Origin of the sequence: Polyangium sp. 6x1 (genome assembly GCF_029946515.1) — a bacterium.
In the GTDB taxonomy this organism is placed as follows: domain Bacteria; phylum Myxococcota_A; class Polyangia; order Polyangiales; family Polyangiaceae; genus Polyangium.
In genome coordinates this window covers 1-115,343 of sequence record NZ_JARZHH010000020.1, presented here as the reverse complement: position 1 = coordinate 115,343, position 115,343 = coordinate 1, and the positions used below count along the sequence as shown (strand labels likewise).

Below are 115,343 nucleotides of genomic sequence, written 5' to 3'. Positions count from 1 at the left end.
ATTACGCGCAGATGCAGAAGAACTGGTCGGCGCTCGGCTTCGTCATCAAGGAGGGCGAGGAATACTTCGAGGCCGAGGCAGGGGAGCCGGTCCAATGAGCTCCGCGCCCGCCCTGGCCCGGGAGGGCATTCCCAAAACCATTTCGACGACACTCCTCGAACACGGAGACCCATTCCATGATTCTGGGCCTGGGAACGGACAACACCCTCTTGTTGAAGAAGACCGTGCAGGCGCCGTGGGAGAAGCTCGGTTCCCGGCCTCCGCCCCTCGTGGCCATGATCGTCCTGGGCAACGGCGTCATCCTGGGCGTCGGCAAGGACACCACGCTCTGGAAGCAGGACCTGAGTGGGACCTACAAACAGATTCCCAATAGCCAGGGGCTGAAGGGCGGGGCCGTCCGGGGTCGACTCCTCCTCGGCCTCGGCGTGGACAACATGCTCTACGAGCGCAGCTCCTTCAGCCTCTCGACCTCCTGGGGCAAAATTGCCAACACTGGCGATGTGATTTCGCTCGCGGTAATGCCGGACAAGAAGTTGCTCGGCGTCGGCACGGACAACCTGCTCTACACCCGGAGCTCCCCCGCCGCCGCCGCCCCCTGGGTCCAGGTGCCCGGCAGCGGCGCCGTGAAGTCCGTCGCGGTGACCCCGGACGGGACCCTCGTCGGTGTCGGTATGGACAACGTGCTCTACACCCGCGCCACCCTCACGAGCCCCTGGGTCCAGGTGCCTGGCAGCGGTCCGGTGGTGAGCGTCGCAGCGTATCCGTTCGCCTGCGATGCCACCGGATGAACCGAGGGATGCCCACGCAGGGGTGCCACGGCTTCACCATGACCCACCCTTCGGCACGGCGTCTCGCCGCTCGCAAAAGGGTGCAGACATGTTAGGTGTGCCCGCCGTGGCTCACCCGATCCTACGTCGACTGCGCGTCACCCTTTACACGCGTGCGCCCGAGGTCTTCGCCTCCGAGCTATCGGAGCGCTTCCAGCAGCTCCGGAGCGCCGGGATGGTGGACGGGCGCGTCCTGCCGGCCGGCGAGGTGCGCGCGCTCCTCGACGCGCTGACGTCGCTTGCAAGCGAAGCCATCCCCTCGCTCACCCGGCGCAACCCGAGCGTGGCGCTCGACGTCGTCGAGGTCGCAGAGCTCACCTCGCTACGCGCCGGCGTGGAGCAGGCGCTCGTGGCTCGGGCCCCCCACCTCGGCCCCTTGCTCGAAATCTTCGGGGCGCGCCCGGCGGCGCGGCAGTACCGGCTTTCCACCTGGCTCACCGACTTCGTGGCGGCGACGGGACGGCTCCGCGGGATCTCCCTCGACGATTTCGTGGACACGGTCGGCGAAGACCTGGAGCCGTGGGTCAACTACGACATTCGAAAGGAACGATGGCGGTTCTACGAGAGCGGCTCCGAGCAGGTGTGGCGGGTGCTCTCCGCCATCAGCGACGACTACGACCTCGCCAGGCACGAGGGGAAGTGCTGGGTTCTGAGCCTCGAATGCCTGGACGCGGCCTCCTGGGATGAGCTGCCGAAGATGCTCGGCCTGCCAAAGGACGCGCGCTTGGACGCCGCGTTCCGCGCCCGAGGGGAGAGCGTAGACGAGATGCTGGCCCACGATCTCGTCGACCTCTGCAATGCCCGCGCCCACGCGCTGGGGTGCGAGCTGCGCCTGTTCCACGTCGAGAACGACGGAGGCCACTACCTCTTCGTGGCGCTGCCGCCTCTGGCCTGCAAGTCCGCGGTGGAGCGTGGACTCCTCGAGGTCACGCCCCATGTGCCGCCCATGCTGACGAGGCCGCGCTGGTCGCTGTGGCTCGCCGGCGTGGCGCTGCTCGCCGGCGTGCTCGCTCTCGCCTACGCTCTCTACCCGGCCGCACGCACGTCAATCGAAGCCGTTGGCCTCTTGGGTCCTCTGTTCCTCGCGATCAACCTGGGGAACCAATGGATCCGCCGCACCTTCGCCACGCGCTTTCCAGCGGTGGCGCGCGCGCTCCAATCGCTGCGAGAGGGGTGAGGCGAAACCCGCGGCCCCTTCCCCGACGCTCCTTCTCAGGGCACCGCCCACATGCAGCGGTCGTTGGCCAGCGAGCAGATCATGCCATCCGGGCACGTCTTGCCCCCGCTGCAATCGAGGGTGCAGGTCGGCGGTTGGTCCTCGGTGCCGCACGTCGGCACCGCGTTGCCCGTCGCCGGGACGGGGCACGTTTTGTCGGCCGAGCAATACGGCACGCAGACCGACTCCTTCTCGTCGCCCAGCTGCGTGACCATGCAGATGACCACCTCGGGCGGACAGTTGACACCGACGGAGAACCCGTCCCCACAAGAGGTGATGTCCGAGCCATAAGGATCTCCGCCGGGGCCGCCGCTGTCGTGGCACACCGTCGAGCAGGTCATCCATTCCAACGAGCAGACCTCCTGATTGCAGCCGGCGACGCAAGTAAGGTACGCCTCGTCCGCCTCGGCGCAGTTCGCGAGACACTGCTCAGGGGTGATGTCCACCTCGCACGTGGCGAGGTCCTGACAGAGCTTCTCGCAGATGCTGCCAGAACCGCTGCCGGTGCTCGCGCTGCTCGTGCTCCCTGTGCCGCCCGCGCCGCCCGTGCCCGATGTGCCGCCAGGGTCATCGCCGCAACCGAGGACGATCACCGGGACGAGCACGAGCGCAATCTTCGATAGAATGTTCATGATAAGGCTCTTGGGTTGTTGCGGATGACGTAAGAAAGAAGGAGCGCGACAGCTCGGTTGGAGCGTGCTTGTACTCCGGCGAGGGCGCCGCGCCGGTCGCACGTTTGCGTTTTCCGTTCGCGTGGTTGCGACAGGCGGGAGGGCTCGGTACGAATTCGCTTGCCGATGGCCGGCCCCGCCAGCCGCTCCAGCGACGCCGTGAATCCGGAAGCAGCCTGCGAGCGTTGCCGGGAGCGGCGCTCGCGATCATTGCGGAGGCAGCGGAACGGGCGGCCGGAGGGGCTGGCTTTCCCGCAGCCGCCCGCAGAGCGCCCCGCGTGTTTGAGCACGCTCGCAAATCTCCAGGAGAATCTCGAGCTCGTCGCACGCGGTCAGCGCCCCCCGCCCGCACGCTTCGCCGATCGTCTCGACCGCCCGCACCTCCGTGCGCGGGTCGAACGAGAGCCCCGATCCATACATCCAGCACCCGCAGACCGGGTCTCGCTCGCAGGCCGCTCCGAGCCTGGCGTCGATCATCGCTCGATCGTCGGCCGTCGCCTCCTTTTTCGAGGCGAGCGTGAGGCAACCCCAGGCAAACTCCTTCCCGCACGTCCTCCGCAGGAGCTCCATGCCCCGCGCCGGCTCGCCGCCCTCGTTCGGGTGCTTCACGTGCCACTGCGCGAGGCTCACGCAGGCCGCCATGTCCCCGTCGCCGCAGCTTGCCTCGCACGCTTTGGGGTCCGTGCTCGCGCAATCGTCGCTCGGGAGCGGGCACTCCACGATCTCGACGCCGGGCCGCGGGCGAAAGGGAAGACGCTTCTCGTCGGCGGTTGCTTTCGCGGCGGGAGGTCGAGGGCCCCCGCCGCATGCCGCCGCGAGGCCCCCGAGCGCAAGGGCGAGCAGCACGGTCCCACGGAGCGGCGAGATGGGCTTCACGAGTGCTTTTTATCGTTCCATGGGGAATACGTCGAGCGTATCCGTGCGCGCGCCCGACCGCGTTTGTGCGACCTCTCGGCCGCTTCCGCTTCCAAAATGGACCCCGCGCACGCCGACTCGTCTCCGCGCCCCTTCCAAGGTGACCTCCGCGCGCGCCGACCTGTCTCCGCGCCCCTTCCAAGGTGACCTCCGCGCGCGCCGACCTGTCTCCGCGCCCCTTCCAAGGTGACGTCCGCGCGCGCCGACCTGTCTCCGCGCCCCTTCCAAGCCCACCCCCGAGCACGCCGACCTGTCTCCGCGCCCCTTCCAAGGTGACCTCCGCGCGCGCCGACCTCGCGTTGCGCCCCTTCCGAGCCCACCTCCGCGCATGCCGACGCGTCTTCGCGCCCCTTCCAAGCCCATCCCCGCACGCGCGGACCCCTCTTCGCATTCAAAGCGGTACGGGACAGCGCAATGTCTCCCTCGGCGGAGGCCCTGAGCTGACCGAGCGCGTTGTGACGATGCGCGCGGGCATCCAGGCTCGGCAGAGACACACCTTTCGAGCTAGGCTCCCGCCCATGCCTCCGCCCATCACCTTCCGCGCCCTCGCCGAGGCCGACCTCCCCTTGCTTCACACCTGGCTCTCGCGGCCCCACGTCGTCGAATGGTGGGAGCCCACGCCGACCTTCGACGACGTCCGCGCCGAGTATCTCCCGTGCCTCGCCGACGACGCCACCCTGCCGCTCGACGCGCCGGCCGGCGTCATCCCGTATCTCGCGTGCGAGGACGGCGAGCCGTTCGGGTTCATCCAGGCCTATCGCGTCATGGCGGGCCAGGCCGAGGGCTGGTGGCCGGACGAGACCGACCCGTATGCCCTCGGCATCGACCAGCTCATCGGTGACCCCGACCGGATCGGCAAGGGCCTCGGCACCCGCATGATCCGCGCGTTTCTCGAATTCCTCTTCGCCGATCCGCGCGTGACCAAGGTGCAGACCGATCCGGACCCGACGAATGCACGCGCGGTGGCTTGTTATCGCAAGGCGGGCTTCCGCGACGTCGGGAGGGTCGAGACGCTGGACGGTCCGGCGCTCTTGATGATCGCGGTGCGCCGCGCCTGAGCCCGATCAATTGCAGCACTGGCTCGTATTCGTGGCAAAGCAGTTTCCTTCGTAATAGTAGCCCGACTTCAGTCGCTCCTTGCCCTGCCACCAGCAGCCCAGGTCATATCCGCACATCGTGCATTTGCCGACGTCGATCCCGGACGCGTTCGTGAACGCGGCCCGCAGCGCTTCGAGCTCCGCCTGCCCCTCGGGGGAGTCGTCCTTCACGCGGACCCATTGGCCCTGACCACAGCGCGTGGGATCCGTCGCTTCCTCGGCCGAGATCTCCAGGCCGTCTTCGGTCGGGCGGCTCGTCGGCAGGCCACGCGAGAGCTCGAAGACCTCGTCGATCGTGATCCGAGGCGCGGCGACGAGCGCGGTCTCCTCGGCCTCGGGCGCGGCGAGCTCGGCGTCGTCCACCGTCTCCGTCGTGCAAGCCAGGAGCGACATCGAAGCGACCATCGAAACGAACATCCAGTTGCGCATGAGAACCTCCGCTTTCGCGAGGGAGCTTCAGCAGGCGCCGTGCCAAGCCCTCCCGACGCGGAGAAACGCGTGATTTCCGCGGCGTTGATGCGCGCGTTGGATCGGACGACCCACGCGCCTGCGCGCGCGATCGATCAGGTGATCGATCAAGGGATCGATCCGTCGATCCATCGATCGATTTCTCGCCGCGCAGATACGCTACAGCTCTTTTCCGGCCGCCGCTCCGGCGCTCGCGTGGGGGCTCGGGTGCGCGCGCCGTTCGGCCTCGATCCACGCGCGCGCCTCGCGCTCGTCCGTGAGGAAGGCGAACGGGACGTGCGTCTCGTGGCGCCAGAAGAGCCGCACGGCCTTGAGGGCGAGCGTCGCGAGGACCCGCTGCGGAAAACTGCCGCCGATGAGCACGATCCCACGCAGGAGCGCGCGAGCGTCCCGCTCGGAGAGCAGGCGGCGGGCTTCCGGCGCGATGCCGTCGAGGTGCGTGAGGTCGACGAGCCAGAACACGGGGCCCTCCCGGGCACGAAGCTCGATCTCGTCGAATGCGGCCGCGAACTCGTCGCGCGAGATGGGGCCCACGGCGCGCGTGTGCAGCAGGTCGGGGGGCTCGAACCGGTTCTGGTGCGCGCCGACGTGCTGCCAGGTGTCGTCCATGCCGGGAAAGCACCATCCTCGTTCCCGGCACGAGCGCAAGTCCATCCGGCGTCCGGGGGCTGCTCGTCAGCGGCTTCCGCGTGGGTCGGCTTTCCTTGATGCGTCAATCCCGGATTTCCCGCAGTCGCTCGGCGACCCAGGCGGCCTCGTCGTCGAGGCCCGCGCGCTCGTAGAATCGCTGCAATGCATCGTACCGCGAGACCACGTCGAATCGGATCGAGTGCTGCAATTTGCGCAGGCATATCGGGCAGACGTGCAGCGGGCGCGCGTCGGCCTCCTCGATGTGGTTCGAGCCGTTCATGAGGCACAGGAAGTAAACGCAGTGCGCGAGGCCGAACATGTGCCCGACTTCGTGCAGCAGCACCTTGATCATGCGGCGGAGAATGCGCGTTTCGTCGCCGGGGCCGAACGGCTCGTCGTCGAAGGTCGGATCGTAGCGCGCGAAGCTGAAGAGGCCGACCCGGTGGCGCGGGCTGGCGATGCCAAACACGAAATTCCACGCTTCATCGGGGTAGAGATCCTCGCCGGTGATGGCCGCGAGCGCAAACACGTCCGGGGGCAATCGTCGCTTCAGGTAGGTGAGGATGTGCGGCGTGTAGAGCTGGACCTTGCCGGTGTGCTCGTTGATGCGCGTCCGCATGCCGACGTCCGCGAGCGCGACGCGCGGGAGCAGGCGCGCAGGGAGGGCATAAAAAGCTTCGAGGGCGTCGCGGAGGAGCCCGGGCCGCGGAATGCCGGGGCGCGCCGGCACGCCGAGCGGCAGGAGCGCGAGCGTGCGGCGAGCTTCCTCGGGGACGAGCGGCTTCTCTGCGATGAAATCAGCGTACTTCTGGCCGCGCTCGGGGTGGCACGCGAGCCAGTCGTTCTCGGCCGGCGCGGGCATCGGCTCGAAGCCCGACCCCGAGAGCGCGCGGCGGAGCGGGGGCGAGACGGCCGCGAGAGGGCCGAGCGCGACGATCTGAGCCGGGGTGAGGCGAGGAGGTGCGGTCATCGAGCGCCAGGAAGAGGCTACACGAGGCCCCGATTGGGACAACCCCCCGGCGGGCCGATGGCGCGCGTATGGAGCAGATCAGACGCCTCGAAACGATGGCGGTGCGCGTCGACGCGCTTCCAGGTATCATCCATGCCGACCCCACGTCCAGCCATCGTTCCCGGCACGAGCGCAAGCCCATCGGGGATGAGCTCCATGAATGAAATGAAGCATTCTGCCTTTTTTTTCGCACGCCACCTCGTTCCCATCGCCGCCGCACTCGCCTCCGTGCCCCCGACGCGAGCCTCGTGGCTCCTCGCAGGCGCGGCGCTCGTGAGCGCCGGGATTCCGGGGAGCGCCGGCCAGGTGGTGAACGCTGCTTCGTCCGGCAAGCCCGTCGATCGAGGCGCCCTCTACCGCTTGCTCGGCGCCTCCGCCGTGACGCTCGCGCTCGGCGCCGTGGGGTTTTTCCAGGTGCCCGACGCTTCGGCCGTGGCCGTTCCCACGGCGGTCCTGGGGCTCGTCGCGCTCGGCGCCTCCGTGCTCGGGTGGAGCGGCGGACCGTCGCTCGCCGAGACGGCCGCGGAGGCGGCGCCCACGCCGGAGGAGCAGGCGATCCTGTACCCACACGGCGGGGTCCCCATCGGCGAGCCGACCCAGCTCAGCGGGCACCAGCAATGGGAGCGGGACCGGGTCGTCGAGCAGGTGAACACGCGCGGCCAGGTCGCCGCCGTCGGGTACGTCGTGGGGCTCGTGATCGAGTCGTCCGCCGCGCTCTTCGCGGCGATGGTGTTCGCCGCGATCATGGTCGCCTCCGGGGCGCCGTCGTTCTGGGCCTGGGAAGGGGCCGGCGCGTTTGCGCTCGCGCTCGGCGCTGCGGGCGCCGCCGTCGCGCGCATTTCTTCTCCCGACCAGGGGGAGGAGCCTCTCCTGGCGTTCGGCGGCGTGCTGCTCATCGCCTTCGTGGCGATCGCAATCGCGGTGGCGAACGGCTGGACCGTCATGCTCGCGGGCGCCCCGATGGTCGTGCTCTCGATGCTCGTCACCATCATCCGGCCCGCGCGCCATCGCCGCGTGGTGGACGTGATTTTCTGCCTCGTCGCGATTGCGACGGGCGTGGGGGTCGCCTTCTTCTGAGGCATCCGGCCTGACCTTTGCTCGAGCCGCGCGCACCCCGCGATTCGGGCTTGCTTCGAGCTCAAAGGTTCAGGAACATGTCTCCATGCGTACCCTTGCCTTCACGGGATTGCTTTTCGTCTCGTCCTCGCTCCTCGCCTGCGGCGGGGGAGGCTCGCCCGGTAGCGGCGCGGGCCCCGGCGATCCAAAAACCGACCCCGCGCTCGACGCGGTGATCCAGAAGGGCCTGACCGCGTTCCGCAAGCCGGGCGTCCGGGGCGCTTGCGCCGGCTGTCATTCGCCGGACGGGATCGACATCGCGGCCATCGATTACGACGAGGCCACGATTCGCCGCAGGGCCGAGGCGGATCAGGTGGGCGCCGAGGAGACGGACGCGATCGTGGCGATGATCGACGCGCTCAGGAAAAAGCACGCGATCGTCCCGGTCTCGAGGACCGCCTTCCGACCGTTCCAGCCGGGCGGGGAGGTCCTCGGCGAGCTGCCGCCCGAGGGCGAAATGGATTCGTACGAGCGCCGCGAGGCGCGCGACCGCGTCTTCCTCGCGTCCCTCGAAGCGCAAAAGCTCAAGGTCCTCGACGGCACCGTCGACAGCATCGAAAAAGCCGAGGCCGTGGCGGACGAGCTCGACGCGATCGACCTGCGCGAGCTGCGCGTGGGCATCCCGTTCGATCGCTGGTCGGAGGATCCCTTCAACACGCCGGCGGGCCTCGCGCCTTTCGAGAGCGTGGCCGAGTGGGTCCCCTGGCTCGCGCAGCGGCCGATCCTGGGGATGGACGAGGACTGGTACGCGATCGTCGACGAATACCTCGCCGATCCGGCCGACGAGGCGAAGTTCTGGCGGTTCTACGACGCGATCGACGAGATGACCGAGCCCGACGCGTGGAACGGCGGCGCCGACGAGCCCGGGATCGCGTGGATGCGCGAGAAATGGAAGAGCGTGCAGATCGCGCAGCACATGCTCTTCCGCAGGAAGACGAACGAATACCCGGACGTGTGGCACGGGTCCGAGCCGCCGAGCGCGTCGTCGGGGCCCACGGAGTCGGCGAGGAACCGCGCCATCGATCGCAACCCGATCTGGCACGTGGGGGACATCATCCGCGTGAACCCCTTGCATTGCACGGGCGCGAGCACCTGCATCAAGCTGCCCGACTTCGCCGACGTGCCCGAGGACGAGGACGTGCGCGAGCTCCAGACCGACGTGATCCAGCAATCGTGGTTCTGGACCGCGTGGGAGTACGACGCGCCCCTGCTCATCGCCGGCAACGGGATCCCCTCGATCGACGGCGATTATTTCCTGTCGACGCTCTTGAATCGTTATGCGATCCATCACGGCTTCCTCCTGGCGAAGGGCATGGTCGCGAAGGCGCGCGCGCCGCTCGGCTGGCTCAACGCGAAGGCGCCGGACCGCGATCGGAACAAGGAGGACTACAATTCCGCCGGCCACGGCAAATGGGCGAGCCCGCGGCCGTTCCTCCTCACGCGCCAGCTCGAAGGGACGCGGCACGTCGTGGCGGATCCGGCGCGGCAGCCGGCGCATACGCGCATGGTCACGAACGCGATCCGGATGGGGCTCTACCTGATGAAAAAGGAGCTCGACGCGCCGAACGCGACGATCTTCGACAAGGAGAGCACGATCAAGAAGCTCGAGATCCTGAAGAGCTGGTTCCACGACGGGGAGTGGGACGATCCGCTCTACAACACCGGCATCGACCCGCTGATCGACGAGCTCGTGACGAAGGCCGCGGCCGCGCAGGAAATCAAGGACCCGAGCATTCAGTTCCCCGACGCGAGCGACATCCGGTAGCGCGAAGGGGTCGTTGGGACACGTAACGCTTGTGCGGGCGCGCGCGCGCCTGTACTTTACCCGCCCATAGGTGACGGGATGAGCATCAAGCAGATCTGGATGATCGTGGGCCCGGTCCTCTTGCTCGCCTTTTTCATCTGGGCCGTGCGGGATTTCGGCAAGTTCAACGCGAAGCGCGAGCGCGTCTTCCGCGAGGGCCTCCGCGGCGAGGGCACGATCGTCGGCGTGGCCGACGGCCTCGCGCGCAGAGGGTACGACCGCGAGGTGGTGCTCACGCTCGACGTCGCCTTGCCGGGACGGCCCGTGTTCCGGGCGGAGGCGCGCGTCTTCGCGGGCCAGGTCAAGGCCCGCGAGCTCGTGGCGGGGGCCCGCCTGCCCGTGCTCGTCGATCCGGTCGACGGTTCGCGCGTAGTGGTCGATCCGGCCACGGGGCTCGCGACATCGGATCTTTCTCTCCCGCGTTGAACGGCTCGATCCCGCTGCGCATATCGGTTATGCTGACGCCTCCTTGGGGCCCGCCGGGCCTCCTCGCTTGAAGGAACAGACCATGTCCGACCTCATCACGTTTTCCTCGAGCGGCTTGCCGGACGACGTCCGCGTGGTGGGCTTCCGCGGGCGCGAGTGGATCTCACGGCCCTATCGATTCGAGATCTTCCTCGTCACGAAGAGCGACGACGGCGAGGGCGTCGACCTTGGCGACGCGCTCGGCGCCAAGGCGCAAATCGTGCTCGACCGCGACGACGACCGGCTGCCTCCGTACGTCTTCGCGGGGGTCCTCGCGGGGATCGAGCTCTTGCACGAATCCGACGGGCAGGCGCTGCTCCGCGCGACGATGGTCCCGCGCCTCTGGGAGCTCTCGCTCGCGCGGCACAGCCGGGTCTTCACGAACATGAGCGTCCCGGAGATCCTCCAGGCGGTGCTCGAAGAGAACGGCATCTCCGGCGACGCGCTGGAGCTTCGGCTCGGCAGCTACGAGAAGGAAGCGCACGTCTGCCAGTACCGCGAGACCGACCTCGATTTCATCTCGCGATGGATGGAGCGCGAGGGCATTTATTATTTCTTCGACCACGCCGATGGGGGCGAGAAGCTCGTGCTCTGCGACAACAAGTCGTACGACGACGAGCCGCTCGGCATGCCGGTGCGGTATTACCCGCAGACGGGCGCGGACCGGAGCGCGCGCGCCTCGTTCCGCTCGTTCCGCAGCGCCCACGTCTCGCTGCCGGCCTCCGTGAAGCTCAGGGATTACGACGACACCCGGCCGAGCCTCGACGTCTCGGGCAAGGCCACCATTTCCAACCAGGGCTCGGCCGAGGTCGTCCAGTATGGGGACCGGTTCTTCACGCCCGGGGCCGGCGCGCGCCTCGCGAAGGTGCGCGCCGAGGAGTACAAGGCGCGCCAGATCGTGTTCCAGGCGGCGGGGACGCGCACGCACCTCCACGCGGGCAAGGCGTTCGAGGTCGAGGACCACCCGCGCGCGAAGTTCAACGACCGTTACCTCGCGGTCGAGGTGTCGCATCACGCGAACCAGGCCGCAGGGAACTCCCATTTCCGCCAGATCATCGATCTGCCGCACGACGAGGTGTACTTCGTGGAGGTCCTCGCGATCCCGGCGGACGTGCAGTTCCGGGCGGAGTCGCGCGCGCCGTGGCCGCGCATCCACGGCTTCGAGAATGGCGTCGTCGACGGCCCGGCCGAGAGCGAATACGCGCAGATCGACGACATGGGCCGGTACAAGGTCAAGCTCCATTTCGACGAGGGCACCGGCAAGGACGGCAAGGCGTCGACGTACGTGCGCATGATGCAGCCCCATGGCGGCGGCATCGAAGGCTTCCATTTCCCGCTGCGCAAGGGCACCGAGGTCATCGTGAGCTTCCTCGGCGGCGATCCCGATCGCCCCGTCATCTCGGGCGTCGTGCCGAACGCGGTCACGCCGAGCCCGGTCACGAGCGGCAATCACACGCTGAACGTCGTCCAGACGGGCGGCCGCAATCGCTGGGAGCTCGAGGACAAGGCGGGCCAGCAGCGCATCACGATGTCGACGCCCTACGCGAACACGTACATTCGCATGGGCTCGCCGAACGACGACCACGAGATGATCCTGAAGACGGATCAGCGCGGCCTCTGGCACACGTGTCAATCGACCGATCACATCGTCGGCACGTGGCAGAACATCGAGGTCGGCACGTACCAGACCGAGGACATCGGCTCGTATTACCAGATGCACGTCGGCGGTTACAAGCAGGAGACCGTCGATGGGTACGTGAAGGAAGTGTACGGCTCGACGAAGAACGAGGACGTGACCGGCAAGGTCACCGAGAAATGGCCCGAGCAGGAGACGACGGTCGCGGGGCTGCGCAAGCAGCACGTGGGCACGCTCGACGTGGACGTCGACAACGACTCGACGCTCGACATCGGCGGCAACCAGACGATCAACGTGACGGGCAATCGCTCGCTCAACGTGACGGGCAGCCGCAACGACGTCGTCGTGGGCGACGTGACGGTGAACTACTCCCAGAACTACACGCAGACCGTCATTGCGAACATGAACGTCACCGTCAACGCGAACCGGACGGAGATCGTTCAGGGCGCGGAAGAGGGCGTCTTCAGCGGTCCCGAGTTCAAGGTGAAGGTCGGTCCGATGGGCGAGTACGTGCTCATCAACAAGAACGAGGGCGTCATCGGGCTCCACACGGAGATGAACATCGGCGGCAAGGTCGAGCTCTTCGTCGGCGCCAAGGTCGCGCTGCTCGCCGCGGCGAACTTCGAGATCGGGGCGTCGATCACGTTCGACGCGGTCCCCTTCAAGTGCAAGGCGGTCCAGACGAAGGCGGAGGCGATCATGAACTGGGTCGGCTGCAATGCGATCAACATCCTCTCCGGGATGAAGATCATCTGAGCGCCGATCCTTTCGTGCGAGGTCTCCCTTGAAGATCGTCAAACCGCAGCGTCTCGGTCTCCTGACGCATACCTTCGAGAACGACGGGCAGGCGTTCTTCGTGCTCACGGCGATGGCGTATTTCGCCTTCGACGCGCCGGACAAACTCCTGCACGAGGTCGCGCTCTGGACGATGATCCCCGAGGAGCTCGGCGCGGATACGCCGTTCGACACGGGGATGACGAAGGCGCGCGGCGAGGTGGTCGTGACGGGCAAGGCCCACGCGCCCGCCGGCGCGAAGGTCCCGGCGCGCGCCGTGAAGCTCCGTGTCTTGCGCGGCGAGCGCGCGATCGTCGACAAGGAGCTTTACGTCATCGGTGACCGGCGCTGGGAGCTCGGGGGGCCGAGCGCGCCCGAGCCCTTCACCGAGATGCCCGTCTCCTGGGACCGCGCCTTCGGCGGCGCCGGGTTCGAATGGAACCCGATCGGCAAGGGGTTCGCCCCGACAGACGTCCACGGAAAACAGGTCCACCTCCTGCCGAACCTGGAGGACCCGAAGCGCCTCATCACGAAAAAAGGCGACAGGCCCCAGCCCGTCGGCTTCGGCCCCGTCGACCAGACCTGGCCGCAGCGAATGCGCAAGGCGGGCACGTACGACGAGCAGTGGCTCGAGACGCGTTTTCCTGGCGTCGCGGCCGACATCGATTGGACGTTTTACAACGTCGCGCCCGAGGATCAGCAGATCGACAAGTATTTCACGGGGGGCGAGGTCTTCGAGGTGCACGGCATGCACCCGGAGCGCCCGACGTCCACCGTGCGTCTGCCCGAGCTGCGCGCCCGGCTCTTCATCGTGCAGCGGACGAAGGACGGCGGCGAGGAGCTGCGCGAGGCCGCGTCGCGGCTCGACACGGTGTGGATCTTCCCGAACAAGGAGCGCGCCGTCGCCATTTTCCGCGGGGTCCTCGAGATCGCGGAGGACGACGCGGCCGACGTGCTGCACGTCATTGCGGCCTTCGAACGCCCCGGCGAGGCGCGGCCCACGTCGCATTACCTGTCCGTGCTGGAGAAACGCAAGGACAAGAAGCGCGGGGCCATGTACGCGCTCGTCGACGCCGACCTCATGCCGACATTGCCGGAGGGCGAGGAGGCGCCCTCCGACGAGGACTGGAACGAGATGGTCGCGGTCGCGAGGACCGACGGCCTCATGCAGAAGCGACTCGAGGCGCGGGCGGACAAACAGGTCGCGGAGATGCGCGCGGCGATCGTCCGGGCGGGGCTCGACCCGTCGGAGCTCGACGCGAAGATGGCGCAGAAGCGCGAGCCGCCGCCGAAGGACGTGAACGAGCTCGTCGCGGTCTTCGATCGCGCCGAGAAGGAGGCCGAGGAGGCCCGCAAGCAGGCCGACACGTCGATGGCCGAGCTCGAGGCAAACGCGCGCCGGGCGCTCGGCGCCATCGGGACCGATCTCGACGCCGCGAAAGAGAAGCACAAGGGGAAGGGGGGCGGGCCGCCGGAGCTCAAGGCGGAAAAGGAGCTCGAGCGGCTGCGCGACATGGTCCAGCTCGGCAAGAATGCCGGCGCGCCGATGACCGAGATGGAGGCGAGGCTCGCGAATCCGGAGTTCATCGCGGCGCTCCACGACGCCGAACAGCGCCTCTTCGATGCGTATCGGAAGTACACCCACCTCTTCTTGCCGGCCGAGGGCCTCGACGAGGAGGCGAGCCGGAGGCTGCGCGCGGAGCTCGAAGCGGCGCGCGCCAAGGGCGAGAGTTTGGCCGGGCGTGATCTCACGGGCGCCGATCTCTCGGGGATCGATCTCTCCGGGGCGAATCTCCAGCGCGCGCTGCTCGAAAAGGCAAACCTCACGGGTGCGAACCTGAGCGGCGCGGACCTCACGGACGCGACGCTCGCGCGGGCCACGCTCGACAAGGCAGACCTCTCTGGCGCGAAGCTCCGCGGCACGAACCTCGGCCAGGCGCGGCTCCGGGAGGCCCGGTTCGAGGGCGGGGTCGATTTCACGGGCGCCGTGTTCTACCAGGCCGATCTCGGCGGCGCGAAGCTCGGCGGCGCGTCGTTCGTCTCCGCGCAGCTCCTCGAGACGAAGTTCGAGGGCGCCGATTTCAGCGGGGCGAAGCTCGACAAGGCGCTGTTCTTGAAATCGAGCCTCGCGAATGCGATCTTCGTGAATGCGTCGCTCGTCGAGGCGATCTTCCTCGAGGTCGGGCTCGACGGGGCGAGGTTCGCCGCGGCGACGCTCACGGACGCGACGTTCGTGAAGGCGAAGGGAGAAGGCGTCACGTTCGCGGGCGCGAGCCTGCACGGGGCGCGCATCGTGCTCGAATGCGCATTTCCGCAGGTCGATTTCCGCGGGGCGCGGTTCCGGCGCACGTGCATGCGCGGCGTGTCCTTCCCGGGGGCCGATTTCACGGGGGCCGAGATGCCGGAGGTCGATCTCTCCGAGTGTGATCTCACGGGCGCGAAGATGCGCGGCGTTCTGGCAGACGGGAGCCTGTTCATCCGGACGGACCTTTCGAATGCGGATCTCGTGGCCGCGAGCCTGAAGATGGCGATCTTGCAGAAGGCGAAGCTCCACGGCACGGATCTCCGGGGCGCGAACCTGTTCCGGAGCGACATGGCCAAGGTGAAGCTCGACGCGAAGACGAACGTGAAGGACGCCCTCGTCACGCAGGCCCGCGTGGTCCCCGAGCGGCGCAAGCGGGAGGGGACGTCGTGAACCGCGAAGAGCTGTTGCGCCACATCGAGGACGTGGACGTCGTGGCGAAGGTCTTTCTCTCCGGGGAAGACCTCTCCGGGATCGACCTCTCCGGCGCCATCTTCGAGAACGTGAAGTTCGTCGGGGCGAACCTCTCCGGGGCGAACCTCAAGGAGGCCGCGTTCCTCGGCTGCGATTTCGCGAACGCGAACCTCGGGTCGGCGTCGGCGCGGCACGCGATCTTCAACGAGTGTGATCTGCCGGCGGCGAACCTCGACGGGGCGGACCTCACGGCGACGAAGTTCCATGCGTCGAACCTCGAGGAGGCCTCGCTGCGCGGGGCGAAGCTCGTCGCGACCACGTTCGTGGACACCAAGCTCGAAGACGCGTCGTTCGCGGGCTCGACGCTCGACAAGGCGAACATCCTGAGCTCCAGCACGGCGCGTATCTCGTTCGAGGGCGCGATCCTCGAGCGCGCCAACGTGCTTCATTGTGATCTCTCGAAGGCGAAGCTTTCGGGCGTCCGCTTTCACATGGCGGTTTTGATCGGCTGCGACCTGTCCGGACAATCCCTCGCGGGCCTCGACCTCGCGAAGACGCAGTTCATGGACGCGAATCTGAAGGGGGCCGATCTCTCGAAGGCGCGCTGCAACAACTGCAATTTCAAGGGCGCGAACCTGGAGGAGGCCAAGCTCGACGGCGCGCGGCTCGAGCAGGCGCTCTTCGCGGAGGCGAAGATGGCGAAGGCGAGCCTGCGCGGCGCGAACTTGAGCCAGGCCATGCTCGTCGACCTCGACGCGCCCGGGGCCGATTTCCGCGACGCGAAGGCGCAGATGTCGGTCTGGCAGAAATCACGCCTCATCGGCGCGATGTTCCAGGGCGCCGAGCTCACGTATGCGGATTTTTCGTACGCCGACCTGAGCGCCGCGGTGTTCCAGGGCGCCTCGATGTTCCGGGCGCGTTTCCACCGCGTGAAAGAGGAAGCGACCGTGTTCGGGCCGGGCCGCGCGGTCGCGCTCGGCGACGACGCGGAGCTCGCGAGAGCAGAAGATTTCAAGTCGCCTCATCGATGATCGGAGAGCGAGAGCCATGCGAAACCTTGCGACCAAACAGAAACCATCGGACCTCGCCACCCAGCTCGCGGGCCAGGTCCTCCGCGTGGAGGGAGCCGTCTTGTTCGTGCGGGCCGACGGCGCCGTGCACGAGGCGCGGCGGGCCGCGAGCTGTCTGCTCGAGCCTGTGACGGGGGATCGGGTGCTGCTCGCGACCATCGCCGACGGTTCGTCGTACGTGCTCGCCGTGCTCGAACGCGCGGAGGGCACGCCCGCGACGCTCTCGGTCGAGGGGGATTGCGCGATCCGGCTGCCGAACGGGCAGCTCTCGGTGGCGACCGCGAAGGGGGTCGAATTCGTGTCCGCGGGGGACATCTCGATGACTTCGCCCGCCGTCGAGGTGAAGGCGGTGGAGGGCAGGTTCGGCCTCGGCCGCCTCACGGTCGTGGGCAAGGAGCTCTTCGCCGAGATCGCGACCGCGAAGACCACGCTCGGCGCGCTCGATATCGTGGCGGAGCGGGTGATGCAGAAGGTGCAGCGCGCCTACCGGTTCGTCGAGGAAATGGATCAGCTCCGGGCGAAGCGGGTCGATTACACCGCCGAGAAGAGCATGCACCTCCACGGCGAGAACACGCTGATGACGGCCGACAGCCTCGTCAAGTTCGACGGCGAGCACATTCACATGGGTTGAGGGAGGCGTCATGTTCGCGAACACGCAGATGATGGGAATGGATCTCGGCTTCCCGGACGTGTGCCTCACGCCCATGCCGGCGCCCGTGCCCATTCCCTATCCCAACGTTCAAATGGGGCCGATGACCGTCCCCGCGGCCTACCATTGCCTCATGATGTGCGCGCCGGCCCACAACATGTTCTCGACGGGCGTGATGAGCTTCGGCGACACGCCGGGCATCGCGCTCGGGGTCGCGAGCGGAATGGTGATGGGGCCGCGCCGCCACGTGACGGGCGGGTTCACCTGCCTCGTCGGCGGCGCGCCCGTCACGCGCATGACGAGCATGGCGATCCAGAACAACACGAATTGCCCCGGCATGCGGATCGTGCCGAGCCAGGTGCAGGTGCTCGTCCTCTCCCCGTGAGCCGCGCGGCGGCCGTGGACGCCGAGCGTGATGATCTGGATGACCGCCAGGGGGGTACGTGACGTTCCCCAAGGCAAAGCCGCGGAAACCCTGAAATGAGCGTGCTGCGGCCAGGAAAAACGGTTCTCGTCGGGCTCGCGGCGGCCGCCACGGTCGCGAGCGTTTCGGCGCGGGCGCGGGCCGAGATCCCCGAGGTCGAAGATCGCCGTTATGGCCTCGGCAGCGTGAACATGTTCCTGCGGTACGCAGAAGTCCGCGATCCCGAGGCCGTGAACCATCTGTCGGGCCTCTTCATGGGCGGGCTCTCCGCGCGCGCCCTGTATGGCAAGCGGATCGCATATGGGTGCGGCCTCGGGCTCGAGCTCGGCGCGGGCGGGGCGCCGGGGTTCGGCTTCGGGTTCGAGCTTTATCCGGCCGGCGTGGCGGTCGCGATCGGGCCGTCGGGGTATTTCGGTATCTTCGCCGGGATCGGCGTGAACGGCGTGACGGCGCGCGTGCCCATGACGCTCGTGCTGCCGGCCGAGATCCGGCTGGAGCTCGATGTGACGAAGCGCGCGCGGCTCGGCGCGCTCTTCGCGCTGAACTGGACCCCGGCGGACGACGTGCGCCAAAGCCGCGCGGGGCTCGTCCCGTTCGCCGACGAGAACACGATGGCCCTCACGGCGCGGTTCGGCAAGACGTTCGAGCGATACGGCAACATGATGGGCCGCGGCTATTTCTTTCGCCTCGAGCGGCGCGAGCTGATGCGGACCGTCTCGCTCGGGCTCGTGTTCGGCTGGGAGCTCGAAGCGGCGAATTGATCAGCGGTCGTCGAAGCCGAGCCGGCCCGGGTTGACCGGCAAGATGATGGCCGGCGGCCACCAATCCACGCCGATCGTCAATCCGAGGATGTGCAGCTCCACGCCCTCCGTCAGGCCGAGCTTCACGCCCGCGATCCACGTCTCGACCTGCAAGCCCGTGCCGCCGCTGGTCTGCGAGATGCCGATCGGACCCCGATAATCCTTGCCGATGGCCGTCGACGGCAAGTCGACCGGGATCCGGCAGCGTCGGAGCATTTGATCGACGTACGTATTGCTGTTCGGGCCGGGGATCGGAAAGTAATCGGGGTGCTCCTCGTTGTACCGCGGCGTCTGCTCGTCGAGGCATTTTACGATTTGTCGGATCGCGTCCCGATCCCTCTCGACGACCCCGTGCAGCGCCACGTCCCCTTCGCCGAAGTACTGAAGCGGCTGCGACGTCGTCTCCTTGAAGGCCCGCGAGAGCAACTCGTACCGGAGCAGCGGGCCCTGGTCCGCGACGTTCGCCACGATCCACGCGTGCCGCGCCACCATCGTGATCGGCTCGGGCATCTCGCCGCTGAGCACGGCGACATAAGGTTTGTCCGCGGCCGGCAAGGTGGTCGGGCGCCGCAGGACGACACAACCCGCGCTCGACGTGAGCGCGGCCGCGGCGAGCGCGAGGCGGGCGAGGCGCGCGAGGTTCACCGGATGCGGACCCGCGCGAGGGCCGCCTCGTCGAGCTGGTAGAGGACGTCGAGCAGGTGCATTTGCAGGCTGCCGGGGCCGGGGGATCGCTCTGCGGCGATCTCGCCCGCGACGCCCATCACGGCCATGGCGTGCGCGGCCGCGACGAACGGATCGGGCTCCACCGCGAGGAAGGCCCCGACGAGCGCGCTCGCCGTGCACCCGAGGCCCGTCACCCGCGGCATCATGGGGTGGCCATTGTGGATCTCGCACACCCTGTCGCCGTCGGTCACGTAATCGACGGCGCCGCTCACGACGACGACGCAGCCGTGATCCTTGGCGACCCAGCGGGCCGGCTCCACGGCGATCTGCGAGGGGTCGGTGCTGTCGACGCCCCGCGTGACCTTCAAGGTCACGGAGGCGAGCGAGAGCGTCTCCGACGCGTTCGCGCGGATGACGGCGGGCCCGAGCTTGGCGAGTTGCTGCGTCACGCTCGTGCGCAGCGGCGTCGCGCCGACCCCGACCGGGTCGAGCACCCAGGGTTTGCCGAGGGCCCTGGCGCGCGCGGCGCCGAGGCGCATCCCCGTGATCCAGGGCGGCGAGAGCGTCCCGATGTTGATCACGAGCGACGAGGCGATCGCGACGAACTCCTCGACCTCCTCGGCCGCGTGCACCATCGCCGGCGCGGCGCCGAGCGCGAGCAGGGCGTTCGCCGTGTTGTTCATCACGACGTAATTCGTGATGTTGTGCACGAGCGGCGAGGCCGACCGTATCTTCTTCACGAGCTCCCAGGTCATGCGCGCCTGATCCGCCATGTTCGTCCCCAGGTTTGGTTCGGCGAGGCCGCCCATCTTCGGCGACGGCGGCCTCCACGTCAACCTAGCATTCGGGAATACCTACGCTCACGTCGATCGTGGGGTCGATCGGGGCTTCGAGCACGTTCACGGCGAGGCCGCCGCGCGCGGTCTCCTTGTACTTCTCCTTCATGTCGGCGCCGGTGTCCCGCATCGTCTTGATGACCTTGTCGAGGGCGACGAAATGGCGGCCGTCGCCGCGGAGCGAGAGGCGCGCGGCCTGGATTGCCTTGATCGCGGCCATCGCGTTGCGCTCGATGCACGGCACCTGCACGAGGCCGCCGATCGGATCGCAGGTGAGGCCGAGGTTGTGCTCCATCGCGATCTCGGCCGCGTTCTCCACGTGCGCGGGGCTGCCGCCGAGCACCTCGCAGAGCGCGCCCGCCGCCATCGAGCAGGCCGAGCCCACCTCGCCCTGACAACCCACGTCCGCGCCGCTGATCGAGGCGTTCTCCTTGTAAAGCAGGCCGATCGCGCCCGCCGTCAGCAAGAACCGCACGACGCCGTCGTCCGTCGAGTGGGGAATGAACCTGCGATAATAATGCAAGACCGCCGGGATGATCCCCGCCGCGCCGTTCGTCGGAGCCGTGACCACGCGGCCGCCGGCGGCGTTCTCCTCGCTCACCGCGAGGGCGTAGAGGCTCACCCAATCCATCGCCGTCAGCGGGTCGCGCAGGCCCGCCTCGGGGTTTTCGAGCAGGTTCCGGTAGAGCCCGGGCGCGCGGCGCTGCACGTGCAGGCCCCCGGGCAGCGTGCCCTCCGTGCGCAGGCCGCGCAGCACGCAGGCCTGCATGACCTGCCAGATCCGCAAGAGCCCCGCCCGCGTCTCGGCCTCGGGCCGGAAGATCGATTCGTTCGCGAGCATCAGGTCGCTGATGGAGAGCCCGCGCGCGGCGCAGGCCGCGAGCAGATCCGCGGCCGTGCGGAATGGGTAGGGAAAACCGGCTCGCGGTGCCTCCTTCGGCGCGTCCGCGCCCGCCTCGGGGTCGTCGACCACGAAGCCGCCGCCGACCGAATAATAGACGCGCGCGTCGAGGACCTCGTCCTCGGCGTTCGTCGCGGTGAATCGCATCCCGTTCGGGTGAAACGGCAGCGCCTTGCGGGAGAAGAGGATCTGCGAGGGCAGCGCGAAATCGATCTCCTTGCGTCCGAGCAGCGCGAGGCGGCCCGTGGATCGGACGAAGGCCACTTGCGCCTCGACGCGCTCGACGTCGACCCCGTCGGGCGTCTCACCGAGGAGGCCGAGGATCACGGCCTTGTCGCTGCCGTGGCCCTTGCCGGTCGCGCCGAGCGAGCCGAAGAGCTCGGCCTTCACCTTGGCCGTCCGCTCGAAGAGCCCTCGTTGCTCGAGCCCCAGGGCGAACGTGCGCGCGGCCCGCATCGGCCCCACGGTGTGCGAGCTCGAGGGGCCGATGCCGATCTTGAACAGATCGAAGGTGCTGATGGTCATCGCGGCCGGAGTGTACTCGACGCGCCCCGGCCTGGCGAAGCGCGCGGAGGTGCTACATTCGCCGCGCGCGGGCGGCCCTGTTCGTCCGCGCCCCTCCGTCGATGAAGATGCTTTCCACCTTTCCGTTTCTCTTCGCCTTCGCGACGGCCGCCTGCGCCGCCGAGGCCCCCCGGACCTTCCGGTCCGAATCTCCCGCGAGCCCCGCGGCCGCGCCTGCGAAGCGGCCCTCCGTGGGCGCGGTGCTCGCCGCGAAAGACCCGCTCGAAGCGCGCGTCTGCGCCGAGGGCGCGCCGTGCGTCTTGCCCGACGCCCCGGCGGCGAAGGCCGAGCCCGCGCAGAATGGCGGGCACGGCGGGCATCACCATCACCACCACGGGCCGTGAGGGAGAAACGATCATGACGAGCTCGCGGTTGATTCGTGGTGTTTCCGCGCTGCTTCTGTGGCTCTCCGCGGCCGGGTGTGGCCGCGGCGCGCTCGACACGGACGTGCGCGAGGTGAACGAGTTTCTGGCCGCGCAAGGCGCCGGGAAGACGCCGGGCGGCGCAGCGCGCGCCTCCGTGGCGCTCCCGTCCGAGGAGCGCTGGGAGGAGGATCCGGCCGAGGCGCCGCGCCTCCTCGGCAAACCCTTGCATGCCGACGCGGCCGTGCGCCTCTCGCTCCTCTTGAACCGGGATTTGCGGGCGTCGATGTACGAGGTCGGCATCGCCCGCGGCCGCGTGGTGCAAGCGGGGCTCTTGCCGAACCCCGAGGTCGAGGTCTCGCTGCGCGCGCCGCAGGATCCCTTTCAGACCCTGCAGGCCGACATCGGAATCGAATACGACATCTCGCGGGTGATCCTCTTGCCCTTGCGCAAGGGCGCGGCCGAGGCGGAGCTCGCGGCCGAGCGCGTGCGCGTGGCAGGGCAGGTGCTCGACACGGGATATCGGGCGCGGATCGCGTTTTACGACGTGCAGGCGCGGCAATCCGTGCTCGACCTGCGGTCGCGCGCGCTCGCCGCCTACCAGGCCGGGTATGCCGCGGCGGAGGAGCTCCACCGCGTGGGCAACCTGCCGGACGTGGATCTCGCGACGCAACGCGCGGCCGTGGAGGCGTCGCGGATCGAGGTCGCGGAGGCGGAGAACGCGCTGCTCGACGCGCGGGAGCGGTTGAACCTGGCGATTGGTTTGTCGGGGGAGCAGACCTCGTGGACGGCGCCGGATCCGCTGCCGCCCCCGGAGGTGGATACGATCGACGCGAACGGGGAGAAACAAGCGGTCGCGGCGAGCTTCGAGCTCGCGGAGATCGCGGGCCGGATGCAGGCCGCGGGCAAGCGCGTGGGGGTGGCGCGCGCCGAGGGGAGCTTGCCGCACCTCTCGGGCGGGTTTCACAGCGAGCACGACGGACGGAGCTGGGAGATCGGCGGGCACGTGACGGTGGGGCTGCCCATGTTCGATCGGGCGCAGGGCCGCGTGATCAGCGCCGAGAGCGAGCTCGGCGTCTTGCGGGAGCGGTACGTGGCGACGGCGACGGCGGTGCGCGCGAACCTTCGAATGGCGCAGAACCGCGTGGAGTCCGCGGGCAAACGGGCGAAGCATTTTCGAGACGTGCTGATCCCCGCCCGGGAGAAGGCGCTCGCCGAGACGATCTTGCAATACAACGCGATGCAGGTCGGCGTGTTCCAGGTGCTCGAAATGCAGCGCCGCGTGACGGACACGGGCATCGCCTACACGGAGACGTTGCTCGAATACTGGAAGGCGCGCGCGGCGCTCGCGCAGATCCTCGCGGGGCGGCATCGATCGCTCGGGCTCGCGGCGCCGGGCGTCGGCAGCCTGGGCGCGGGCGCGGCGGACGCAGGCGAAGGGCAGGGGCACTAGGAGGCAGCATGGATCGACGTGATTTCGTGAAGATCGGCGCGGCGATCGGCGGCGCGCTCGTGGCCTCCGAGGCGCTCGCCCAGGGCGCGCCCGACAAGAACGCGGGCAAACGACAGCGGCGCGCGGGGCCTTTCCCGGGAGGACAGCCGGCGGTCGTGACGCCGAACGGGACGACGTTGCCGCTCGTCGAGAAGGACGGCGTGAAGATCGGCCACCTCGTGGCGATGCCGGTCAAACACACGCTCGCCCCCGGCCTCGAGGCCGACTGCTGGGGGTACAACGGCCGGGTGCACGGCCCCACGATCGAGGTCGTCGAGGGCGATCGCGTGCGGTTTTACGTGACGAACCGGCTCCCCGAGCCGACGACCGTGCACTGGCACGGCGTGATCCTCCCGAACGGCATGGACGGCGTCTCGGGCATCACGCAGAAGCCGATCGAGCCGCGGGAGACGCACGTCTACGAGTTCACGTTCGGCAAGGCGGGCACGTTCATGTACCACCCCCATTACGACGAGATGACCCAGATGGCGCTCGGGATGGTGGGGATGATCGTGGTGCACCCGAAGAACCCGAAGGGGCCGCGGGTGGACCGCGATTTCGCGCTCATCACGCACGAATGGGCGATCCCCGCGGGCACGCGGCGGCCGGATCCGAACGAGATGACCGATTTCAACGTGCTCACGTTCAACGCGAAGGCCTACCCGGGCACGGCGCCGATCGTCGTGGGCAAGGGCGAGCGCGTGCGCATGCGGTTCGGGAACCTGTCGGCGATGGATCATCACCCGATTCACCTGCACGGGCTGACGTTCGAGGTCGTGGGGACCGACGGCGGCGAGATCCCTGTCTCGGCGCGGTATCCCGAGACGACGGTGCTCGTGCCGACGGGCAGCGTGCGGGTGATCGAGTTCGTGCCCACGGAGTCGGGCGACTGGGCCATGCATTGCCACATGACCCACCACATGATGAACCAGATGGGCCACGGTTTTCCCGTGATGGTCGGGGCGAACGCGCAAAAGATCGACGCGCGGGTGCAGGCGCTCGTGCCCGATTACATGACGATGGGTCAATCCGGCATGGGCGGGATGGACGACATGAAGATGCCGGCCCCGAAAAACGCGATCCCCATGCGCGGCGGCAAAGGTCCGTTCGCGACGATCGACATGGGCGGCATGTTCACCATCCTGAAGGTGCGTGACGATCCGGACGCCGAGGATGGGACCGGCTGGTATGTACATCCGAATGGGACGGTGGCGAACAAGGCTGATGATGTGAAAATGAAGGCGGATGGGATCGACCCGAATGTGGCGTTCTGAGCGCCGATAAGCCGAGCGAGCGTCCCGGACGGCAGGTTTTTCCGCGCTAGCCTCGCGGGCGTACGTCCATTAAAAACTGGATTGATGGCTCCGCGTGATGTCCAGGATTCAGCGGTCGAGCCCTGCCTCGCCGGGGGCGGGGAGATGGGCGCGCTGATGCGCTCGTTCGATTGGTCGCGGACGCCGCTCGGACCCGTGTCGGGATGGCCGACGAGCCTCAAGACGATGGTCGGCGTCGTGCTGAACACGCGCTTCCCGATGCTGATCTGGTGGGGGCCGGAGCTCATCCAGGCGGTCTACAACGACCGTTACCGGCCCATCCTGGGCAACAAACATCCCGCGTCGCTGGGCGCCCCCGGCGGTGAGGTTTGGCGCGAGATCTGGGACGTGTGCGGTACCATGGCGCGCGGCGTGCTCGAAGGCGGGCCCGCGACGTGGAGCGAGCACCTCTTGCTCTGGATGCAGCGGCGCGGGTTCGTCGAGGAGACGTACTTCAGCTTCTCGTACAGCCCCGTCCCCAACGACGACGGGCGCGTGGGCGGCGTGCTCGTGACCGTGCACGAGACGACCGAGCAGATCCAGGACGACCGGCAGCTCCGCATGCTGCGGGACCTCGCGGCGCGCGCCCCCGACGCGACATCCGCCGAGGAGGCCTGTCGCACGGCCGCCCGGATCTTCGGGTCGAACGAGGCCGATCTGCCGTTCGCGCTGCTCTACCTCGCCGACGCGCGCGAGGGCGAGGCGAAGCTCGTCGGCGAGAGCGGGCTCGCCAGATACGAAGGCCCCGCCAAACCCGCGGTGCTTCCGCTCCGAGGCGATACCTCCCGGGCCGCGTGGCCCCTCGCCGCGGCGGCGCAGACAGGGCGCAAGGTCGTCGTCGACGACCTCGTCGGAAGGTTCGGCGCCCTGCCGGGCAGCCGCTGGGGGAGCCCGCCGGAGCGCGCGATCGTCCTGCCCCTCGTGCACACCGGGCAACCCGAGCCTTACGGTTTTCTCGTGGCCGGCGTGAGCCCGCATCGCCTGCTCGACGAGCGGTACTGCGGGCTCTTCCGGCTCGCGGCCGATCAGGTCGTCACGACGATCCGCAACGTCCGCGCGTACGAGGAGGCGCGCGCGCACGCCCAGGCGCTGGCCGAGATCGACCGCGCCAAGACGGCCTTCTTCAGCAACGCGAGCCACGAGCTGCGCACGCCGCTCACGTTGATCCTCGGGCCCGTCGAGGACGCACTCGCGTCGGGCACGGGGACGCTCTCCGGCGAGGGCCTCGGCTGGGTGCATCGGAACACGATGCGGCTCGCGAAGCTCGTCAACGCGCTGCTCGATTTCTCGCGGATCGAGGCCGGTCGGGTCCGCGCCTCGTACGAGCCGACCGACCTCGCGGCGCTGACGATCGACCTGTCGAGCGCGTTTCGCTCGGCCTTCGAGCGGGCGGGGCTCGCGTTCGAGGTCGATTGCCCGAAGCTCGCGGAGCCGGTCTTCGTCGACCGCGACATGTGGGAGAAGATCGTGCTGAACCTGCTCTCGAACGCGCTCAAGTTCACGTTCGAGGGAGAGGTCCGCGTGGCCTTGCGGGCGGCGGGGAGCCACGTCGAGCTCACGGTCGAGGACACGGGCACGGGGGTCGCCGAGGAGGAGCTGCCGCGCCTCTTCGATCGGTTCCACCGCATCCAGGGCGCGCGGGCGCGCACGCACGAGGGCTCCGGCATCGGGCTCGCGCTGGTGCAGGAGCTCGTGCGGCTGCACGGAGGGCGCATCGAGGTCACGAGCGAGCTCGGCAAGGGGACGAAGTTTCGGGTGGGGGTCCCGTTCGGCGCGGCGCACCTGCCCGCCGAGCGCGTCTGCGCGGTGCCGGCGCCGGCGTCGAGCCGGAGCGGCGCGGCGGCGCCGTACGTGGAAGAGGCGCTGCGGTGGCTTCCCGGCGTCGACGAGGAAGACGGCACGAAGGGCGCGCCGAGCTTGCTCCCGGAGCCCCCGATCGGCGCGCTCGCGTCGAACCCGAGCGCGCGCGTCCTGCTCGCCGACGACAACGCCGACATGCGCGCGTACGTCGGGCGCATCCTCGGCGAGCACTGGGAGGTCGAGGCGGTCGCGGACGGCGCGGCGGCGCTCGCAGCCGCGCGCGCGTCGCGGCCGGACCTCGTGCTGACGGACGTGATGATGCCGAACCTCGACGGCTTCGGGCTCTTGCGGGCGCTGCGCGACGACGCGGCGCTCTGCGACGTGCCGGTGATCATGCTCTCGGCGCGCGCGGGCGAGGAGTCACGCGTCGAAGGTCTGCGGGCGAGCGCGGACGACTACCTCGCCAAGCCGTTTTCCGCGCGCGAGCTCGTGGCGCGCGTGGCGATTCACCTGCAGCTCGCGGCGCTGCGGAGGAGCGCGGTGCGGGAGCGCGAGAAGATGCACGCGCTCTTCATGCAGGCGCCGGTGGCGATCGCGTCGCTCCGCGGTCCGCGCCATGTCTACGAGCTGGCAAACCCGCGCTTCGAGGCGATGGTGGGCAAGCAGAACATGGCGGGGCGGGCGTACGTCGAGGTGTTCCCGGAGCTCGCTGACCACCGGATCATCGGCATCCTCGACGAGGTCTACGCGACGGGCGTCCCGTATGTGACCGACGAGCTGCGGCTCGACATCGATCGCGGGAGCGGCCACGTGGAGGAGTCGTACTTCAGCTTCAACCTGTATCCCGTGCGCGGCGCGTCCGGGGTGCCGGAGGGGCTCCTCTGCGCGGCCGTCGACGTGACGGAGCGGGTGCGGGCACGCAAGCGGCTGGAAGAGGCGATGCGCGAGCGGGAGGAGCTGCTCGTGCGAGAGCAGGAGGCGCGGCACCTGGCGGAGGCGGCGAACCGGTCGAAGGACGAGTTCTTGGCGATGCTGGGGCACGAGCTCCGCAACCCGCTCGCGCCGATCACGACGGCGCTGTACCTCATGCGGATGCGCGCGGGCGACGTGGCCGCGCGGGAGCGAGCGGTGATCGAGCGGCAGGTGAAGCACCTGGGGCAGCTCGTGGACGATCTCCTGGACGTCTCGCGGATCACGCGGGGAAAGGTGGAGCTGAAGAAGGAGCGCATCGAGATCGCGGAGGTGGTGGCGAAGGCGATCGAGATGGCGAGTCCGCTGCTGGAGCAGCGGCGGCATCATCTGACGGTCGAGGTGCCCTCGCGGGGCCTCGTGGTGGACGGGGACGGGACGCGCCTCGCCCAGGTGATGTCGAACCTGCTGACGAACGCGGCGAAGTACACGGAGCCGGGCGGTCGGATCGCGGTGGAGGCGGAGCGGCGGGGGCGGGACGTGGAGATCCGGGTGCGCGACAACGGGATCGGGATCCCCGCGGACGTGCTGCCGAAGATATTCGATTTCTTCGTGCAGGACAGACAGGCGCTCGACCGTGCGCAGGGAGGGCTCGGGCTCGGCCTCGCGATCGTGCGGAACCTGGTGACGATGCACGGCGGGACGGTATCGGCGCGGAGCGAGGGGAAGGGGCGAGGCAGCGAATTCACGGTGCGGCTGCCCGGCGCGATGGGGCTCTCCGAGGTGGAGGTGATGCGGACGTGGCCGCGGGCGCCGGTGCCGGTCGGGGAAAGCGCGGGGCATCGGATTCTGGTGGTGGACGACAACGAGGACGCGGCGGTGCTGCTGGCGGAGTCGCTGGGGAGCTTGGGGCACGAGACGCAGGTGGCGTCGGATGGGCCGTCCGCGCTGCGTCTGGCCGAGAAGTTTCGGCCCGACATCGCGCTGCTCGACATTGGTTTGCCGGTGATGGACGGCTACGAGCTGGCGCATCGGCTGAGGGAACGGCCGGAGCTCGAGCGGCTCCGGTTGATTGCGGTGACGGGGTATGGGCAGGAGTCGGATCGGTCGTTGTCGCGGAAAGCCGGGTTCGACGCGCACCTCGTGAAGCCGGTGCAATTCGATCGTCTGGCGGGGCTCTTCGACGAGCTGTTCCGGCAAGAGGGGAAGGCGGGCTAGAACGCCGCAAGGAATCGATTTCGTGTTCCCCGCGCGCTCCCGCGCGAGCCTTCGCCTTCTTTCTTGTCCGGCCCGAACGCGACACCCACGACGAACGATCCGCGGAAGAAGTATTCGTCCTCCTCCATTCGATTGCCCGTCGAGATCTGCTCCCAGGTGACCCCGTGGGGCGTGAAATCGACCTGCAATCCAATCACGAAGAAGTCGAGCAGGAACGCGGTGCGCAGCCCCGTCGTGAACGCGACGCTGTGGTTGTCCACGATCTTGTAATCGGGCACGTTCACGGTCTGGAGCTCCATCGGAAAGCGCGCGCCGAAGAAGGGACGGAGCTCGAAGATCTCCGCGAGCCGGATGGACCAGCTCCCGTGCACGGCCGGGCCGAGGTACCGATACGTGCCGTAGCTGCCGGCGTAGTTGACGCCATAATCGAACGTACCGCCCAGACAAATGGCGTCGAGGAGCCGCAGCTCCATCGTGGCGCCGACGCCGGCCTCCGTGCCGGCGCCTCCGTGCACCGTCGCGACGAACCGATGGCCCTTGTCCCGGGCCGAGGCTGCGGGCAGGAGCGCGAAGAAGCCGATCAGCGCGGAAGCGAGCTGCGCGATTCGAAGACGAGTCACTGGAACACCTCCATCGGGGGATCCATTCCGGAATGTGGAAAGGAAGCTCGACCCGAAGAATGCGGGCAGGCGCCCGTCCAGCGACGTTCATCCGACGAGCCGCGGCATCCCCCCTACGAGCGGGGCCCTGGTGGCGACGAAGCGGGGAGGCGCGGCGGAGGCCGGCCGCGTTGGCAAGCAGCATTTCGACGTTCCCGAGCGCGCGCTCGGGGGGCGACGGGCATGCTCACGTGCGAGCCCCGAGCTCTCCGGGGGATGAAATGCACGGGAGCTCGACGATGGCTCGGGTGCCGTCGGGCAGGGATTCGAGGTGCAGGGCGGCGTCGGCATATCGGAGCGCGAGGCGCCTCCGGACCGCGCGCAAGCCGAACGCGCCGGAGCGCGGGGGCGTCTGGGGAATTCCGGGGCCATTGTCCTCGATCGTGCAGACGAGGCGCGGGGCAGCCCCGTGTTCGGCGAGGGTCACGACCGCACGGACGAGGACGGTTCCAGGGCCGCCACGCCGGCGCAGGGCTCCGTGCTTGACGGCATTCTCGACGAGCGGCTGGAGGAGGAGGCGCGGGAGGAGGACGTTCTCGGCAGGGGGCTCGATGTCCCATTGAAAGCGGAGGGAGCCGGCGTGGCGTGATTCGAGGATGTCGGCATACCGGCGAAGCCACGCGATCTCCTCGTCGAGGGTCTGCATTTCGTCGGCGTCGCGGAGGGCGTCGCGGAGGAGATCGCCGAGGCAAGCGAGGAGGCGGCGGGCCTCGCGTGGATCCTGGGTGACGAGGCCGGCGATCGCGTTCAGCGTGTTCAGGAGGAAATGGGGTTCGAGCTGCGCGCGGAGGTGCGCGAGCTCGGCGGCGGCGCGGAGCTTTTCGGCTTCGAGCTTGAGCTTTTCGGTTTCAAGGGCGCGGAGGCGCGCGTCTTCGGCGGCGAAGGGATACACGAACGCGAGGGCCCAGAAGCCGCACATGAAGAGGCCGTAGACGGCGCCGAAGACCGCGAGGAGGGTGTACGAAGCGCGGCGCTCCGGCTGCATGCCGAGGCTCGGGAAGCTCAGTGCCACGAAGACGATGGCCAGGGTGGAAGCCACGCCGACGACGGCCGCGACGAGGAGGCTGACGAGGAGGGTTCGTCCCGAGGTGAGCCGTCTTCGGGTGGCCCAATGGAAGCTCGCGGAGAGGGCAAACATGAGGAGGGGGACGGTGACGAGGAGGAAAGCGAGCCGAAGGGCAAGGTCGTCGGCAGGCTGGCGGCTGAGGACCGAGGGGAGCGTTTGCAGGAGCATGACGCCGAGGACGACGACCGTGCCCACGGCCCAGCGGCGCCAGCCGAAGAATCGCGTGTAGAGCGGCGAGGTCCCCACGCCGTCGCTGTCGTTCTCGCGCATGGCGGGAGAATAGACCGCGGAGGGTGGGCGGGGGAACCCTGCTTCGGCGGCCGCCGTGTCTCGTCGGGGAGGTCGTCGGTGGTGCCCCATTCGCCCGGCGGACGGGCGAACGGAATCATGCGCTCGCGCTCCATCGCGCGGATTCGGCCGTGGGCACGGTGAAATGGAACGTGCTGCCATGTCCAAGCCTGCTCTCGGCCCAGATCCTCCCCCCATGCGCCTCGACGATCCCCTTGGCGATCGCCAGACCGAGCCCCGAGCCGAGCCTCGCCATCTCCTTGGCCTGCCAGTAACGCTCGAAGATGTAGGGGAGCTGCGATGGGGGGATGCCGGGGCCGGTATCCGAGACGCAGACCTCGAGGTATGGACCCGAATTGTGGGCGTGGACCGTGACGATGCCCCCCTCCGGCGTGAACTTGATCGCATTGCCCAGGAGGTTCGAGAAGACCTGCATGATCCGGTCGTGATCCGCCAGGATTCGCGGGAGGTCGGGATCGAGCTCCTGCGTGACGTGAATCGATTTCGCTGCGGCGAGGGCCTCAATGGAATCACAGCACATGCCGACGAGCGATCGAACATCCTGGATGTCGGGCTCGACGGTGAACGTCCCTGACTGAATCTTGGCAAAATCCAGAATGCTCATGATCAATCGCTGCATGACCAACGCCGAGCGGTCGACGCTGTCCGCGATCTTCGAGAGCCGCGCCTTCGACTCCGGATCGGCGGCGCGAATCCTCTTCAGCAAACGCGCGTTCACGAGGATGGCCGTGAGCGGATTCTTGAGATCATGCGATACGATGGCCACGACGTCTTCCCGCGTCCGGATCGCCTCACGGAGCTGCGTCTCGATGTTCTTTCGCGCCGTGATGTCCCGGATGATCGCCGTGACCTGCAGCTCGCCGTCGACGACCACCGGGCTCAGGGAGACATCGATGGGAAACTCGCTGCCATCCCTTCGCGCTGCGTAAAGATCGAGGCCCGCGCCCATCGGGCGGGCCTGCGGATCCGCGACGTATTCGTTTCTCTGGCGGACGTGTTGTTCCCTGTACCGCTCGGCGAGGAGCATCTCCAGCGGTTGATCGAATAGCTCCTCGGGCTCGTACCCAAACAGGGACTCGGTCTGCTTGTTCAGGAGCTTGATGTTGCCCCGGGCGTCGACGACCACGATCGCGTCGTGCGCGCTCTCCACGAGGCTTCGATAGCGCCGCTCGGCGATCTCACGCGCGCGCTCCGCCCGTTTTCGCTCGCTGATGTCGCGAACGAAGCTCAAGAGCCTCCCGTCGGGGCAGAGCCTCGCGCTGACCTCGACCGGAAGGTAACTGCCGTCCTTCTTCCGCAGGTTCCATTCGGCGACGTCGACGGTCCCAGGCTTCGACAGGCGCCTCTTGGCTGCCTCGAAATGCGACGCGGCGTCGGGCCGAATCATGTCGACGATCGCCGTCCCGACGAGCTCGTCCCTGGAGAGACCGAGCATTGCGCACCCCGCGCCATTCACGTCGATACAGCGCCCCGCCGTGTCGACGACGAAGATCCCGTCGGCCGCGAGCTCGACGAGGTCGCGATACCTCTGCTCGCTGCGTCGCAGCGCCTCCTCGCTCGTCCTCTTCGCGGTGATGTCCTCGTGCACCGCGACGAGGACGAGCCCGTGCTCGGGGTGATGGAACTGCGACGCCGTGGTCCGACACCAGAACGGAGTTCCATCCTTCCTAACGTTCTGGATCTCGTAGGTCCCGACATTTCGCGCGAGAAGGGTCGACGTCAGCCGGCGCGCGATCGCCTCCGGGCCTCCGGAAGCGTCCTCGCAATTCAGGATCGAGACGTGTCTCCCGATGAGCTCTCCGGACGCATATCCGAACATGGCCTCGAATTTCGGATTGGTATGAACGATCGACCCATCGGAGGCCTTCACCAGGCAAGCGCCTTCGGCCATGTTGTGCAGGATCTCCGCTTGAAGAGCCACCTGCTGCGTGCGCTGCTCGACCCGCCGCTCGAGCTCCGCGTTCGCGTTCTTCAGCGCCTCCTCCGCGAGCTTCCTCTGCGTGATGTCCTCGGTGAACATCAGGATCCCGCCGATCACGTCGCCGTCCTCGTGCCAGGGACGAACTTCCCACCGGATCCACGTGACGCTGCCGTCGGCCCGCTCGAATCGATCCTCGTCGCAGTGCTCGACCGCGCCGCCGAGGCAGCGTCGGTGCACCTCTTTCCACCATTCTGGTACTTCGGGGAAGACCTCGTAATGGGACCTCCCCACGCATTCCTCCTCTCCCAGGCGATAGTCGGAGAGCCATCGACGGCTCGTCCAGAGGTACTTCATGTCCCGATCGAACATCGCGACGGCCCCGGCGGCGTGCTCGATGATGAGATTCAGGTGATAGGTCGCCTTCTCCCGCGCTTCGTCCAGCCGGTCGAGCTTCTCCGAGGTCCGCCATATGATGGCCGACAGGATGGTCGTTCCGAGCGCGACGATGATCACGACCGAGAAGCGCAGATCGAAGATCCGGCGGGTGACCCCCAGCTGAACGAGGAGGCCGAGCATCGCCAGCGTCAGGATCGCCACGGGCAGCAATCGTTTGGCCATGAGGCCACCGGGCTTGTCGCTCGCGAAAACGACCATGACGCCGACGCAAGGCCGGGCGAAGAGCAGGCCGAGCGAGACCAGCGCGATCGCAATCTCCGTGTGAATCGCCACGGGGGAATAAGGGAAGAACGTGGCCATGGCGCGGGGGTTGTATAGATACCCGAGCAGGCCCAGCAGGGAGAGGAACAGGGTGAGGAATGCGGGGACTTGCCACAGGCTGCTCCGGCGCCTGGAGAGCCGCATGACGATCAGCGAAACGCCCAGCGACAAGAGCTTCAGCGCTGTGATCGGCGCCATTCGCCCCGGCGGGACCGAAGAAGTGGCCGATTCCACATCGCCGACGAGCGCCTCGTCGATATGAAGATCGAACCCCCAAAGGTATTCGGCGAGCGTCGCGGCGGCCACGCAGGTCACGAGGCCCCCGCAGACCAGGAGGACAATGGCTCTCTCCTTCGAGCGAACCTTGGCTCTCTCCTCGGCGTGAAGCACGAGGAGGGCGAGACCCATCGCCGCGAGGGATACCGCCGTGTTCATTTTCATCGACGGGTAGCGCATCACGATGCGCTTCAGCACCTCGACGTCGAAGGTCCAGCCCATCATCACGAGCCCCGCGATCACGAGCGCGGCCACTCCGAATGCCATCGAAACTCTCTGGTACGACGCGCGGAGCTGGTTGCAAGATTCGCCATGGTCCTTCGTGCCCATCACCTCCCCCTCTCGCAACGAGCTGCGGCTCCAGCCAATCGGGACCACGGCCGTCGCCCGCAGGGCAGCGAAGGGACGAACGCCGCCGTGTTCAAAACACGGTCCGTTCGCCCGTTTTTGCCGCGACCCATCCGAACCGCCGGCGACAGGCGCACGAGCAGCGCGGACGGCTCGTGCGTCGTACGGGCGTTCCGGGAGCGCTTCGACATGACCGGTAAGGTACGTCGTAGCATGTCGGTCGTTTGCCGTACCGCAATTCGTCTGCTCCCGGGCCTCCGATGCGCGCTGCAGATGAAAATGGGACGGCTCAGGTCGCTGCCGGACGCGACGTGGGAACGGACGTTGCCGTTCGTGCGGACGAACGGGGAGGCGAAAGTGTGGGCTCGTGAGGGAGACAGTGGAGCGCTCGGCTGATCGGAGGGGCGTCGACGCGGCCGCGGCAGGAACGAGGACGCCGAGGGACCGACGTCAGTTCGGCGTTGGAATGTTCACCTGGCAATTCTTCGCAGGTGTCAACCACTTGATCGCATTCAGCCAGAACAGCTCGAGCTGGTATTCCGGGTGCTCGGTCCATTCACTGTCGTACGTGATCCACTCGTCGCCCCACAGGAGCACGTGACCGCTGCCCACGTCCTGCGCCTTGAGCAGGTCGTATCCTTGCTCCGTGGCGATCGTTTGTCCCATGCCCTCGACCGGATATCCATTGTCCACGCCGATCCTCGTCACGCCGTTCGTCACGGGATGGGAAACCCAGTTCGTGACGGGGATGGTCGCTCCCCCGCTCTGCGGCAGAATCTGCTGCGCACCGTAGCTCATGCCGAACGATCCGAGCAATGTATTCACGTTCGTCCGCTCGGTGGGGTCGGCATATCCGATGAGCGTCATGAAGCCGCCCCCGGCCTTGACCCAATCGTTCAAGGCCGCGACCTCGGCGGCCGAATACGTCCGGCCGAGCTCGCTCAGGTTTTGCGCGACGATGACTTGATACTTGTCGAGCAGGTCCTTCGTGAGCACCTGGTCGTTCAGGGAGACGGCCCCATTGTCGCTCCGGGCGTCGAGCCACGAGGCGAACACGTCCCCATTGCCCCACTGGCCGGGGAGCCCGAGCGTCGCGATGCGCAGGCAATCACAGATGCCGTCGTTGCCCACGTCGACGTTGTCGATCGTCCCGTCGTTGTCGTTGTCGATGCCGTCGCACACCTCGGGCCCGCCGCCGCCACCCCCCGTGCCATTCCCCGCGCCGCCACTCCCGACGAACGCGCCCCCCACGTTCTCGCCGCCTTGCCCGGCGCCGCCTTGCCCGGCGCCCCCTTGTCCCGAGCCGGTCGCGCTCGCGCCGGTGCCCGATCCGCCGGTCGATGTCCCGCCGCCTTGGCCGCAGCCAGAGGCGAGCACGAAAATGACGGCAGCGAGCTGAAGTGCATAAGAATGTTGCATTCCTGGAGCATAATCGATCGTGGGTGTGTCGCGCAATCCCGATTCGTGGCGAAGGGCGAGCGGCCGTCGACGATGCCCTGAAGTATCGATCTCCGTACGCCGAAATGGCCCCGCGCATGCGCCGCAAGAACGAGGCCGCCGCCGCTTCGGCTCTCTTGCCCCCGCGCTCCATCTCGGCGAGCATGCATCCCATGCGCAGGCAGAGCGCCGTCCTCGGTACCGTCCTCGTCACAGCGGTCGCCCTCGCCGCCTCCTGCGCTCCTTCCGGCGGCGCCCCCGAGCCTCCGCCGAAGACCGCAGCCCCCTCGGACGATCCCACCCGCGACCGCGTCTTCGCCACGTTGCCTCAATCCAAGCTCGAGCTCGCCCCGGCCGAGACCGTCTTGAAGGGCAAGCACCGCGGCAAGGAGCTCGCGGATGGCAGCGAGTGCGAGGGCTGCCACGCCGACGTCGCCGCCGCCTTTCGTGGCAGCGCGCATGCGTTCGCCTCGTTCAACAACCCCGTGTACAGGGCCGCCGTCGATCGATTCCGCGCCGACGTCGACCACCCGAAGAGCAAGTTTTGCGGCGGCTGCCACGACATCTCGCTCCTCGTCGACGGCGCCATGGACAGCGCGATCGAGCCCTCCGATACACGCGCGCACGCCGGGATCGGCTGCCGGACGTGCCACGGGATCGAGGAGGCGCGCATCGACGGGAATGGGAGTTATACGCTCACGGCCGAGCCGTTCCCCATGCCGACGCAGTCGGATCCGAAGAGCATCGCCGTGCACAAGGCGCGCGCCACGAGCCCCGCGCTTCGCACGGCCGCGCTCTGCGCGAGCTGCCATCGGGCCTTTTTGAACGAGGGGACCGGAAACGCGCATCACCTCATCGGGCAGGACGACGTGACGCCCTGGCAACAATCGGTCTATGCAGGCTCGCGCGTGCACACGCTCGACGAGGAGGTGGCCGAGCAGGATTGCCGGGGCTGTCACATGCCGCGCGTGCGCGCCGAGCGAGGCGATCCCGCGGCGAAGGAGGGGAAAATCGCGTCGCACGCGTTCCTCGGCGGGCATACGTGGCTCGCGGCGATCCGGAAGGATGCGGACGTGCTCGCGAAGACGCGCGCGTTCCTCGAAGGATCGGTCTCGATCGATATCGCCGCCGTGATCGGCGCGGATGGACACCGCACGCTGCCCGCCGATGGGGCGCCGATGGCGGCAGGGGAGCGGGTTGTGATCGCCGTGGCGCTGCGCAATGAGCGCGTCGGGCACAGGTTCCCCGGCGGGACGATGGACGCGGCGGACGCGTGGGTCGAGGTCGAGGTGCGGGACGCGAACGGCGCGCTCGTGGCCGAGGCGGGCCTCGAACACGAGGCGACGGGCGACGATCCGACGGCGCATCGGCTGCGCGCGCTGCAGGTCGGCGACGATGGCAAGCCGCGGCTCGAACGGCAGACGGAGCAGTTTCGCGCGCCGGTCTTCAACCACACGATCCCGCCGCGGGGCGCGCAGGTCGTCGAATATGGGCTCGAAGCGCCGGCCGGCGTCGCGTTCCCGCTGCGCGTGATCGCGCGGCTGCGGCATCGGACGCGGAGCCTGCCGGTGTTCCACGCGTCGTGCGAGGCGTCGAAGAGCCTGCGCGGCAAGGCGTTCCGCGCCGCGGGGTTCGATCTCGACGGCTGCACGCCCGAGCCCGTGACGAAGGTGGCCGAGACGGAGAGCTGGATCGGGCCGGGATCGGCCGGGCGGAAGCCGGAGAAGCCCGGCAAACCGACGTGGCGAAGGCTTTACGATCACGGGCTCGGGATGATCGGGGCGTTGCAGGAGCGGCGCGACGAGGCCGGGCCGAGCCTGGTCGCGGCGCTCGCCCAGGCGGAGGCCACGGGCGAGGCGAGGCCCAAAGCGGTCGTGATGGCGGCGCTCGCATTGCTCGCGAGCCGGCAAGGGCGGGTGGACGAGGCAATGGGTTGGCTCGACAAACTCGCGCCGCTCGCGCCGGATCACCCGGCGATCCCGTATCTGCGCGGCGAGGCGCTCTCGCAGGTGTGGCGGTTCGAGAAGGCGGCGGCCCCGCTCGCCGCGGCGGCCGAGCGCGCGGCGGGCGACGACGCGGCGTGGGTGATGCTGGCCGTCGCGCGGGGCAGCGCGGCCGATGCGCGGGGCGCGCTCGATGCGGCGCGGCGTGGGCTCGTGGTGCAGCCGCGGGATCACGATCTCCTGCGGGTGCAGGCGCTCTCGCTGTCGGCGCTATCGGCGCCCGAGGCCGAGGTCGCGGCGGCATGGGCGGCCTGGCAGAAGGTGCGTCCCGCCGACGTGATCCCGCGGGTGAAAGCGAAATGCAGCCGCGATGTGCCCGGGTGCGCGCTCGAGCGGAGCCCGGTGCACGTGCATCCGCTCCGGATGCGTCGCTAGCCGGCCAAGGAATCGAGCAACGCCCACATCCGGGCATGCACGGAGACGCGTCCGAGATAACTCGCGCGGAGCGCGGGATCGGCGATCTTGGCGGCTCGCGTCTCGACGTCTCGTTTCATGCCGAGGAGCGTCGCCCGGGCCTCGTCGCGCCGGCCGAGCGCGTCGAGCGCCTCGGCCAGCACGAGGCCGAGCGAGGCGCGCCGGCGTTGATCCATGCCCTCCCGCGCTTCGCTCCGCGCGAGCGCCTCCACGCAGAGGCCTCGCGCCTCGTCGGCCTTCCCTGCGGAGAGGCGCGCCGCGGCAAGCACGCTCGTGTGCCAGAGCTCCGCGATGGGCATGCCCTTCACCGCGGGCTCGATCTCCACGAGCGCGGCCTCGACGCCGTCCAAGTCCCCGCCCCGGGCGCGCGCTTCGAGGATCGCGAGGCGCGCATGCAGGCTCAGCAAGCCTTCGTCGAGCGCCTCGGCCTCCTTCGCCACGGCCTCGCCGAGGCGAAGGCCCTCCGCGACCGATCCCCGATCGAGCGCGATCCACGAGAGCATGCATCGGCCCAGCAGCACGGCCTGGCTCCCGGGGAGAGACGCCGCGAGCGCGCGCTCGACGACGGCGCTCGCCTCCTCGAACGCGCCGAGCGCGAGGAGGAGCGAGCCCACGTGCACCTCGGCATAGGGCCCGTAACGCTGGTCTCCGGCCTCGCGGAAGCCGCTCGCGCTCAGGCGGTGAAGCTCGAGCGCGTCCCAGAGGTCCTGCTCGACGTGGCGCGCCCAGTGCCCCTGGGCGTGGGCGAGCCACGCCATCACGGATGGATCTTCCGCCGCGGGGCCCATCGTGAGGTGCTCCATGCGCCGCAGGTACTGCTCGGCCAAGCCCCGCTGGTCCGTGAGGAGCAGGGTGGTCACGGCCATCGCGAAGGCCCAGGCGAGCGCGGGGATCGCCTCGGGCGCGGGCTCGACGCGGAGGAGCTCGGCCATGGCCTCGCCGATGACGTCGAAGCGGCGGAGCATGAGGCCGTTGCTGATGACGCCGCCGAGCGCGCGCGCATGGCTCGGGCTGCCAGGCTCGGCGAGAAAGAGCGCGACCTGCGCTGCCTCGTGTGCCCGGACGTACTGGCAGCTCCAGGTCCAGGCGTCGGTCTGGATGGCCCGGAGCACGGCCGCGTCCGCGCCCGTCGCGCCAAGGCCGAGCGCCGCGTCGGCGAGCGAGACCGCGGCCTCGTTGTCGCCCGCGGCGAGGGATTGCTCGGCCGCCCGTACGTAATACCCGATGGCACGGCTCGCGTCGCCGGCGCGGCCGAAATGCTCGGCGAGGACCTTGGGGTCCTTCTCGCCGGCCGCGAGCAGCCACGCGCCGGCCCGCGCGTGCGCCAGGGAGCGGTCCCGCTCCGTCAACGTCGCATACGATCCCTCCTGGATGAGCGCGTGGCGGAACGCGTATTCGTTGCGCCCGGAAAAACGGCTCGCTTTTCGGCGGAACGCGAGCTCGCGCGCTTCGAGGGAGGCGAGCAGGGTGGTGACGGATTCGACGGGCTCGTCGGTGACCGCGGCGAGGGCGTCCGGCCAGAAGGCCTCGCCAAACACGCTGGCGACCCGCAAGAGGCGGCGCTCTTCGGGGACGAGCGCGGCGAGGCGCGATTCGACGAGGCCGAGCGCGGTCTCGGGCACCTCGCCGCCGCGGCCCTCGGCCACGGCCCGCACGAGCTCTTCCAGGTAAAACGCATTGCCGCCCGCGCGCGCGACGACGCGGTCGATCTCCTCGGCCGAGATGCGGTCGCCCACGTAATGCCGCACGAGCTCGGCGGCCGCGCGGCCCGGCAGCGCGCCGAGGCGCACCTCCTGCGCGTCCCGCTGCTCCCACAGCCGCGGAAAAACCTGCCGCACCTCGGGCCGGCCGAGCGCGAGCACCACGAACGGGCGGTGCGGAAGGGCCTGGAGCGCGGCGTCGACGAGCTTGATCGAGGCGGCGTCCCCCCATTGCAGGTCCTCGAGCACGAGGAGGCGCGGGCGGGCGGAGAGCTCGGCCGCGAGGAGGTCCACGTAGACCTCGCGGATGCGATCGGCCAGGAGCGCCGCGCTTTGCCGTGCCGCGCGGAGCTTGGGGCTCTGATCGTCGGGGTAGGGGATGCCCACCATCTCGCCGAGGAATTCGAGGACGTGCCTTTGCCGATCGGGCGCGAGGTGCTTGCCGAACGTGTCTTCGAGCTTCTGGCGGCGCACGGCGAACGGCTCGCCGGACGTGATGCGGGCCGTGCGTTGCAACGCCGCGGCGATGACCGAGAAGGGCGAGCCTTGCCCGAGGAGGTCGCCGCGGCCGATCTCGACGACGGCGTCCGGCCAGGCGGCGGCCACGCGCACCTCGATCTCGCGGCGCAGGCGTGATTTCCCCATGCCCGCCGCGCCGACGACCAGCACGGCCCGCGCGTGGCTCTCGTCGAAGCTCGCGTGCACGAGCTCCTCGACCATCCGGAGCTCGCGGTCGCGGCCGACGTACGGGCTCGCGCGCCCGAGCAGCGTGCGCGCTTCCTCCGGGGCCTCGCGCTCGCCTTCGAGGACGAAATCCCCCGAGGCCAGCGCCACGGCGAAGCGGCCGTCGAGCAGCGCCGCCGTGACCTCGTCCATGAGCACCGAGCCCCTCGCGTGGCGCGCGCCGTCGTTCAAGAGCACGACGGCGCGCTCGGCGATCTCGCCGATCGGAGCCTTCCCGTCGGCCTCGCCGAGGCCCGTGACGAGGGCGATCGCGCTCGGGGGCAAGAGGGGGCGGAGCGCGAGGGCCGCCCGCGCGGCGCGCATCGCGAGATCGCTCGCGCTCCCCTCGCCGGAGAGGGTGACGAAGAGCGCGCCGTTCGCGAGCGCCGACGCGTGCGCGCCGAACGGGCGCACGGCCTGCTCGATGGCCGTCACGGGGACGTTCGCGTGTTTTTCCGTCTCGGCGCGCGGGCCTGCCTCGTCCACGTGGGGCAGGGCCGCCACGATGGAAAAGAGGCGCCGCTCGGTGTGCCCGAGATCCACGCGGCCGGGCGGCGGGCGCATCGAGCCGCGGCCGAGGTCCATCGATTCGAGGGCGCGCGCCACGACGCCCGCGTCGCGCGGCCTCCCGTCCGGGTCCTTGGCGAGCAGGCTCGCGACGAGCTCGTCGAGCGCGCGGGGCGCCTCGGGCCGGAGATCACGCAGGCGCGGCGCCTCCTCGAAGAGCAGCCTCGCGAGGAGCGCCATCAGGTGCGTGCCCTCGAACGCGGGCCGGCCCGCCACGCATTCGAAGAGCACGGCGCCGAGCGAGAACAGATCGGCGCGGCCGTCGACCCGGGGCCGATCGCCGCGCGCCTGCTCGGGCGCCATGTACCCCGGGGTGCCGATCGCCGTCCCGGTCTCGGTGACGCGCCGCGAGGCGGTCCCGGTCTGGGCAATGCCGAAATCGATCAATCGGACCTCCTCCACGGAGGAGCCGATCAAGAGCAAGTTGCTCGGCTTGATGTCGCGGTGAATGACCCCGTGCTGGTGGGCGACGTCGAGCGCCCGCGCGACGCGCGCGCCGAGCGTGATCGCGTCCTCGATCGACAGGCGCCCGCGGCGGAGCCGCGCCGCGAGGTCCTCGCCTTCGAGCCATTCCATGGCGAGCCAGCGCCCGCCTTCGTCCATCGAGCCGTGCGCGACGTACCGGACCACGTGGGGGTGGCGGACATCGGCGAGGCTCTGCGCCTCGTGGTCGAAGCGGCGCGCCACCTCGGCGTCCTCGTCGTGCACCAGCTTGAGCGCGACCCGGAGGCCCGTGGCCCGATCGAGGGCCCGGTAGACCATGGCCATGCCTCCCGCGCCAGCGACCCGTTCGATCACGAACCGGTCGCCGACGAGGTCACCCACCAAAAGCCGCACTTCGGGAGGATGTACAGCCCCCGGGAGAAAACGACAAGATGAGAAAACTGCGGCCGTCCGTGACGACTTTCTTTCGGAAAGAACGGCGTCGTGATCAGGAGGCCCGCGCGGCCACGGCGGCGCGGGTCTTCGGCAGCGTGACGGTGAACGTCGATCCTTCGCCGGGGCGGCTCGCGAGCGCGATGCTGCCGCCGTGGGCCTCGACGATCTGGCGCACGATGTAAAGGCCGAGGCCGAGCCCGCCGTAATGGCGGGACGAGACCGCGCGCTCGAATCGATCGAAGATGTGCGGCTGTCGATCCTCCGGGATGCCGATGCCGCGATCCTCGACGCAGAGCCACGCCTGCGTATCGTCGCCCGTGGTCCGCACGCGGACGGGCTTGCCGGCGCCGTACTTGAGCGCATTGCCGAGGAGGTTCGTCACGACCTGGCGGAGCCTCGCCCGATCCCACATGCCCCGCACCGGGCGCTCCGCCTCGACGAGGAGCGCGCCGCCCGTGCGCGTCGTCTCTTCGCGCAGCTCGCTCGCCGCCTCGCGCGTGAGGGCCGCGAGATCGACCTCTTCGAGCTCGAGATCGAGGTGGCCGGCTTCGAGCCGTGAGACGTCGAGCAGCCGGTCGATGAGGTGCAAGAGGTGCTTGCTTTGCCGGTCGCTCGTCTCGAGCAGGCGCTCGATCAGCGGCGCGGGCATTCGATCGAGCTTGCCCGCGCGCGCATGCCGGAGCAGCGCCTCGATGCCGAGGCGGAGCGAGGTGCATGGGGTGCGCAGCTCGTGCGAGGCGATCGAGAGGAACTCGTCGCGCGCGCGAATGGCCTCCTGCGACTCCTCGTAGAGGCGCGCATTCGCGAGCGCGAGCGCCGCGTGGTGGCCGAGGTCCTCGGCGAGCGTGAGGTCGGCCGCGCAGGCCGGCGAGGAGCCGGGCATCCGCGCGAGCGTGATCGCGCCGAGCGTGCGGCCGCGCGCGATGAGGGGCACGGCGACGTACGAGCAGAGGCCGAGCGCGCGGACGAGCTCCTCGCAGGCCGGATCGCGCGTCCCGAGCGCGGCGAGGCGCGCGTCGGTGGTGTCGGGGACCGACGGGCAGAGCAAAGGCTGGCCGAAGCGGACGACGTGGGAGACGCCGCCGGGCAGGTCGGGCTCGACGCGGATCTGGCCGGGCCTCGCGAGGGCCTCGCGGGACGGGTCGACGTGGGCGAGGGCGCCGAGGTGCACGCCGCCCTGGCCGTCGACGGTCCACACGGCGCACCAATCGGCGGCGAAGGGGACGCAGAGGTGCGCGAGCCGGGTCGCGGTGTCCTCGTAATCGAGCGTGCCCGAGAGGATGCGGGTCGTCTCGGCGAGGAATGCGGAGCGACGCTCGGCGCGCTCGGCGGCCGCGCGCGCGGCTTGTTCTTTTTCGAGCAGCCGATCGCGTTCTTCCTCGGCGCGGCGCCGATCGGTGATGTCGCGGCCGAGCACGACGAGGCCGCGGCGCCGCCCGTCCGGATAAAAGAGCGGGACCTTGTAGACGTCGTACGTCCGGATCGACCCATCGGGCCGCGGGACATTCTCCTCGACGCGGGAGAGCTTGCCCGCGTCCCAGGCGACGCTGTCGGTATCCGGACAGACGAGCAAGGCTTCGCGATAAAAGGGCGTGAACGCGGAGAGCTCGGCCTCGCTCTTGCCCTGGTAATCGACGCCTTCGAGCCCGAATACCTCGAGCCCGGCGCGATTGACCTCGAGCCAGCGGCCCTCGCCGTCTTTCATGAAGATCGGATCGGGCGAGGCCTCGATGAGCGTGCGCAGCCGCTCCGCGCTGGAGATTCCTTGCTCGGGAGACGACTCTTCCGGCGGGAACCTGGTCAGATCGGCGCGTGCTCCCGACGCCGGCGCGTGCTCCTGTCGGGCCTCGCGATCCCTCGGGGCACTTCGCATCATGGCCGCCATGATCGCGCAGCCTAGCCCCTGGCGTCAGAGACGCAAGGCAGCGAGGGCTGCGGGCTCACAGCGATCGAGCGGTCACGAGCCCGTTTTCCGTCGATAGAGCCACCACGTGCCGACGTGATTCACCGGGACAATCGAGGCGTCCTCGCGAAACATGCCGTCGGGCGAGGTCCGGCTGCGGACCAGGAACCAATCGAAAAACGTACCATTCTGGAGAGGCCGGAATTTGTGGGGCGTCCATTCCCATCGCGTGGGGACGGGCGGCGGAAGGATCGCCGCGGGATCGCTCGGTTCGCGGTAGACGAGCGGCGAGGCGCCGAAGACGGCGAAATGGAAGCTGAGCCAGCCGCCCTTGTCGGCCTGCACATAGGCCGGCAAATGAATGAAGGGGGTGTTTTTCTTGGTCGAGCCCCCGTGGTCGAAGACGAGATACATGAGGCGCGGGCCCCGGGGGATGTCCTCGGTGATGCGGTGGAAGTCCTCGGTCGCCCGGTCGAAGATCTGGTAATTCGTGGCCACCGCGCGGGCGAGGCCGATCGGCGCGAGGGCGAGCGCGAGGACGAGCGGGGCGCGCAGCAGGGGCGCGCGGGGCAGATCGGGCAAGATGCCGAGCGCGAGGAACGCGAGCGCCGTGGCCTCGCGCGGGTAGACGTACCACCAGACGCCCTGCTGCATCGGCAGCATCAGGAACGACAGGAGGAACGCGCCCGCGCAGCCGAGGGCGAGGACGTGGCTGCCGATGGCGAAGGACCAGGCGCGGCGGTTCCAGCCGGTCGTGCGGCCCGAGAGCGCGAGCGCGAGGAGGGAGACGAGCGCGACGAGGCCAACGGCGCGGTAGCTCGTGAGGATCGCCGCCGCCTCGGTCGCATCGTTGAAGCCGCCTTCGAGGAGGAGCGGGCGGATCTCGTCGAGTCGTTTGAGGTCAAAGCGCGAGAGGTCGATCGGCCCGCCGATGGCCGCGGGCCGGACGCGCGTCCATGCGGCGAAGAGCAGGAGCGGCGGGACGAGGGGCGCGAGGATTGGCCGGAAGCGCCGCGTGGCCGGGTACATCACGACGGCCGCGGCGACGACGCCCGCGATGGCGAACGGGAAGCGGAAGACGTGCGTGAAGAAGAGCAGGACGAGGACGGCGGAGAGCGTGATCTGGCGGCGGCGCGAGGGCGCGTCGAGCAGGAGCAGCGTCACGCCGATCGTCATCGCGAACAGGCCGAGCGCGCCGACGAAGTTCAGAAAGCCCCAGTGCGTGAGGTGGCTCCAGGCGAAGGGCAGGCCCGCGAGGCCGAGGAGCGGGCTCTTCTTCATGCCGTGGAAGAGCACGGCGAGGCCCGCGGGCAGGAGCGCGAGCATGGCCACGGCCGCGATCTTCACGGCGACGTGGGCGGGCACGAGGAACATGAAGAGCGCGCCGATCACGTACGAGGACATGTACGGGACGGCGAGCGGATGCAGCTCGAACTGCTCGCGCAGGTGGTAGCTCGGATCGAAGAAGTGCCGCAGCGCGCCGGTCTGCGCGGCGTGGAACGGGAGGTCCGTCATCGGCGCGTAACGCGCGGCCGTGAAGGGGTACGCGACGACGTAGAGGGACGCGGCCAGGGCGACGATCGTGAGGGTTGCGCCGAGTGGATTCTTCTGCGCGGCGGCCGCGAGCTGCTTTCCGAAACGCACGGGGCCGGCAAGTTACCACGCCCGAAGCGCTTGCCATCCGCTACCCTCCCGCGCGCATGATCCCGAGGCTCTCGCTCCGCTTGCCCCAAGGCTCGGACGGCTTGCCCGTGGCGAGCGCGCGCGAGGCGCGGATCGCGCGGGGGCTCGCGGCCGTGGCCACGGCGTGGTTTTTCCTGGTCGCCGCGTGGGAGATGCTCGGGCCCGTGCTCAACGGGCACTGGGCCTCGACGGCGAGCATGGGGATCATCGCCGAGAACATGCTGCGCTGGGGGATCCCGGGCCCGGTCTGGGAGTACACGGCGAGCCGCCCCGGCCCCGATCTCTACTACTGCCACCACCCGTGGGGGATCTTCTGGGTGACGGCATTTTTCATGAAGATCGTGGGCCGGCACGACCTCGTCTGCCGCCTGGCCGCGATCCTGCTCTCGGCCGCGACGCCGCCGCTCCTCTACGCGATCGGGCGCTCGATCTGGCGGCCCGCGGCGGGCGCGGCGGCGGCCGTGGCCTTCGTGGTCCTGCCGATCACGCTGGCCTTCGCGAACTTCAACGCGCTCGAAGTGCCGCTCGTGTTCTGGTCGCTCGTCGCGATCTACGGCTGGGTGCGGCTCGTCCAGACGTGGCGGCGGCGTTTCCTCGTCGTGAGCGCGATCGGGCTCGTCATGGCGCTGCACACGGACTGGCCGGCGTTCGTGCTCGCGGGGCAGTGGCTCGGCTTCGGGCTCGTCCGCGGCTACCTCGGCGGGCGCCGCTTCTTCGGGCCGCTCCACGAGCGCAGGTACGCCGAGCTGTGGATCACGTGGGCCGTGCTGAGCGTGCTCACCGGGGTCCTCTACCTCGCGATCTTTCAGAAGGCCGGCAAGCTCGGCGATCTGCTCGCGGTTTACGGGGCGCGCTCGTCGGGCAATGCGGTGTCGCTCTCGGCGGTGCTCGCGAGCCGGCGGTACTGGATCGAGCTCTCGTTCACGCCGATCGCGATCCTGCTCGGGAAGATCGCGGCGGTCGTGTGCGTGCTGCGCCTGCTCCTCACGCGCGCCGAGGTCGAGCTCGCGCCGCTCCTCGTGCTCGGCATGGCGACGTTCCAGTACGTCGTCTTCAAGCAGGGCGCCGACATCCACGTGTTCTGGCCGCAGCCGTTCGGCGCGTACTTCGCGCTCGCGATGGGCGCGCTCGTGGCCACGCTCGCGCCTGCGTTCGAGCGCCTGCGCGCGCTCCTCGGTCGCGTGCGGCGGATGCCCGCGGGCGGCGCGTTCGAGGGCGGGCTCGTCGCGCTGGGGCTTTTGCTCGTGCCGCTCGCGTTCGTGCTGCGGGACGGCGCGCCCGCGGCGCTCTACGCGCGGCAAACGGGGGGGCGGTTCAACGAGAAGGGCAACCTCATCGATTCGGACGGCGACAAGACCGTGTTCCTGCGCTGGCTCGCGGAGCGGATCCCCGAGGACGCCACGGTCGAGCTGCACGAGGGCATGCACGCGACGTGGGCGCAGGTCTGGTCGCTCGGCGGGCGTGTGGTGAAGATTGGCCAGCCGGTGCCGGCGGGCCCGCTGCCGGGTCGCGCTGGCGTGTACGTGATGGACAGCCGTTACGTGCCGGAGCCGCAGCTCGCGGCCGTGACGAAGCGGTTTCACGTGACGGCCGTGGGCCCGTTCTGGGCCGTGTCTCCGCGCGAGGGGTTCGCGCCGATCGACGCGTACGTGTTCGAGGAGCGCGAGCCGGGCGCGTTCGAATGGATGTTCGTGAGCGCGACGGAGCCCGTGCGCGCGATCGTGCCGGACGCGTATGCGACGTGGGAGCACCGCGTGCACTGGGACCAGGAGGCGAGCCCGCCCGAGGCGCCGCCGCGCACGCTCGAACAGAAGCGGATCGCGCACAACGTGGCCGTGATGCAGGGCGACGCGGCGCGGGCGGAGGCGCTTTTCGCGGAGATCGAGCGCGAGCTCAGGCCGATCGGCGCGGCCTACGAGGACGGGCCCGAGATCGTGGGCGCGTCGTACCGGACGGGCGTGCGGTCGCGCCTCGACCTGTTTGTCCGGGCGTCGGGGCCGCTCGCGGCGGGGACGACGCTCTCCGTGCGATCGAAGGTCCTCGCGGGCGCGAGGTTCTCCACGACGATGCCGGATCCGACGACGCGGGACGTGGGGCTGCCGCTCGTTTTGCCGGTCGAGCGGATGCGGAAGGGGTTTCTTTACGTGGATCCGGTGACGATCGTGAAGAGGCCCGGGGCGGAGGTCTTCCACGCGGCATTCCTCGGGCGAGGGAAGTCGATGAAGCTCGCGCGGCCGGCGTCTGCGAATGCGATCGAGGTGCTGCGGCTCGACTAGAACATCGATCGGTTCAAGAACCGCTCGATGTTCTAGTCTTCTTTCGTCCCGAGGGGGACGCCTCGCGTCCCCCTCTCGGCCAGGCAAAGCCCGGCCGATTCACCCCCCGAGGCGAGCTCGCTTCGCGATCTCGCAGAGCATCGAACAGTTCGATGCTCTAGCAGGCTGTCGATAAGCTCGCTTTTCGACAGCCAAGCTGGAATAACGTCCGATTTTTGACGCTCGGTGTTCCCGACTTCTTATCGTCGGGTGCAATTCTTCCGGCCGCGATGCACCACGCTGGGGTACGCCGGCAGCCTTCTCCCTTGCAACGAAGCCACAAGCTCGGCTAGCATTTACGTCCAAGCACGAAATCTGTGTCAGGAGTTGACATGACGGAGCCTCTGGCTTTCGGTCCGTCGGTAGACGCGGTTCCCGATGGGTACACGTCCGTTGTTCCCGTGTACGAGGGAGCCGAGACCTTCGTTTATCGGGCGCGGACAAAAGGCAGCGACGCCCCCGTCATCCTGAAGCAGACGAAGAACGAATATCCCAGCGCGCGAGAGCTCGCCCGGCTGCGGCGTGAATTCATGATTCTGCGCGAGCTCGCGCTCGACAGCACACCGACGGCGATCGCCCTCGACGAGCATCAGCGCGGCCTGTGCCTCGTGATGGCGGACATCGGCCATCCCACGCTGCGCGAGCTCATCGATCGCAAGGCGCTCGACTTCGAGACCACCCTCGTCGTCGCGATTTCAATCTGCGGCGTGCTGGCGGCGATCCACGAGCGACGCGTGATCCACAAGGACATCACGCCGAGGAACATCCTCGTCGACATGTCGACGAAGAGGGCCTTCCTCATCGATTTCGGCATCTCGGCGCGCCTCTCGCGCGAGCTCAACGCGCCGGCTGCGGCGCGATCGCTGGAGGGCACGCCCCTTTACGTGTCCCCCGAGCAAACGGGCCGGATGAACCGGGCCATCGACGCGCGCTCGGACCTTTATTCGCTCGGCGTCATCCTGTACGAGATGCTCGTCGGCCATCCGCCATTCGATGATGACGACGTCGAGGGTATCCTCCATGGGCACCTGATACGAACTCCCACGCCGCCGCGCGCCCTCGCGCCTTCCGTGCCGGCCCCGCTCTCCGACATCGTGGTGAAGCTCCTCGCGAAGACGCCCGAGGAGCGATACCAGAGCGACGCGGGCCTCGCCTTCGATCTCTCCGAATGCCTGCGGCAGTGGCGGGAGCGCGGCACCATCGAGCCGTTCCCCCTGTGCACGAAGGACAGGGCCACCGAACTGCGGCGCGCGCAGCGCCTCTATGGTCGCGAAAACGACGTCGCGACGCTCCTGCAGGCGTTCCAGCGCGCGCGCCTGCGTGGCCCGGAGCTCGCGCTCGTCTCGGGCTACTCCGGCATCGGCAAATCGGCGCTCGTCCGCGAGATCCACAGGACCATCTCGCAGCACGGCGCTTATTTCATTTCCGGCAAATTCGATCAGCTCGCGCGCGACGTCCCTCTCGCGCCCGTCGTCCATGCGTTCCGCGAGCTCACGCGCGAGATCTTGAAAGAATCGCCGGAGTCCATCACCCGCTGGAAGGAGAAGATCCTCGCGGCGGTCAAAGGCAATGGGTCGCTGCTCACCGATCTCGTGCCCGAGCTCGGGCTCATCCTCGGGGCGCTGCCTCGGGCGCCGGAGCTGCCACCCGATCAGGCAAAAAACCGCTTCGAGCTGACGCTCCTCGATTTCTTGCACGTCTTCGCGAGCCCCGCGCACCCCCTCGTCCTCTTCCTCGATGATCTGCAATGGATGGATCCGGCCTCCCGGCGGCTCTTGCAGATGCTGGTCATGGACGGGTTCAGCCAGCACATGCTGATCATCGGCGCGTACCGCGACGGCGAAGTGGAGGCCGGCCATCCCCTGCTCGCCATGATCACCGAAATCGAGGGCACCGGCTTTCGCCCGGCGCACATCCGGCTCGGGCCGCTCGAGCCGGACATGGTGCAGCGCCTCGTCGCCGACACGCTCACGGCCGATCCCGCGGAGGTCGCCGAGCTCTCCGCGCTCGTCTACGAAAAGACGCAAGGCAACCCGTTTTTCGCCCATCAATTCCTGGTCACGCTGAACGAGCGGGATCTCCTCCGCTTCGACGCGTCCGCGGGCGCGTGGACGTGGGAGGTCGAGACGATCCGCACGGCGAACGTGACGGACAACGTCGTGGAGCTGCTCATCGAGGGGATGCACAGGCTCCCCGCGGCGACGCAAGACGTCCTCCTGCGCGCGGCGTGCATCGGCCATTCCTTCGATTTCGCGACGCTCCTGATCATTGCGGACAAACCGTCGCGTGACGTCGCGACGGCGCTCTGGGAGGCGATGAAGGCCGGGCTCATCGTCTCCCTGGACGGTGATTACAGGTATCTCGAGGATGGGCTCGGCGGCGCGGAGGCAGGCGCCTCCGCCGGGCGCTTCGACGTCCGGTATCAATTCGTGCACGATCGCGTCCACCAGGCCGCGGCCGAGCTCTTGCCCGAGGATCAGAGGCAGCGGCTCCACCTCACGATCGGGCGCCTCCTCCGGCGCCGCACCGAAGGCGAGCCGCGGGACGAGCACCTCCTCGATCTCGTCCATCACCTCAATCTCGGCGCCTCCCTCATGGATGAGCACGCCGAGCGGCTCGACCTCGCGAGGCTGAACCTCCGCGCCGCGAGCAGGGCGAAGCAATCGACGGCGTATCACGCGGCCGGCGCGGTCGCGCGCGCAGGCATCACCCTCCTTCGCGAGGGGGATTGGGACGAGCATTACGACCTCTGCTTCTCCCTCCACCTCGTCGCAGGCAAATGCGCCTATTTGAGGGGGGACCGAGAGGAGACCGAGGCGCGCTTCGGCGAGCTGATGCGCCGGGTGAGGACGGACGTCGAGCGCGCGGAGATCCAGAGGGAGCGCGTGCACAGCCGCGCCGCGCACGGTCAATTCAACGAGGCCGTCCAGATCGGCCTCGACGCGCTCGCGCTCCTCGGGCATCCGCTGCCGATGGCGGATGCCGTCTCGCCGCAGGTGATGATGGCCGAGATCGCGCAGATCACGACGAACCTGCGCGGCCGCCGCATCGAGGAGGTGAGCGAAGCGCCGGAGGTGACGGATCCGGTCATCGTCGCCGTCCTCGGGATCCTCGATTCGATCGCCGACACGGCGCACCACCTCGGCCCGATCGCGTTTTCCGTCATCAACCTCCGAGCCGTCAATGTGGCGCTCGCGTACGGCAACACCGAGCTCGCCGCGCTGCCCTGTGCGTGCGTCGGCTACATGCTCGCGGCCATTCGCGGGCGCGTCGTCGAGGGGATGGCGTTTTGCAAGCTGGCCGAGGCGATCAACGAGCGGTTCCCGAGCGCCGCGCAAGCCGCGCGCCTCTCGTTCGCCGCGGCGAGCGCCGCGCACATGCAATATTCGATGCGGTACGCGGCCGAGAGCTTCGCCACGGCGCAGCGAAGGTGCCTCGAGACGGGCGAATTCCACATGCTCGGCGTCGCCTCCTTCCTCGGGGTGATTGCGAGGTTCTTCGCGGGCGATCAGATCGAGGACCTCTTCGAGCTCGCGAACCGGAACCTCGCGATCGTCCGGCGAACGAAGATTCCGCGCAACAACGCGGCGATGATCGCCACGCGGCAGGCCATCGCAAGCCTTGCCGGCGCGACCCGAAGCGAGACGTCGTTCAGCGACGACACCTTCGACGAGGAGGTGTTCGTCCGCGACCTCCTCGCCGCGCAGCCCAGCAGCACGAACGTGCACTATGGCGTCCTGAAGGCGTTCGTCCTCCTCGTCCACGGACAGTACGAGGAGGCGTGGGAGGCCTCGGAGATCGCCGAGCGCGCGCGGATGTTCGGCGGCGGGACGATCTCGCCGAAGGTCACCCCGTTCTTGCGCTCGTTCTTGATCCATTTGCGGTCGCCCGCCGCGGAGCCCGCGGAGGCGGCGCGGCGCGCGCAGCTCCTCGAGGCGTACGGACCCGAAATGGCCGAGCTCGCGCGCGTCTCGCCGAAGAGCTTCGCGCATTTCCTTTTGCTCGTGGAGGCCGAGGCGGCGCGCGCCCAGGGGGACGTCGGCCGCGCGATCTCGAAGTACGAGCGGACGATCGCGCTCTGTCAGGAACACAAGGCCCCGCACGTCGAGGCCCTGGCAAACGAGCGCCTGGCGAAATGCTTCGCGGGCATTGACGCCCCCGCGAGCGAGGGCCTTTTCCTGCGGAATGCATACCGCGCCTACCGGCATTGGGGAGCGAAAACGAAGGCCGCGGCGCTCGAATCCGAGCCCACGATCGCCGGTTTGGCCATCCGCGACGTTTCGCCCGGGCAGGTCACGGCGAAGAGCAGATCCTCGTCCGAGCTGGGCATGACGCTGATCGGGCGCACCCACGTGGGCGGCCTGCGCGACGCGGCGCTCGTCGTGCGCGCGGCGCAGGAGATCGCGAGCGAGATCGACCTCGCGAAGGTCGTCCATAGCCTCGCCAACCTCGTGCTCGGCAACGCGGGCGCCGATCGCGGCGCCTTGATCCTGGCGCGCGAAGACCGCTTCGTCGTGGTCGCGCAGCTCGGCGATGGGAGCAGCTCCGTCGACGTCAACGGCGGCGCGTCGCTCGACGAGGCCGCCATCTGCGCGAAGAGCATCGTCCTCTACGTCGCCCGCACCCAGGAAACCGTCGTCATCGACGATACCCAGAAGACGACGCGATTCGCGGACGATCCCCATATCGTCCGCGAGGAGCCGCGGTCGATCCTGTGCCTGCCGCTCTTGCACCAGGGCAGGTTGAGCGGCGTGCTTTACCTGGAGAACCGCTCGTCGCCCAGCGTCTTCAACGAGGCCCGGGTCGAGCTGCTCGCGCTGCTCTCGTCGCAGGCGGCGATTGCGATCGAGATCGCGCGGCTCATCGAGAGCTCGCGTGCGGCGAATGAAGAGATCAAGCGCATCAATGCGCGGCTCGAGCTCGACGTGGCGCAGAGGACGGAGGAGCTCCGCGCCCTCAACGGGGACCTCACGTCGGCCAATGTGCGACTCGAGGCGGAGCTCGATCTCCGCCGCGCCGTGGAGCAAGAGCGCAACGCGTTCCAGGAGCAGGTGATCGCGGCGCAACGCGACAGGCTGGCGGAGCTGTCGACGCCGCTCCTGCCCATCACGAACGAAATCGTGGTCCTGCCGCTCATCGGCACGGTGGACTCCGAGCGCGCCGAGCAGGTGCTCGCCGTGGCCCTCGACGGGACGCAGCGCCAGGGCGCCCGCGTGGTGATCCTCGACGTCACGGGAATGAAGAGCGTCGATACACTCGCGGCTCGGATGCTGATCGACGTGGCGTCTGCGTTGCGCCTGCTCGGCGCGGAGACGGTGCTCACGGGGATCGCGCCGCGGATCGCGCAGACCCTGATCGGGCTCGGCGTCGATTTCGGGTCCTTCGTGACGAGAGGCACGCTCCAGAGCGGGATGGATTATGCGCTGAGGCGCGTCCGCGGCGGCTCCCTCTCCGCGCCGGTCCGCCGCGGTCCGCGATAGGGTCGCCGAAACGCTGGATTCGCTCGGCCTTACTGGCAGCCCTTGCCCATGAGCGGGCCCATGCTGCCGTCTTTCTCGATGAAATGCACGTCCTCGCAGTGCTCGCCCTGCTTGCACGCGTCGTCGGACGCGCATTCTCTGATGCACTGGCCCTCGTTGTTCGCGAAGGTGCCTGCCGTGCAGGAGGGCGCGGGCGCGGCCTTGCGATCCGGCGCGGCGCTGCTGCCCTCGGGCGCGGGTGTCGTGCTCCCACACCCGAGGGCGAAAAGGACGAGGGCGGCGAGGCCGGCGGCGAGCGAGTATTTTTTCATGGGCTTCACATGCAGCTCCAGGAGAAGGAGACCGGGTTTCCGTCGGCGAAGAGTTTTTCGTACTTGGCCGGCACGGGGGGCGCGGCTTTTCCGGCGAGCTGCGGGGTGAGATCGACCTCGTTGTCGGGGGAGCCGTCCGCGAAGCCCGCCTTCACGACCTTCCCCTCTTGAAGGACGATCCACGCATCGCCGGTCTGGCCCTGGCGATCCTTGCAGACGACGGGATGCACGAAGGTTTGCAGCTTCCACTTGTAGGCGTCCTCGGCTTCTTCTTGCCGGAACTGCCGCGCGAGCTCCTCCCGCTGCTCCGGCGTGAGCGCCGCTCCGGCCGGTTTGTCCGCGGAGGCGGCCGGTTTGTCCGGGGGCGTGCTCGAAGCGCAAGCGGAGAGAAGAAGCGCGAACGTTGCTGTTCTCCAGATCATGGCGGGGTAGGAAGACAAAGCTCTTCGTGGATGTCAAGGGCTGGCGGGCGGCAGGGGGCGTTCGTGGCTGCCGAGCGCTTCCGGTCGGCCGTTCTTGCTGCAGATCCTGGGAGAGGGCGAGGGGGAGGTCCCCAGCCCGAAAGGAGCACACATGTCGAGAAAATCAGCCATTTCTTTCGCGGCCGTGGCGCTGACCGGACTCCTCGCGGCGGGGGCCGCCGAGGCGCGCGGCGCATTCGAGGATTCTTGTGACAGCATCCGGATCTTCAACAACACGAACCTGTCGGCGAATTGCAAGATGCGGAATGGCAATGTCCATTTCGGGGCGTTCATCGATCTGAACCAGTACATCGCGAACGACGATGGAAAGCTGGTATGGCGCCGGGGCGGGAATTTCGGGGCGACGTGCAGCTCCATCTCCGTCATCCATCCGCAGATCGGCCGCATGGGGGCCATCTGCCGGCAGAGGAACGGCATGACCGTCTTCTCGTTCATCCAGCTCGGCGACCACATCGCCAACATCGACGGCAACCTCGTCATCGTGGGGTTCGGCCCCGAGCACGACGAGCTTTAGCAGGCTGCTGATGAACTTGCCGAACGCAAAGGGGGCGCGCGCGCCTGCGCGGTGACCCTTGCACCGGCGCGAAGGCGCCCGGGACACGTGCACGGCGTGGGATGCACCGGAGCAAGCGCGATTGTGACGCCGTGATCCGCGCGCTCGCATCGATGCAAGCGCCGAGAGGAACACGTCACGGTGACGCTTGGACGGGTGCAAGCGCTCCCGCGCCGCATGCGAGGCGTGCCTTGAACACGTGCAAGGCACGCCTCGCAGGTCGGTTCGCGTGCCTTGCACGCGTGGGACACCCACCGAGCGGCGTCTCTCGGATGATTTGCACGCGTGCAAGGCTCACCTTGGGGTCGGTTGCCCAGACGCGGCTCCTCGAGGCCGCAAACGAGGTGCCAGGGATCCTACTTCTCTTCGACGGGCTCGAGCTTCTCGGGGGGCATCTTGCCGACGATGATGCCGTTGATCACGCAATTGCCGTTCTGGATCTCGCCGTCTCGCCACGACACGGACACCGAGGAGCGGTACTTGCATTTGCCGCCGGACGCACAGCAGCCGATCGTCGCGCCTGCGCAGGTCGCGCTGCAATTGAGGACGGTGGTGGTGGAAAGAGGGGCGGTGGTATCCGCGGAGAGGACGCCGGTGTAGAGAGCGGCGACGGCGAGCGTGGCAAGGCAGATGGCTTTCTGGATGCTCTTCGTGATGTTCATAAGCAACCTCCAGCGCGAGCGACGCGCGAGTGATGCCATGGTTCTAAGGGATGGCGCAGAGGCTCGTCCAGCACGCGGGACTTTCAAATCCTTACGCGTGGGGGCCCTGTCTGCTAATGCCGCCACGCCAGCCATTCGAGGGCCCGCGTAGCTGCTTCGCGCACATGCTCGTCCGGATCGCTTTGAATCCGCCGCAGGGTGGCCACCGCCGACGAGACATGCAGGCGGCCCAAGGCATACGCGGCCTGGCGTCGGACGCGCGGCTCGCCGTCTTCGAGCGCCCGTGCTTCGAGCCGCGGGAGCAATGCATGCCGTCGCGCTCGCCCTTCGACATGATGGGCCGCCATTGCGGCGGCCTCGCGTATCTCGGCCGCCGGGTGCGCGAGCGCCTCGGCGAGCGCATCGCCATCCTCGATGGGCGAGAGGAACGAGAGCACCCTGGCGGCTCGACCGGGCGCGAGTCCGTTCGCCATGGCATCGAGCAGCGGGCGCGGCGAGCGGAGGAGCCGGCGGAGCACACGCTGGACCTCCGAATCGATCCCGAAAGACGGTGGGTCGTGCGAGAGCATCCGGAGAAGCGGCCCGATGGCGGCCGGATCGCCGATCTTCCCGAGCGCCTCCACGGCGATTTCGACGGTCGCGTCCGGCGCGCCCTCGTCGAGGACACGCAAGAGCCACGGCACGCCCTCGGCGGCGCGCAGATGGCCGAGCGCGCCCAGCGCGGCATTTCGAGATCGCCCCTTCTCACCCGCCTCGCAAATGCGGAGGAGCTCCGGTACCATCCGCCGATCACCCGCCCTCGCGCGCAGGGCGAGTTTCCACAGGGGATCCAATGCGCTCTCCGGGAGGGCAGCGAGGCCATCGAGATCCCGCCGTCCGAGCCTCACGAGGGTCTCCCAGACGACGCCACCGACGCTGCTCGCGGGGTGGCCGAGCAGCGGGACGAGATGAGGGATGGCGCGGGGATCGCCGAGATCGCGGAGCAGCCGGACGTTGCATTTGATCTCGTACGCATTGCGGCCGCCGAGCGCTCGCGTGATCACGTCGACGGACGTGGGGCCCGAGCGTCGCGCGATCGCGACGAGGTCGGACGGATGCGGACGGGCTCCGAGGGGGAGCGCGAGGGCCGCCTCGAGCGCGGGCCGCCCGAGATCGCCGAGCGCCGTCACGATCGCTCGACGAAGCGCCTGGGCGCGAAGGAACGCCGACCTCGTCTCGGGCATCCACCCGTCGATCGTGCCGCACCATTCCCACGAATCGAAAGCGCGGACGGCGAGGTCGTAACGGGCGAGCAACGTCGGAATCGCGGCGAGATCACGTGTTCGGCCGAGGGCTCGCGCGGCTTTCGGGGCGTGTTCGGGGTCGTCGAGCGTCGCCACGAGCTCGGTGAAGGAACGGCGGGGCCTCGGCGACATCGGCGCCATCCTAGCAGCTCGTGGGGCGCGAGGTCCTTCCCTCGTCCGCCCTCTCGCCTCGCTCACGGGAGGCGAGGAGCCTGCTTGTCCGAGCCCCCGCGCGCGCGTGGCGGCGCGACGAAGAAGGGATGCAGCGATTGACAGTTGTTTATGCCACACGAAGAAATGGCCGCGGGCCCCTGCCATGCGTCGCAGCAACAATCCGTCTCATCCGCAGTCTTCCGTGCGTGGGCCTCGGACTGCGGATCCGGATTTTCGCACCCTCTTCGAGTCCGCCCCCGGGCTCTACCTCGTCGTCGAACCCGATGCGCCTCGGTACACGATCGTCGCGGTGAGCGATGCTTACGCGCGCGCGACGATGACGAGGCGCGAACAAATACTCGGTCGCGGTATTTTTGAGGTATTCCCTGCCAACCCGTCGACGTCGGTTCGAGGCGCGACGGCCGTCCGGAACCTCGGCGCGTCCCTCGAGCGGGTGCTTCGTCGTCGAGTCCAGGATACAATGCCCATTCAGCAGTACGACATCCGCCGGCCTGAGGAGGAAGGGGGCGGATTCGAAGAGCGATGGTGGTCCCAGGTCAACTGCCCGGTCTTCGGGCCCGACGGCGAGCTCATCTATGTCACGCACCGCGTCGAGGACGTCACGGAGTTCGTCCGCATCAAGCAAGCAGGCCTCGAAGCACAGAGGCTGACCGCCGACCTCCGTATCCAGGCAGAGAACATGGAGGCCGAGATCTTCCAGCGAGGAAAGGAGATCACGGAGGCCAACCGGCAGCTCGTGCGCGCCAACGACGAGATCACGCGGCTCTACGAGAAGACCAAGGAGCTCGACCGGCTGAAGTCCGAGTTCTTCGCGAGCGTCAGCCACGAGCTTCGCACGCCGCTCGCGCTCATCCTCGGGCCCACGCAGCGTCTCCTCGATGAACCCGAGATCAGCCCGGCTCTTCGTCGCGACATCGAGGTCATCGAACGCAATGCACGCACGCTTCATCACCACGTCGATGACCTCCTCGACGTCGCGAAGATCGACGCGGGACGAATGACGCTCGCGTATTGCGAGATCGATCTGGCGCGATTGGCCCGCTTCGTCGCCAGCCACTTCGAGGTGCTGGCCAGGGAGAAGGGCATCGCATTCACGGTCGAGACAGAGGGTGTGCTGTGGGCGGAGGTCGACGCGGAGAAAATGCAGCGGGTCCTCCTCAACTTGCTCTCGAACGCATTCAAATTCACGCCTGCCAGCGGGCGCATCCGCGCGAGCTTGCGACAGACCCCCGAGGATCGCATCGTCATCGAGGTGGCGGACAGCGGCCCCGGCGTTCCCGTGGACAAGCGAGAAGCCGTATTCGAACGCTTCCGCCAGCTCGAGGGCGGAGCGACACGGCGATTCGGGGGGACGGGCCTCGGCCTCGCGATCGCGCGTGATTTCATCGCCCTGCACCACGGCGCGATCTCCGTCTCCGAAGCGCCCGAAGGTGGAGCCTCGTTCGTGGTGGACCTGCCCCGACGAGCGCCGCCCGACGCCGTCGTGCGGCCCCGGGCGGCCGATGGACCCTCGGGGGGGCCTGTGCCGGCGGTGATATCGCAGGCTGCCTTCGAGGTTCACGCGGGGCCTCCGGTCGAGGGGGTCGGAGAGCCGGGACGCCCGCTCGTGCTCGTGGTGGAAGACAACCGCGAAATGAGCAGATTCATCCTCGAGAGCCTTTCGTCCGAGCATCGCGTCGTGGCGGCGTTCGATGGCATGGAGGGCCTGCGAAAAGCGCTGGAGCTCGAGCCCGACCTCGTCCTCTGCGACATCATGATGCCGAAGCTGAGCGGCGACGCGCTCGTTCGCGCGATCCGCTCCCACCGCGAGCTCGATAGGATCCCCATCGTGCTCCTCACGGCGAAGTCGGATGACGAGCTGCGGGTGAAGCTCTTGCGCGAGGGCGCCCAGGATTACATCACGAAACCTTTTACCGTCGACGAGCTGCGCGCGCGTATCGACAATCTCATCGCCGGAAAAAGAGGGCTCGAAGCCCAGGCGCGGCTCGCAGCGCTCGTCGAGCAGGCGCCGGACGGCATTTTCGTCGCCGATCTCGAGGGGCGTTATACCGACGTGAACACCGCTGGCTGCCGCATGCTCGGGTATGCCCGCGAGGAGATCCTCGGAAAGACCATGGTCGATTTCATACCTCCGCGAGACGTCCCCCGGCTCTCGCATGCCAGGGAACATCTCCTCGCGGGGTCCGTGGAGGTCGCCGAGTGGAGGCTACGGACCAAGGAGGGGGCCTACTTGCCGGTCGAGGTGTGCGAAAAGGTCCTCCCCGACGGTCGATGGCAGAGCCTCATTCGTGACATCAGCGAGCGAAAGCGCGCCGAGGAGGCGCTCCGCGCGTCGGAGGCGAGGTTCGCAGGGCTGATCTCGATCGCCGCCGACGCCATCGTTTCGATCGACCAGGACCAACGGATCCGCATTTTCAATGATGGCGCGGAGCAAATCTTCGGCTGGAAGCGCGACGAGATCCTAGGCCGGCCCGTGGATGTCTTGATCCCGGAACGGCTGAGAGAGCGCCATCGGCAGCACGTTCGCGACTTCGCGAAGAACCCGCTCCCGGCGCGAAAGACATCCGAGCGCGGCACCATTTCGGGGCTCCGCAAGGACGGCGTGGAGTTCCCAGCAGAAGGAGCCATTTCCAAGCTCGACGTGGAGGGCGCGCCTCTCTTCACCATCATCCTCCGCGACATCACCGAGCGCAAGGAGGTCGAAAAGGAGCAAGAGCTCCTCTTGAACGTCGGCGCCGTTCTGGCCTCGAGCCTCGATTACGATCAGACCGTGGACAGCCTGTTGAGCCTCGTCGTCGGCCATCTGGCGGACTGCTGCATCGTGGAGCTCATGAACGAGGATGGGGGACGTCGCTTCAAGGTCGCCCATGCGGATCCCGCCAAGGCAACCGTCGCGGAGGCTCTCCAGCGGCTCGAGCTCGATCGAGGGGGGCCGCGCCTCGTTTCGAGGGTCTTCGAGACCAGACAGCCGCTCCTCGTCAACGAGGTGACGCCCGCGTACCTGGAATCGATCGCGCAGAGCGAGGAGCACCTGCGGCTGCTGCGCGAGCTCGATCCGAAATCCCTCATCGGCGTGCCGCTGATTGCGCGTGGAAATCTCGTGGGTGCCCTCCTTCTCCTCAGCACGACGGCGGCTCGGTACGCGGCGCGGGAGTTTGCCGTGGCCCAGGAGCTTTCGCGCCGAGCCGCCCTGGCCGTGGACAACGCGTGCCTCTTCCGCAACGCTCAGCGAGCCATCCGGGTACGCGACGACATGCTCGGTATCGTCGCGCACGACCTCCGCAATCCGCTGAACGCCATTTTCGTTCACGCGGAGCTTTTGCGGCGTGCGCGGGAACCAGGGATCTCTCGACGCGGGGAGTCGATTCAGCATGCCGCGCTGCGCATGAATCGTCTCATCCAGGATCTCCTCGACGTGGCTCGCCTCGACGCGGGGCAGCTCTCCGTCATGCGTGGCGACGTCCCCGCGGACAAGGTTGCCATCGAGGCGGTGGAGGCACAGAGACCGTTCGCGCGCGAATGCTCGGTGGAGCTCGAGCTCGATGTGGCGGCAGAGCTTCCTGAAATATGGGCGGATCGCGATCGCGTCTTGCAGGTGTTCGAGAACCTCATCGGCAATGCCATCAAGTTCACCCGAGCGGGCGGACGGATTCGCGTGGGTGCGGCTCGGCGGGAGCAAGCGGTGCTCTTCTGGGTCGCGGATACGGGCCTGGGGATTCCCATGCAACAGATCCCGCACCTCTTCGATCGATTCTGGCAGGCAAAGGAGGCCGACCATCGCGGCGCCGGCCTCGGCCTGTCGATCGTCAAGGGCCTCGTCGAGGCACATGGCGGCAGCGTCTGGGCGGAGAGCACGGTCGGCGTGGGCAGCACGTTTTTCTTCACCATTCCCATCGCGCGGCCGTGGGAGCTCCGAGGGCCCAGTTGAGCTCTGCGAGGCAAGGTCGAGCGAGAAGGATTCGACCGCCGGATGGTCGGCTTCCAAGATCCACCGGACGTGTCGCTCGGCGGCCGTTTCGTTCACGCGGCGCTCGTCTGCCACCGGAGCACCGCGAGCGCGACGGCGACCTCCACGCGATTTTGCTCGAGGGGTCGCGGGAGGAGCTCCTCGGCGCGGGCGAGCCGGCGCAGCAGGGTATTGCGATGGGTGTGGAGGCGCGCTGCCGTGCGGGAGGCGTTGCACCCTTCGTCGAGGAAAGTCCGCAATGCGCTCCTGAGCTCGGGGCTCGCCGATTCGAGGTCACCGAGCGTGTGTTTGACGAAATGGTCGGCGCCCTCGGGATCGCGGGTGACCAAGGAGACGAGTCGGACCATGTCGAAGCTGACGACGCGTTGATCGGAGCCCAGGCGGGCGATCATGCGCTGGGTGGTGAGGGCGTCGAGGTGGCTGCGACGAAAGCCCTCGATTTTGCGGCTCCTGGGTCCCATTGCGATGCGGACGCCGGGCAGCGATCGTATCGCCGTGCGTAGCCGCTCGAGGTCGGGTTCGGCTTCTCCTGGCACCCAGACCCACAAAGTCGCCGCGCTGGCGACGACGATGAGGGGGCGTTGCGCGCCCGCGGCGCGGGCCAGGGCGTCGGCCGCGCTTTCGAGGGAGCCGAGATCGGACGCGGCCTCGTCGCTCCAGACGACGGCGGCTCGGTGGGTCTGGTCGAGCTCGTAGCCGAGCCGCCGTGAAGCGGTTTGGGGGCTGATCGGCGCGCCATCCAGGAGGAGCGCGACGACTTCGCGGCGCTCGGCGTGGGTGCCGCGGGTCAGCTCGTCGCGCTCGGCCTCCATCTGGGCGGAGACGCCCGCGAGCGTCGCGTCGAGGAAAAACGAGATGGAGCGGGCCGAGATATCGAGCATCTCGCGCAGCTCGTCCGGATCGGAGGTCAGATCGAAGGCAATCGACATCCACCGGAGCCAGGCCGCGTTTTGCCCGGTGCGATAGGCGTGCAGCGCGGACTCGGTCACCCCACGACGCACGAGGTCACGTGCGTTGCCGAGCGACTCGGCGCCGAGGTGGGGCGCGACCGGCGCGCCTGGGTCATGGAGGTTCGCCTCCGCCCAGTGGAAGAAATACGCGCGCATCGTTCGGCGCGTGGCCGCCGCGAGCACCGGGTCCTCGGCGACGACCTTCATGGTCTCGATGGCCAGCGTCGCCTTGTCGAGCTCCTCGAGCCACTCGTGGGGTGTGTTCAGGGCCATCTCGGCGCCGCGTCGGATCAACTCGCGCGCACGCTTCGACGGGCGCGGCCACGGCCACGCGTCCGGTTTGTTCTTCCGATGGTGCATCTTGCACCAACCGTAACAACGTTTGATGCAATGTGCACCTTGTCGCGGCCGGCCTCGTCCTCCACGTTCGCGTCATCGGCAGCCGGCCGAGCCGTATTCATCGTCGGCGTCGGTAGGAGCATCAGGAAATCCCATGTTGGGAATGACGGAGCGAACCATGGTCAGGGGTTCTGCGAGGTTCCTTCTTGTGATCGTTTTCATGTTCGGCTGCGTTTCGCAGGAGCCTCTCGAAGGGCAGGGCTTTCGCAGGGAGATGCCCGATCCCGAGGAATCGTGGGACAAGGACTGCTCGGGCGAGCATGATTGGAACGGTTGTGACGACTGCAATCCGTGCACGTGGGACGCGTGGTGCGATCCTGACGATTGGGACGCCTGGATCCCCGAATGGTGCCAGGACGTGGCCACGCTCGGGCACGCTGTCTGCGTGCACTTCGATCGGACGACGCCGATCGGGCAGATCAACGACTGCTTTCCGATCGCGCCGGTGACGGACGTTCGCGCGGGGAAGTGCTGCGCGGGGACATGCGTCGATAACGCGTCGGCGTGTGAGACGGACCCGGTTTCACATTGAGACACGCTTCGGAGGGGCGCCGCGCTGGCGCTCGCGCAGAGCAGGACCGAGCCATGAGGCGAGGACCGCCGCGAGGCTCTCGACCCGGGGTCGGCACGGCCCGAGCCCTATCCGCACCGCTTCCGCACCCGGCTCCCGCGTTTGTCGTGTGAGCCGCGCCTCGCCTGTGGTAGGAACGTGAGCCGTGTCGAGCCGAGGCCGCGCCGCGGGGCAAGAGCAAAGCGACCGCAACACCCCCGCGAGCACCGTGAGCTCGACGACGCTGACGCACGCGGATGGCCCGTCCTCCGCCCCGAAAGGCACGGTCCGTCGCTTCCGCCTCACCGTCGTCGAAGGGCCCGCGCGCGGCGTCACGTGGCAGTCCACGGGCGATCGCTGCTCGATCGGCTCCCACCACCGCAACGACCTCATCGTCGACGACCCCACGGTCTCTCGGTTTCACTGCGAGATCTTGGTCGACGAGGGCGGCGTGCGCGTCCGCGACCTCAAGAGCCGCAACGGCACCGTGCTCGACGGGGTCGCGGTCCTCGAAGCGTTCCTGCGCGTCGGTAGCCTCCTTCGGGTCGGAAAGACCGTGATCCGCTTCGAGCTCGCCGCCGAGACGAACCGGCTGCCGCTCTCCGAGGAGACCCGCTTCGGCTCGCTCGCGGGCGTCTCGCCGGCGATGCGCGCGACGTTCGCGATGCTCGCGCGGGCGGCCGAGAGCGACGTGACGGTGCTGCTCGAAGGCGAGACCGGCACGGGCAAGAGCCAGGCGGCGCACTCGATTCACAAGAAAAGCGCGCGCAGCGAGGGGCCGTTCGTCATCGTCGATTGCGGGGCCATCCACGGGAACCTGCTCGAGAGCGAGCTTTTCGGGCACGAGAAAGGCGCGTTCACCGGGGCCACGGACAAGCGGGTCGGCGCGTTCGAGGAGGCGTCGGGCGGGACGTTGTTCCTCGACGAGGTCGGCGAGCTGCCCGTCGACCTGCAACCGAAGCTGCTCCGCGCGCTGGAGGCGCGGGAGGTGCGCCGCGTGGGGTCGAACGCGTACAGGCCGGTCGACGTGCGCGTGATTGCCGCGACGAACCGCGACCTCCGCACGGACGTGAACGTCGGCCGTTTCCGCGCCGATCTTTATTTTCGCCTCGCGGTGGTCACGATTGGAATGCCGCCGTTGCGCCGGCGGCCCGAGGACATCCCGGCGCTGGCCGAGGAGATCCTCACGTCGCTCCGCGCGCCCCGTGACGCGGCGGAGCAGCTGCGCACGCCAGAGTTCATGGCGCAGCTCCGGGGCGGCGCGTGGCCCGGCAACGTGCGCGAGCTCCGCAATTACGTGGAGCGGTGCTTGATCCTCCGCACGATCGAGCCGGCCATCGAGAGCGCGGGCGCGGCGGAGGAGGGGTTCGTCGTGGATCCGACGGCGCCGTACGCCTCGGAGCGGGAGCGCGCCATGGCCGATTTCGAGCGCCGGTATTTCAAGGCGCTCCTGCGATTGCACGACGGCAAGGTCGCGCGCGCGGCGGGCGCGGCGGGGATGGATCGCACGTATCTCTATCGGCTGCTGCGACGCCACGGAATCGAGCCCTAGGGGCAGATCGCATGGAGCGCCATCCGGAGAGCCAGCGCGATCGATCGGGGGAGGCTTCGACGAGGGAGCCGGATCCGGATCCCGCGTTCGCCCGGACCGCGCAGGCCATGACCGGGCCAAACCCGGAGCCTTCCTCCCGCTCGACGGTGTCCGCGACGTCTCCGCCGATCGCATTCGGCGCGCCGGCGATCCCGGTGGAGTCCTTGTCGCTCCACGCCGGCAGCGTCATCAAGCATTACGAGATCATCCGCGAGCTCGGCCAGGGCGGCATGGGGCGTGTGTTCCTGGCGCGGGATACGCGGCTCGCGCGGCTCTGCGCGATCAAGCTCCTCGTCGGGTACACGGGGAGACGCGCCGGGCGGTTTCTGGCCGAGGCGCGGGCCACGGCGCGCTGCAAGCACGAGAGCATCGTGGTCGTGTACGAGGTCGACGAGCTCCAGGGGTATCCCTACATGGTGCTCGAATACCTCGAGGGCCGCACGCTCCGGTCGTGGATGAACGAGCGGGCGCGCGCGAGCGGCGTCTCGCCGAGCGTCGCGGCGGAGATCATGATTCCCGTCCTGCGCGCGCTCGTCTGCGCGCATGAAATGGGCATCGTGCACCGGGATCTCAAGCCGGAGAACATCCTCCTGACCGAGGGCGGCCAGGTGAAGGTGCTCGATTTCGGCATCGCCAAGCGCTTCACGCTCGACAACACGGGGACGATGACGATTGCGGCGCCGCGGCAGGGCGACGATGTGTCGACGACCGAGGACGGGACGGTCGTCGGCACGCCGCCGTACATGTCGCCCGAGCAATGGCTGGGGCTCGACGTCGATCCGCAATGCGACGTCTGGGCCGCCGGGATCATCCTGCACGAGCTCGTCACGGGCGCGCACCCGCTCGCGCCCGTGAGCATGGCGCGGCTCGTCGGCGTCCAGGTCCTCGAACTGGCGATGCCGAGCGCGCTCGAATCACGCCCCGACCTCGGGGCCCTCGGCGCGCTCATCGATCGATGCCTGAAGAAACGAAAAGCGGAGCGGATCGGATCGGCGCGGGAGCTGCTCGCGGCGCTCGAATCCATCGTGGACGCGCCGACGACGGTGGCGCTGTCGGACGACGACAATCCGTTTGCCGGTCTCTCCGCATTCCAGGAATCGGACGCCGCGCGGTTCTTCGGCCGCGAGCGTGACATCGCCGGCGCGGTCGGGCGCCTGCGCAACCAGCAGCTCGTGGTCGTGGCCGGGCCCTCCGGCGCGGGCAAATCGTCGTTCGTGCGCGCGGGGATTCTCCCTGCATTGAAGCGCTCGGGCGCCTGGGAGGCGTTCATTCTGCGCCCGGGGCGCAAGCCGCTCGCCGCGCTCGCCGACGTGCTCGCCCAGATCGCCGATCCGAAGGCCGACCTCCGCGGCAGCGTGCCCCCTACGATCGACATCGAGGAGCTCGCGGCGACGTTGCGCAGCCGCCCCGGCTACCTCGGCGCCCGCCTGCGCGCGCGGTGCCGGCGCGCGGGGGCGGACCATCACATTCTCTTGTTCGTCGATCAATTCGAGGAGCTTTATACCCTCGGCGCGAGCCCGGACGAATGGAAGGCGTTTCTCGCCTGCCTCGAAGGCGCGGCCGACGACGCGTCCTCGCCGCTGCGCGTGGTGCTCGCCATGCGCTCGGATTTTCTGGACCGGCTCGTCGACAATCGGCATTTCATGACCGAGGTGACCCGCGGGCTCGTCTTCTTGCCGCCGCTCGGCCGCGAGGGGCTGCGCGCGGCGCTCACGAAGCCCATCGAGGCGGCGGGGTATCGATTCGAGGGCGACGAGCTCGTCGAGCAGATGCTCGATACCCTGGAGAACACGCGGAGCGCCTTGCCACTCTTGCAATTCACGGCGACGAAGCTGTGGGAGGCGCGGGATCGGGAACACAAGCTCCTCTCGCGCGAGAGTTATCGCGCGCTCGGCGGGGTCGCGGGGGCGCTCTCCACGCACGCGGACGCGGTGCTCGCGACGCTCTCCGGGCCGGAGCAGGCGCTCGCGCGGTCGATTCTCTTGCGGCTCGTCACGCCCGAGCGCACGCGCGCGCTCGTGAACCTGGCCGAGCTCCGCGAGCTCTCCGAGGGCGGCGACGCCACGGAGCAGGTCGTGCAGCACCTCGCCGCCGCGCGGCTGCTCGTCATCGAGACGGGCGGCGATTGGGAGGGGTCGACGGTCGAGATCGTCCACGAATCGCTGGTCGAGCGGTGGTCGAAGCTCCGGCAATGGCTCGACGAGAACGAGAAGGACGCGCAGTTCCTCGCGCGCCTCCGCGCCGCGGCCCAGCAATGGTATGCGAGCGCCGAGGCCGAGGGACTCGTCTGGCGCGACCGCGCCGCCGAGGAGGCGCGTCAATGGCTCGAGCGACGCCGCGCCGCGCAGGGCGCGGGCACGCCGTCCCGGCTCGGCAAGCGCGAAGAGCGATATCTCGTGGCCGTCGTGGCGCTCGCCGATCGGGAGCGGGGCCTGCGCCGCCGCGTGTTCGGCGGGGCGCTCGTGATGCTCGGCGCCATTGCGGTCGTGTTTTCGTACCTGGCCCTGCGCGCCGGGGAGCAGGCGCGGCGCGCCGATCAGCAGGCCTCGCACGCGGACGAGGAGCGGGCGCGCGCGCAGGCCGAGGCGAGGCAGGCGCGCAATGCGACGCGGATCGCCGCGGCGCGCGAGCAGCAAGGGGATCCGACGACGATGCTCGCGCTCCTGCGTGAGGTCGAGCCGCCCGAGGTGCCCCGCGGCTGGTCGGAGCTCGCGCGGTGGGCGCTTCAGAGCGGGCCGGCCCGCGTGGTGCTCACGCATCCGGCCCTCGTGATGTCCGCGGCCTACAGCCCCGACGGCAAACGGATTGCCACCGCGTCGGAGGACGGCATCGTGCGGGTATGGAATGCCGACGGCCGCGGCGAGCCGCTCCTCCTCCGGGGACAGGAAGCCGTGCAATCGGTCGCATGGAGCCCCGACGGTCGCCGCATCGCGGGGGCGTCGTGGGACAAGACCGTGCGGATCTGGAATTCGGACGGCGCGGGCCGCCCGATGATTTTTTCCGGCCATGAGGACGCGGTCCGATCCGTGGCGTGGAGCCCCGACGGCTCCCGGCTCGTCTCGGCGTCGCGGGACAAGACAGCGCGTATCTGGCGGAGCGACGGCACGGGCGAGCCCGTGATCCTCCGCGGGCACGAGCAGGGATTGCGCTCCGCGGCGTTCAGCCCCGACGGCGCGCGTGTCGTCACCGCCTCCGAGGACAAGACGGCGCGGGTATGGAATGCGGACGGCTCGGGCGAAGCCGTGGTCTTTCGGGGCCACTTCGCGGCGGTCAACTGGGCGACGTTCCGGCCTGACGGCGAGCACATCGTCACGGCCTCGTGGGACAAGACCGTGCGGGTCTGGAATGCGGACGGCTCGGGCGAGCCGCAGGTCCTCACGGGCCACCAGGACGGCGCGTATTCGCTCGCGTTCACCTCCGAGGGCGGGCGCGTCCTCACGGCGTTCCAGGGCGAGGGCTTGCGCCTTTGGGCCGCGGAGAACTCCGGCGATCCCTCGGTATTCAGGGGGCACGAGGACGCCATTCAACGCGCGTCGTACAGCCCCGACGGGCAATTCGTCGTGACCGTATCGTCGGACAAGACCGCGCGGGTCTGGAGCGCGGAGGGGACGGGCAGGCCACTCTTGCTCAAAGGGCACCAGCGTATCGTCTATCGGGCGTCCTTCAGCCCCGACGGCGGGCGTATCGTGACGGCCTCCTGGGACAACACGGCTCGGGTCTGGAATGCGGACGGCGCGGGCAAACCCGTGGTTTTGCGCGGCCATGAAAACGTGGTCCACTGGGCGGAGTGGAGCCCCGACGGGAAGCGGATCGTCACGGCCTCCGAGGACAGGACGGCGCGGATCTGGAATGCCGATGGGAGCGGCGAGCCGCTCGTGCTTCGTGGGCACCTGGCGACGGTCAAATGGGCCTCGTGGAGCCCCGACGGGAAGCGAATCGTCACGGCCTCCGAGGACAAGACGGCGCGGATCTGGAATGCGGACGGGAGCGGCGCGCCGCTGATCTTGCAGGGCCATCAAGCTGCCGTCAATGCGGCGTCGTGGAGCCCGGACGGTCAGCGCATCGTCACGGCGTCCCGCGACAAGACCGTCCGGGTGTTTCATTCCGATGGAACCGGCGAGCCGCTGCTCTTGCTGGACCACCAGGGGAACGTGCGGAGCGCCGTGTTCAGCCCGGATGGCAAGCGCATCGTCACGGCGTCGCACGACAGGACGGCGCGGGTGTGGAATGCCGATGGCAGCGGCGCGCCGCTCGTCCTCGAAGGGCACCAGCACTGGGTCAATTCGGCGGAGTGGAGCCCGGATGGGAAGCACATCGTCACGGCCTCGCAGGACAAGACCGTGCGGATCTGGAGCGCGGACGGGAGTGGCGAGCCGCTCGTCCTGCGTGGCTCCGATTTCGTGGTGAACTCGGCGGTTTATAGCCCCGACGGGAAGCGGATCGTCACGGCATCGGACGACAAGGCCGCGTGGGTATGGACCGACCTCGAGCCGCTCACCGGCGTCGAGGACCCGAAATTGTGGTCGGCGACGGCGTACTGCATGTCGGTCGAGCGGCGGATCGCGCTCCTGAACGTGCCCGAAGCCATGGCGCGGGCCGAGCAAGAGGCCTGCGAGCGGCGCGTCTCCGGGGCGCCCCGCTGATCTGTCGACAGCCCGTCCACACCTGTCGACGCCGGGGCCACGTCTCCGGGGGGCGCGGCGAACAAGTGCCGTGATCGCGCGGGAAAACGGCGTGGCACGATCGGTGCTGAGGGCCTCGCATCCGACTCGAACGAGGTGTCCCGATGCGCAAGGTTCTCGTCCCCCTCTCGCTCTTTTGCCTTCTCGGCTGTAGCAACGCCACGAGCTTCGTCCGGAGCGACACGACGCTCGGGCGTGTCGTCGTGTATCGGAATGGCGTGGCGTATTTCGAGCGGTACGCCGAGATCGACGGGGATTCGCTGCGCCTGAGCGTGCCCGACGACAAGGTCGACGATTTCTTGAAATCGCTCACCGTGATCGACGCGACGACGGGCAAACCCGCGCCGATCGCGTATCCGACCGTGGGCTCGGGCTATGACGGGCAGGGGGGAAACCTCGTCAACATGGAGATCCAGCTCCAGGGCCCGAAGCCGCACAAGCTGCGGCTCTCCTACGTGACCGAGGCGCCGTCGTGGAAGCCGAGTTATCGCATCTCCATGGGCAAGGACGGGAAGACGAAGGTCGACGCCTGGGCCGTCGTCGACAATACCTCGGGGGAGGACTGGAACCAGGTCAAGCTCGGGGTCGGGTCGAGCTCGGCGCTCTCGTTCCGCTTCGATCTGCGCACGATCCGCGTGGTCGAGCGAGAAACGTTGCAATCGGACGGCCTCTTTGCGCAGGCGCCGCCGATGGGCGGGGCGACGCATGGGGGGCAGCCGGGGCAGCCCGGGAAGCGCATTCTCGCGAACCTCGACGACACGAAGCTCGCGACGGTCGCGGGGAGTACGAGCCCCGAGAACGGCCTCGTCGTCGATGGGGCGAGCACAGGCGCAGTCGCGATCAGCTCGGACTTCACGAGGCGCGTCCCGCTCAACGCTCCTCGCGCCACCCGCTCTTTCGAATCCCTCGCCGCTGTCGCGCCCGGGGCGGAGATGCAGATCAGTGCGACCCCGGAGTCGTCCCCGCCGCCTCCGCCGCCTCCGCCTCCGCCTCCTCCGCCGAAGACGATGGAGCAGATCCAGATCGAGCAGCTCGTGGCCAAGTATCGGAGCAACCGCAAGCAGATCGTCGTGGAAGGGTATGCCGACGCGAAGGACACCGACCAACAGGCCGCCTCGCTCCAGCGGGCAAACCGCGCGCGTGAGCAGCTCATCCGCGCCGGGCTGCCGGCCGCGCAGATCGCGGCGGTGGGCAATGGGCTGCAGGTGGGGCGCAAGGGCGGCGTGAGCATCGTGGAGTCGGTCGACACCGAAGCGCAAATGAAGAAAACGGCGAGCCTCTCGCCGGCCGAGGAGGCGAGCGCCGAGCCGATCGGCACGGCGCATTTCGAGTCGACGATCCCCATGACCGTGCCTCGCACGACGAGCGCGATGGTCTCCATTTTGAGCGAGGAGACCGACGGCGGCTTCGTGTACTTCTACGATCCGGAGAGCACGCGCGGCAATACGACGTTCCCGTTCAAGGCGGTGCGCCTGAAAAACCCGACCGATTCCGTGCTGGAGAGCGGGCCCGTGACGGTGTTCGGTGACGGGCGGTTCATCGGCGAGGGCATGAGCGATCCGATCCCGGCGCGCTCGTTCGCGTTCATTCCTTTCGCGCTCGACCGGCAGATCGTGGTGGAGCGCAAGGACGACGAGGCCGACGAGATCACGCGGATCCTGTCGGTGCAGCGGGGCGTGTTCTCGACGGAGGTGAAGCACACGCGGCGAAAAACGCTCGTCTTGACGAACCGGTCGCAGGACGACGCGACCGTGTACGTGCGGCACACGGTGGCGAAGGGGTATTCGCTGGCGAAGGCGCCGCCGTCGCGGGAGCGGATGGGCGATGCGTATCTGTTCCGCGTGGAGATCGGGCCGGGCAAGAAGGTGGACGTCGACATCGACGAGGAGACGCCGGTCTTCCGGACGACCGATTTGCGCAACGAGGTGGGGATGGAGATGGTGCGGGTGTATTTGTCGGGCCCGTCGGCGAGCGGGAAGCTGAAGGAGAGCGTGGGCGCGCTCCTCGATCTGCACAAGGAAATGGCGAACCTGGAGCAGCGGATCACCACGACCCGCGAGCAGCTCGCCGAGTATCGGCAGCGATTGGACGAGCTGCACGCGCAGATCGTGACGCTCAAGGTGGTGAAGAGCGGGGGGCCCTTGATGCAGAACCTGGAGAAGAAAATGCAGGAGGTGAGCGACCGGATCTCGAAGGCGACGATCGATCTGGTGGCGCAGCAGGAGAAGCTGATGCTCGCGAGGATAAGGTTCCAGGACGGGGTGGCGGAGCTGTCGCTTTAGCGGACGCGAGATTCGCTCGCGAGCCGAGGCGCATTCCGCTAGAGTGGGCGGGAGCGATGGCCGAAGAGCACGAGGAGCTGGAGCGCGAGATTCGACGCCACCTCGCCGAGGGGCACCCCGAGAGGGCGGCGACGCTCGCGATCCGCGGCTTCGGCGCGGAGATCTTCGGTTTCCTCGTCACGTTCCACCACGACGAGGAGGAGGCGGCGGAGGTCTTCGCCGCCTTCAGCGAGCGGCTGTGGCGCGATCTGCGCGCCTTCCGCGGGGACAGCTCCTTCCGCACCTGGGCCTATGTCCTCGCGCGGCACGCCTCGCTCAATCACCGGCGCGACGCGCGGCGCCGCGAGAAGAGGCAACGGCCGCTGCCCGATGGCTCGGATCTCTCGGCGATCGCCGACCAGATCCGCAGCGAGACGGCCTCGTACCTGCGCACCGAGCGGCAAACGCGCTTCGCGGCCTTGCGCGCGTCGTTGCCCCCCGAGGATCAGATGCTCCTCGTGCTCCGCGTCGATCGGGGGCTCGCGTGGAATGATCTCGCCCGCGTGCTTCACGAGGGCGACGCGCCGCTCGGCGAGGCCGAGCTCTCGCGCGAGGCCGCGCGCCTGCGCAAGCGATTCCAGCTCCTCAAGGCGCGGCTCCTGGAGATGGGCAAACGCGCGGGGATCGTGGGCATGGGCCCGGACGGAACCTGAGGCCGGGCGCGCCGCGGTATTTTTTTCAGGGCGAGGTTCACATCGACGAACTGCGGTGCCTGCCTCCGCGAGCGGAGCCGCGGCCCCCGCGCCTCTCGGCTTTGCTCGTCGAGGAGACGTTTGCGATGAAAACTTCGTGGAAGGCCTGGAAAGCGGCTTGCGCCCTGCTCGTCCTCCCGGCGGCGACGACGATCGCCCCGAACGATGCGTATGCGTGGGAAGATACGCTGGATCCGCCCCCCACCGGGGATGATGTCATACCGCTGCCGTGGCCGATTCCGTGGCCCACGTGCAACTATTCGTACGTCGGCGACAAAGTCATCAGCGCGCTCGTGGACGAGCATCCGGGATACTGGGGCGCCTCGTGCAACAACTCGATGGACAAGTTGCTGCAGTTCCCCTCCGCCCAGTGGTGGGGGAACAACGTCCTGCCGGCAGGCCATTCCGACGATCTCCTCAACGAGATCTACAGCGTCATCACGGGCGCGACCCAGTACGTCGACGTGACGAGCCTTTCGTTCGAGGACGAGACGTTTTTGATGGTGATCCGCGAGGCCGTCGAGGAGCTGAACCAAAAAGCGCCCATCCCGCAGGGAGATCCCACGACGCCGCGGCTGCACGTGCGGTTCGTCACGGGGCACGGCGGACTTTCGCCGCAGCAGATCGTCGACAACGTGACGGCGCGTATCAAGAATGACCTCCGGATCCGCGTCTCCGCGGGCCGATTGCCGGGCATGCTCCCGGGCACCGTATCGTTCCCGCACAATCATTCGAAGATCATCGCCGCGGATGGGCGCACGGTCATCGCGGGCGGGATCAACCTCTGGGGGTTCCATTATGTCGATGCCCTGGCGCCCGTGCACGACGTCTCCGTGCGGCTCAGCGGCACGGCCGCGACGCACGCGCAGGAGTACGTGAACGAGCTCGTGGCCATGGAGTGCGCGGCGTACGAGTCGAACGGCGTGTGGCCCTACGACTGGGTCAGCCTCCCCAAGGTCCCCGTGGGCATGCTCGGCATTCTCACGAACGTCGGCGCTTGCTTCGACAAGTTCACGCCCCCGTTCAAGGTGGGCGGCGGCGATGTCCCGGTCATCGCGGTCGGCACCTCCGGGGCGCACCTCGGCGCCTTCGCCGATTCGCTGGCCGGTGACCGGGCGCTGTATGCGCTCATCGACGCGGCGCAGACGTCGCTCGAGATCAGCCAGCAGGACTTTTTTGCGTCTCCGTCCTGCGCTTGCCGCTCCTACTCCGACCAGCTCTGGGAGAAGCTGCGCGCCGCGATTCGGCGCGGGGTCCAGGTCAAGATCGTCCTCGACGCGGGCATTTACCAGAACGGCTGGACGGTCGACTGGACGGCCAAGCAGCTCGAATGGTTTTTCCTCGAAGACGAGATCCCCCCGGAGGAGATCGCGCAGGCCGGGTACGATTCCCAGGAGCAGCTTTATTGCGACAGGGTGCACGTGGCCCCGTTCAAGCACGCTTTCGCTCCGACGTGGGCGAGCGGCACGCCGTACACGAACCACTCCAAGTTCGTCATGGTCGACGATCAGGCGTTCTACGTCGGCTCGCAGAACCTCTATCCCGGCGGGCTCATGGATGGCTACTGCGGCGGGGCCGTCTCCGAGTTCGGCTTCGTCATCGACGACGCCACGCAAGCGAAAGACGTCAAAACGAGCTACTGGGATCCCACCTGGCATTACTCGGAGAGCGCCGAGGTCGCCTGTTGCGGAAACGGGGTCTGCGAGGCCGGCGAGGACGCCGTGGGTTGCGCCGTCGATTGCGCGGACGGCCTCTGCTCGCCGTCCGAATGCAACGACGTCGGCGGAGGCTGCTACTGCGACCCAGGCTGCGTCGAGTTCGGCGATTGCTGCCCCAATGCCTGCGAGGCCTGCGGGGCGTGCGGAGACGGGGGCGGGGGCGGTTCGGGTGGGGGCGGGGGCGGCACGCCAAACCCCGAGCCACCCACGACGGGGTCGAGCAGCTCGGGAGATCCGCACCTCGTGACGTTCGATGGGCTCCTGTACGACCTCCAGGCCGTCGGAGAGTTCGTCCTCGCGAGCGCATCGGATCGCATCGTTCAGATTCGCCAGGAGCCGCTCGGGAGCTCCACGTCGATTGCCTTGAACACCGCCGTCGCGGCGCTCGTCGGATCGGAGCGCGTAAGCATTTACGCGCGGCCCACGACGCGCCTCGTCGTCGAGGGCAACGACGTGCCCCTCACGAGCTACGGGGTCGTCTCGGTCGGCTCCGGGAAGGTCGAATGGCATGACAACCAGTTCTTGCTGCGCTTTGGCGGCGGCGAGAAGATGATGGTCCGCGTGCACCCGGGGGACCATGTCGACGTCGAGCTCCGGCTCCCCGACGGGTACCAAGGGCTCGTCACCGGGCTGCTCGGCAATTTCGATGGTTCGATCTCGAACGAGTTCAAGCTGCGCGACGGCACGCCGCTCGAGCAGCCGCTCTCGCACGAGGCGCTGCACGACACGTTCGCCGATAGCTTCCGCATCTCGCAGGAAGAGTCGCTTTTCGATTATGCGCCCGGGGAGAGCACGGCGACGTTCACGAACCTCGCGTTCCCGTCGCAGCCGGTGAGCGCGCATTCGCTTCCTCCCGCGGCGTACGCCGCTGCCGAGGCGACGTGCGTGCAGGCAGGCGTCGTGGACCCGGCGCTGCTCAATGCGTGCATTCTCGACGTGGCCTCGACGAACGACGCCTCGTATGCGACCGTGTTCGTCGGCGCCACGCCGCCCGTCGCGGCGATGGGGACCTACTTCAACGATTTCGAGGGCGCGCTGGGGCCCGAGTGGAGCGTCGTCTCGGGCGCTCTGCCGAGCGCCCTCGTGTCGGAGACGCCCGGCGGGAGCCGCCCGAAGACGAAGTTTTTGGGGCAATTCGACAATCACACGGTGAAGCTCACGCTCTCGCACCTGCCGCCGCACGAGCAGATCACGCTGGAGCTCGACGTCTTCGTCATCCAGACGTGGGACGGCAACGGCGGGCCGGATGGCTGGGGCCTCAAGATGGACGGCGGCTTTCTCCTGGGGACGACGTTCTCGAACGTGGCCTCTCCGCAGGCCTATCCGGACAACTGGTCCAATCCGCCGGCCTCGCATCCGAGCCACACGGGCGCATTCGAGGTGAACTCGCTCGGCTACGTCTGGGGGGGGCAACCGTTCGACTCCGTGTATCACCTGAAATACGAACGACCGCACACGGCCAGCGACGTCGCATTCGAATTCGGCGCGATGAACCTCCAGGGCGTCGGTGACGAGGGCTGGGGCCTCGATAACGTGTCCGTGAGCTTTCAATAGCCCCACGCCGAGCTCCACGGAAAGCAAGCTCGTTCACGAGCCACAATCCACCTCCAACGGGAATTTCGTGGAGACTGAACGCGGGGTGAATGCGTCAATCGTCTGTCACCTCGCGTTCCCCACGCCGTCCGTCAGACCGGCTCTCGCGGATCTCCTTCCTCGCCAGCATTGATTTCGGATAGTGTACGTTGCCGAAGTCTGGCCGTTTGCAGTGCCACCGATGCGTGCCGGCGCGGCCACGGAAGGAGGACGAGAGTTGAACGACGAGCCGACCTACGAAGCCTTGCGATCCGAGAACGCGGCCCTGCGCGCGCGGGTGACCGAGCTCGAGCGTGTGCTCGCCGAGCGCGAGTCGCTGGACGACACCCTCACCGAGCACGAGCGCCGCGTCCCCTATCGCAAGGTCTTCGAGGCGATCCCCGTGGCCCTGGGCGTCTACCGGCGGGATGGCCTGTCGGTCGCAATGAACCGCCATACGCTTGACGTCATCGGGGGGGTGCGGGAGGAGATCATCGGGAAGTTCAACATCCTGACCGATCCGGCATCGATATCGATGGGGTTCGTCGCCAATTTCGAGCGGGCGGCCGACGAGCACACGAAGATCACGATGCCGCCCACTTCCTACGATACCTCGGGCTCCACCCTGGCGACCGTCGATGATCGCGTGGTGTGGACCGAGACGACCTACATTCCCCTCCAGGGCGACGACGGCTCCGAATATGTGATCGAATGCAACATCGACGTCACCGCGCAGCAGCGGGCGCAGCGGGCCATCGAGCAGAGTCAGCGCGCCGAGGCCGAAAACGGCCGTCTCCAGGAGGAGATCATTCGCATGCAGGAGGAGACCCTGCGCGCCCTGTCGACGCCGCTCATCCCCATCGCCGAGAGCGTGGTTGTCATGCCGCTCATCGGCACTGTGAATGGTACGCGCGCGCAGCAGGTCATCGAAACATTGCTCGAAGGGGTGATGGCGCATCGGGCGGAGGTCGCCATCCTCGACGTGACCGGCGTCCCGGTGGTGGATGCGGAGGTCGCCAATGGGCTGATTCAGGCCGCGCAGGCCGTGGCGCTCCTCGGGGCGGAGGTTGTGCTCACGGGTATCCGGCCGGAGATCGCGCGCACGCTCGTCGAGCTCGGGACCGATTTGCGCGGCCTCGTCACCCGTAGCACGCTGCAGAGTGGGGTCGAACATGCACTCCGACGCAGCGCCGGAGCTCGCCTTTCGACGCCCCCAAGGAAAAGGTGATGACTGGACTTGGATTGCTGCGCAAAGCCCTCGCGGTCACCGGGCTTGCCGTCCCCCTCGCTGCCTCCACGCTCGCCCACGCAGCCTCGTCGTACACACTTTTTGAAAGCGGTCAAGTGCGTCCCCTCGCGCTCTCGACCGATGGCAAACACCTCTTCGCCGTCAATACCCCGGATGGTCGCCTGGAGATCTTCCGCGTCAAGAAGAACGGCCTTTCGCACGTCGGCTCGGTGCCCGTGGGGCTCGAGCCCGTCGCCGTCGCGGCGAGGGGCGACGACGAGGTGTGGGTGGTCAATCATCTGTCGGACAGCGTCAGCGTCGTCGATGTGAGTGATCCGGCGCGCGGGCGGGTGGTGCGCACGCTGCTCGTGGGGGACGAGCCGCGCGATATCGTCTTCGGCGGGCCGGGCCGCCGGCGCGCGTTCATCACGACGGCCCACCGCGGCCAGAATCGCCCGGGCGATGCGCAGCTCACCACGCCCGGCATCGGCCGCGCCGACGTCTGGGTCTTCGACGCCAATGCGCTGGGCGCGCCCCTGGGCGGGACGCCGCTCAGCATCGTGACCCTCTTCAGCGACACGCCGCGCGCGCTCGCCGTCTCCCCCGACGGCGCCAAGGTGTATGCGGCCGCGTTCCACTCCGGCAACCGCACCACGGTCGTCAGCGACCTTTTGGTGCCCGACGGCGGTGAATCGGCCGGCGGCGTGCCCGCGCCCAATACGAACTTCGAGGGCCTCCCGCAGCCCGAGACCAGCCTCATCGTCAAGCACAATGGCGTCAATTGGGTCGATCACATCGGCCGCACGTGGGACGACGAGGTGCGCTTTTCGCTGCCCGACGAGGACGTCTTCGTCATCGACGCCCTCGCCAATCCGCCGGCGCAAGTGGCGGGTTCGTCGGGGGTGTACACCGGCGTCGGGACGATTCTTTACAACATGATCGTCAACCCGGTGAACGGGAAGGTCTACGTCACGAACACCGACGCGCAGAACGACCAGCGGTTCGAGGGCCCGGGGATCTACGCGGGCGAGACGCTGCGGGGACATTTGCACGAGAGCCGTATCACGGTGCTCGGGCCGGGCGGGGTGGCCCCGCGGCACCTGAACAAGCACATCGATTACGCGACCTGCTGCGCGCCCCTGCCCAATACGGAGAACGAGCGGAGCCTCGCGCTCCCGCAGGGCATGGCCATCACCAGCAATGGCGCGACGCTTTATGTGGCCGCCCTGGGGTCCAGCAAGATCGGCATTTTCAATACCGCGGCCCTGGAGAACGACACGTTCACGCCCTCGGCGGCGGACCATGTCCCCGTCTCCGGCGGGGGCCCCACGGGGCTCGTGCTCGATCAGGCGCGCGGCCGCCTCTATGCGCTCACCACGTTCGACAACGCGATCTCCGTCGTCGACACCGCCGCGCGCGCCGAGGTGGCCCACGTGCCGATGCATAACCCCGAGCCGCCCAGCATCACGCATGGCCGGAGGTTCCTCTACGACGCGAAGCTCTCCTCCAGCCACGGGGACTCGTCCTGCGCGAGCTGCCACGTGTTCGGCGATTTCGACAGCCTGGCGTGGGACCTCGGCAATCCGGACGGGGTCACCGTCACGAACCCGGGGCCCTTCCTCGTCGAGGACCCGGGCAATCCCAACTATCGTCCGCTGAAGGGACCGATGACCACCCAGAGCCTGCGCGGCATGGCAAACCACGGCCCGATGCACTGGCGCGGCGACCGCACCGGCGGCAACGACGCTCCCTCCGTCCAGCCGGACAGCGGGATCTTCGACGAGGTCGCGGCTTTCAAGACATTCAACCCCGCCTTCGTGGATCTGCTCGGGCGCCACACCGAGCTCTCCGAGGCGGACATGGACGCATTCACCGATTTCGTCCTGCGCATCAGCTATCCGCCGAATCCGAACCGCAACCTCGACAACTCCCTCACCCCGGACCAGCAAGCGGGGAAGGCGTTCTTCACCGGCCCGCTGTCGGACGTCACGCATAGCTGCGAGGGATGCCATACCCTCGATCCCTCCGGCAACCCGGAGAGCGAAGCGCCGGGGTTCTTCGGCACGATGGGCCTGAGCACCTTCGAGGGGACGCCGCAGACGATGAAGGTGCCCCATTTCCGCAACCTCTACCAGAAGGTCGGGATGTTCGGCATGGCCGAGGCGCCGGGGATCGAGCCGGGCAACAATGGCTTCATGGGGGATCAGGTGCGCGGCTTCGGCTTTCTGCACGACGGCATGATCGACACCATCGACCGGTTCATGCATTTCGGCTTCGGCGAGAGCGAATTCAACCCCGAGGGGTTCCCGGTCGGCCCGAGCGGCGCGCTCTTGCGCCGACAGGTCGAGTCGTTCCTGCTCGCGTTCGACTCCAACATGGCGCCGATCGTCGGGCAGCAGGCGACGTTGACCCAGGCGAGCAACGCGGCCGTCCACGCCCGCATCAATTTGCTGCGCAGCCGCGCCGACGCCGGGGAATGTGATCTCGTCGTGAAGGGACGCCTGCTCGGCAGCGAGCTCGGTTATCTGTACGCCGGCGGCGGCCTCTTCACGAGCAATCGCGCGGGCTCTGCCCCGATGGCGGACGCCACGCTCCGCCTCTTGGCCATCCTGCTCGATGTGCCGCTGACCTATACCTGCACGCCGCCCGGCTCGGGCGAGCGCCTCGGGCTCGACCGCGACGAGGACGGGTTCCGCGACGGCGACGAACAGGATGCGGGGAGCGATCCGGCGGATCCTGGCAGCACGCCCTGACGGACCTCACCCATCCCAACCCTCCCTCTTCATGCCGTGGAGAGGGAGGGAGTTTCAATTCATGCCGCGCGCAAGCGATCGATGCGGTAGGCTTCCCTGGAGGCACGAACCATGACGAACACCATTCTCCGGGAACAGGCAGAAAAAGAACTCCTCGCGCTCATGCATCAGTGGGCGGCGGCCGTGGGGGCCAAGGACACCGGCTATTTCGAGCGGCACGTGGACGAAAGCTGGCAGTACATCGATTCCACCGGCGCTCGGCGTGGCAAATCGGATTACTGGGAGCTCATTCAGGGCGTGACGTCGTATACCGAGGAGTTCCGGCAGTTCGACGTGCGCATCGTCGCCGAGCGCGTCGCCTTGCTCATGGGGGTCTACCTCGGGCGGGTGGAGCTGCGAGGCGGGGAGCATCTGGAAAAACTCCTCGCATTCAGCGCCGTCTGGGAGCTGCGCGACGGGGTCTGGAGGGCGCTCATGCACCACACGACGGACGCCCCGGGCTGACAGGGGGATCAGCGCGGCACGAGCCAGGCGTCGAACGGCTCGTAGTACGAGCCGCCGGGGACCTGGTTGTCGGCGCGATAAAGATCGAAATCCACGGGGAGCGCCGCGTGGTCGGGGCTCGAGAAACCGCGGATCTCCACGCCGGCGTCGAGCGGGATCGCGCCGTATCCTGTACCGCCGAAGGGACGGCGGATCCCCAGGCCGGGCGCGCGGGATCGCCTCCGGCCGCGGGCTCGCCGCACCCGGCGTTCGCCACGGCGAGCCCTGCAATCAGCGTGGCGCGCAGGCGGCTCCTTTCGGTCGAATGCAAGAGGCCTCTCCACGCGGCCGACATTCCAGGCATGCTGGACCTCGCTCCCCCGAATCGCACGGCGATACCCCCGTCAGGAACGAGGGGAAACCCCCGCTCCCCGAGGCTTCGCCGTCCCGTTGGTAAACGCCCCGGTGGTCGCCGAATAAGAATCACAATGGGAATCTGCTCGAGACAATCAAGCAATCCCCGATTTCTTGATACCTAACACGCTGCCCGCCGGGGAGTCAACCGCCATTCGTCAAAGAATCGACGGTAAATGGCTCGGGCTTTCGCAGTAAAACTTCAATTGGCCGGAAATTGGCTCCCACCTTTGCCCTCATGGGGGATTGGCGGGACGAAGATGAATCTCATTCACCCCTTGTCCTCGCTCCCGCGGGCGATCCCGAGCGCGCGGCGGAGCTCCCTCGCCGCCTGGCGCGAGACCTCGACGGTGTGGCCGTTTTTCGTGCGCGCGAGGTAGCCGCCCGAGGGCGTGGGTTCGAGCAGGCTCACGTGTTCGAGGTTCAAGAGCGCGCGGCGGTGGACACGGACGAACGTGCCCGCGGGCAGGCGCTCCTCCAGCGCGGCCAGCGAGAGATCGGTGAGCACGCGCCGCCCGCTCGCGACGATCGTGACGAGCGCGCCGTCGACCTCGGCGAACGAGATGTCGGCGGGATCGAGGAGCAGCACGCCCTCGCGGGTCTCGATCGCGAGGCGCCGTGCGGCGGGGCGAGGGGCATCTGCCTTCGCAGCGCCGAGGACGCGTCGCGCGCGATCGATCGCGATCTGCAGGCGCCCGGCCTCCACGGGTTTGAGCAGGTAATCGACCGCGGCCACCTCGAACGCGGACACGGCGTACGCGGCGTGCGCGGTGCAGAAAATCACGTAGGGCCGCGGCTCGGGCAACAAGCGAATCGCCTCGATTCCGGTGAGGCCGGGCATCTCGATGTCGAGCAGGATCACGTCGACGCTGCTCTGCCCGAGGGCCGCGCGCACGGCGTCGCCCCGATCGCACTCGCCCACGACCACCACGCCCTCGATCGCGCCGAGCAGCCGAAAAAGGCGCGCCCGCGCGAGCTTCTCGTCGTCGACGACGAGCACCCGCAGCGCATTCACGAGGTCACCTCCGGCAGCTCGAGCTCGACCCGCGTGCGGTCGCCTTCGCCGCGTATCGAGAGGCGCGCGCGTTCGTCATAGGCCAGCGCGAGGCGGCGTTGCACCGTGGGCAACCCGTCGCTGCCCGCCCTCGGGCCCGCGTACGCGCCTGGATTCGAGAGCGTGATCCGGAGCGCGCCCGAGGCCCGTCGGATCACGAGGCGCACCTCGCCCTCGTGTCCGGCGCCGGGACCGTGCTTCATCGCGTTCTCCGCGAGCAAGAGAAGCACGAGGGGCGGCACCGGCAGAGGCGCGGCGTCCGGATCGATCTCCATGACGACCGTGAACCGCCCTGGATCGCGCAGCCGAAAGAGCTCGAAGAGCGTTCGCACGAGCGCGAGCTCCTGCTCGAGGGGCCACCATTCGGCGCGCACGCCGGCGAGGATCGCCCGCAGCATCGACGCGAGGCGCAGCACGGCCTCCTCGGCGACCGCGCCGTCGACGCGGCACCACTCGGCGATCGCGTTGAGCGTGTTGAAGAGGAAATGGGGATCGAGGTGCGCGCGGAGCGCGAGGAGCTGCGCGCGTTCGGCCTCGCGCGCGAGCTTCTCGGCGCGCTCCCGCTGGGCGACGAGCCGCAGCTCGAGATCGATGTCCCGTCCGAGCCCCCAGCCGCCGACCCAGTAGAGCGCGAGCGAGCTGACGAGGTTGCCCGGGACGGTGAGGAAGCTCGGCGCGAGCCGCAGCCAGCGCGGGATCACGCCCCCGATGCCGAAGACCACGATCGCGCCGAGCGCCGCATAAGCGAGGACGCGCAGCAACGTGGGGCGATCGGCGGCGATCGCGCGCCAGGAGACCGGCGCGAGCAGCGTGAACGAGGCGCAGAGCGCGACGCCGACGGCGACCGTGGCCGAGCCGCCCGACCGCGCCTGCGCGACGAGGAGCGTGACGCTCACGACGAGGATCGGAACGAGGCGGCGCGGCGCGGCGAGGGCGCGAAGCGTGGCGATTGCGAGGGGCTCGTCGAGCGGCTCCGGTTTCCCGGCTGCATGCGCCGTCATCGGAGAACGTGATAGCCGATCCCAGGGCAGGGCGGAACGTGAGACCGCTCGAGGTATCGAAGCGCCCGCTCGCGCCCGAGGACCGACCGCTCACGCATGTCCGGGCGGCGAACCCGGCGGCCCGCGTTCATCGTCCTGCTGGAGGTGAGCCACGATGAAGGTGAGGATCGTCGTCGATTACGTGCCCCGCTACCGCCGCGGTCATCAATGGCATTTCGTCCCGCCGGTCACGGGAATCCACCTCGCGGCGATCACCCCCTCCGAGCACGAGGTGGAGGTCATTCACGAGCAGGTGCGTCCCGTCCCCGTCGATGCCACGCCGGACGTCGTCGCCCTCTCTTTCTTTTCGGGATTCGCCCGCCGCGCGTATCAGCTCGCCGATCGTTACCGCGCGCTCGGCGTGCGCGTCGTCGCGGGCGGGCCGCACGTCTCGTACTGGACCGAGGAGGCCCTTTCCCACGTCGACGTGGTGGTCACGGGGGAGGCGGAGTCGGTGTGGCCCGAGGTGCTGCGTGATCTCGAGCGGGGAACGGCGCGCCGCGTGTACCGCGGGGAGCCGGCGAACCTCGCCGGATTGCCGACGCCCCGGTACGATTTGCTCGAAGACCGCTTCCTCGTCCCGCGCGTCCTCCAGGCGACGCGGGGTTGCCCTTTCACGTGCAGTTTTTGCACCGTGCCCGACCTGAACCCGGGCTTCCGCGTGCGCCCGATTGACGAGGTCGTGCGCGACATCGCGACGACGCGTTTTCCTCGCTTCTGGCAGGACAAGATCGCCTGGTTCTGGGACGATAACCTCCTCGTCCAGCGCCGCTGGGCCAAGGACCTGCTGCGCGCGATGATCGGCCTCGATCGGTGGTGGCTGACGCAGGCGTCGATCGACATCGTCAAGGATCGGGAGCTGCTCGACCTCATGGAGCGGTCCGGGTGCATCGGCATCTTCCTCGGCATCGAGAGCCTCGACGAGGCGGATCTGCGCAGCGTCGACAAACGCCAGAACCGGGTGCGCGAGTACCGCGACGCGATCGATCGCCTGCACGATCGGGGGATCTGCGTGATGGCCGGCTTCATTTCGGGGTTCGACGATCAAACGCCGGAGACGATCGCCGCCACCGCGGATCGCCTCAATGCCGTGGGCGTGGACGTGCCGTTCCTGAGCGTGCTGACGCCCTTCCGCGGCACGCCTCTTTATGATGAGCACCTGCGCGACGGCCGGATCCTCACGGAGCGCGATTGGCCCCATTACAGCGGTTATGGGGTGGCCTTCCGGCCCGCCAAGATGACGCCCGACGAGCTGCTCGCGGCGCACCGGCGGCTCTGGAACCGCGCGTTCTCGCCGGCGCTGGTGCGGGATCGGCTCGCGCGCGGAGCCCGGCAATTGAGCCGCGGCGGGATGATGTTGTCGGCCGCGATGAACGGGTTTTACGGGCTGAAGCAGCTCACGGGCAACGAGCCGGCGTCGGCGCCGATCGAGGGAGAGGGGCGGATCGTGCACCCGGATCCGGGGGAGGCGCCGTTGCGGCTGTCGCAAATCGGGGTGCGGCGCGCCGAAAAGAAGCAGGCCGCGAGCGCGCCCGTCGTTCGATGAAAGAAATGCCGCCGCCCGCGCCCCAGAGCGCGACGACCGCGCCGAAGAGGCGCTTCCGGCCACGCAGGGTCGCGCTCGCGGTCTTCGTGTTCGGCCAGCTTTTGCTCTGGTGCGCCTATGCATTCGGGAGCGGTGTTCTTCACCCGCCGGTCGACGGCGTGCCGCTCGCTCGCATTCCGCCGTCCTTCGGCGCGCCGCGCGACGGCGGCCGCTCCCGACATCAGGGCATCGACATCCTCGCGCCACGTGGCACGCCGGTGCGCAGCGCCGCGTGGGGGATCGTGGTGTCGATCGAGAAGCAGCCGCGCGGCGGCAAGGTGGTATTCGTGCTGGGTCACGGGGCGCTGCTTTTCTTTTATGCGCACCTCAATGACTACGCCCCGGGCCTTCACGTCGGGCAAATCGTCTCGAAAGGAACGCTCCTCGGCTACGTGGGTGACAGCGGGAACGCGAAAGGTGTCACGCATCTGCATTTCGAGACGCGCCCCGCCGCGATTCTCTTCGCCCCCATCGATCCTCTGCGCTTGATGGAGCCGCGGCGCGCGCGACCGGCAGAGCGCATCCTCACCGCGCTCGCGACGGTCGGAGAGCCATGGTGACGAGCGCGCGAACGTCAGCCCGAGCGGAGCGCCCGCACGTCGAGCCCCTGCCGCTCGATGAACCGCCGCACCCGGCCACGGGTGACGCCGAGGCGGGCTGCCGCGCGCGCGACGTTGCCCTGCTCCGCGCGGAGCGCCGCCTCGATGGCGTCGGGCTCGGGCGCCGGCGTATCGAGCCGCGCGTCGGCTTCCGGCGCGTCGACGGGCACGAGCGCGCGCCCGGCTTCCTCGTCCAGATCCTCCGCGAGGAGGCTCGCGCGGCGAGCGGCCGTCGCCGAGAGCGCCGCGATCTTCACCTCGGCCAGGAGCTCGCGCACGTTGCCGGGCCACGGCCGGAGCATGCAGGCCTCGACAAACCCAGCACCCGCCGTCACCTTCGCCGCGTCCTCGCCGACGGACGCGAGCGCACGCTCGATGAGCCACGGGATCTCCTCGCTGCGCTCGCGCAGCGGCGGGAGGCGCACCTCGGGCCGGCCGATGCGGAAGTACAGATCCCCACGGAAGCGCCCCTCCGTCACCTCGACCCGCAGATCCTTGTGCGTCGCCGCGCACACGCGCACATCGACCTCGATCGGGTGGACGGCGCCGAGCGGCGTGACCCGCTTCGTCTCGAGGACGCGCAGCAGCTTGGCCTGCACGCCCGGATCGAGCTCGGCGACCTCGTCGAGGAACAACGTCCCGCCGTCGGCCGCTTGGACGAGGCCCACCGTGTCCGTCACGGCGCCGGTGTACGCGCCGCGGCGGGCGCCGAAGAGGATGCGCTCGGCGAGCTCCTTCTGGATCGTGGCGCAGTTGACCGCGACGAAGGGACGGCTCGGGCCTGGGGCCGAGGCCGCGTGGAAGGCCTCCGCGCAGAGCTCCTTGCCCGCGCCGCTCTCGCCGAGGACGAGGAGGTTCGCGCCGCTCCGCGCGATCAGCGCCACGCGCTCCCGCAGCATTTGCAGCGAAGAACCCATCACCGCTCTGGCGTCGACCACGAGCGGGCGCGACTCGTAGGGCCGGCGATCGCCGACGGGGAGCATCACGGTGTGGCCGATCCGCACCACGCACTCGCTCAGGTTGCGCGCGCTCTGCACCTGCCGCCCCCCGACGAACGTCCCGTTTCGGCTGCCGAGATCACGGACGATCCAGCGCTCGCCGTCGAGCTCGATGCGCACGTGGCGCCGCGACACACGCCCGTCCGGGATCGCCGCTGCCGCGAGCTCGTCGCGACCGAGCTCCATCGCGCGTTCGCCCTTGGGGAACGGGAGCACGAGATGCTGAGGCTGCCCGCCGGCGTGCACGACCACGAGCCCCGGGTGGGTCCCTACGGCTGTGCCCGCGGAAAACCCCAGCGCGTCGTCGAGCGTCTCCGTCTTCAACGTGGCCATTATAGGCACGGGTGCAGGCCAGCGAACAGGCGATCCAAGGGCGTCATTGGGGGGCCCGGCTGGCTGCCGCGGGGGCGAGCTGCCGGAGGTGCCAGGCCTGGAGGAAGAGCTTGCGCTCCGCGGCGCTCAGCGCCTCGCGCAGCCCGCCGAGCAGCACCGGCTGGAGCACGGTGAACGTCACGCTCGCGTAGAGGAGCGCGAGCGTGGTGCCGGGGTGCGCGAGGCGCACGGTCCGGGCGTGCAAAACGAGGTGGCCCGCTTCGAAGCTGAAGGAGCGGGGGAGAAAGCCCACGAGCTCGAGGAGGAACGGGACGAGGATCGCGAGCCCGCCGAGCAGCGCCACGATCCAGCGCTCGCGCCGCTCGGCGTGCAGCGTGAACCAGATCGTCGTCGTGGCCGCCGCGGTGGGCGTGAGGATGAACGGACCGAGCCAGCAGCTCAGCGCTGCGCACGTCGCGGCGACCCCGGTGGCGAGCACGACGAGCTGCCTCTGCGTCGCGCCGCGGCTCCGCCAGATCCAGATGGCGTAGAGCGCCGAGAGGACGCAGAGCACCGACGTCACGGCGAACGACCCCATGTCGAGGACACCCATCCACACGACGACGGGGATCGTGGCGGTCCATCCCACCAGCGCGTAGATGCCGAAGCGCGCGGTATGCAGCCGGCTCATGCGCGCCGCCTCGGCCATCTCGGTCTCGACGCCCGCAGGCAGGTGCTCGGGGGTCTCGAGCAGCAGTTTTACCAAAAGCCCGCGGGCGTCGGCCTCCTCCGGATCGAGCGCCAGCGCTTTGATCACTTCGCGCATCGCGGCGGCTCGCGTGGCCTCGGCGGCGCCGGCGTCCTCGCGCTTCGATCGCTCGAACGCCTCCCGGCCGCGCTCGACGTGGTGCGCGGCGAGCTCGCGACGGCGCTCGAGGTCCCGATCGCCGTCGAGGTAGCGCTCCACCGCGTCGCAGAGCTCGCGCGCGCTCGCGAACCGCTGGTTTCGATCGGCGGACGTCGCGCGGACGCAGATCGCGTCGAGCTCCGGCGGAACGTCGGGCGCCACGGCAGACGCGCGGGCGTCCGCGCCATGCAGCGTGGACGCCTCGATCTGCTCCCGGCTGCCTCGGTGAAGCGGGCGGAGCGTCAGGATCTCGTAGAGGATTGCGCCGAGGGAATACACGTCGGCGCGCGCGTCCTGCTCGCCATCCAGGCCGAGCATCTGCTCCCGGGACATGTACCCGGGCGTCCCCGCCACGGCGCCTGGGCTGCTCACCGGCGCGTCCGCCGCGCCTTCGGCGACGAGCTTCGCGATCCCCCAGTCGAGCACGTAGACCTCGCCGAAGGCGCCGAGCATGATGTTCGAGGGCTTCAGATCCCGGTGCAGCACGCCTCGGGTATGCGCGTAGTCCACGGCGAGGCAGACCCGGGTGAAGGCCTCGAGCAGCCTGCGCCTCGTGTGCGCGGCCCGCATCGACGCGTCCCCGCGCGCGTGCGCTTGCAGGACCTCCGCGAGCGTTTGTCCCTGGACCCGTCGCATCGTGAAGAACGTCTTGCCGTCGGGGCCGACGCCCATGTCGTAGACCGGCACGACCGACGGGTGCTCGAGCTGGCCCTGCACCCGCACCTCCCGCAAAAAGCGCCGCTCCGCGCGCCCCTTGCCGGCGGCGGATGCGAGGAGCGTCTTTTGCGCGACATCACGTCCGATGGCCTCGTCGCGGCAGAGGCGCACCTCCCCCATGCCGCCGACCCCGAGCACCTCGCGGATCTGGTAGCGCTTTCCAGGCTCCACGATGGCCGTCACGTCGCTGTCGCTCCCCGAGATGGTGTCCGGCTCGACGTGCTCGTCGAGGACCGTCGCTGCGCGCCAGAGCGATTGCTCGGACGTGTAGCCGAGGGTCGCGTCGGAATTCCTCTCGTCCTGCGTCTTGCCGCCGGAAGGAGCTTCAACAGGAGGGGTGGGCATGAGCGCGATTCTACCGCGTCGCCAGCGCGCCATGATCGGCGGCGGACGTGCGCCGAACGATGGCGCGCGGGTGGCCGGCCAGTGGCCGGCCACCAAGCAAAGGAGCCTCGCGGGACGTATTCCGCGGGAAATCACGTGCATGCGCGGCTCGAGTCGAACGGTACGAGGGTTGCTGAAGCGTCGCCACGACATCGGCCTCCGCTCGGCCAACCCAAAGACACCCACCCACAGGGAAGCTTCGCATGAAACTCACTCCTTCACGTCGCGTGTTCCCCCATGTGCTCTCGCTCTTTGCTGCGGCGCTGCTGCCCCTCGGGTGCGCGGCCGACGGCGCGCCCGCGCTCGAGGCGGAGGAGGAGGTGTCCGAGGCGCGGCAGGAGCTCGTGACCCAAGGGCTGTTCGTCGCCGCCAACGGCTCGATCCACAGGCGCGGCGCCATTGGCCCCGCGACGGGCAACGACTGGACCGTCGTCGACGGAGCCAGCGGGGTCACGGCCATGGCCGTTCACAATAGCGAGCTTTACGTCATCGCCGGCGGCTACCTCTACAAACGCGACACCCTGGGTTCCGGAGGCTGGGTCGCGATCGGCGAGGCCTCCGGGGGCACGGCCATGGCGTCCTTCCATGGCTCGCTTTACATGACGACGAGCGACGGGCTCTTTCGCCGCGGCTCCACCGACCCCGGGACGGGCAATGACTGGACCTGGATCGGCCCCGCCCAAGGGGTCACCGCAATGACGTCCCACAACGGAATGCTGATCGTGGCCTCGAGCAATGGGCTCTGGGTGCTCGACCGCATGGGCCCCACGACGGCCCCGAGCTGGTCCTTTGCGGGCGAGGCCTACGGCGTCACCGGCCTGGCGAGCTACAACGGCTCGTTGTATGCGGCCACCAACGGCGCGCTGCACAGGCGTGGCGCCCTCGGCGCTGCCACGGGCAACGACTGGACCTTCGTCGGCGAGGCCTACGGGGTCGTCGCCATGGCCGCCAGCGCGGGCGGCCCGGTGATGGGCCCGGCCCGCTGCGGCGACAAGGTGCGCCTCCGATCGTGGCAAGGCGATTACCTGCACCGCCCCGACGACGCGCACAGCGTCACCACGTGGAGTCACGTCGGCGGCAGCGTCTGGGCCGTCGAATGCACGAACAACGGAACCATTCAGCTCCGGTCGTGGAAGGGCGACTATTTGCACCGCCCCGCCGGCGACGTCCAGCCAGCCATCGGCACCTGGGATCAAGGCGAGTGGACCGTCGTACCGACCACCGGGGGCAAATTCAAATTGAGGTCGTGGCGGAACGACTTCCTGCATCGCCCCGCCGGCCGAGCCGAGCCGCGCATCACGGCCTACGAAGACGGCGAGCTCGAGTGGACGGCGGAGGTCATCGTGCTGGGCACCTCCGCCTGTGGCGACAGCGTGCGCGTGAAGTCGTGGAAGGGCGACTATCTGTCCCGCGCCGAGAATGGCGTCACGACCGGCGACAGACGCTACGGCAGCATCTGGAGGGTCGAGTGCATGGACAACGGGATGGTCCAGCTCCGGTCGTGGAAAGGCGATTACCTGCACCGCCCCGACAGCGACGCCGAGCCGCGCGTCACGACCTGGGACCAGGGTGGGTGGTGGCCCGAAAACTACGGCGGTGAGGGCGCTGGTCTTCGGTCCTGGAGGGGCGATTTCCTGCACCGCCCCGACACGCCGCAGGGCGTGACCACCTGGACGTCGACCGCCTGGGGCATCGAGCCGGTCGTCGACCTGGCTTCCGTGCCGACGATGAGGTTCGTCAACCAGGACGTGAACAACGACGGCACGCGTGAGCTCGTCCTCGTCACGGAGAACCCCGGCGGCGGAGGGTTTCTCGTGTACGATCCTTTCGTGATCGCCGAGGCGCTGCCGCACCTGGGTTACAGTTACGGCGCGGGCACGGATTTCTGGGAGACGCTGAGCCCCGCCCAGCAGACGAGCCTGAAAGAGACGGTCTCCGATCTCTTGCCGCACACCGACCTGGGCACGGCGATCGACGCGCACGAGCTCGTGGCTGCGCGCAGCAGCATCCCGAACCAGGGCCAGAACCGCACGTACCACGTGGACACGTACGAAGGCGATTTCGAGGCTTCGCGGAATGGCCTCCGGGCTTCGGGCTCGGCCTTCACCCTCACGGGCGTCTCGCAGAACGCGCTCGGTGTCGACACGACATTGACGATCGGCCCTTCGGGAAGCGCGGCCGCGATGTTCCGGAACGATGGTATGGCCTTCGGCGCCGAAGCGAACCTGTACGTGGTGACGAGGAGCGTGGGGGATCCGACGGGGACGACGGGTGCGATTACCACGGGCGTTGGTGTCGGCCTCTACGGCGAGCTGAAGTTTGGCGAGAACGATCAATACGGCTTCAGCGTGCCGCTCCTCGGTACGCCCGTCGGTGTGACCCTGTACGTGAAGGGCAGCGACGCGGTGCAAGCGTGGAACGCCGTGAGGGGCTCTTCGGCCGGCTCTCTTTTCGAGGCGTCGCGGCACCTGGGCGACCTCGGCATCGCGTGGAGCCACGACGTACACTTGGTCTCGCTGAATGCGTTCGATGACGCTGCGCTCGTCGTGAGCCACCAAGCGGACGCCGTCGCGGGCGCGGCCTACATCTGGACGATGGACGCCGGTCGTCAGTCGGTGATCGAGCTGGGTGGAACGGCCTCGACCGTGGGCGCGACGATTGACACCGCCGTCGACCTGGCCTCCGACAAGATGATCTCGCCGTCGGTGAACGCCGCCGGGGATCTCGCGCAATGGTCGAAGACGCAGGCGGGCTCGGCCGTGATCTCGGCCTTCGATTCGGCCATCGGAGACATCAGCGACGCCATCGACGACGTCGAAGACTTCTTCTGCTCGATCTTCTGCTGAAAGGCCGGCGCAGTCGTTCCCTCCGTCGAGAACACGACCTTCCCGCTCCCGCGATACACTCGCCGCCTTCGCCCGCGCGAGGCCCGAGGGCCACGTCGTGGTGATCACGCAGAACGTCGACAGCTTGCACCAGCGCGCCGGCGCGCCGTGCGTCCTCGAGATCCACGGCTCCGCGCGTCGAACGTGTTCGTCGCCGCCGGCACGAGCGGCGTCGTGTTCCCCGCCGCGGCGTACGTGCGCGAGGCCGACTACGCCGGCGCGCGCACGATCCTCGTGAACCTCGAGCCGCCGTCGCCGCCGAACCCCTACTTCGACGACGTCGTCCTCGGGCGCGCCGAGGACGTCCTGCCTGCGCTGCTCGGCGGGAGCCGCGTCACTTCTTGATGACGACTTCGCCGCCGAACGTCATCGGGTAGGTGATCATCACCGTGCCACCGCCGGCCGGGCGCGGGAACTTGACCGTCTTGAACGCGTCGCGCACGCAGTCGCCGACCTTCGGGTTCTTCACGGTCGACTCCTTCACGCTCGCCACGTTCACCGTGCCGAGCGGACCGACGGTCGCTTGCACCGTGACCGTGCCGGAGAGCTTGCCGTCCTTGTCCGCGCCGAGCGTGTAGCAACTGTCGAACGCCTTCGCGTTCTCGTTCACCGCCGCCTGGATCTGCTCGTTCGAGAGCGTGCCCGAGAGCGGTAGCGTGGCCGGATCCTTCGGTTTGCCCTCGGCCAGGTTGCCCTCGGAAGGCTTCCCGTCGGAGGACCCTTGCTCGCCTGTCGCGGAAGGCCCACCGGTCTCGCTTTGTCCCGAGCCGCCTGCAGGTTGCGTTGCCCCGCAGCCCGCGAGGACGACGAAAACGATTGGAGTGACGAACCAGCGCATGACCAGCGACTTCAGTCGAGATGCGGCGCGTTGTCTACCGGGAACGGCACCGCTCAAGCGACACGCGCGCGGGCCGCGCTCCCCGCGGCGGCGGCGCGGCGGTAGACCGACTCGTACGCGGTCGCCATGACCGAGGTGCTGAACCGGTCGCGGGCGCGGCGCGCACACCGGCCCCGGTCGAAGCGCGCGAGCTCGGGCGAAACGGCGACGCGAGCGAGGGCTTCGACGTCGTCCGGGGGGACGAGGAAGCCGGTGATGCCCTCGTCGACGATCTCCGGGAAGGACCCGCGCGAAAAGCCGATCACGGGCGTGCCGCACAGCATGGCCTCGACGGCGACGAGGCCAAACGGCTCCTCCCAGAGGAGGGGACACACGAGCGCGCGCGCACCCGAGAGGATCCGAATTTTCTGCTCGTGGTCGACTTCTCCATGATCGACGACGCCCGGGAGATCGAGCCGCGGCGCGATGTTCTCCTCGAAGAAGGTCCGATCTTGCGGGTGCGTGCGGCCGCCGAGGTGGATGGGCATGTCCACGAGCCGCGCGACGTCGAGGGCGAGGTGCGTGCCCTTCTCCTCGCAGTAGCGCCCGATGTGCGCGAGGTAGCCCTCGTCGTGCAGGCTCGGCGGATATCGGCTCGGCGAGAGGCCGTGGTGGATGACGCGCGCGCGGAGGAGCGGGACCTCGAGCTCGAGCTGACGCCGGCTGATCGCCACGTGGAAGACCTGCGGGTGCGACGCGTAGATCCGAGAGAACGATTCGTCGCGGTGGTGGTGCAACGTGTACACGATCGGCACACGCGCGAAGGCGGAGAGCGGGATGCCGAGCGGGCTGTTCAGGTGGACGACGTCGAAGCTGCCGCGCGCGATCTCGGCGAGCGCCCAGGCCACGTGGTTGACCTCGTCTGCGGCCGTGGGGGGCCAGACGGGGCGATGGTAGAGCGCGCGCTTGCGGCAGCTCGTGATGGAGTCGCCCGTCGTGAACACCGTGACGGCGTGGCCGCGGGTGTCGAGCTCCTCGGCGAGCTCGTAACAGAAGAGCTCGGTTCCGCCGTAGCCTACGGGTGGCATGCGGATGAATGGAGTCGAGATCATCGCGATGCGCATGGCTCACCGTGCCTCCCGCGCGCGTCCGCCCCCCTCATGCGCGCGAAGCCGAAGCGCTACACGTGGCGTGCCATCGCGGAACGCATCGCTCACCCCCGACGCCCCTTCCTCTCGGGAGAGGGGCGAAGAGGGGACAACCGTCACAGCTCGGGCGCTTGCCAGGCTTCGAGGCGGCGCCAGATCGCGGCGAGCAGATCCGGCGACGAACGTTTGAGCGCATAGAGAAGGTGCGCCTCTTTCGTCACGGGGACGAGGCCCTGATCGCGCTCGACGGCGTTCATGATCTTCTCGGCGACGAGATCCGGCGAGGCGCCGCGCTCCATCAGGCGGCGCGAGCGCTCGAGCGCCGCGGGCTCGGCCAAGCGGCCGCGGCGGCGGCCCGCCTCGTTGATGTTCGTCCGGATGAACCCGGGGCAGATCGCGGTGACGCCGATGCGGTGCCGACGCAGGTCGGCGCGCAGCGACTCGGAGAAGCCGACGACGGCGAACTTCGTCGTGGAGTAGGCGACGAGCAGGCGGCTGCCCGCGAGCCCCGCGACCGAGGCGATGTTGACGACGTGGCCGCCGCGATCACGCTCGATCATGCGCGGCACGAAGAAGTGACAGCCGTGCACGACGCCCATCACGTTGATGCCCATCACCCAGTTCCAGTCCTCGAGCGTGGTGTCGCGCAGGCCACCCGTGACCGCGACGCCCGCGTTGTTGACGAGCACGTCGACCGCAGGAAACGCGGCGTGCACCTCGTCCGCGAAGCTCTGCATCGCCGCGGCGCTCGACACGTCGACCTTGCGCGCGAGCACGCTCCGGCCATGCGCGCGCGCTGCCGTCTCGACCTCGTCGAGCGACGACGTGTTGACGTCGCACACGATGAGCTCCGCGCCCTCCTTGGCGAACGCGAGCGCCGTCGCCCGCCCGATGCCGCTGCCCGCCCCCGTCACGAGGACAACCTTGCCCGCAAAACGCCCGCTGCTCATGAGGATCGACGGAAGCGCCCCGGCGAGCGGGCGTCAAGTCATGTGCCGAGCGTGACGAGCAGCGCTTCGACGGCGGGCGGCCAGATCGCCTGCGCCTCCGTGAGGAGGCCTCGCTCTTCGAGGACACGGTAAATCGCGAGCGCGCGGCGCAAGAGCGAGCGCGCCTCCAGCCGCTCGGCCGACGTCCCCTCCGCGAGCACCGTGGCCGCGCGGAAGCAGAAGAGCGCGTGATCCCCCTGAATCGCCGGCACGTCCGGCTGCTCCGCCGCGAGCCGCGCGGCGAGCGCGAGGCCCGTCCGGAACGCTTCGAGCGCGCCGCGCGGATCCGCCATCGCGCGGAGGACGTGGCCGATGCGGCCGTACGTCGCGTAGAGATCACGCCGCGCATCGTCGTCGTACGTCAACTCGGCGAGATCTTCGCGGAGCACGAGGCAGGCGCGGTAGGCCGCGAGCGCCTCGGGCTTCTCGCCCATCGCGCGCAGCACCTCGCCGATGCTCTCGTGGCAACGCGCGAGCGCGCGGCGGCGGCCGACGTCGTCCGGCGCATCCAGCGCCAGCCGATCCCGCACGACGAGCGCTTCCCGGTACGCCGCGAGCGCGCCCGGGCCGTCACCGGCGGCGAGGAGCGCATCGGCGTAACGGTCGCGCGTGAGCGCGACGAGGGAGCGGTGGTCCTGATCGTTCGGCGCGCTTTCGGCGAGGCGCTCGGCGAGCGTCATGCCACGCTGGAAGGAGGCCGCGGCCGCGGCCTCGCGCTCGTCTTCGAGCAAGTAGTCTCCGACCATCACGTGGCAGAGGGTGACGCCCGTGAGCACGCCGGCAATGGCCTCGCCGAAGCTCTCCGCCTGGTGTTCGGCGTCGTCGAGGGCGCGCCCATCGCGCGGGTAGATGGTGCGATCCGAGAGCAGGCCCGCTTGCTCCGGGGCGCCGGCGCGGGCGCGGAGCGGGATCACCACGGCCCGCTTGTCGCGCTCCATCGTGAGCCCCTCGGAGAGGGTCGCCTCCACGATCGAGCCGGGCGTGAGGGCCTCGGGGCTCACGAGCACCACGATCACGTCGGCCGTGCGGATGCGGGAGCGCGTGTCCAGCAGGGGGGCCGCAGGCACGGCCTCCCGGACGATCCCAGCGTCGACGAAGGCCGCGAGCCGCGCGCAGAGCTCCTCGCGGATCACCTGATCCCCGGGGGCGGAGGACACGAAGAGCTCGACGGCGTGGTGCATGACGGCGACTCGCATCCCATCTTACCAGCCTCGCGCCTCCCGAGGCTGCCGTTCCCGTGCTCTCTCTGAAATCGAGAGATCCGAGGCGATCCCTGGTAAATTCGCCCTGCTAGCGACCAACCCCCGAGGACACGGGCCCGATGCGAGTCTTGATCACCGCGATTTCAGCGCAGGAAGGCGCCATGAGCGCGCCGCTTGCGGCGACGGGCGCAGGGCACCTCAAGAGCCGCCTCGGCCGCGAGGACGCCGCGTTCGAGGTGGTGGAGGCCGATCCCGGCCGCGACCTTGCCGAACAGCTCGAGGCGCTGCTCGCCGAGCGCGGGCCGAGCTTCCGCGACCCCGTGATGCTCTACGTGGCGTGCTCCGCGCTCCTCTCCATCGACGGCGAGCTCTTCCTGTCCCTCGATCCACGAAACCCGACCGTCGGTGACGCGCTCGCGGACGTCGCGGCCGTGCTGCGCGACGGCGCACCGGGACCGAAGCTCGTCGTGCTCGAGCTCGTCGACACAAAGCTCGGCCTCGATCCCACGCGCGCCGAGGTGCTCGTGCGCGCAGCCGAGGCCGCGATCGATCCAGTCACGAGCGGCGTCGAGCTCATCCTCGGCGCGCGCCCGCGCACGCTCGACGCCGCAGGCACGCCGCTCGCGCAGGGGATCGTCACGGAGCTCGACGCGCTGCCGAGCGGGCGGAGCCTGACCGCGCGAGGCATCTTCGATCGGCTCGTGAGCAAGCTGCGCGAGTCCGTGCCGTGCCTGCATCACGCGCGGGCGAAGGTGAGCTTCGAGCTCGTCGCGGGCAAACCGGGGCGGCGCGACTCGACCTCCACGATGCCAGCGCCGCGCCTCGACGTGCTGCCGCGCAGCGCGACGCCCGCACCGCCGCCCGCGCTGCCCCCGCCACCGCCCGCGCCACCGCCCGTCGAAGAGCCGCCGCGCGCAGCGACAGCCCCACGCGAGCCCGAGATCTCGCTCGCGCCTCCACGCCCACCGCGCACATTCCATCCGCCGCCGCCGCCAGACGACGTCGATCTCACATGGACCAACGAAGGCGAAGACTGGGGCAGCATGCCGCGCGTCATCCCGCTGGCGCGTCCGCTCGCCGCACCCCCCGGCGCCTCGCTCCCACCGCCGCCGATGACGAGCAGCGGAAGCACGTCGATCCTCGGGACGGACGGACCGATCTCGAGCCCCATCTCGGGTCGAGAAATCTCGCCGTTCGCGCGCTACACCGTCGAGGGCGAGCTGCTCGCGTCGCAAGGCGATCCGAACGGCGCGATCGCCGCATTCCGCAAGGCGCTCTCCGTGCTCGGGCCCGGCGGCGATCCACACGCGCGCGCCGAGATGTACGTGCGCATCGGCGAGCTCCGGTCAGGGCACGGCGAGCCCGAGGACGCGATCTCGGATTTCGAGAAAGCACTCGCGCTGCGCCCAGGGCATCTCCCCGCGCTCGAATCGCTCCTCCTGCTCTGCGCGAAGGAGCGCGACTGGCGCGGCGTGATGAGCGCCGAGGAACGCATGCTCGCAGCCCTGCCGAGCGACACGCTGCGGTTCGAGCGTCTCATCGAGTTCGCCGCACGCTGGGAGGGCGAAGCAGACAAACCCGCACGCGCGCGGCTGCTGTTCGAACGAGCGCGGGAGATGCGCCCGCACGATCCCATCGTGGTCGAGCAGATCCGTCGGCTCACGCTGAAGTCGCTGCCGCCCGCGCCGCGCGGGTGAGCTCGGGGCGCCGCGTCGGGGCGCTGCCCCGAACCCCGCGGGGGCTGTCCGCCCCTCGACCCGGACCAGGGCCAGCCCTGGACCTCTGATGGAAGAACTGCGCGATGCGCAGTTCTTCCACGGGGCCGGTGGTACCGCGTCGCCGGTTGAACCGTCAGCGCTGCTGTTTTAACTGGCAGTGTCGTTGCTGGTCTTGACCCGGCTGTTCGATGAACTGCGCGGAGCGCAGTTCATCGACCCTCAGTCCAGCGCGGGCGCTGGTCCAGGTCCAGGAGCGGACAGCTCCTGGTGGGGCCTGGGGCAAAGCCCCAGCGAAGCGCCTTCGATCAAGACAACGCTCAGCCGATCGCTTCTGCCTCGTACATCTTGATCTGCGCCCTCGTCATTGCCTGCTCGCCGCGGAGGCCTTTGTGGTGCTTGCGGAACAGCTCGGAGCGCGGGTAGGCGAGGAAGGCTTCGCGTGTGGTCCAGCGGGAGACTGCGAGGAGTGCGCCTTCGTCTTGCCAGAGCTCGACGCCGAGGAATCCTTCGAACTGGTCGAGGTCGTGTGCTGTGTCGCGGAAGGACCGCCTGATCCGTTCGAGCTCGTTTTCGGGCGCCCGGATGGTGTTGACCACGACGTACATGCGTGACTCCTTCGAGGCAGGGCGCGCGTGGCGCGAGCATGCTCGGGGCAAACCGCGTTCCACCCCGGACGTGGAAAAGCCTGTAGCATGGGGGCCCGAGCGTTTGCCATGACCACCACCCCGAGCCCTCTCTCCAAAAAACTCCAGATCAAGCCGAATGCGCGCGTCCTTCTGCTCGGCGCTCCGGACGGGCGCGCGGAGCTGCTCGATCCCTTGCCTGAGGGCGTGAGCGTCGCGAAAGCGGCGCGCGGCTCGTTTGACGTCGTGCTCCTCTTCGTGGAGACGGCGAAGGAGCTCGAGAGGGGCGGACCGAAGGCGATCTCGGCGGTGCGCGACGGCGGTGTCCTCTGGATCGCTTATCCGAAGAAGAGCTCCAAGGTGGAGACGGATCTCACGCGGGACGTTGGGTGGAAGGTGATCGAGGAGGCGGGCTGGGGCGGCGTCGCGCAGGTCGCGATTGACGAGACGTGGTCGGCGCTGCGCTTCAAGCCCGAGGCGACGGTCGCGCGCAAGGAGAGCTCGGCTGTGGCGCCGGGCGCGAGGAAGATGGGCGCGGCGAAGAAGGCGGCGCTCGTGCAGGCGCCCTCGGACCTCGCGGCGGCGCTCGCGACGAGCCACGCTGCGAGCAAGACCTGGGACGCGCTCGCGCCGTCGCATCGCAAGGAGTATGTCGGCTGGATCGAGGAGGCGAAGAAGCCGGAGACGCGCGCGCGTCGGATTGCGTCGTCGGTCGAGATGATGGCGGCCGGCGTGAAGGACCGGAACGCGAAATACGCGCGGTAGGATTGGAGGCGCCGCGCCGGGGCGCTGCCCCGGACCCCGCGGGGGCTGTTCGCCCCTCGACCCGAACCAGGGCCAGCCCTGGACCATTCGTGGAAGAACTGCGCGCAGCGCAGTTCTTCCAACAGGCCGTTGGTACCGCGTGGCCAGCTGAAATCTCAGCGCTGCTGCCTTGATTGGCAGGGTGGGTCGTGGTCTTGAATCGGCGCGTTCGATGAACTGCGCATCGCGCAGTTCATCGACCCCGAGTCCAGCGCTTGCGCTGGTCCGGGTCCAGGGGCGGATAGCCCCGGTGGGGCCTGGGGCAAAGCCCCAGCGAAACGCTATCAGCTCTTCTCCGACGGATGCCACCGCCGGAGGAGGAGCCAGCCGCCGAGGTTCGTGGCGCCAAACAAGGCGAGGCCGAGCGCTGAGGCGCAGAGGACGGCGGCGAAGAGCAGGTCGGTTCGGAGCTGGCGCGGCGCGCTCATGATGAGGATGCCGAGCCCGGGCGTGCCCTCGGCGAAGCCTGCCACGAATTCGCCGACGATGGCCCCGATCACCGCGAGCCCGCCTGCGATGCGCAGGCCTGTCACGATGCTCGGCAGGGACGAGGGCAGGCTCAGCAGCAGGAGCGTGCGCAGCTTGCCCGCGCCATAGAGCCGGAAGAGGTCGCGCAGCGCGGGCTCCACGGATCGCAGACCCGAAAGCGCGTTTGCCACGACGGGGAACACGCTCACGATGAATGCCGATACGCTGACGGCGCGCTCGCCTGGCCCGAACCACAACACGAGCAGCGGCGCGATGGCCACGATGGGCACGGTCTGCAGGAAGACGGCGTATGGGTAAAATGCGCGCTCGAGCAGGCGCGAGGCCGACAGCACCACGGCCACGAGGACGCCGATCACGCCGGAGAGCGCGAATCCGACGAGCGCGCTTTTGGCTGTGGTCAGGGTCGCGAGGCTGAGCGTGGCTGCGTCGGCGGCGAATGCGGCGGCGATCTGGCTCGGCGGAGGCAGCAGGTATGCGGGCACCGCGAGGACGCGGACGAGCACCTCCCAGGCGCCGAGCATGAGCACGAGGGAGAGAATGGGCGGGGCTGCGCTGAGGAGGGGCTTGGCTTTCATTGCGGAGCCGGCGCCTCCCCCGCGAGCAGCGCGTCGTGCAGCGGGCCGAGCACGCGCGCGAATCGAGGATCGCTGCGGAGCGTGGTGTCGCGCTGGCGTGGCAGGTCGATCGGCGTGTCGAGCAGGATGCGCGCTGGGCGCCGGGAGAACACGATGCAACGCTCGGCGAGGTAGGCCGCCTCCGCGTTGGAATGCGTGACGAAAAGGACGGTCATGCCGAGGTCGAGCCAGAGTGCGCGGAGCTGATCGTCGAGCCGCTGGCGCGTGAGCTCGTCGAGGGCGGCGAAGGGCTCGTCGAGCAGCAGAATGCTCGGGCGCACGACGAGGGCGCGGGCCAACGAGACGCGCATCTTCATGCCGCCCGAGAGCTCCGCTGGATATCGCGCTGCCGCGTCGCCGAGACCGACCTGTTGGAGCGCGGCGAGGGCCTCGGCGCGCCGCTCGGCCCGGGAGACGCCCGAGAGCTCGAGCGGCAAGGCTGCATTGTCGAGGACGTTGCGCCAGGGCAGGAGGTGCGCGTCCTGAAAAACGTATGCGATGCGGGGCCGCTCGGCGCCGTCGGGAGACACGAGCCGGACGGAGCCCCCGTCGGCCTGGTCGAGGCCGGCGACGAGCCGGAGGAGCGTGGATTTGCCGCAGCCGGAGGGGCCGAGCAGGGCGACGAAGGTGCCGGCGGCGATGTCGAGGTCGAGGCCGTCGAGCACGACGCCGCTGCCGGAGAAGACGCGCCGCGCGCGCTCGACGACGACACGCACGCCGCCCGGGGGACGCGCGTCCGCTGCAATGCCGGGATCGAGCACCAGCGCGGTCATGGTTTTTCCTCGGTCGCTTCGAGGTACACGTCCATCTGGCCGATCGACGTGTGGAGCACGTATTTCTCGTCGAGGAGCCGCTGCATCGCGGGGAAATCGCGCAGGGAGTCGGCCGAGTCGAAGGCGTCGCCCGTCACGTGGGGGAAGACGTCGTAATGCTCGACCACGATCGCCGCGGGGGGCGCTTTTTCGAGGTCGGCGAGGAGGACCTTTTGGTGCTCCTCCCTGGCCCACGCGACGCGCTGGGGGACGTTGTAGATGTACCGGGTCGCCGCCGCGCGGTCGGCCATGTCGTAAATCGATGGCTCGAAGCCCCAGACGAAGACGGGGCGATTCGCGGGGACCACGCTCCGGAGCAGATCGGCGACGGCGCGGTTCGTCACGGTATTCACGTCGGCCACGCTGGCGAGCTCGTCGAGGCCCCGCTGGTTCTGGAACCCTTCGGTCGCGAGGCCGAGGCGCTTCTGCGTGCGCACGAGGAACGAGCCCGGGACGTCCTTCGTGGCCGTCCGGCCGAACGGCACGATCAGGAGCACCAGGAAAAACCCGGCGAGGCCGAGCGCCCCGCGCGCCCGCGCCCGCTGGAAGAGGGCGTGATACCCGAGCGCGGCGACGAGCCCCGTGAGCGGCCAGGTTGCGCCGTAATGGTAGGGGAAAAACTTCCCCTGCATGGTCACGCCGACGAGGTGAACGAACACGACACCAAGCGAGAGCCATACGAGCGGCCGCTCGCGCGCGCAGACACCGAGGCCGAGCGCGAGGAGCAGGCCCACCGTCGGGACGCTCCCGTATTGCTGGAGCCACTCGGTGAAGGCCCAGTAAAACATCGCCGTCGGGGCCGCGCCTTGCCAGCCGAGCGCCGTGTAATGGGGCGTGAAGACGAAGAGGACGCGGTGCAGGTCGCCGAGCGCGCCGCGCGCGGCGAACCAGGCCGCGCAGATCGCAATGGGGATCGCCCCGCCCACCGCGAGCAGGAGCGAGGGGCGAAGGACGCCGCGGGCGGCGGCGCGCAGGCGTTCGAGGGTCGGGCGCGCGGGATCCGTGTCCCACCACGCGGGCAAGAGCGCGATGATCGCGGCGCCGCCCACGAGCGGCGGCTTGAGCAGACCCGCGAACCCGAAGAGGAACCCCGCGACGAGCCAATCACGCGCCTTCGTCGCCGCGGCCGAGGGCAAACCCGACGGACCTTTGCGCGGGGCGCAGAGCAGGGCGGCGATCGTGATCATGCCGCCGAAGGACTCGGGCTGCGACGTGTGCCAGAAATCGAGCTGCGCGTGGACGAGGACGGTGATCGTGGCCGCGAGCAGCCCGAGCGTGCCCGTGCCCCAGAAGCGCCGCGTGAGCCGCGTCATGCCGAACGTCATGAGCACGAGGCCTGTGACCTCGAGGGCGCGGATGCCCCACTGCGCGGATCCGAAGAGGAGCCGGGCGAGGGCGTACACCAGGAAAATGCCGGGAGGCTTGAAATCCCAGGCGTCGCGATAGGGCATCCCGCCTTCGAGCACGGTGCGCGCGACGACCGTGTAGATGCCCTGGTCGCGGCCGTGGCCGAACGTGAGGATCTGGAAGAACAAGAAGGCGAGCGCGGCGAGGCACGTGGCGATGAGCGCGCGTTCGGCCAGGATCTCGAGGTGGCCCGGGATCACGGGCGCCGGGGGAGGCGTGGCCCGCTCGGGCGCGGAGGACGGTTCGTCGGCGGCGAGAGTCACCGGAGCGAGGTTCTAGTCGGGATCGGCGGAGGCTCCAACCAATTTGCGGGCCCCGTCAAATGCGGTACGTCCGTTCGATCGCGGCCACGAAGAGCGGCGCGGCGGACTCGATGGCGCTTGGTGCGAGCTGCTGACTGCCGGGGTGCGAGTCGGTGCCGAGGATGTGCTCGAACATGCCGCTCGCGCGGAGTTTTTCGAGGGCGCCGGGGGGCAGGACGAGGTGGCTCGCGACGGCGTGGCAGCGCGTCGCGCCGGCGGCGAGGTAGGCCGCGGCGGCCTGGATGAGCGAGGATCCCGTGCGGATCATGTCGTCGTAGATGACGACCTCGCGGCCGCGGACGTCGGCGTTGACGCCCGTGACGGCGAGCTTGCCGGTCTCGGGATCGCGGCGTTTGTAGACGAACGCGGGCTCGACGTCGAGGTCGCGCGCGAGGCTCTGGACCCACTTGGCGCGGCCGGCGTCGGTGGCGCCGAGCAGGTACGAGCGGCCATCCATCGTGCGCTGGATGAGCTTCGTGACGAGCGACGCGCCGTAGAGGTGGTGCGTGACGTGGCTGTCGCCGAAGTAGTACGGGATGCCGTCGGTGTGGAGGTCGAAGAGGTAGACGCGCGTGCCGCCTTCGCAGGGCGGGATGGCCGAGACGAGGCGAGCGCGGGTCTTCGCGGTGACGACCTCGCCGGGCAGGACGGCGCGCTCCATGGTCGCGTAGCCGAAATACGGCATGACGATGGAGAGGGAGCGGGCGCCGCCGGTGCTGATGGCGCATCCGAGGTCGTAGAGCTCGAGCCAGTCGAGGTCGGTCGGGGTGCCGCCGAGCAGCACGACGTCGCGGCCCCACGGGTCCTCGGCGACGCGGAGGTACCGCTCGCCGTCGGGGAAGGTCTTGTGCACGATCTCGCCGCGATCGAGCTCGCCGGCCGCGAGGAAACGGGGCTCGAGGTAGGCGTACGAGGAGATCGTGAAGAGGAGCTTTCTTGCCATGGCAGCCCGGTTCTCCTCGCCCATCTTGGCGCCGTTGTCACGTCTCGAAGGAGGAAACCATGAGGAAATTCGTATCCCCCGGCCCGCTCGTGTCCGCCCTCGCCGTGCTCGTGCCCCTCATCGCGCTGAGCGTCCCGGGGGCCGCGCGCGCCGACGAGCCGGCTTCGCCCTCCGCGGAGGGAGGTGGCGGGGGGCCGGGGTGGGATGGTCGGTTCGTCGCGGGGATGAGCGCGTTCGGCGTGTCGGCGGTATCGCTTGGGCTCGGGATCCTGTCGACGTATCAGGTGTACCAGGCGAATGAGGCGATACGAACGAGCGTGTTTTCGGCGCAGTTCACGCAGGAGCAAAGCGTGTGCGTGGCGGCGGAGTCGTCGGCGGACCCGGGGGCGGGGGTCCTCCGGGAGACGTGCGCGCGGGGGAATACGTATAACACGCTGCAATACGTGATGTATGGGCTGCACGTCGGGGCGGCGTTCGCGGGGACGTATCTGGTCGTGACGAGCGTGCTGGCGGCGGAGAAGAAGGAGGGGGCGGGGGAGGGGATTGCGGTGGTGCCGGTGGTTTCGGCAGGGTATGCGGGCGTGGTGGCGAGCGGGGCTTTTTGAGGGTCAGCGGATGGGGCGGAGGTGGTCGAACCGGCGGTCGTGGAGGATTTCGTAGGTCGCCTTGAGCGTGACCGACTCCCCGGGTTCCACTTTCTCCATGCAGTAGAATCGATTGCCCAGGCGCAGGCAGTCACCCAGCAACAGGCCGGCCGCCGGGGGTTGCATGCCGTCCCCCCACCAGTTCTTTTCGTTGATGAACGATTCGGGGACGTCGCAGACGTAGGTGATATCCGCACCGAGCGGCTCCCCGCCCAGCGCATGATGCAAGAAGACGTTGCAGCCATTCACGCGCGTGGGCGTTTTGAGTTCGAGCGTGATCTCGGAGGGGTCGGCACGCCCGCAGGAGGCGAGGACCAGGGCGGCAATCATGAAGAATGAGAATCGCATCATCAATTCCTGGGATAGAGGCGTCGGTCACAGGTAGCGAAATTAATCTCTTCTTTGGGCGCACAGGCGAGGCACTTGCGACGCATCTCAATGCAGCAATCGTCGCAACCCCGCTGGGCACCCTTGTGGTCGCAACTGTTGTGACAAAGAGGGGTCTGCTCCTCACACCACTCAGGGGGCTTGCACTGCGTCGCCGTCACCGTGGACCCCCCCACAGGCCGTGAGCAAGTCCGCCAGAAGGAACAACGCCGGACCCACACGCATGCGTTTCGCCCCTCACCCGGCAGCCTGCCGGCCCTGGCCCGACGCGTCAACCTCTTTCCCCGGCTGGATCGCCCCGCGCGCCCCGCGCACCGCCCGTACTTCCCGTCTGGATCCGCGCCCGCGCGCCGCGCGCGGCCCGCACTCCCCGCCCGGATCCACGCTCCCGCCTGGCGCGAACACCTCACCCCGAACCCGGATCGCCCCTCGCGCCCCACGCCACCCGCGCGCTCCCCCCCTCGAAGCACCCCCGCGCGCCACGCAACGGGGTCGATCGAGGCCTCGATCGACCCAGTTGCGCAGTCTACCTCACGAATCCTCGCCCTCCGGGCCCTCGTTTGCGTCGCCCGCCTCACGCTTTCGCTTCGGCCGTGTCGGCTCCAGGAAGGCCGCGACGCGCTTCGGCTGGCCCGCGAAGAGCTTTTTCAGGTCGCCTTCGAGCCGGTCGATCTCCAGGTTGATGTCCTCCACGTAAAGCTCTTCCGAGGTGCCCTGCAATGCCAGGGCGCGTAGGCCATTCGCGCGCTCCTGCGCGTTCAGGTCGAGCCTGTCCGTCACGGCCCCGAGCCGCGGGGACCATTTCAATGCGAGCGGCTCGTCCGGGTTCCGCCCGAGCTCGTCGAGCCACGCGCGCCCCTGCTTCACTTCACGATCGACCCCGAACGCCTGCGCCGCCGACGGCGAGACGTCCTTGAAAAACCGCGTATAGGGCGGCGCATCCCGGCGGCCGTCCGTCTTGTCGACGATATCCCTGCCAAACGCCGCGACCTCGGGATCCCAAAGGGAATCGGCGACCACGAGCCGAGCCCGCGCGCGGCCGAGCGCGCGCTCGAGCTTGCGGCGCTCCGCCGCGAGCGCGTCGCCCTTGGCCGTGAGCGATTCCCACAGGGGCGCGAGGTGCTTCGTGGCGTCGTCGCTGGCGAGGCCGTCGGCAATGGAAGCGCAAATGTCGGCGGCGGGCGCGGGGGAGGTGGTCGTGCGTAGATGGGTAGCCATGTGGGGAAGGTAACGGCTGCGGCGGGGGACGTGTCAAGGGGGAAGGGGCTCGCGCAGGGAAGGAATGCGAGGAGGAGAGATTGGTGTCCCTGCCATGCGTTCGGTACCGTTGCCGATGCTTCGTCGTGTCTTCGCCTGGTGCTTGCCGCTGATCCTTCTTGTCTTGTGCGCGCCGAGGGGCGCACGCGCGGAGGTGATCCGCGTCTGCGTCAAACCGCCGGACGTCGCGCCGAACGCGAACGAATGGGCCTATTCGCCGGGGGCGAAGGCCCTGTGGACCACGAGTCGCGCGAAGTTCACCACGAAGAGCGAGGGGCTCACCGTCTACGTATTCGACCCCTACGCGCCCCCGACGAGCGCGAGACTCCTGCCGATCCCGCACAACAAGCTGACCTGCCCCACGCCGCCGCGACCGAAGCCGGCTCCGCCGAAGGATGCGCCCAAGGCATCGGCTGAAGAGAACGAGGCAGGAGCGTCCACGTCCGCCGAGGCCTCGAAGCCGCAGAAGCCGCCGCCGGCGAAGGACGAACAAGGGGAGGTCGTGCCGCCCGGCGTGAAGAAGATGCCGGAGCGTCCGCCGGAGAAGCCGCGGCCGTCGCCGCCTCCGCCCGAGGGCGTGCTGTCGAAGGAGCCGCTTTTGCCGTCGGAGGGCGTTTTGCCGAAGCGGGACGAGGTGCATCCGCCGAAGTGCGTGGATGAGCAGTGCACGCTGGTGGATCGAGGCGGGGCGCTGCCGGAGCGCGTGTTTCGGAACGGGGCGCCGCTCGCGAGCGTGGCGTCGTGCGAGCAGACGAAGGAGGGGTGCACGGGCAAGGGGAAGGGCAAAGCAAAACCCCTGACGCCGATCGAGCGGATGGTCCGCGAGTTGACGATCGCCTCCGCGATGCTGAACGGCGAGTTCAACCACGACCTCGCGCGCAAGGATGGCAAGCGGTTCGGCATCATCGGCGGCGACGACGCGGACGGCGTCGACAACGCCATCGTGCAGGCCGCGGCGGCGATCACGCAGGTCGCATCGGCGGTGCTCGTCGGGCAGGCGGAGAAGTTCGCGAAGAGGTTGGAGGAGGCTTGCGCGAAGAAGGCGCCGATCATCCTGGAGGGGGCGGAAGAGTTATCCGAGGACGCGGCGAAGCTCTTGGCGGAGCAGTACGGGGAGGTGATTACAAACGCGCTAGCGCAGAACCAGACGATCGGCCCGTACAAGCTGATGAGCAAGTTCACGGATGGCATGAAGGGGAGGTACGAGGCGCACCACATCCTGGAGGTCAATCAGGCGATCACGCACGGGCTCACGAAAGAGCTTGACAAGATACCGTCGGTGATCTTGACGGTGGCGGAGCACCGAGATTTCAATAGGATGTTCACTGCGGCAAGACCCAGGATCAGGAGCAAAGCCGATCTGTGGAAGCTCTATGAAGAGGCATACGAGTCGTATCCGCACTGGCTCGATGCCATCAGGCCATACTTCGGCAAGTAACCCAGTAGTCAAGACGAGCAAGTTTCGACATGCGAACCGAAGTCAAGATCGATTTTGATGGGGCATGTTTGATGGGCGATCCCCATAGCCTCATGCGAGCCGTGGGCTGTGGCCCCGACGTCGTCGAGGTGTTCGGCCCAGTGCTCAAACGGCTGCCAATATGCGTCACACTGGACGACAGCGACGCGCGACTTCCAAGGCTTCTGGAGCTTTTCAAGCAGCATGGCGTCGAATGGTCCGAGTACCGCCGGGACCGCTACACCGATGACGAGATTCAGGCCGCGCGCCTGATCGTCATGGACGCCTCCGACCTCATGAGTGGTATTTTCGCGGGACCGCGGGTGGGGACCCAGTACGACATGTCCGAGGCGTGCAAGCTTTGCGGGGCCGGAGCTCGCCAGACGTCCGCCATGGTTGTCGATGGCGAAAGGCTTCAGGTCCTCGAGGGCAAGCGCGCAACGACAACCTGGTACAACGACATCCTGGTCGAAGAAAAGCTGGCCGGTGCGCTCGCGGAGAGCGGCGCCACCGGGCTCTCGTTCCGAGGGGTTTTTGCGGCGTTCGAAAAGCGTGGGCACTTCCAGCTTCCGTGGCGGCAGCTATGCGCCACGCATACGCTGCCCCCGATGTCCCCTCGATCGACCGGAACCAAGCTCTCTCAACCATGCCCATGCGGGCGGAGCTGCTTTGGCACTTTTTGGGAGGTCCCGCCCCGCCTCGCCTACCGCGCCTCGGACCTCGCGGATGCCCGTGACGTGAACGTGACCTGGGAATGGTTCGGCTCCGTGAATTTCAACGGCGACGTCTACGACTCCGTCCTCGCCTACCCCTGGTTCCTCGTTACCCCCAAGGTCTGGCGCATCTTCCGCGACGCAGGCGTCACCGGATTCGACTGGCTCCCGATCCGGATCGAGGATGGCTGAGCTACGGCCCCGTCCACGCAACACCGCGAGGGGAACGGTTTCCGCTGCTGCGCCGAAATCTTGTCCTTGACAAACGTTCCGAAAGCAGCATTGGCCGAACCCTCTACTGTGTCGACTCCGCCGGAGGCATCCCACCGAGATCCCGAACCACCTGAAGCTCCGTCTTGCCCGTGCGCGGCGCCGCCGATCCGGAGGAAGCCGGCGAAGTCCGAGGGCCCGCGGGCTTCGCGCGTTGCGGCGTTGGGGCCCGCGGTGGGACCTTCGCCGACGAGGCGGAGGGCGCGGCGCTCGCGCTCGCGCTGGGCGCGATGGGCTCCGGTAGCGCGTTCAGCGCAACACACGACCAGTCGCCGAGGAGCACATACGCGCGGCTGCAGCGGATGTCGACCGTGCCGCTGGTCGTGTTGAACTGGATCGTGTGCGCCCACGGCGCCCGCTCCCACTGCCTTGGCGCCGCCTCGCACCCGCGAGGCTGCCCCATGCAGGCGGTTTCACCCGCCAACCGATCGACCACGATCGACGACGCGAACACGTTCACGAGGCCGAGGATGCTCGCCGTGAAGACCAGCCCTCCAAAGAGGAGCTCGAGCCAGAAGACGAGCCAGGCAGAAGCAGATCCACTTACCTGCACGCGTACAGGGGGTTGTTGCTGCTGTTTCATCATGACCCCCGTCAGCGCGAGCAGGCGTCACGCCTCTCCGCCTCGAAATACGTCAGGACACAACACAGCGTGATCTCGCTTTGCGGCGCGCCGTTCTCGTCGAGCTCCGTGGCCGGCGGGCCGTTCGGCTCGGACGTACATGACGCATTTCGCGGCGGCGCGACGGGAATGATCCCGCGGAGGGGCCATCCCTTCGGACAAGGATGGACGCCGGGGCGACGCACGCATCGCATATCCTCGTCAGGCAATCGCAGGTGAGGGCCGAAGGTCGTCGCGACCTTCATCGGCTCGCGGAGGATCACTTCTTCTTCGCGGCTCGGCGCGCACGCGGCGACCCCGAGGAGCGGCGCGACGAAGAAGAGGGCGAAGAGGTACGGAATCAACCTTGAGGTGGGTGCTGACGGTGGCATATCCCTGGTCAAACCTGTACCTGGGAAAACCCGCCACCGCAATCCGTTTCTGATGCGCCCGGCAGTTGTCCCGGACCCTCCGACAAACTCCCACATCAAGCGCGCTGCCGGTCTTGACGCGGCTGTTCGATGAACTGCGCATCGCGCAGTTCATCGACCCCGGGTCCAGCGCTTGCGCTGGTCCGGGTGCAGGGGCGGATAGCCCCTGCTGGGGCCTGGGGCAAAGCCCCAGCGCGGCGCCTCCCAGAGGGGCCTTCATGCCGCGCCCCAGTTCCGCTAGACTCGCCTTCGACGTGTCCTTTCCGCTCCTCGTCCTCCACCTCTCGGACCTGCATTTTGGCCCGCATGGTCGCTTCGGGGGCCAGGATGGCGAGCGGCTCGCTGCGCGCTTCTCCGCTGCGATCGATGCTGCGCGCGAGGAGCTTGGGATGCGCCAGGGCGTGGGGCTCGTCGTGGTCACGGGGGACATCGCCGAGGCTGCGCGCAAGAGCGAATACGAGGCTGCGCTTGGGTTCTTTGGGCACCTCGATGCGCTCCTTCGTGTCCCGCGCGATCGATTCGTGTTCGTCCCCGGAAACCATGATGTCTCCTGGGCCGAGACGCGCAAGGTGCAGATCGAGCAGGATGACGAGGGGTTCGACGAGGCTGAGTTCGAGCGACGGCTTGGCCTCGTGCGCCTCGCGCGCTTCGAGGCGTTCGTCGCGGCGTTCCACGGGCGGCCGCGCGGGGAGCTGCCGAATGTGACTTCGATCGGGCATGGCGCTTTCGTTCACCATTTCGCCATGCCGGAGGGGGGGATCGCCGTCGCCGCGTTGAACTCGTGCGAGCGTGAGTCCCATGCCCGGAAGGGCGGCTCGTTCAGCGAGGCGCAGGCCCAGCGTTTGCTCGATCATCTGCGCGGTTTGCCCCCGTCGTGGATGTCGATCCTCGGCGTGCACCACAATCCGATCACGCCCGTGCCCGAGGCCGTGGCGAGCTGGGTGGAATGGCTGCGTGGCCATCCCGGGCCGCTCAAGCCCGAGACGATCGAGCATTTCGCTGCCGACGCGGCCGGCTTCGAGGGCAAGGAGCACCTGCGCGCCGTGACCGAGGATGCGCGCGTCTCCGTGGTGCTGCACGGACATCATCACGGCGCCGATGCCCACGCGTTCCCCTTCCGGCGCGGGGAAAAGGGGCACACGCTCGTGCTCTCGTCCGGGAGCTGGGGCCTTTTGCCCGGGCACCTGCCCGAGAGCCAGCCGGCGATGGTGCACCTCCTCGAGCTCGATCCGGCGCGGCGGCAAACGCGGTCGATCCTGCGGATCTATGCGCCTCGCGTCCGCGCCGAGGGGCAGGTCGAGCCGGGGGCGTTCGCCGTGGATCCGGCGAGCCCGCGCGGCGCCACGCTCGATCTGTACGTGCCCAAAGGGTTTGGCGAGGAAAAACAGGTCGCGGCTTCGTCCGAGGGGGCCGAGGTGCCCGCGTTCGTCGAGGCCTATCGGCGGCGCTTCGGGACGCGGTACGTGCGCTGGGACCTCGGCGGCGTGGGCGTGACGCAGCCGAGCGGGGGTGGGCCGCCCGTCTCGGCGCGGCTCGACGAGATGTTCGTGCCGCCGAGGCTCGGGACGAACACCGACCCCGACAGGCTCGACGACGGCGCGCCGCTCGATCCGTTCGCGCTCGTCACGCGGGCCTCGCCACTCGTCCTTCGGGGGCCGGCCGGTTGCGGGAAAACGACGATTCTGCGGCATTGTTTTCGCAAGCTGCTCGCCGAGGGCGGCAGGACCTGCGTTCCCTTTTTGATCGAGCTGCGTGAGCTCGGGCGCGCGTGGGAGCGGGCCGGGCCGAGCGAACGGACGCTCGAGGCGTACCTCGCGGGCCGCCTCGCCGAGGTGCGCGGGCGCGACGAACGAAGGACGCTCGCCGCGTTGTTCGAGGCTCCCACGGGGCCGCGGCCGATCCTGCTCGTCGACGGATGGGACGAGCTTGGCGATCTCGGCGACGAGGTGCGCGAGAAGTTGATGGGGCTGCTCGGCGCTTCGCCGCGCGTCCTCGCGGTTGTGACGAGCCGGCCTTATGGCGAGAGCCGGCCTTCGAGCGCCGAGGGGTTCGACGTGCTCGACGTGCAGCCGCTCTCGGACGAGGAGATCGGGGAATTCGCGGCGCGCTTCCACGGGCGCGTGCACGGCGAGGACGAGGCGAGCGCCCGCGCGGCGAGCGAGCGCTTCGTGTCGGCGCTTGGCGCGAGCGCCGAGGCCGAGGCGCTCGCGCGGACGGCGCTCCTGCTCGTGATGATGCTCTTTGTGCACCGGTCGAGGCCGCTGCCGGACAAACGGCATGAGCTGTATCGTGTTTGCCTCGACAACCTGCTTTCGGCGCGTCCGCGCGCGAAGGAGGCGGAGGGCGCGCGGACGCCGCCTTCGATGTTCCGGCCGGAGGACGCGGCCGAGCGGATGCGCGTGCTCGCCGAGCTCGCCGATCGGGTGCAGCGCGAGGGCTACCGCGAGCAGAGCCGGAGCCCGATCGTGCGCACCGAGGACGAGCTCTGCGCGCTCTTGCCCTCGCGTTTTTCGTACGAGGAGCGCCGTGGGTTCGTCGCGTGGCTGGTCTCGGCGGCGGGCGTGCTCGTGGATCGCGCGGACGGGACCTTTTCGTTTGCGCATTTGAGCTTCCAGGAATACCTCGTGGCGCACCACTGGGCCGCGGTGGTGGAGGGCGCCGAGGCGCGGGTCGGGCTGTGCCGGCGATATCTGCACGATCTCGCATTCTGGGAGACGCTCCGGTTATGGGCGGCGGTCGTGGAGGACCGGAACCCGGCGCACCTCGCGTCCGTGCTGGAGAATTTGATCGAGGGGGACGCGGATGGGTTCTGGCTCGCGGGCGTGATGTTCGCCGACGGGCTCGGCGAGGGGCATTTCGAGGCGTGGTGCGAGCGGCTCTCGGCCCATTTTCACGTGCACGAGCAGGTGCGCGGGTTCGCGGCGGCGCGGGCGTGGGCGGCGAGCCGGCAGGAGGGGCGGCGGCAGCGGCTCGCGGCAGCGTGGCCGGAGGTGGCGTCGCGAGCGCGCTGGCTGCCCGGCGTGATCGCGTCGTCGTGGTGGCAAGAGGCGCGGCTCGGGCGCGAGGAGGCGGAGCCGCCCGCCATGTCGCGATTGCTCTCGGCGGCGGGCGAGGGGCAAGGCGTGGCGCGAGGTCGGGCGCTCGGCGGGTCGAGCCCGGTTTGGCCGGGCGATCCGCCGGAGCTGTCGCTGCTACATCTGTGGCCGGGTCCGCGGGGGCCGGCGGCGGCGCGGCTGCAGACGTTGATCTCGCTCGGGGGCAAACGCGAGCACCTCGGGCGCGCGGCGCGGCGGGTGCTCGTGCCGGAGCGGGAGGAGCGCGATCTGGCGCGGTACATGGCGCGGTATCTGGCGCGGTCGTGGGCGAAGGAGGCGGCGCACGACGACTGGGTGCGGACGTGGGCGCTGGATCTCGCGCGGGATTGGGCGATGGATCTGTCGCGCTCGTGGGCGCGGGAATGGGCGCGCGATTTCGCGCTCGATCTGGCGCGGTACTGGGCGCGGTATCTGGCGCGGTACTGGACGCGGGATCTGGCGCGGGACTGGGCGTTCGATCTGTCGCGTTACTGGGCGCGGGACTGGGCGCGGGACTGGGTGCTCGACATGGCGTGGGTCTGGGCGCACGAGCTCGAATTGCCCGAGGAGCCGTGGACGCTCGATTTCGCGGCTGTGGAGCTCGCGGGGATCGGCCGGGCGGGGACGCGCGCGGTGCTGGCGTTCTCGGAGCCGAAGGATCCGCTGCTCCGCCTCTTCCACGAGGCCTGCCGCCTCTCCTTGCGCCCGCGCTCGGAGTCGACCCCGTTCCGCCGCGCGCTCGCGGATCTGCCCGAGGGAATCGACCCGCTCTGGCCCGCGCTCGCGCGGCACGTGGCGCGCCTGTCCACGCCCGAGGATCAAAAGCTCTTGTGCGAGCTCGCCGAGCACCCGGAGAGCCGCGGTAAGCCGCTCTCCTGGGGATTGCGATATTATGTGCGGGGCGACCTCGTGCTCGACGACGGGACGGAGGTGCGGCTCGACGAGCTCTGCGACGAGGCGGGGATCGCGCGATTGCCGTGGCTCGCTTCGATGCCGGACGAGCTGGAGGTCGAGTTCGATTGACGGTTATTTTCGCGCAATGCGGCCCGCGAGGAAGGAGGCCGCGCCGCAGGCGGCCATGACGCCCGCCATCGGCCGCATCGAGCCGTCGTTCAAGAGGCCCACGAAGGACGACGCGCAGGCCGCGATGCCGAATTGAATCGAGCCGAGCACCGCGGAGGCGAGGCCCGCGCGGCTGCCTTGATCGTCCATCGCGAGCGCGGTCGCGTTTGGCCCGATGAAGCCGAGGCTCGCCATGAATCCGAACAGCGAGACGGCCACCGCCGGCAAGCCGCCGGCCCCGGTCACCGCAAGGGCGATGAGGACCGCGCCCATCACGGCCAGGACGACCGTCCCGCGCGCGAGCAATTGCCCCGGCGAGAACCGCGCGAGGAATCGGTGGTTCACCTGGGAGGCCGCGATGAAGCCAAACGCGTTTGCTCCGAAAAACCACCCGTATCGCTGCGGCGAGACGTGGAAGAGCTCGATCAGGACGAACGGCGAGCCCGAGATGTACGCGAACATGCCCGCCTGCGAGAACGCGCCCGTGAGCGTGTACGCGACAAACCCGCGGTGGCCGAGGAGCGCGCGCACGTTCCGGGCGAGGGCGCCGAGCTCGATGCGGGTCCGCGTCGTCGAGGTCTCGGGCAATGCCGTCGCCATGAGCGCGAGGCAGGCGGCGCCGAGGACCGTGAGCACGGCGAAGATGGTCCGCCATCCCGCGATCTCCAGCGTGAGGCCGCCGAGCAGCGGCGCCAGGATGGGCGCCGCGCCCATGACCAGGATGAGCGTGGAGAGCAGCCGGGCCGCGGCCGGGCCGACGTACAGATCCCGGACGACGGCGCGCATGACCACGGGCCCGGCGGCGCCGCCGAGGGCTTGCAGGAACCGCAGCGCGATGAGCGTCTCGACGTTCGGCGCGAACGCGCACCCGGCCGACGCGAGCACGTACAGCATGAGCCCGACGTAGAGCGGGCGCTTGCGGCCGAAGCGATCGGTGACCGGCCCATACGCGAGCTGGCCGATCCCGAGGCCCGCGAAATAGGCCGCGAGCGTGAGCTGCGTCATCGACGCGGTGGTCCCGAGGTCCCGCTCGATCGCGGGCAAGCTCGGCAGGTACATGTCGATGGTGAGCGGCCCGAGCGCCGCGAGCGCGCCGAGGATCAGCGCGAGCAGGCCGGGGCGATCACGACGCGGGAGAGGTTCGTCGGAGGGGAGGGCCGTCATTCAACCTTTCTCGAGGGTCACGAGCACTGTTTTCAAATGGGCCTCCCCGCCCGGCTCCGGCGGAAAATCCTCCGGCTCCGGCCATTCCTTCACCTGCGCCGCGCCCCGCCCCGCGTCGCGCGCGGCGTCCTGCAAGACGCGCTTGAACTTGGCGTGCGTGATCCCTTTGTGATTCGTGCACGCGAGGAGGTGGCCGCCGGGCGAAAGGACGCGGATCGCGCTCGCCGCGAGCTTCTTGTAATCGCTCTCCGCGGAGAAGCGCGTCTGCTTCGTGGTCGCGAAGCTCGGCGGGTCGAGGATCACGAGGCCGAACGGTCCTTCCTTTGCGGCGCTCTTCTCCAGCCATTTGATCGCGTCCGCTTCGACGAGCACGTGGGCCGCCGGATCCGCGCCGATCCTGTCTAGGTTTTTCCGCGCCCATTCGAGCGACCCGCGCGAGACGTCCACGCTCACCGTCCGCCGCGCCCCGCCCGCGGCCGCCGCCACCGTGAAGGGGCACGTGTACGCGAAGAGGTTCGCGACGGACAAACCAGCGGCCATGTCCCGCACGCGGCGACGGTTTTCCCTTTGATCCAGGAAGATCCCCGTGGACAAACCGTCCCCGAGCCGCACCTCGTACGGCAAGCCGAGCTCGTGGACGATGAGCGGTTCGGGCGCGGGCTCGCCGCGGACCGGGTCTTTCGGGGCGAACTGCGGCTCCCGGGCGTCGACGATGCGGCTCGCGTGTTTTGGGCGAATCTTGAGGTAGATGCCCGTCGGGCCGAGCCGGTAGGCCGCGTCGAGGATGCGCTCCCGCGCGGCCTCCGCGTCCTCGTCGTAGAGCGAGACGACGAGGAAATCACCATAGCGATCCACGGTGACGCCGGGCAATCCGTCGCCCGCGGCGTTCGCCAAACGGAACGCATCCGTGCCCGGGAGGCGCGCGATCCACGCGCGGCGCTCGGCGGCCTCGCGCAAACGGCGCTCGATGGCGTCCACGTCGGACAAACCTTCGTTTCCTTCGAGAAAATCCGAAAAGAAGGCCGGCAAGGGCGCGCGGAGCGTGAGCGGGCGGCCGTCCCGCGGGTGGTCGAGGACGAGCTCTTCGAGGTGCAAGGCGAGCCGAGGGGCCGGATCACCGCCCCGCGCCACGTCGCCCACGATCGGCGCCTGCTCGGCCCCGAGCTGGGCCGGCAGATCCACGGGACAGCCCACCTCGGGCGTGAGCGCGAGCAGCGTGCGATCGCCGTGCCTGTCGAGGACGCGGAAAAGCACGGTGGACGGCTGGCCCGCGTGCGCCGAGGGCGGCAAGACGCGATGGCCGCCGTCGCCCGGCGCGAGGCGATGGCGCAAGACGCCTCGGTCCGGCCCTTTGCCGCGGCCGAGCATGCCCGGCGTGCCGCGGACGAGCGCCACGTAGGTGCGGCGGGCGCGGCGGCGCTCGATTTGCTCGGCAATGGATCGGTTCGCTTCGCGGCGGCGGGTGAAGACGAGCACGCCCGAGGCGTCCCGCTCGAGGCGCTGATGGACGCCGAGATAGATGGGCGCGCCCGGTTGGGTCGCCTCGTAATGGGCCGTGAGGCGGCGATGAACGTCGTCGCTGCGCTCGGGAGCGTGTGTCGGGACGAACGGGGGCTTGTCGACGGCGACGAGGTCGGGGTCCTCGTGGATCAGACGGCCCGGCGTGGAGAGCGGCCAGAGGTCGAGCGGCACGGGATCAATTCTGGGTCACGTTGGTGCCCGGCGGAGGGGTGAAGGTGAACTCGGCGGGGTCGATCGCAGCCGGCTGGGTCGAGCCTTCGAAGTCGAAGCGGTTCCGGTTGCCCTGGGCGTCGACGAGCATGACGCGGCGGATCACGCCGGGATCCTTCTTCTCCAGGAGCGCCTTGTCGACGTAGAAATACACGGAGTCGTAATGGGGGGTCGCTTGTCGGGGTTTCCCGAGGAGGACGGGCCCGCCCTCGAACTTGGATTTGTCGTGGAACACGAACGAGAACGAGGGCCCGAGCCCCTTGCCCATGAGGAACGCGAGGGCGCCGGGGTACTCGGTCTTGTCGACGGGCTGCACGAACATCTGGTTGTCCTCGCCGATGTAGACCTTGAGCGTCGTGCCATCGGAGACGATGCGATTCTTGCTCGGCGCGTCGTACCGGAACGAGATCTTGTTCGGGCGCTCGAAATAAAAGACGCCGGTCGATTTCTTCGTCGTGCCCGCGACTTTTTGCGTGTGCTCCTGCTTGAACTTCGCGAAGAAGGTCTTTTTGTCGAGGAAGACCTGGTCGATCCCGACGGCGACGGCGTCGGCCGAGCCAGGCGCAGGCGCCGCCGTGGGCGCGGCGGCGGAGGCGGTCGCGGGGGGCGCGGCGGCAGAGGCGGTCGCAGGGGGCGCGGCGGCGGAGGCGGATGCGGTCGCGCGTGCGGAG

82 protein-coding genes and 1 pseudogene (1 of these 83 running past the window's edge) are annotated in these 115,343 nt (G+C 68.9%); 42 read left to right on the top strand and 41 right to left on the bottom strand.

Translation table 11 applies throughout. From position 1 onward, the window contains the following. The 3 genes from QHF85_RS20320 to QHF85_RS20310 all read left to right on the top strand — a co-directional run. Positions 1–98, top strand: the 3' end of a protein-coding gene (locus QHF85_RS20320; RefSeq protein ID WP_281328898.1) for a LodA/GoxA family CTQ-dependent oxidase. It extends 1,705 nt beyond the left edge of the window; the window shows 98 of its 1,803 coding nt (coding positions 1,706–1,803); the start codon falls outside the window, past its left edge; its stop codon occupies positions 96–98. 78 nt (positions 99–176) lie between these two features. Next, complete coding sequence (locus tag QHF85_RS20315) at positions 177–788, top strand: tectonin domain-containing protein (protein WP_281328897.1); 612 nt, start codon at positions 177–179, stop codon at positions 786–788. Positions 789–894: 106 nt separating this feature from the next. Next, a complete protein-coding gene (locus QHF85_RS20310; protein WP_281328896.1) occupies positions 895–2,004 on the top strand; it encodes a hypothetical protein in 1,110 nt (369 codons plus the stop codon). Between the two features lie 35 nt (positions 2,005–2,039). On the opposite strand, the gene QHF85_RS20305 is transcribed toward QHF85_RS20310, so the two are convergent. Together QHF85_RS20305 and QHF85_RS20300 are read right to left on the bottom strand one after the other, a co-directional pair. Further along, positions 2,040–2,675, bottom strand: a complete 636-nt coding sequence (locus QHF85_RS20305; RefSeq protein WP_281328895.1) for a hypothetical protein — start codon at positions 2,673–2,675, stop codon at positions 2,040–2,042. Positions 2,676–2,921: 246 nt separating this feature from the next. Next, positions 2,922–3,590 carry a hypothetical protein gene (locus QHF85_RS20300; protein ID WP_281328894.1) on the bottom strand — a complete coding sequence of 223 codons (669 nt, stop codon included), beginning with the start codon at positions 3,588–3,590 and terminating at the stop codon, positions 2,922–2,924. A 557-nt stretch (positions 3,591–4,147) separates the two neighbouring features. Between QHF85_RS20300 and QHF85_RS20295 the strand changes: the two genes are divergently transcribed. After that, positions 4,148–4,687: a GNAT family N-acetyltransferase gene (locus tag QHF85_RS20295; RefSeq protein ID WP_281328893.1), complete on the top strand. Its 540-nt coding sequence runs from the start codon at positions 4,148–4,150 to the stop codon at positions 4,685–4,687. A 6-nt stretch (positions 4,688–4,693) separates the two neighbouring features. Here the strand turns inward: QHF85_RS20295 and QHF85_RS20290 are convergent, their stop codons facing one another. The 3 genes from QHF85_RS20290 to QHF85_RS20280 all read right to left on the bottom strand — a co-directional run bounded on the left by QHF85_RS20290 (position 4,694) and on the right by QHF85_RS20280 (position 6,794). Next, complete coding sequence (locus QHF85_RS20290; protein ID WP_281328892.1) at positions 4,694–5,155, bottom strand: hypothetical protein; 462 nt, start codon at positions 5,153–5,155, stop codon at positions 4,694–4,696. Between the two features lie 198 nt (positions 5,156–5,353). After that, a complete protein-coding gene (locus tag QHF85_RS20285; RefSeq protein WP_281328891.1) occupies positions 5,354–5,803 on the bottom strand; it encodes an STAS/SEC14 domain-containing protein in 450 nt (149 codons plus the stop codon). 103 nt (positions 5,804–5,906) lie between these two features. Next, the gene (locus QHF85_RS20280) at positions 5,907–6,794 is read right to left on the bottom strand and encodes an archaemetzincin (protein WP_281328890.1); all 888 of its coding nucleotides are present in this window, start codon (positions 6,792–6,794) and stop codon (positions 5,907–5,909) included. A 267-nt stretch (positions 6,795–7,061) separates the two neighbouring features. Here QHF85_RS20280 and QHF85_RS20275 point away from each other — a divergent pair, with 267 nt between their 5' ends. The 9 genes from QHF85_RS20275 (at position 7,062) to QHF85_RS20235 (ending at position 18,248) form a co-directional block, all read left to right on the top strand. Beyond that, positions 7,062–7,910, top strand: a complete 849-nt coding sequence (locus QHF85_RS20275) for a hypothetical protein (RefSeq protein WP_281328889.1) — start codon at positions 7,062–7,064, stop codon at positions 7,908–7,910. Between the two features lie 85 nt (positions 7,911–7,995). Next, positions 7,996–9,714 carry a hypothetical protein gene (locus QHF85_RS20270; RefSeq protein WP_281328888.1) on the top strand — a complete coding sequence of 573 codons (1,719 nt, stop codon included), beginning with the start codon at positions 7,996–7,998 and terminating at the stop codon, positions 9,712–9,714. A 78-nt stretch (positions 9,715–9,792) separates the two neighbouring features. After that, the gene (locus tag QHF85_RS20265) at positions 9,793–10,179 is read left to right on the top strand and encodes a hypothetical protein (protein ID WP_281328887.1); all 387 of its coding nucleotides are present in this window, start codon (positions 9,793–9,795) and stop codon (positions 10,177–10,179) included. Positions 10,180–10,261: 82 nt separating this feature from the next. Continuing rightward, positions 10,262–12,610 carry a type VI secretion system tip protein TssI/VgrG gene (tssI, locus tag QHF85_RS20260; RefSeq protein ID WP_281328886.1) on the top strand — a complete coding sequence of 783 codons (2,349 nt, stop codon included), beginning with the start codon at positions 10,262–10,264 and terminating at the stop codon, positions 12,608–12,610. Between the two features lie 28 nt (positions 12,611–12,638). Next, entirely contained in the window at positions 12,639–15,323 is a 2,685-nt protein-coding gene (locus QHF85_RS20255; protein WP_281328885.1) for a DUF2169 domain-containing protein, read from the top strand. Continuing rightward, positions 15,320–16,375 (top strand): pentapeptide repeat-containing protein, encoded by a 1,056-nt coding sequence (locus QHF85_RS20250; protein WP_281328884.1) that lies wholly within the window; start codon positions 15,320–15,322, stop codon positions 16,373–16,375. The genes QHF85_RS20255 and QHF85_RS20250 overlap by 4 nt, the downstream gene beginning before the upstream one ends. 16 nt (positions 16,376–16,391) lie before the next feature. After that, positions 16,392–17,045: a DUF3540 domain-containing protein gene (locus QHF85_RS20245; RefSeq protein ID WP_281328883.1), complete on the top strand. Its 654-nt coding sequence runs from the start codon at positions 16,392–16,394 to the stop codon at positions 17,043–17,045. Positions 17,046–17,055: 10 nt separating this feature from the next. After that, positions 17,056–17,448, top strand: a complete 393-nt coding sequence (locus QHF85_RS20240) for a DUF4150 domain-containing protein (RefSeq protein WP_281328882.1) — start codon at positions 17,056–17,058, stop codon at positions 17,446–17,448. Between the two features lie 95 nt (positions 17,449–17,543). After that, entirely contained in the window at positions 17,544–18,248 is a 705-nt protein-coding gene (locus tag QHF85_RS20235; protein ID WP_281328881.1) for a hypothetical protein, read from the top strand. On the opposite strand, the gene QHF85_RS20230 is transcribed toward QHF85_RS20235, so the two are convergent. The 3 genes from QHF85_RS20230 to QHF85_RS20220 are packed head-to-tail and all read right to left on the bottom strand — an operon-like array spanning position 18,249 to position 21,215. Next, positions 18,249–18,932 (bottom strand): DUF3750 domain-containing protein, encoded by a 684-nt coding sequence (locus tag QHF85_RS20230; RefSeq protein WP_281328880.1) that lies wholly within the window; start codon positions 18,930–18,932, stop codon positions 18,249–18,251. After that, positions 18,929–19,789, bottom strand: coding sequence for a hydroxyethylthiazole kinase (gene thiM / locus QHF85_RS20225; RefSeq protein WP_281328879.1), 861 nt, complete (start codon positions 19,787–19,789; stop codon positions 18,929–18,931). The genes QHF85_RS20230 and thiM overlap by 4 nt, the downstream gene beginning before the upstream one ends. 1 nt (position 19,790) lies before the next feature. Beyond that, positions 19,791–21,215 carry an L-serine ammonia-lyase gene (locus QHF85_RS20220; RefSeq protein ID WP_281328878.1) on the bottom strand — a complete coding sequence of 475 codons (1,425 nt, stop codon included), beginning with the start codon at positions 21,213–21,215 and terminating at the stop codon, positions 19,791–19,793. 101 nt (positions 21,216–21,316) lie between these two features. On the opposite strand from QHF85_RS20220, the gene QHF85_RS20215 reads away from it, so the two are divergent. The 4 genes from QHF85_RS20215 to QHF85_RS20200 all read left to right on the top strand — a co-directional run bounded on the left by QHF85_RS20215 (position 21,317) and on the right by QHF85_RS20200 (position 28,348). Beyond that, a complete protein-coding gene (locus QHF85_RS20215) occupies positions 21,317–21,598 on the top strand; it encodes a hypothetical protein (RefSeq protein ID WP_281328877.1) in 282 nt (93 codons plus the stop codon). Positions 21,599–21,611: 13 nt separating this feature from the next. Then, positions 21,612–23,069, top strand: a complete 1,458-nt coding sequence (locus QHF85_RS20210) for a TolC family protein (RefSeq protein WP_281328876.1) — start codon at positions 21,612–21,614, stop codon at positions 23,067–23,069. Positions 23,070–23,077: 8 nt separating this feature from the next. After that, positions 23,078–24,382 carry a copper oxidase gene (locus tag QHF85_RS20205; RefSeq protein WP_281328875.1) on the top strand — a complete coding sequence of 435 codons (1,305 nt, stop codon included), beginning with the start codon at positions 23,078–23,080 and terminating at the stop codon, positions 24,380–24,382. A gap of 84 nt (positions 24,383–24,466) precedes the next feature. After that, the gene (locus QHF85_RS20200; RefSeq protein ID WP_281328874.1) at positions 24,467–28,348 is read left to right on the top strand and encodes an ATP-binding protein; all 3,882 of its coding nucleotides are present in this window, start codon (positions 24,467–24,469) and stop codon (positions 28,346–28,348) included. Here the strand turns inward: QHF85_RS20200 and QHF85_RS20195 are convergent. The 4 genes from QHF85_RS20195 to QHF85_RS20180 all read right to left on the bottom strand — a co-directional run bounded on the left by QHF85_RS20195 (position 28,345) and on the right by QHF85_RS20180 (position 35,063). Beyond that, complete coding sequence (locus QHF85_RS20195) at positions 28,345–28,968, bottom strand: hypothetical protein (protein WP_281328873.1); 624 nt, start codon at positions 28,966–28,968, stop codon at positions 28,345–28,347. The two genes, QHF85_RS20200 and QHF85_RS20195, sit on opposite strands and share 4 nt — an antisense overlap. A gap of 226 nt (positions 28,969–29,194) precedes the next feature. Then, positions 29,195–30,343, bottom strand: a complete 1,149-nt coding sequence (locus QHF85_RS20190; RefSeq protein ID WP_281328872.1) for a histidine kinase — start codon at positions 30,341–30,343, stop codon at positions 29,195–29,197. 115 nt (positions 30,344–30,458) lie between these two features. Continuing rightward, entirely contained in the window at positions 30,459–33,563 is a 3,105-nt protein-coding gene (locus tag QHF85_RS20185; protein WP_281328871.1) for a PAS domain S-box protein, read from the bottom strand. Positions 33,564–34,094: 531 nt separating this feature from the next. Next, the gene (locus QHF85_RS20180) at positions 34,095–35,063 is read right to left on the bottom strand and encodes a hypothetical protein (RefSeq protein ID WP_281328870.1); all 969 of its coding nucleotides are present in this window, start codon (positions 35,061–35,063) and stop codon (positions 34,095–34,097) included. A gap of 116 nt (positions 35,064–35,179) precedes the next feature. On the opposite strand from QHF85_RS20180, the gene QHF85_RS20175 reads away from it, so the two are divergent. Beyond that, the gene (locus tag QHF85_RS20175) at positions 35,180–37,459 is read left to right on the top strand and encodes a multiheme c-type cytochrome (RefSeq protein WP_281328869.1); all 2,280 of its coding nucleotides are present in this window, start codon (positions 35,180–35,182) and stop codon (positions 37,457–37,459) included. Here QHF85_RS20175 and QHF85_RS20170 read toward each other — a convergent pair. From QHF85_RS20170 to QHF85_RS20160, 3 genes are all read right to left on the bottom strand, one after another. Beyond that, positions 37,456–41,313, bottom strand: coding sequence for a protein kinase (locus tag QHF85_RS20170; RefSeq protein ID WP_281328868.1), 3,858 nt, complete (start codon positions 41,311–41,313; stop codon positions 37,456–37,458). The two genes, QHF85_RS20175 and QHF85_RS20170, sit on opposite strands and share 4 nt — an antisense overlap. 106 nt (positions 41,314–41,419) lie before the next feature. Continuing rightward, complete coding sequence (locus QHF85_RS20165) at positions 41,420–43,243, bottom strand: ATP-binding protein (RefSeq protein WP_281328867.1); 1,824 nt, start codon at positions 43,241–43,243, stop codon at positions 41,420–41,422. 81 nt (positions 43,244–43,324) lie between these two features. Next, on the bottom strand, positions 43,325–44,914 hold the full coding sequence (locus QHF85_RS20160; protein ID WP_281328866.1) for a hypothetical protein: 1,590 nt from the start codon (positions 44,912–44,914) through the stop codon (positions 43,325–43,327). A gap of 56 nt (positions 44,915–44,970) precedes the next feature. Between QHF85_RS20160 and QHF85_RS20155 the strand changes: the two genes are divergently transcribed. Together QHF85_RS20155 and QHF85_RS20150 are read left to right on the top strand one after the other, a co-directional pair. Further along, the gene (locus tag QHF85_RS20155) at positions 44,971–47,229 is read left to right on the top strand and encodes a glycosyltransferase family 39 protein (protein WP_281328865.1); all 2,259 of its coding nucleotides are present in this window, start codon (positions 44,971–44,973) and stop codon (positions 47,227–47,229) included. Between the two features lie 440 nt (positions 47,230–47,669). Continuing rightward, positions 47,670–52,748, top strand: a complete 5,079-nt coding sequence (locus QHF85_RS20150) for an AAA family ATPase (protein ID WP_281328864.1) — start codon at positions 47,670–47,672, stop codon at positions 52,746–52,748. Between the two features lie 29 nt (positions 52,749–52,777). Here QHF85_RS20150 and QHF85_RS20145 read toward each other — a convergent pair whose 3' ends face one another. Continuing rightward, positions 52,778–53,059 (bottom strand): hypothetical protein, encoded by a 282-nt coding sequence (locus tag QHF85_RS20145; protein WP_281328863.1) that lies wholly within the window; start codon positions 53,057–53,059, stop codon positions 52,778–52,780. A gap of 5 nt (positions 53,060–53,064) precedes the next feature. Continuing rightward, a complete protein-coding gene (locus tag QHF85_RS20140; protein ID WP_281328862.1) occupies positions 53,065–53,481 on the bottom strand; it encodes a hypothetical protein in 417 nt (138 codons plus the stop codon). 151 nt (positions 53,482–53,632) lie between these two features. On the opposite strand from QHF85_RS20140, the gene QHF85_RS20135 reads away from it, so the two are divergent. Next, positions 53,633–54,055 carry a CVNH domain-containing protein gene (locus tag QHF85_RS20135; RefSeq protein WP_281328861.1) on the top strand — a complete coding sequence of 141 codons (423 nt, stop codon included), beginning with the start codon at positions 53,633–53,635 and terminating at the stop codon, positions 54,053–54,055. 395 nt (positions 54,056–54,450) lie between these two features. Here QHF85_RS20135 and QHF85_RS20130 read toward each other — a convergent pair whose 3' ends face one another. Together QHF85_RS20130 and QHF85_RS20125 are read right to left on the bottom strand one after the other, a co-directional pair. Further along, positions 54,451–54,756, bottom strand: coding sequence for a hypothetical protein (locus QHF85_RS20130; protein ID WP_281328860.1), 306 nt, complete (start codon positions 54,754–54,756; stop codon positions 54,451–54,453). 113 nt (positions 54,757–54,869) lie between these two features. Further along, positions 54,870–56,171: a HEAT repeat domain-containing protein gene (locus tag QHF85_RS20125; protein WP_281328859.1), complete on the bottom strand. Its 1,302-nt coding sequence runs from the start codon at positions 56,169–56,171 to the stop codon at positions 54,870–54,872. Positions 56,172–56,355: 184 nt separating this feature from the next. Between QHF85_RS20125 and QHF85_RS20120 the strand changes: the two genes are divergently transcribed. Next, positions 56,356–60,141: an ATP-binding protein gene (locus QHF85_RS20120; RefSeq protein ID WP_281328858.1), complete on the top strand. Its 3,786-nt coding sequence runs from the start codon at positions 56,356–56,358 to the stop codon at positions 60,139–60,141. Between the two features lie 92 nt (positions 60,142–60,233). On the opposite strand, the gene QHF85_RS20115 is transcribed toward QHF85_RS20120, so the two are convergent. Next, positions 60,234–61,490: a PucR family transcriptional regulator gene (locus QHF85_RS20115; protein ID WP_281328857.1), complete on the bottom strand. Its 1,257-nt coding sequence runs from the start codon at positions 61,488–61,490 to the stop codon at positions 60,234–60,236. A 199-nt stretch (positions 61,491–61,689) separates the two neighbouring features. Here QHF85_RS20115 and QHF85_RS20110 point away from each other — a divergent pair, with 199 nt between their 5' ends. The 9 genes from QHF85_RS20110 to QHF85_RS20070 all read left to right on the top strand — a co-directional run bounded on the left by QHF85_RS20110 (position 61,690) and on the right by QHF85_RS20070 (position 79,140). Beyond that, positions 61,690–62,061, top strand: coding sequence for a hypothetical protein (locus QHF85_RS20110; protein WP_281328856.1), 372 nt, complete (start codon positions 61,690–61,692; stop codon positions 62,059–62,061). A 247-nt stretch (positions 62,062–62,308) separates the two neighbouring features. Continuing rightward, the gene (locus tag QHF85_RS20105; RefSeq protein ID WP_348652747.1) at positions 62,309–63,631 is read left to right on the top strand and encodes a sigma 54-interacting transcriptional regulator; all 1,323 of its coding nucleotides are present in this window, start codon (positions 62,309–62,311) and stop codon (positions 63,629–63,631) included. A gap of 11 nt (positions 63,632–63,642) precedes the next feature. Continuing rightward, positions 63,643–68,313, top strand: a complete 4,671-nt coding sequence (locus QHF85_RS20100) for a protein kinase (protein WP_281328854.1) — start codon at positions 63,643–63,645, stop codon at positions 68,311–68,313. Positions 68,314–68,456: 143 nt separating this feature from the next. Next, on the top strand, positions 68,457–70,634 hold the full coding sequence (locus tag QHF85_RS20095) for a DUF4139 domain-containing protein (RefSeq protein ID WP_281328853.1): 2,178 nt from the start codon (positions 68,457–68,459) through the stop codon (positions 70,632–70,634). Between the two features lie 56 nt (positions 70,635–70,690). Then, positions 70,691–71,326 carry a sigma-70 family RNA polymerase sigma factor gene (locus QHF85_RS20090; protein ID WP_281328852.1) on the top strand — a complete coding sequence of 212 codons (636 nt, stop codon included), beginning with the start codon at positions 70,691–70,693 and terminating at the stop codon, positions 71,324–71,326. A gap of 125 nt (positions 71,327–71,451) precedes the next feature. Continuing rightward, complete coding sequence (locus QHF85_RS20085) at positions 71,452–74,637, top strand: phospholipase D-like domain-containing protein (RefSeq protein WP_281328851.1); 3,186 nt, start codon at positions 71,452–71,454, stop codon at positions 74,635–74,637. 256 nt (positions 74,638–74,893) lie between these two features. Then, positions 74,894–75,883: an STAS domain-containing protein gene (locus tag QHF85_RS20080; protein ID WP_281328850.1), complete on the top strand. Its 990-nt coding sequence runs from the start codon at positions 74,894–74,896 to the stop codon at positions 75,881–75,883. Beyond that, positions 75,883–78,636 (top strand): beta-propeller fold lactonase family protein, encoded by a 2,754-nt coding sequence (locus tag QHF85_RS20075; protein WP_281328849.1) that lies wholly within the window; start codon positions 75,883–75,885, stop codon positions 78,634–78,636. The genes QHF85_RS20080 and QHF85_RS20075 overlap by 1 nt, the downstream gene beginning before the upstream one ends. Before the next feature lie 111 nt (positions 78,637–78,747). Further along, complete coding sequence (locus QHF85_RS20070; RefSeq protein WP_281328848.1) at positions 78,748–79,140, top strand: nuclear transport factor 2 family protein; 393 nt, start codon at positions 78,748–78,750, stop codon at positions 79,138–79,140. Positions 79,141–79,148: 8 nt separating this feature from the next. Here QHF85_RS20070 and QHF85_RS20065 read toward each other — a convergent pair whose 3' ends face one another. From QHF85_RS20065 to QHF85_RS20055, 3 genes are all read right to left on the bottom strand, one after another. Then, positions 79,149–79,280, bottom strand: coding sequence for a hypothetical protein (locus tag QHF85_RS20065; RefSeq protein ID WP_281328847.1), 132 nt, complete (start codon positions 79,278–79,280; stop codon positions 79,149–79,151). 524 nt (positions 79,281–79,804) lie between these two features. Next, positions 79,805–80,548 (bottom strand): LytTR family DNA-binding domain-containing protein, encoded by a 744-nt coding sequence (locus QHF85_RS20060; RefSeq protein ID WP_281328846.1) that lies wholly within the window; start codon positions 80,546–80,548, stop codon positions 79,805–79,807. Then, entirely contained in the window at positions 80,545–81,588 is a 1,044-nt protein-coding gene (locus QHF85_RS20055) for a histidine kinase (RefSeq protein ID WP_281328845.1), read from the bottom strand. The genes QHF85_RS20060 and QHF85_RS20055 overlap by 4 nt, the downstream gene beginning before the upstream one ends. 154 nt (positions 81,589–81,742) lie before the next feature. Between QHF85_RS20055 and QHF85_RS20050 the strand changes: the two genes are divergently transcribed. Together QHF85_RS20050 and QHF85_RS20045 are read left to right on the top strand one after the other, a co-directional pair. Next, complete coding sequence (locus tag QHF85_RS20050; protein WP_281328844.1) at positions 81,743–83,173, top strand: radical SAM protein; 1,431 nt, start codon at positions 81,743–81,745, stop codon at positions 83,171–83,173. Beyond that, entirely contained in the window at positions 83,170–83,772 is a 603-nt protein-coding gene (locus QHF85_RS20045) for a M23 family metallopeptidase (protein ID WP_281328843.1), read from the top strand. Before QHF85_RS20050 ends, QHF85_RS20045 begins: the two co-directional genes overlap by 4 nt. Positions 83,773–83,786: 14 nt before the next feature. On the opposite strand, the gene QHF85_RS20040 is transcribed toward QHF85_RS20045, so the two are convergent. Both QHF85_RS20040 and QHF85_RS20035 read right to left on the bottom strand, forming a co-directional pair. Further along, the gene (locus tag QHF85_RS20040) at positions 83,787–85,133 is read right to left on the bottom strand and encodes a sigma 54-interacting transcriptional regulator (protein WP_281328842.1); all 1,347 of its coding nucleotides are present in this window, start codon (positions 85,131–85,133) and stop codon (positions 83,787–83,789) included. Between the two features lie 52 nt (positions 85,134–85,185). Continuing rightward, the gene (locus tag QHF85_RS20035; protein ID WP_281328841.1) at positions 85,186–87,090 is read right to left on the bottom strand and encodes a protein kinase; all 1,905 of its coding nucleotides are present in this window, start codon (positions 87,088–87,090) and stop codon (positions 85,186–85,188) included. A gap of 242 nt (positions 87,091–87,332) precedes the next feature. On the opposite strand from QHF85_RS20035, the gene QHF85_RS20030 reads away from it, so the two are divergent. The 3 genes and pseudogenes from QHF85_RS20030 (at position 87,333) to QHF85_RS20025 (ending at position 90,359) form a co-directional block, all read left to right on the top strand. Beyond that, a complete protein-coding gene (locus QHF85_RS20030; protein WP_281328840.1) occupies positions 87,333–89,975 on the top strand; it encodes a hypothetical protein in 2,643 nt (880 codons plus the stop codon). Next, positions 89,905–90,105, top strand: a pseudogene (locus tag QHF85_RS49820) (hypothetical protein); the annotation flags it as partial. The gene QHF85_RS20030 and the pseudogene QHF85_RS49820, both read left to right, overlap by 71 nt. Before the next feature lie 17 nt (positions 90,106–90,122). Further along, a complete protein-coding gene (locus QHF85_RS20025; RefSeq protein ID WP_281328839.1) occupies positions 90,123–90,359 on the top strand; it encodes a hypothetical protein in 237 nt (78 codons plus the stop codon). On the opposite strand, the gene QHF85_RS20020 is transcribed toward QHF85_RS20025, so the two are convergent. The 4 genes from QHF85_RS20020 to QHF85_RS20005 form a co-directional block, all read right to left on the bottom strand. Continuing rightward, positions 90,349–90,852: an AgmX/PglI C-terminal domain-containing protein gene (locus QHF85_RS20020; RefSeq protein ID WP_281328838.1), complete on the bottom strand. Its 504-nt coding sequence runs from the start codon at positions 90,850–90,852 to the stop codon at positions 90,349–90,351. The two genes, QHF85_RS20025 and QHF85_RS20020, sit on opposite strands and share 11 nt — an antisense overlap. Positions 90,853–90,905: 53 nt before the next feature. After that, a complete protein-coding gene (locus QHF85_RS20015) occupies positions 90,906–91,955 on the bottom strand; it encodes a glycosyltransferase family 4 protein (protein WP_281328837.1) in 1,050 nt (349 codons plus the stop codon). Positions 91,956–92,095: 140 nt separating this feature from the next. Then, positions 92,096–92,929: an SDR family NAD(P)-dependent oxidoreductase gene (locus QHF85_RS20010; protein WP_281328836.1), complete on the bottom strand. Its 834-nt coding sequence runs from the start codon at positions 92,927–92,929 to the stop codon at positions 92,096–92,098. A gap of 38 nt (positions 92,930–92,967) precedes the next feature. Continuing rightward, positions 92,968–94,149 (bottom strand): hypothetical protein, encoded by a 1,182-nt coding sequence (locus QHF85_RS20005; protein WP_281328835.1) that lies wholly within the window; start codon positions 94,147–94,149, stop codon positions 92,968–92,970. A gap of 182 nt (positions 94,150–94,331) precedes the next feature. Between QHF85_RS20005 and QHF85_RS20000 the strand changes: the two genes are divergently transcribed. Continuing rightward, positions 94,332–95,867 (top strand): tetratricopeptide repeat protein, encoded by a 1,536-nt coding sequence (locus QHF85_RS20000; protein WP_281328834.1) that lies wholly within the window; start codon positions 94,332–94,334, stop codon positions 95,865–95,867. A 338-nt stretch (positions 95,868–96,205) separates the two neighbouring features. Here QHF85_RS20000 and QHF85_RS19995 read toward each other — a convergent pair whose 3' ends face one another. Then, on the bottom strand, positions 96,206–96,493 hold the full coding sequence (locus tag QHF85_RS19995; RefSeq protein ID WP_281328833.1) for an antibiotic biosynthesis monooxygenase family protein: 288 nt from the start codon (positions 96,491–96,493) through the stop codon (positions 96,206–96,208). A 108-nt stretch (positions 96,494–96,601) separates the two neighbouring features. Here QHF85_RS19995 and QHF85_RS19990 point away from each other — a divergent pair, with 108 nt between their 5' ends. Beyond that, positions 96,602–97,276: a YdeI/OmpD-associated family protein gene (locus tag QHF85_RS19990; protein ID WP_281328832.1), complete on the top strand. Its 675-nt coding sequence runs from the start codon at positions 96,602–96,604 to the stop codon at positions 97,274–97,276. Between the two features lie 323 nt (positions 97,277–97,599). On the opposite strand, the gene QHF85_RS19985 is transcribed toward QHF85_RS19990, so the two are convergent. The 4 genes from QHF85_RS19985 to prs are packed head-to-tail and all read right to left on the bottom strand — an operon-like array spanning position 97,600 to position 101,882. After that, complete coding sequence (locus QHF85_RS19985) at positions 97,600–98,379, bottom strand: ABC transporter permease (protein ID WP_281328831.1); 780 nt, start codon at positions 98,377–98,379, stop codon at positions 97,600–97,602. Continuing rightward, positions 98,376–99,191: an ABC transporter ATP-binding protein gene (locus QHF85_RS19980; RefSeq protein ID WP_281328830.1), complete on the bottom strand. Its 816-nt coding sequence runs from the start codon at positions 99,189–99,191 to the stop codon at positions 98,376–98,378. Before QHF85_RS19980 ends, QHF85_RS19985 begins: the two co-directional genes overlap by 4 nt. After that, complete coding sequence (locus tag QHF85_RS19975) at positions 99,188–100,900, bottom strand: glycosyltransferase family 39 protein (protein WP_281328829.1); 1,713 nt, start codon at positions 100,898–100,900, stop codon at positions 99,188–99,190. The genes QHF85_RS19980 and QHF85_RS19975 overlap by 4 nt, the downstream gene beginning before the upstream one ends. Before the next feature lie 55 nt (positions 100,901–100,955). Next, positions 100,956–101,882 carry a ribose-phosphate diphosphokinase gene (prs, locus tag QHF85_RS19970; protein ID WP_281328828.1) on the bottom strand — a complete coding sequence of 309 codons (927 nt, stop codon included), beginning with the start codon at positions 101,880–101,882 and terminating at the stop codon, positions 100,956–100,958. 59 nt (positions 101,883–101,941) lie between these two features. On the opposite strand from prs, the gene QHF85_RS19965 reads away from it, so the two are divergent. Then, positions 101,942–102,487, top strand: a complete 546-nt coding sequence (locus QHF85_RS19965) for a hypothetical protein (protein ID WP_281328827.1) — start codon at positions 101,942–101,944, stop codon at positions 102,485–102,487. A 3-nt stretch (positions 102,488–102,490) separates the two neighbouring features. Here the strand turns inward: QHF85_RS19965 and QHF85_RS19960 are convergent, their stop codons facing one another. Continuing rightward, positions 102,491–102,877 carry a hypothetical protein gene (locus QHF85_RS19960; protein ID WP_281328826.1) on the bottom strand — a complete coding sequence of 129 codons (387 nt, stop codon included), beginning with the start codon at positions 102,875–102,877 and terminating at the stop codon, positions 102,491–102,493. Positions 102,878–103,444: 567 nt separating this feature from the next. Then, positions 103,445–104,131, bottom strand: a complete 687-nt coding sequence (locus tag QHF85_RS19955; protein WP_281328825.1) for a hypothetical protein — start codon at positions 104,129–104,131, stop codon at positions 103,445–103,447. Positions 104,132–104,225: 94 nt separating this feature from the next. Here QHF85_RS19955 and QHF85_RS19950 point away from each other — a divergent pair, with 94 nt between their 5' ends. Then, on the top strand, positions 104,226–105,608 hold the full coding sequence (locus QHF85_RS19950; RefSeq protein ID WP_281328824.1) for a hypothetical protein: 1,383 nt from the start codon (positions 104,226–104,228) through the stop codon (positions 105,606–105,608). Positions 105,609–105,637: 29 nt separating this feature from the next. Next, positions 105,638–106,531 carry a hypothetical protein gene (locus tag QHF85_RS19945; protein WP_281328823.1) on the top strand — a complete coding sequence of 298 codons (894 nt, stop codon included), beginning with the start codon at positions 105,638–105,640 and terminating at the stop codon, positions 106,529–106,531. A 103-nt stretch (positions 106,532–106,634) separates the two neighbouring features. Here QHF85_RS19945 and QHF85_RS19940 read toward each other — a convergent pair whose 3' ends face one another. Continuing rightward, positions 106,635–107,195: a hypothetical protein gene (locus QHF85_RS19940; RefSeq protein WP_281328822.1), complete on the bottom strand. Its 561-nt coding sequence runs from the start codon at positions 107,193–107,195 to the stop codon at positions 106,635–106,637. Positions 107,196–107,203: 8 nt separating this feature from the next. After that, entirely contained in the window at positions 107,204–107,575 is a 372-nt protein-coding gene (locus QHF85_RS19935; protein WP_281328821.1) for a hypothetical protein, read from the bottom strand. Between the two features lie 320 nt (positions 107,576–107,895). Here QHF85_RS19935 and QHF85_RS19930 point away from each other — a divergent pair, with 320 nt between their 5' ends. Next, positions 107,896–111,738 (top strand): NACHT domain-containing protein, encoded by a 3,843-nt coding sequence (locus QHF85_RS19930; RefSeq protein ID WP_281328820.1) that lies wholly within the window; start codon positions 107,896–107,898, stop codon positions 111,736–111,738. 3 nt (positions 111,739–111,741) lie between these two features. Here QHF85_RS19930 and QHF85_RS19925 read toward each other — a convergent pair whose 3' ends face one another. The 3 genes from QHF85_RS19925 to QHF85_RS19915 all read right to left on the bottom strand — a co-directional run. Continuing rightward, complete coding sequence (locus QHF85_RS19925) at positions 111,742–112,941, bottom strand: Bcr/CflA family multidrug efflux MFS transporter (protein ID WP_281328819.1); 1,200 nt, start codon at positions 112,939–112,941, stop codon at positions 111,742–111,744. Beyond that, positions 112,942–114,633, bottom strand: coding sequence for a class I SAM-dependent methyltransferase (locus tag QHF85_RS19920; RefSeq protein ID WP_281328818.1), 1,692 nt, complete (start codon positions 114,631–114,633; stop codon positions 112,942–112,944). Between the two features lie 4 nt (positions 114,634–114,637). Further along, positions 114,638–115,343 (bottom strand): outer membrane lipoprotein carrier protein LolA (locus tag QHF85_RS19915; RefSeq protein WP_281328817.1); only part of this gene is annotated, 706 nt, incomplete at its 5' end.

Bases quoted from the DNA above. Each gene is read 5' to 3' on its own strand.
- QHF85_RS20315 (WP_281328897.1), top strand. From the start codon at position 177: ATGATTCTGGGCCTGGGAACGGACAACACCCTCTTGTTGAAGAAGACC.
- QHF85_RS20305 (WP_281328895.1), bottom strand. From the start codon at position 2,675: ATGAACATTCTATCGAAGATTGCGCTCGTGCTCGTCCCGGTGATCGTC.
- QHF85_RS20295 (WP_281328893.1), top strand. From the start codon at position 4,148: ATGCCTCCGCCCATCACCTTCCGCGCCCTCGCCGAGGCCGACCTCCCC.
- QHF85_RS20290 (WP_281328892.1), bottom strand. From the start codon at position 5,155: ATGCGCAACTGGATGTTCGTTTCGATGGTCGCTTCGATGTCGCTCCTG.
- QHF85_RS20285 (WP_281328891.1), bottom strand. From the start codon at position 5,803: ATGGACGACACCTGGCAGCACGTCGGCGCGCACCAGAACCGGTTCGAG.
- QHF85_RS20280 (WP_281328890.1), bottom strand. From the start codon at position 6,794: ATGACCGCACCTCCTCGCCTCACCCCGGCTCAGATCGTCGCGCTCGGC.
- QHF85_RS20270 (WP_281328888.1), top strand. From the start codon at position 7,996: ATGCGTACCCTTGCCTTCACGGGATTGCTTTTCGTCTCGTCCTCGCTC.
- QHF85_RS20265 (WP_281328887.1), top strand. From the start codon at position 9,793: ATGAGCATCAAGCAGATCTGGATGATCGTGGGCCCGGTCCTCTTGCTC.
- tssI (WP_281328886.1), top strand. From the start codon at position 10,262: ATGTCCGACCTCATCACGTTTTCCTCGAGCGGCTTGCCGGACGACGTC.
- QHF85_RS20245 (WP_281328883.1), top strand. From the start codon at position 16,392: ATGCGAAACCTTGCGACCAAACAGAAACCATCGGACCTCGCCACCCAG.
- QHF85_RS20240 (WP_281328882.1), top strand. From the start codon at position 17,056: ATGTTCGCGAACACGCAGATGATGGGAATGGATCTCGGCTTCCCGGAC.
- QHF85_RS20235 (WP_281328881.1), top strand. From the start codon at position 17,544: ATGAGCGTGCTGCGGCCAGGAAAAACGGTTCTCGTCGGGCTCGCGGCG.
- QHF85_RS20220 (WP_281328878.1), bottom strand. From the start codon at position 21,215: ATGACCATCAGCACCTTCGATCTGTTCAAGATCGGCATCGGCCCCTCG.
- QHF85_RS20215 (WP_281328877.1), top strand. From the start codon at position 21,317: ATGAAGATGCTTTCCACCTTTCCGTTTCTCTTCGCCTTCGCGACGGCC.
- QHF85_RS20210 (WP_281328876.1), top strand. From the start codon at position 21,612: ATGACGAGCTCGCGGTTGATTCGTGGTGTTTCCGCGCTGCTTCTGTGG.
- QHF85_RS20205 (WP_281328875.1), top strand. From the start codon at position 23,078: ATGGATCGACGTGATTTCGTGAAGATCGGCGCGGCGATCGGCGGCGCG.
- QHF85_RS20200 (WP_281328874.1), top strand. From the start codon at position 24,467: ATGGCTCCGCGTGATGTCCAGGATTCAGCGGTCGAGCCCTGCCTCGCC.
- QHF85_RS20190 (WP_281328872.1), bottom strand. From the start codon at position 30,343: ATGCGCGAGAACGACAGCGACGGCGTGGGGACCTCGCCGCTCTACACG.
- QHF85_RS20185 (WP_281328871.1), bottom strand. From the start codon at position 33,563: ATGGCATTCGGAGTGGCCGCGCTCGTGATCGCGGGGCTCGTGATGATG.
- QHF85_RS20180 (WP_281328870.1), bottom strand. From the start codon at position 35,063: ATGCAACATTCTTATGCACTTCAGCTCGCTGCCGTCATTTTCGTGCTC.
- QHF85_RS20175 (WP_281328869.1), top strand. From the start codon at position 35,180: ATGCGCCGCAAGAACGAGGCCGCCGCCGCTTCGGCTCTCTTGCCCCCG.
- QHF85_RS20165 (WP_281328867.1), bottom strand. From the start codon at position 43,243: ATGATGCGAAGTGCCCCGAGGGATCGCGAGGCCCGACAGGAGCACGCG.
- QHF85_RS20155 (WP_281328865.1), top strand. From the start codon at position 44,971: ATGATCCCGAGGCTCTCGCTCCGCTTGCCCCAAGGCTCGGACGGCTTG.
- QHF85_RS20145 (WP_281328863.1), bottom strand. From the start codon at position 53,059: ATGAAAAAATACTCGCTCGCCGCCGGCCTCGCCGCCCTCGTCCTTTTC.
- QHF85_RS20140 (WP_281328862.1), bottom strand. From the start codon at position 53,481: ATGATCTGGAGAACAGCAACGTTCGCGCTTCTTCTCTCCGCTTGCGCT.
- QHF85_RS20135 (WP_281328861.1), top strand. From the start codon at position 53,633: ATGTCGAGAAAATCAGCCATTTCTTTCGCGGCCGTGGCGCTGACCGGA.
- QHF85_RS20130 (WP_281328860.1), bottom strand. From the start codon at position 54,756: ATGAACATCACGAAGAGCATCCAGAAAGCCATCTGCCTTGCCACGCTC.
- QHF85_RS20125 (WP_281328859.1), bottom strand. From the start codon at position 56,171: ATGTCGCCGAGGCCCCGCCGTTCCTTCACCGAGCTCGTGGCGACGCTC.
- QHF85_RS20120 (WP_281328858.1), top strand. From the start codon at position 56,356: ATGCGTCGCAGCAACAATCCGTCTCATCCGCAGTCTTCCGTGCGTGGG.
- QHF85_RS20115 (WP_281328857.1), bottom strand. From the start codon at position 61,490: ATGCACCATCGGAAGAACAAACCGGACGCGTGGCCGTGGCCGCGCCCG.
- QHF85_RS20110 (WP_281328856.1), top strand. From the start codon at position 61,690: ATGTTCGGCTGCGTTTCGCAGGAGCCTCTCGAAGGGCAGGGCTTTCGC.
- QHF85_RS20100 (WP_281328854.1), top strand. From the start codon at position 63,643: ATGGAGCGCCATCCGGAGAGCCAGCGCGATCGATCGGGGGAGGCTTCG.
- QHF85_RS20095 (WP_281328853.1), top strand. From the start codon at position 68,457: ATGCGCAAGGTTCTCGTCCCCCTCTCGCTCTTTTGCCTTCTCGGCTGT.
- QHF85_RS20090 (WP_281328852.1), top strand. From the start codon at position 70,691: ATGGCCGAAGAGCACGAGGAGCTGGAGCGCGAGATTCGACGCCACCTC.
- QHF85_RS20085 (WP_281328851.1), top strand. From the start codon at position 71,452: ATGAAAACTTCGTGGAAGGCCTGGAAAGCGGCTTGCGCCCTGCTCGTC.
- QHF85_RS20075 (WP_281328849.1), top strand. From the start codon at position 75,883: ATGACTGGACTTGGATTGCTGCGCAAAGCCCTCGCGGTCACCGGGCTT.
- QHF85_RS20070 (WP_281328848.1), top strand. From the start codon at position 78,748: ATGACGAACACCATTCTCCGGGAACAGGCAGAAAAAGAACTCCTCGCG.
- QHF85_RS20055 (WP_281328845.1), bottom strand. From the start codon at position 81,588: ATGACGGCGCATGCAGCCGGGAAACCGGAGCCGCTCGACGAGCCCCTC.
- QHF85_RS20050 (WP_281328844.1), top strand. From the start codon at position 81,743: ATGAAGGTGAGGATCGTCGTCGATTACGTGCCCCGCTACCGCCGCGGT.
- QHF85_RS20045 (WP_281328843.1), top strand. From the start codon at position 83,170: ATGAAAGAAATGCCGCCGCCCGCGCCCCAGAGCGCGACGACCGCGCCG.
- QHF85_RS20035 (WP_281328841.1), bottom strand. From the start codon at position 87,090: ATGCCCACCCCTCCTGTTGAAGCTCCTTCCGGCGGCAAGACGCAGGAC.
- QHF85_RS20030 (WP_281328840.1), top strand. From the start codon at position 87,333: ATGAAACTCACTCCTTCACGTCGCGTGTTCCCCCATGTGCTCTCGCTC.
- QHF85_RS20020 (WP_281328838.1), bottom strand. From the start codon at position 90,852: ATGCGCTGGTTCGTCACTCCAATCGTTTTCGTCGTCCTCGCGGGCTGC.
- QHF85_RS20015 (WP_281328837.1), bottom strand. From the start codon at position 91,955: ATGCGCATCGCGATGATCTCGACTCCATTCATCCGCATGCCACCCGTA.
- QHF85_RS20010 (WP_281328836.1), bottom strand. From the start codon at position 92,929: ATGAGCAGCGGGCGTTTTGCGGGCAAGGTTGTCCTCGTGACGGGGGCG.
- QHF85_RS20005 (WP_281328835.1), bottom strand. From the start codon at position 94,149: ATGCACCACGCCGTCGAGCTCTTCGTGTCCTCCGCCCCCGGGGATCAG.
- QHF85_RS20000 (WP_281328834.1), top strand. From the start codon at position 94,332: ATGAGCGCGCCGCTTGCGGCGACGGGCGCAGGGCACCTCAAGAGCCGC.
- QHF85_RS19995 (WP_281328833.1), bottom strand. From the start codon at position 96,493: ATGTACGTCGTGGTCAACACCATCCGGGCGCCCGAAAACGAGCTCGAA.
- QHF85_RS19990 (WP_281328832.1), top strand. From the start codon at position 96,602: ATGACCACCACCCCGAGCCCTCTCTCCAAAAAACTCCAGATCAAGCCG.
- QHF85_RS19985 (WP_281328831.1), bottom strand. From the start codon at position 98,379: ATGAAAGCCAAGCCCCTCCTCAGCGCAGCCCCGCCCATTCTCTCCCTC.
- QHF85_RS19980 (WP_281328830.1), bottom strand. From the start codon at position 99,191: ATGACCGCGCTGGTGCTCGATCCCGGCATTGCAGCGGACGCGCGTCCC.
- prs (WP_281328828.1), bottom strand. From the start codon at position 101,882: ATGGCAAGAAAGCTCCTCTTCACGATCTCCTCGTACGCCTACCTCGAG.
- QHF85_RS19965 (WP_281328827.1), top strand. From the start codon at position 101,942: ATGAGGAAATTCGTATCCCCCGGCCCGCTCGTGTCCGCCCTCGCCGTG.
- QHF85_RS19960 (WP_281328826.1), bottom strand. From the start codon at position 102,877: ATGATGCGATTCTCATTCTTCATGATTGCCGCCCTGGTCCTCGCCTCC.
- QHF85_RS19955 (WP_281328825.1), bottom strand. From the start codon at position 104,131: ATGGCTACCCATCTACGCACGACCACCTCCCCCGCGCCCGCCGCCGAC.
- QHF85_RS19950 (WP_281328824.1), top strand. From the start codon at position 104,226: ATGCGTTCGGTACCGTTGCCGATGCTTCGTCGTGTCTTCGCCTGGTGC.
- QHF85_RS19945 (WP_281328823.1), top strand. From the start codon at position 105,638: ATGCGAACCGAAGTCAAGATCGATTTTGATGGGGCATGTTTGATGGGC.
- QHF85_RS19940 (WP_281328822.1), bottom strand. From the start codon at position 107,195: ATGATGAAACAGCAGCAACAACCCCCTGTACGCGTGCAGGTAAGTGGA.
- QHF85_RS19925 (WP_281328819.1), bottom strand. From the start codon at position 112,941: ATGACGGCCCTCCCCTCCGACGAACCTCTCCCGCGTCGTGATCGCCCC.